Here is a 115,343-nt window from a genome sequence, read left to right on the forward strand (position 1 = left end):
TCTTTAATGGATATAAAACAGTATTCACCTCTTGATAGAATTCGATTCCAATTGCTAAAGCGATTGTATGCTCTGAATTTGGAGAAAGGTTGTTCAACAACTCTACATTATTCACCTCTACCTCATCGTATGGATAATAATCTGTATACGAGGTTTTGGTAATGTATTCGTTTTTCTCAAAATCGATTTCTGTAGAAGCTGCTACAAATCGGCAATTCGTAGCCCCTTGCGGTGCTATTATCACATCTAAGGGTTTGTATGCATCTAATGTAAACTTTGTTTCACCAGAGATACGATCTATTGTTACTTGCACTGGAATTAATACTGTTTTCAACCACGCTGCACCTGCATTAAAATCAAACCCTTTCATCAATAATTGATTTCCTTTGTGTACATTTCTTTGACCACGAACATTTATTGTATCTTCTTTTAGAATACCGTGCATTACTTTTGTGAGACGGCTAGATAGCCTACTGTCTTTTGCATTTTTTATGATCGCATTGAATGCATTACGTAATGTTTTTCCTGCAGTACCAGCATTTTTAAATTCTTGCATATTTTCCCTGGTACGCTGAAATCGGGGATCACTCATAATGGTATTTCGGTCAATTGAGCTTTTTTCTCTTACCATGTAACCATCTTTTGATTTGTAGAAGTTTAAATCACCGATTGAACCTCTAAGTTTTAAAAAACCTTTTTGCTTTGCCATTTTTTTATAATTTTAAATTAAACATTGATCTCCATTGCGCAATGGTTTTGTAAAGTTGCAACAGCGATGTGTTTAAAGCAATAGCCAAGTCTTTTTGAGTACCTGTATGTCAATATATTACACTAATATACCATTATATGCTTTCTTTATTTTTTTGTTTTTGAATTTTAATAAAATCTAAGGGACGTAAGCCCGTTTCACTGTAAAAAACATTTGAAAATTGTCTTGGATTCATATAACCTGCTATTTCTCCTAATGCCCCTACACTATAATTAAGGTATTGTGGTTGTTCTTGTAATAAATCAGTAATAAATTTTATTCTCAACCGATTGATGTACGATGAAAAATTAATTCCTTTGTACTGATTGACACATTTTGATAAATAAGTGGTGTTTGTTGAAAATGATTTTGCCAAACTTACTACTGTTATATTAGGGTTTAAAAATTCTCTGTCCCGCTCAAATTCTTCAAATTTTAATAGTAAACTTTCAAATGCTTCTTTGTTCAAATCCTCTTCATCTTTAATCGATAGTCTCCGTTCTGTGTAACTTGATTGAGCAGATTCTTCAATAAACAGATTGTACTTTTCGATTAAATGTTTATTTTTATTTCTAGTTTTTACGATTCCTATTATCAATACTATTATTCCAGTAAAACACGCAACTAATACAACATATAATTTTTGAGACTTATTTACTAACTTTTCCTTTAATTTGAGTAATTGAGCCGTATCATATTCTTTGTATATAACTTGACTCATTTCTACATCTAGCTTATAATTTAACTCATCCATTTTCAGTAATTAATTATAATAATTTACTCATACATCATTTCGTAAAATCTAAATCTATTATAGTATTTATAATCGTTCATAAACAATATTTTCCTTTCACAAAAAACTAATTATTATATTAAAATTATAGAAATTACTCCATTATTCTGATTTTTAATTAAAGTCTAGATTTCAAAATAAATTCTCATATTCTAAAATTTAAAAACTTAATATTAAGCAAGTTAACATAATTATCGTATTGTATAAATTATATAATACAGACATTCATTCGAATGTTTAACGACAATTTCGAGTATACATTTGTGAAAAATTTGCTAGCATAAAAAATTTGCTAGTTGAATAAATGTATAAACAAACATATTATGAAATTTTCAATCCTAATTTTTCTTATTCATTTTAGTTTAAATGCGCAAGAAAATAAAAATTATTCATCAACTAATATAAAAAACGATACTATAAACATTGCTGTTCTTTTATACAATAATGTTGTGTTACAAGATTTTTCAGGTCCTATCGAAGTTTTTAGTAAAGCTAAAAATCTAACACATGGAAAATACAATATTTATACAATAGGGCTTGATTCTAAAAATATATCAACCGAAAATGGTTTGATAGAAGTAACTACAGATTATACATTAAATAATTTTCCTCCTGCTGACTATATTATTATACCGGGTGCGAATATGAAAGTTATAGAAGAGTTAAAAAATAATCATTCATTAATTGATTTTATAAAAAAAGAAAATAATAATCCTTATTCTAATATAGTGTCTATATGTACAGCATCTTATTTGCTCGCCTATAGCAACATTCTAAACAATAAAATGGCAACAACCCATTATTTTGTAGCTCATGATTTTAGTGAAAAATTTCCAGAAGTTAAACTCGTTAGAGATGTTAGATTTGTTGATGAAGGAAAAATAATCACCTCATCTGGAATAACTTCAGGAATAGATGTAGCCCTTTTCATTGTAGGGTTTCATAGCGGAAAGAGAATCCAAGAAATGATAAACAACGCATTACAATATAATTACGGACATAATCAGAAGTGGCCTACTCCAAAAAAGGGTATGATTTATAAATCTAACTAATAGATAATATTATCTGTCTCTATCCTTAGAATATAAAAAAGTATCAAATAAAATTTATAGTTCATAAATCTAATTAAATAAAACAATTAATCAACCTATCTATGAAAAAAGTAACAATAGCACTTCTAATTGCTTTATCATTCAACTCTTACTTACATTCTCAAGTGGGGATAAATACTAGTAATCCCCAAGGAGTATTTAATGTAGATGGTAAAAAAGATAACAATATAGAAGGAGCTCCCACTAAAGAACAGCAACTAAATGATTTTGTTATTACCAGCGAAGGTAATGTCGGAATAGGTACTACAAATCCTACAAGAAAATTAGAAATCATTTCTACTTCGTCTCCGGCATTTAAATTAAATGATGGTTCTCAAGGAGAAGGTTACGTCTTAACTTCTGATGCTAATGGAAATGGAAGCTGGAAAGCTACTCAAAAGCCTATTTTAGCAAATTGGTCGTCAACAGGAATATCTACTCCAGTAGAAAATGTTTCTTATACAGGTACTTCAATTACCTTACCTCCAGGAAGGTGGTTAATATTTACAAACATTATATTAGCTGCTAATCCAAATCCTGTTTCTGGACAAGGAATATGGGTAAGATTATCTTGGAGTAGTACACAACCAAATTATACTTATAGTGGTGGAACTGGAAATTTAAACTCTGGAACATTAATTAGTTCATTCGGTCTATCAAGTGGAACAACTCTCATCAACAACAGTACATCCTCAGATAAAACATACTATCTTTTTAATAATATTCCTACTATAACAGGTAATTATGTCGGAGTATGGAATAACCTAGGGAGCTCTTCATGGGCTGAAAACTCTATAATCGCTTATCCTGCAAATTAAACAATACTGATGAAAAAAATATTTTTATTATTTCTGTTTTCTTACACATACTCTCAAGTAGGAATAAATACAGAATATCCTACAGGAATTTTTATGGTCGATGGTAAAGCTGATAATAAATCTTCTACACCTAATATGAGTGCAATCAGTAATGATGTAAAAATAACTGAAAATGCAAATCTAGGAATAGGTGTCGAAAATCCTAGTACGCTTGTTGACATTAAAAGTAATAATATTAATTCTGGTTTCAGGCTGATAGATGGTTCTGAAGGAGAGTATTATAGATTAGTAAGCAATCTAAATGGTGATGCTAAATGGCAAAAAAGAAATTCTGTAATTGTATCACAAACTGAAGGCTCTTATAGTGGTTTAATTTTTACTACAACACTCAATTATACAGGTCGTTATATCATTCTAGAACCTGGAGAATGGATGGTTCGATCTAATTTATTATTAAGAGCGTTCAACTCAGCTAGTCCATCTTCTGGTGCATATGCAAGATTCTCCTGGGCTGAACATACAAATGGTGAATATATTATATCTCAAGATGTCTTATTCGGTAAAACATTCGGAGGAGATTATTTATTAGATTACGGAATTGCTAAAGGAGCCACAATCATAAAAAACTCATCTTCCGAAGCAAAAAAGTATTATTTAGTAACAAATGGAGCCGAAAATATAGGAAATTTTCCTCTTAATTCAGTTTGGGATCAATTAGGAGGTACATGGGGAGAAACATCTATTATGGCATTTCCTTTTAATTAGCTGATTATTAAAATTATTCCCCTAATTATTTAAAATCATATAAGTGAATACTAATATTTAAATAAAAATTCTCTTATTATATTAATTCTTCTAACCATCATACATCTATTAGAATTATTTATTTTATCATTTATAATCATTTCATTAACACTACAAAAGGCAGGTTAAAATCTGCCTTATACTATCTTACAAAATCATATCAAGTATAGTATTAAAGAATAAATATCTTAATTCTTTTTACAAGTATTTTAATTAAACTGCCACTTTAATCTTTCTATAAGCAGAGAGGAATTACTTTAACTTCTTTAAAGTATAAATTGGAGAATAACAAATCCTAACATTCCATTATATGAAACAGTTATATGCTATTCTTCCTCTTATTAAGAATTATACAGAGTAATAAAAAATTCTATTTTACAAAAACAAATAACTTATTAAAAACAAACGTATTAGCCTTAAGAATTTTAGTCTAAATAAAAAACTCTAACTTTGTAGAAAATTAACGAATCCAAATTGTATGAAAAAGAATTATTTATTAGCCACAACTCTATTATTAACTTCGCTTACAAATGCACAAGTAGGAGTTGGTACTACAATCCCTAACAGTACACTAGATGTAAGAGGTTCATTACAAACAGCTTTTAAAGAAATATCATCAAGTGTTACCTTAGGTATTAATGATTACTATACGACTTATAATGGTACTAATGATGCAACAATTACATTGCCTGTCATTGGAACAGGAACAAGTAGTTTTAACGGACGCATTTACAGAATTAAAAACGCCACTACCAAACGTGTAACAGTTAAAGCTTCAGGATCAAATACAATAAGAGCGACAAGTGTACCAGTTGCTAGTTTTATAATAGAAGCGGGTTGCTATGTAGAAGTTGTAAATAACACCAATACTGTTGCTACTTCTGCAACATGGGATTTATCATATATTGCTCAACCTTACACTCCAAACGTAAGTATTTATGGAACAACTTTAAAAATCCCTCATTTTTCGGCAAATATTTCAAATCATAACTCAACAGATTATGATTCTGGTACTGGAACCGAAGCTTGGTGGGTTATCTCATCAACAGCAACTTCGCAAGCTTTAAATGCAAATACATCTATTAAACCAAGTAAAATGACGATAGTTTATGAATATCAAGGAACTGCTTTTGATATTGTTAATTTACATCCAATTTTGACAGCAGGAAATACAACTTCTTTTCCCGATGTATTTACTGTTTCATTTGGCGGATTTACTGAAGTGAACGGAAAAACTCGATTAACACTAACCGTTGCTAGAATAGACTTAATAGGAACTGAAACATCATCAAGCAGCAACTGGCAAGGCACTGGATTCTTTATAAATGCTTTATTTACAAAAAAACTATTTTAAAATTCTGTTTATTCAGCTTCTAGAAAACATGTGATCAATATATTTTTAGAAACTAATTTTACTATTTATGACAAAAAGGTTCTTCATAGCAAGATGAAGAGCCTTTTCTTTTGGAATTTTACGATTTCATCTTAAAAGCGATCAAAAATTCGTCAAATGTTAGGAAGTCTTTTTTTTCTTTTCCAATAGTTGTTTGATTAGCTTGATATCAAATACAACCTTTATAATTTTACTCTCAATTACGAAATCCAATATATTGATCAAGTTCAAAAGGTGATTCAACTTAATAATTTCATTCCTAATACCTTTATATATATAATACATTGTATTTCAATATTACGTTCCTCAAATGATAGCTAGTTTTATGTTATTTTGAGGTATCGAGAAGTCTTTAACTATGTTTTTATTTTATATGATTATATTTATTTAAAATCCTTTTTAGGTAATGGAATTTGAAGTCCCGCTTTCACCGTATGCATGTTGACAAATGTCTTAAAACGTCGAATATTAGAATTACTTAAAAACAATTTTCTTATTAATGATTCATACTCTTGCATGCTCTTAACAACCATAATTAGTATAAAGTCTACTTCTCCTGTCACATAGTAACACTGTTGTACTTGTGGAACCTGACTAAAAGTGTTTTTTATTTCATCAATAAACTCAATTTTATCTGTATCCAAATCAACTTCTACAAATAATAAAATTTGAGAAGCAACTTCTTCAGGGTTAATGACAGAAATATCTGCACGAATTACTTTTTCCTCACGCATTTTTTTGATTCGGCGTTGAACTGCCGCTGCAGATAATCCAATTTTATCACCAATATCACGTTGCGAAGTCATGTTATCTTTTTGTAAAATATCAAGAATTTCTATATCAAATCGGTCTAAATCCATCATAAATAAAGCTTAAATGAAACAAAATTGCAAAACACCTTATAAAATTAAAGATTTTCACCATAGTATTTCAATTATTTTTGCAAAACAATAATAATATATCAAACATTCTATTCATGAAAAATGCGACGTTAAAAGGATTTTTATTTGCAATTATTGCAGCTTCATTATGGGGAATTTCAGGAACATTTGGGCAATTTTTGTTTCAACAACGTGGCATCAATGTAGAATGGATGATTACAGTGAGAATGCTTGTTTCGGGTGTCATTTTGTTGTTATATGCTGCAAGCCAGAAAGAAGCTAAAATCGTTGATGTTTGGCGCAATAAAAAGGATGCTTTTCGATTGGTACTTTTCTCGATAACAGGGATGCTTATGGTGCAATACACCTACTTTGCAGCCATCAAACACTCTAATGCCGCTACAGCAACAGTATTACAATATGCAGGTCCAGTTCTTATCGCTATTTATTTAGCATTTAAAAATAAAAAAATTCCTCGTTTTATTGATTTTATTGCCATTTCTTTTGCTGTTATTGGTACTTTCTTGTTGGTTACTCATGGTAAATTGGATAGCTTAAATATCTCTACAACCGCATTATTTTTTGGTTTAGGATCTGCTGTAGCTTTAGCAATTTATACGTTACAACCTATTCCATTATTGCAAAAATACAATTCGGCAACCATTATCGGTTGGGGAATGTTAATCGGCGGATTAGCCTTTTCGTTTGTTAAAGCTCCTTGGTCAATAGATGGTATTTGGGATCAGAAAACATATTTATATACTTTATTCATCATTCTTTTTGGAACATTAATTCCCTTCTATTTATACCTAACCGCTGTACAAATTATTGGTGGTCAAAAAAGTAGTTTACTTGCTTCTGCTGAGCCACTTTCTGCAACAATTATTGCAATACTTTGGCTTAATGTTTCTTTTGGTATCCTTGATTGGATTGGCAGTTTATTGATTGTTTCGACGATTTTTTTATTGAGTTATGAGAAGAAAAAAGTTAATTAAACTTTTCTTTTTAATTTCGATAATTAAAATCAGTTTTAGCAACGCACCAAAAAACGTCACTGCTGAATAGTCGAACATCAGTTGAACGTAATGAGCGTTAAAAATGATTTACTGTTATTAATCAACTTGTAACAATTTTTACCTAAGCTCCACGGAGCTTCTCCTTTTAATTTCAAATGTTTTTTCATCAAAGTTCCCCGAAAGATATATGAATTCAATCAAAAACTCTTGTCTTTGATTGAATTTATACGTTTTGTTACAACTTATTACTTAAAGATCAATACTTAGAACTTAGAAAAAATATTTATTCAAGGGGAAATTTCGGACGATCCATTTTAAATTTAGAACCATTTAGAGCTTCTAAAAAAGATTTCAAAGCAGTTTTTTCCTCTTTTGTCAAATTCAAAGGTTGCAATAATTGGTCTGTATATGGATATAAAGGATCAGCCGCTTTTTTTTCTGGAGTAGGATCTATCATGTGCATTCCGCTGTTGTATACATTAATCAATCCGTCCAAATCATCAAAAAATCCGTTATGCATCCATGGTCTAGTATTTAATAAATCACGTAAAGATGGCGTTTTAAATTTCCCAACATCATCTGCATTTTTTGTGATTTCATATCGTCCCAAGTCTTGAAACTTTCGTTTATAATATGTCAATCCAATATTATGAAAAGATTCGTCTGTTAAGTATTTTCCATTATGACAATTCATACAACGTGCTTTTGTACGAAACAAATGCATACCATAAATCTCCTGATCTGATAAGGCTTTATAATCTCCATCTATAAAACGATCAAATCGACTGGGTTGACTTTTTATCGTTTTTTGAAAACTTGAAAGTGCTTTTGCTATTCTTTCGTTTGTTACAGTTTCGTCATCAAAAGCATCTCTAAAAAGTTTTTTATAACCTTTGTATTGATTTATTTTTTCTGATAATTTACTTAAATCCATATCCATTTCATGAAATGCTGATAATGGTCCACTAACCTGATCTTCTAATGTATTAGCGCGTCCATCCCAAAAGAAAGAAGTTCTTTCTCCTATATTGTACAAAGATTGAGTATTTCGAGTACCTTCTAAATGATTATTTCCTAAAGAAACTTTTCTTCTATCTGTCCACCCCATTTCTGGATCATGACAAGAGCTACATGATATTTGATTAGAACCTGAAAGTTTAGGATCAAAAAACAACATCTTACCTAATATAACAATTGGTTGATCTTGTGTCACAAAATATGCTGAATCTCTTTTTATAGAACTAAATTCTTTCCATTCTACTCCTTTATCAATAGTTGGTTTAGGCCAAAAGCTAATATTCTTTTTATAACTTTCTACAATATCTTGGATTGTAGGATCCTTTAGATAGCTAAGATCATTTTTTACAATAGGGGCAAAACTTAGTAAAAAGTAAGAACAAAGTATGATGAAAGTAACAACTAGTTTTATTTTCATTTTATATTAGAATGTAATTCCTACCATAACAGTAGAAAAGTTATTATTTTTTGATTGAATTCTTGAATTACTAAATCCAGTCTCTACAAATAAAGCAGGTATTTTTTCTACTTTGATGTCATATCGTAAACTAGCTCCTATCGTTTGAATATCACTTGCTAAATAATTATAATCTTGATTAATCCAATTGTTCAAAAAAGATAAATCGATCGTTGCTAATGCATTTTTAGAAGAAGTGACAGATTTTATATCAAAAAATGGTCGAAAAGTTAAAGCCTGATTATTTGCTATTTTATGTTTATAATCAATGATTAACCCAATTATTGAGTACTCAAATTTTTGTCCACTATATGGATTTATTCGCTGCTCTTTTATTTCTTGCATACGAAAATATGGCAGGGCTGATAAGCTAAATTTCTCTTTGTTTAGTGAGTATAATAACGAAAAACTAGTTATCGTCTCATCTCTTTTATATGACAATCGCTTGTAGATTTGTTCTAATAATTGTGTATTATTCGTATAACCATATTCTTTTCCTGTAGTTTGGTTGGACAAATAATTTAGTTTTACACCTAATCTATGATCAGCAATTTGGAAAAATTTTGCTCCTTCTACTTCAAAATAATCTTTATTCAAATCAGATAAGTCATAAAATCTATTGCTAGTTCCTCTATAACTCTTCAGCATATTAGATTGACCAATATAAGCTAAAATATAAAAACCCTTTCCTTCTTTATGATTAATTCCACCACCAAACTTATAAACATATTCTTCGTGAACTGTTGTTAATGAAGTTGTACCCCCACTGAATAGACTGTTGTAAAATCCAAATCCTGTCATTTGATACACTAATGACTGTCCTATTTTACTTGCAAACCTAACTTTACTATTTTGTAAATATCGTTCACCTTCGGCATATAATGAAACATCGAAATTACGGTAAAAAGCATATTTAAGTCCTATTTTCAAATTTAATTCAGAAGTCGTATTATTTATTCTAGGATCTCTAGCTCTTGCTCCCAATTGCGCATTATAACTAGCTTGAGCACCTAAGGTTACTTGATTAATTTTTTGAGCATAACCTCCTGAAAATTGGTATTTTTCAATTTCCAAATCTCCTCCAACAGAATCGGATGAAATATATGGAGCTACTCGATTAAAATCTAAATTCTCATTATATTTTATACGTTTTGTTTTTAGATTTTGATAAGAAGCACTACCCCAAAGTACTTTATTTTTGTTCAGTTTCTGATAAGAATTAGTAATCACACCAAATCCTTGTTTTTCTGATCCGTTTTGTTGTCGATATATTTTATCTTTTTGATTGTAATAATCCACATATAACTCTGAAAATGAAGAAGAACTATAATCCAGCATATTAGCTGGATTATAGAAAATATTTACTTTAAAATCTCTTTCAGAATCATATTGATTCTTCAAATTTTGAAAAAGTGAAAGACTGTCTTGTGCACTTATATAATTTGACGTAAACAAGATGATCAATAAAAAACGAAAGCTATTTAAAATTTTCAAAACAAATTATTTTAATTAATGAACAATTCCATTTTTTAAACTTGGTTCAGAGTTTTTGATAAAATCTACCGTAGAATTATTTGTGTCTTTATAAACATTTTTTCCATTTTCCATTTTTCCTAAAATGTTTCTACGAACAGATTTTCCTAAACGATTGGCATCATTCCAAAACTCTCCAACTCCTGTCCAACCTGCATCAATTGTAGGTGACGTCAAGATATGTAAAAACTTATCCGGTACACTATTGTTCATTCCATCTACGATCCATGAGTTAGGAATTTCGTATGTATTTTTCTTTGTAATGTTACCTGCCGAATTAACATATTCATAACTATACTTATATTTTTCTAAGAAAGTCGTTGAACTTTCTCCTTCTGGAAAACGAGCAATTACATAAGATTCTACTCCACTACTATGTAAGAAAAACATATTGTAATTCATTTGCGAATAAATAACACTTACGTTAGGCACGCTAGGATTATCTACTTGACCTAAAGCAGGATTTTCTGATGGAAACTCAAAATTCGCCTTGCTCAAATCAAAAGCTGTGCTCGTTATCGCATTATGATTGACAGCATTATCTGCAATTACAATAAAATCACCTGGTTGTACAGGATAATCTGTTCCATTTCCTGGTAATACCATTACTCCTTTTACTGCAAATGCTGTATTTGGATGATAAGGTGTAACGTTATTATCTACTTGCGTTAAGAATTCTGATTGTGCTAAAATTAATTTATCTGCATATAATACTTTATCCGTATTATTTGTGATTTTAAAATAACGGCTCGAATTATAATTTTTTCCTTCTGGTGTTTTAACTCCTGTATAAAAAGCCTCTTCGATGATAAAATCTTCATTAAACTGTTTTACAAACAATTCGATAGTTAGATTTTCTGCTGTATTCTTAACATCTATTGCTGACGAACCTCCTACTTTTACCTCTTCATTAGCTGTTGTAACAACTGTACCATTTACTGTAACTTTGTAAGATCCTTTAGGTAATTCTAGTGTATATGCATTGGTACCATCTATTGTTTTAGTAGACGTAGCACCTGTGTTTAATTCTTTTACTTCAACTTCTAAAGTTTTATATGTAGAAATATTTTCTCCTTTAAATGATAAAGTCAACGTACTATTTTGTACGATTTCTGTACCAAAATCATCATCATTAGAACATGATACCAATGTATAAGAAGCTGAAATAGCTAAAAAACTTAGTAATAAAACTCTTTTTTTCATATGTTTCTATTTAATATATTTTAAAAATTATAATTCATTTCAACACCAAAATAAGGTGTACTCTTATTTACCATCTCTACTTTTACATTATTGAAATAATAGGGATTTATATAGTTGTATAGTTGATTCACAAACATCGAAGCTCGTAAAGCTTTGTAAATACTTTTTGTGACCTTAAAATTGACATTAATTGTATAACTTTTCTTTTCAGATAAAGGTTCTGAAGTTGCAATATTTCTTTCCAAATGCTGTTTGTATATATCCGTTTTATCAGCTTCTGTATAAGGTTTTACCATTCCGTCCAAATCAATATAATACGTTGGAAATGCGATAATTTTTTCTTTAATATTATGATCAAAAACAGATCCTTGTACAGATGCCGAAAATGTTAAATCTAAACTTGGAATATACGTATCCATCATCAAATTATAATTTAGATTTGAATTAGTATATGATTTATCATTTTCATAAATTCCTATATATGGGAAAGACCCTATGACTCCTCCTATAGACACACTTGGTTTTTCATAAATAGGAATATCATTGTAATATTTTGTTTTAAACCAAGCACCACTTAAGGTAAATCGTGTATTAATACCTTTGAAACGTGGTGTACTATACTGAAATTCTACTCCTTCTTTGTCCGTCACACTTCCGTTCTCTATCGTTGTAAAAGCTGCATGTTCTCTTACAATAGTGTATGGCACATTTGTTAAATCTGGTCCGTTTGCTGTCCAATTGTTAAGATCAACTTTCGTAGCATCATATTTTTTATATGAATTAACTCTGAAATTATTAAATGGTCGAAAACCATTGTTCATATTTTCTTTGTAATAGGTAATCGAGAAGTTATGTTTATTATAAGAAAAATCTGCTCTAACTTCTTGCTTAATATTTTTTGCTGCAGTTATATTTTTATTTTCTAATGATTGTACATACGTCATATAATTTATATAGCGATAACGTGCATCATCATGATAATAATTTAACTGAACATAGTCTGTAAACTGTTTATTAGGATATAAATAATAAGTCGTAGGTTGCTTATAGAACAATCCATATCCTACTGTTACATCAATTTGAAGTGGTTTTCCTGCAATCATGAATTGTGGTAATCCATACTGAAAATTAAGACGTGGTTCTGCAAAAACCTTATCACTTATCGTATAAGATTTATCCACACCTAAAAGCTTACTTATACGTAAACCTCCATATAATGTAAATGAGTGTTTATTTAGTTTATAATCGATACGATCTCCAATAAAAGCAGCAATATTTTGTGTTGCAGGAATATCACGAAATGCTCTAGGACGCGTAGTCATACTAGGAGATGGAGGCTGTGTAACATCATACACATCTCCTCTACCATTATTTTTGCTATAACGCCAATCTAATCCAAGTTCGTAAGTGTTAATTAAGCCTATAAAACTCTTTTTACCAGTCGTTTGTAATTGTGCATTCAAATCCAAAGGTTTACCATCTGTCATATAATCAGATACAAAACTAGTTGCTGCAAAAATCCCTACACTTTCTCCTTCTTCAGTTGATAATGGTAAGGCTCTTGGTCCCGAATATTGAATAAACTGTCTTTGTTCTATACGATCAAAACCTTGTCTAATAGATGTATTTAGAGTTACTAAATCAAAAAATGATTTTTTAGGAAGTTCGTATGTAAAATTATTTGTAACTGTAAATTTTCTTGTATAAGATTTATACCTATCTGTTGGTGCATAAGCATTATCTGGATCAATACTAACATTGTCTAAAGTGCTAGAAAAATCTAAATTAGATATCCACCTCAACGGATTATTCCATAATTTAGTTTTTAAATCAGATCGCAATGATGCTGTAACGCGCTGATAATTCTCTTGATCATCGCTAGGATCTTCTTTTGCGTTTAGAAAATCGACAGATGTATTCAACTTCCAATTATCGAGTAGACTAAATCCTTTACCTACATAATATTGTTTACTAAAACCATCTACTTTAACACGTGCTTGTAAAGGAGTTACACCTATTTTTCGTTCTATTTTAATTAATCCAGAGGTCAGGTCACCATAAGCAGCCGACGGAATTCCTCGTATTATCTCTACTTTTTCTATGTCATTCGTCGAAATGCTTCGCATATCAATCCCTGTCGAAATCGTATTTCTATATTTCGGAGCTGAAGAAAATGCAAGTTGATTTAACGAACGTTGCATATCCGAATTGGAATTGATAATATTGTCATCCACCATAAACTGTACTCCTAAAGACGATGTTTCATAACCACCTACAGTTGGTCTTTCAGAACTTTCTCTAATCAAAGCAACATTAGTCGTTGTAAGATTAGGTTGTTTGGCTAATCCACCAGGTAAAAGCTCCATCAAATCAGAAAAACTAGATGGTTGTAGATGTTCCATTGCTTTTCTATCTATTACAGATTTAGATGTCAATCCTTTGTCTTCTTTTGCAGTAAAAACAACTTCTTGTAAAGCGATTTCTTTAGAGACAAGTACATATGTTAACGTTCTGTTTTTGGTAAGATCTATGCTAACATTTTTATCTTCATATGCTATGTGAGAAATTTTTAAACTATAATTACCAATTGGTAAAGTTATTTCGGCAACTCCATTTTTATCTGTTCGAATAGATTTACTATTGTTGATAATGACATTTACATCTTGTAATGCTATACTATCACTGTCTATTACATGTAATTTTAATTGCTGATCGATATTTTGAGCATTTGCATTTGCACTAAAAACTACAACTACAAGCACATATCTAAACTTCTCCAATAAATTACCTAACATTCTCTTCTCAAATTAGAGTGCGAATATAGAATTATTCTAAATAATTAACAATTTATTTAGACTAATTATTAATAAAGGTTAAAAAAAGGAGTATTACATGAACAATTTTGTGTTGGTACAATTTATCATTATTAAGATACTAGATTCCTCATTTGCTCTAATTATTTCGAAATGATAGCTAGTTTTTTTGTTATCTGAGTTCGTAGAAGAACCTCCACTTTTCATTTTAAATTCTAATTATCAGTATTCATATGTACTATGGAAAAAAGTAAACTATTAAATTTATTTAACTTACTACTTAAAATTCATCTCTTGATTGTACGATTTAATTTTCTTTAATCACATTACAAGGATTACCAACTGCAATCACATTACTTGGAATATCTTTAGAAACAACACTTCCTGCTCCTATAATTGTATTGTCACCTATTGTCACACCAGGCATCACCACAACATTTCCTCCAAACCATACACTATCTCCTACTGTAATTGGTTTAGCGTATTCAAGTCCTTCATTTCTATCTTTCACATTAGTTGGATGTCCTGCCGTATAGAAGCCACAATTAGGCCCTATAAATACATTATTACCAAATGTTACTTTTGCACAATCTAAAATAACAAGGTTATGATTAGAATAAAAATCTTTTCCTATTTCGATATTATAACCGAAATCACACCAAAAAGGTTGTTCGATCAAAAAATTACCACTGGTTTTATTTATTATTTTCTCAATTATTAATCTCCTTTTTTCTGAATCCGAATAGGCTGTTGTATTGTATTCTTGGCACAACGTTTTACAATTACGCAACTCATTTTGCAATTCTTGATCTAAACCAGGATTATACAATAATCCATTTTCTCGTTTTTCTTTTTCTGTCATTTTATCAGGTTTATAATCCAAATTATACGTTTATTATTTACCAATCATACATACATTATTCCCTATTGATTGCCATTTCAATCCCCATTGATGCAAATCGAGAATGATACTCAATAATTCTTTTCCTTTACTTGTTGTCGTATATTTTATTTGAGAGGGAATTGTATTTGGAATCATATCTGAGAAAATTAATGATTCTTCTTTCAATTCTTTTAATCGTTTTCCTAAAACCTGATCAGAAAGTGTAGGAAATATTTTCTTGAGAGTACTAAACTGATTATCTCCTTCATTAATACAATAGAGTAATTGCATTTTCCATTTTAATGAGATTGAGGCCAAAACATCATTTACATCACATGCTTCTGATAATATTTGTAAGTTTTCTGTATTCGTTGATAATTCTTTTCTCGCTGTTGACATCGCTTATAATTTTAAAATAATCTACTCACTTTGGGATGAGTTATTGTGGGATTTATTCGTTCAGAATAATTTTACGGCTTCAAAATAATCATTAAATATAATCAAAAATGAAAAAAATTAAATATCTATTTTTCATCGTATTTTTCATAAATATACATGTTTTTACATTCGCGCAATCTCAAAAAAAAGAACCTGTTTTTGTACTTGTACATGGAGCTTGGCATGGTGGATGGTGTTGGTCTGATGTAAGTAAAAATCTTACACAAAAAGGTTATAAAGTCTATACACCTACCTTAACTGGACTTGGCGAAAGAAAACACCTTATCAACAACGATGTAAATCTTGACACTCATATACAAGATATTGTAAATCTTATTGAAATGGAAGATTTAGATCATGTATATCTTGTTGGCCATAGCTATGCAGGTGCTATAATTGCTGGCGTTGCAGATCGTATTCCTGAAAAACTTACCAAACTTATTTTTCTTGATGCTATGATTGTAGAAAATGGACAAAGCGCAATTTCACTTCAACCAGATGGAGTAAGACAAATTCAGGAAGAAAATATAAAAAGAAAAGAACATTTCGAACCGTTTGATGTCTCACTTTTTGGTGTTACAGATCCCAAAATTGTAACATCCATAGAAAAAAGATTAACCCCTCAACCTTTTAATACTTTTGCACAAAAATTAAAACTAATTCATCCATACGGAAATGGCTTACCGTTAATCTATATTGCATGTACTCATCCGCAATTACCAATAATGAAAGAAATGAGTGAAAAAGTACAAAAAGATAAAAAACACAAATGGCAACACATTAGTCTAAATACAGGACATGATGCTATGATTACCATTCCAAATGAATTATCTGATATCTTTATCAGTCTAATTGATCAATAATTCTCAAGAAAAAAACCTTCATTTTTAATAACAAAATGAAGGTTTTTATAATTCATTATTTATTGTCTAAGTCTTCAATACATCGATTTGCAAACACTATTCTGACTGACGATAATAAGAAGCTGAATTCATTTCAGCTTCTTAATTTATTTTATATTTTCAAAAATACCTACTCCTCTTCTCCACTATTTTTCATCGCAATCAAAAGATAATATGCTCCTTTCGAAACATATACTTTTCCTGAATTTTGAGGAGATTTTATTTCAATCATTTTATTCGCAGAACCTCCTATTTCTACAGGAACTAATCGAAACTGATTTTTAGTTTGTTTTTCGAACACATAATCTTTTCCTTCAAACTGAATTACAGCTTCTTCTGGTAAAACATTCGCGTTAAGCGAATTCACCTGCAATTCAATATTGAAATACATATTCGCTGTTAATCGCGTTCCATTCGCATTCGTAATTCGTGCAAAAACATCAACCGTTCCATCTTCATTCACTTGATTAGAAATTGAGGTGATTTGCGCATCTAACTTTTGATCTGGTTTTGCATTGGTATAAGCTTTCAAAAATTGACCAATCTGAATGTTACTTAGATCTTTTTCAAACACTTTTACGTTCAACAAAGAACGATCAGGATTAATAATTTCTAACATCGCATCTGCTGGCGAAATATATTGTCCTGTATTCGCAAAAACCTGACTCACCATTCCGCTAATTGGTGCATAAACATTGATAGTACGTCTAATATTACTCAACGAGACTGAAGAAGGATTGATATTCATTAGCCTAAGTTTCTGTTCCAACGAACTTTTCTTTACCATCAACGATTGACGTGTTGCTTTCGCTTGTTGCATCACTTTGTCACTTGCTGCTTGCACTGCATTCAAATCCTTTTGACGAACATAATCTGCACTAGCCTGCTCTAACAAAGCTTTTGTTGTGAGATAATCTTCTTGCATTTGAATATACTGCGGATCTTCTAAAACCACCAAAACTTGTCCTTTATTCACATAATTTCCTGGAATTAATGCAATTCGTTTCACATAACCACCAAAAGCATTGGTGATAGAAATAGTATTCTCTGGGGTTACAGCCGTCTTTGCATTTAGCCGAATAGTTGTAGGTAAATTCTGATGACGTAAAGAGATAGTATCAATTTCAAAATTCTTTAATTGAGCATCTGTCAACTTTAAAATTGAGGTAGAAATAGTTGCTTTTTGCTCTACTTCGGGTTTTGTTTCTTCTTTGTTACAACTCATCACAACAAGAGATGTACAAAGCATTAAGATATATTTTTTCATATTATTGTGCAGTATAAAAAGTCATTGCGGCATAAGCCTGATTACGTAGATTCTTTGCTTCTAAAAACTTTGTTTTCACTTCGATGATTTGATTATTCAGAATCACCCAATCCAAAAAATTAATCTCTCCTTCTAGTAATTGACGATTAATTGTTTTTTGTAAATCATTCGCAGCAGGAAGTTGAGATTGTTCAAAATCCTCTACCATTTCTTCGTAAGCATTTACTTTATTTTTTAATACATCAAAATCTTGTTGCAACTTCGATTGTTGTAAAGTATACGCTTGTTTTGCAAGATCAGTTTTAACTTTTGAGGCTTCGATTGACGAATTAATTCCTCTATTAAACAAAGGTAAGCCAACTCCTACTTGAAAAGAATTGTATCGATTTTTGTCTAAATCAGAAAAGCTTTGATTTGAATATCCAACTGTTAAAACTGGAACTTTTTTCGATTTCTCAACTTCAGTTTCCAGCGTTGAAGTCTGAATATTTTCTTCCGCTAATTTTAACATTGGATGTGCATCTGAAACAGATAATCCTGCAATTTCATTCCAATTCACACCATCTTTTGTTGGATAAATTTTGAATGATGAATTGGTTAAAAATTGAATTTGTCTTGATTCATTTTCTAATTCATTCTCAACTAATCTCAATTGATTTTGAATCGATTTCAACTGAATAATAGCTGTTGAAACCTCACTTCGGTTTGATTCACCTTTCTTCAAACGTAAATTTGCTTTCTTCAAAAACTCTTGGTAAATCAATTCATTTTCTTTCAATAAATCTTGTTGATATTCTGTATTTTGCATATTGACATACAAATTGGCTAATCGTTGTTTAATCTCAACTTTCGTCAATTGTTCATTTGCTTTAGAAGTACTGATCATTTGTTCGTTCAAAGCTTTTTGACGTTTAAAAACCACAGGAAATTGAAACGATTGTGAAATAGTAAATTTGTTATCAAATTCACCCGAATTCACTTGTCCAAATTCCGCAGCTATATCTAAAGGTGAAAGCGAACGATTGGCAAATACATTTTTCTCGTGATAAACAGTAGTCAATTCTGCTTGTTTAATTTCGAGGTTATTCGCGTCAGCTAATTTTACAACCTCATCAAAACTCATACGTTCTTGCGCATTGGCAGTTGCTCCAAACAAAGCTAAAACTAATAAAATAGCTGTAGGAATTGATTTATGACGAGTTGATTTCTTTTTAAAATGAATATTTTCGAACATAACATATAAAATTGGTAAAACAAAAAGGGTAAGAAAAGTTGCACCCATTAATCCTCCGATAACAACAGTTGCTAATGGACGTTGAACTTCTGCACCCGAACCATTACTAAGAGCCATTGGTAAGAAACCTAAAGAGGCTACAGCTGCTGTCATTAGGACGGGACGAAGACGAGTTCGTGTTCCCATAATAACAATTCGAGTTGTATTTTTAATTCCGTTATCACGTAGACGATTGTATTCTGAGATTAATACAATTCCATTTAGAACAGCAATTCCAAAAAGGGCGATAAATCCAACTCCAGCACTGATACTGAAAGGCATATCTCGCGCAGCTAAGAATAGTATTCCACCGATTGAAGAAAGCGGAATGGCTGTATAAATTAATAAACTTTCTTTGATTGATTTGAATGCAAAGAATAACAACACGAAAATCAAAACCAAGGCGACTGGAACAGCAATACCTAAGCGAGCTTTTGCATGATTCAAATTTTCGAAAGCTCCACCATAAGTCGCATAATATCCTGTAGGAAGTTTGACTTGAGCATCAACCTTTTGTTGCAACTCTTGTACAACACTCTCTATATCGCGTCCTTTTACATTAAATCCAACAACAATTCTACGTTTTGCATCTTCGCGCTGAATTTGATTTGGCGTATTTTTATAATCTACTTTTGCCAGTTGATTCAATGGAATCTGAATTCCAGAAGCAGTAGGAATCAATAAATTTCGAATATCTTCTATATTTTCGCGTTTATCTTCTGCTAAACGAACCACCATATCAAAACGTTTTTCACCTTCGAAAACCATTCCAGTAGATTGTCCTGCAAAAGCCATATTAATAATTCGATTTGCTTCTCCAATACTCAATCCATATTGCGCTAATAAAGCGCGATCAAACTCAATCACAACTTGCGGAATTCCATTAATTGGTTCGATATATAAGTCTTGCGCTCCTTTTACAGTATTGATTATTTTTCCTAATTTATCTGCATTATTGGCTAAACTATCTAAATTTTCACCAAATATTTTCACCACCACATCTTGTCGTGCTCCTGTCATTAATTCGTTAAAACGCATCTGAACAGGAAATTGAAATCCTGTTGAAAGTCCTGGAACATCTTCCAAAGCTTTACTCATTTTATCCGATAATTCTGGAAAAGTTGTGGCAGAAGTCCATTCTTTTTTAGGTTTCAAAACAATAATCATATCTCCTGCATCCATTGGCATTGGCTCGGTAGGAATCTCTCCACTCCCAATTTTTGTCACAACCATTTCAACTTCAGGGAAACGATCTTTCAATATTTTAGCTGCTTTATTTGTATATTCTATTGTTGTCGTAATATTACTTCCTGGTAAAATACGTGCTTCTACAGCAAAATCGCCTTCTTCTAAAGCTGGAATAAATTCACCTCCTAAACGAGACATCACAAAAACAGCAATAGCAAAAAGAGAAAGCACAATTGCTAAAATAATAGTACGAACTTTTAAGGCTTTGATTAAATATTTCTGATGGAAAATCTCAATTTTAGCCATTACACGATCCGATAAATTAGGTTTAACTTTCTTCTTTTTACTTAAGAATAAGCTGGTCATCATCGGAACATAAGTCAACGAAAGAATAAATGCACCAATCAATGCAAAAGCAACTGTTTCCGCCATTGGTTTGAACATTTTTCCTTCTATTCCTTGTAAAGTAAAAATTGGTAAATAAACAATTAGAATAATAATTTGACCAAAAACAGCCGAATTCACCATTTTTTTAGCTGAAGAACCAACTGTTTGATCCATTTCTGTTTGTGTTAATTTGTTCTTCAACCCAAACTTTTTGTTGTGCGCTAACTGATGCATCGCCGCTTCTACAATAATCACAGCTCCGTCAACAATTAATCCGAAATCTAATGCGCCTAGACTCATCAAGTTTCCACCTACACCAAAAATATTCATCATAATAATCGCGAATAATAAGGCTAGAGGAATAACAGAAGCTACAATAAAACCAGCACGTAAATTTCCTAAGAAAAGCACTAAAATAAAGACAACGATTAAGGCTCCTTCAAGTAGATTTGTTTCAACCGTATGAATGGTATTGTCAACCATTTTTTTACGGTCTAAGAAAGGTTCAATAACAACTCCTTCAGGTAACGTCTTTTTGATCTCTTCGATGCGTTGTTGTACATTCTTCACCACTTCGTTACTATTCGCTCCTTTCAACATCATAACAATTGCACCAGAAACCTCACCTGTATCATTATATGTCATTGCACCATAACGTGTAGCAAAACCAGTTTTTACATCTGCAACATCTCTCAATAAAATAGGTGTTCCGCTTTGCGAGCGTTTGACCAAAATATTTTCAATATCTTCTATTTTACCAATTAAACCTTCAGAGCGGATGAATAAAGAAGTAGGACCTTTTTCGATATAAGCTCCACCTGTATTTTGATTATTCTCGCTTAATGCATCAAATAAATCATTAATTGTCAGATTAAAAGATTGTAAACGTTGCGGATCAATCGCTATTTCGTATTGTTTCAATTTTCCACCGAAACTGCTCACATCCGCTACTCCAGGAACGCCCAAAAGTTGACGACGAACAATCCAGTCTTGAATTGTTCTTAATTCAGTTTCATCATATTGATCTTCGTAACCTTCGGCAGGACGAACAACGTATTGATAGATTTCCCCTAACCCTGTCGAAATTGGACCAAGTTGTGGTTCACCAATACCTTCTGGAATCTCATTTTGAACCTGAATCAAGCGTTCACTTACTTGTTGTCGCGCCCAATAAACATCTGTATTGTCATCAAAAACAATGGTTACCAATGATAATCCAAAACGAGAAAAACTACGAATTTCGGTAATTCCACCAATATTAGAATTAGCTTGTTCGATAGGAAAAGTCACCAAGCGTTCTATATCTTCTGCACTAAAAGAAGGCGCTACAGTGATAATTTGAACCTGATTAGATGTAATATCAGGTTGTGCATCAATGGGTAATTTTGTTGCATCGTAGATACCAAATACCAACAAAGCCAACGTAAACAAACCCACGATAAATTTATTCTTGATTGAAAAATCAATAATTTTATTTAACATCGTAAAATTGTATAGATTAAAAATGTGCTAAATACAAGTTGTAAATAGCTGAAATTGGATAAATTGAAAGAATCAATCTATCGTAAAATCTAAAAAAATCACGCTTGTTTTGGCGGTTGCCAAATAGAATCTAAATAATGAGTATATAAGAAATCTTCATCAAATGTTTTGATTGAAGTCGTAGAAATTTCTTTATCTAAATGTAAAACATCGAAGAGTTTTATTGGAGAGAAAAAAAAGTCGATATGAACAAACTCAACTTTCATGAAAGGTAATTTTTGGTCAGTTTCCCAATCCGCATCAACCTCATGTCCACCATAATGATGAACTAAAAAAGTTTTCATTTCATCCAAAAAATCTCCTCCTTTATCATGTTCAATAAAATGAGAAATAAACACAGGCAATTTATATAACTGACACAATTGAGTTGAAGTTGTTATATATAAAAAAATTAAAATTTTAGTTGCCCATAGTTTCACAAGTCAAAGGTACACTCTATTTAATAGTTTTCAAATTTAATTTGAAATAAAAGTCTTTATGAAAAAACAAAAATTTTACATTATGATTATGTAAGGAACATATTATATCAGACAACATAGTCTTCGCAACTAATCAATTTAAGGTTTTAGAATTTCAACTCCTTCTAAAGAGGGAATTTATCTTCTTAAGGGGATTATAGAAATGTTTTTTATAGTTTACGGTTACATTATTTTTAATCAGATTTAGTACCAGATTTTGGCATTTAGAGCTTGTCAAAGAATATCATCCTTGATCTCAAAAAATACTACTTATTACATAATACAATACTATCATCTCATATCTCATATCTCATATCTCAATCCTCAAATCTAACATCTACTTATTACTTACTACATAATACATAATACATAATACAATTCTAACATCTACTTACTACATATCGATACACGAGCACCGAACAAGCCATACACAATCGATACAGAATGGATACGGAACCGATACAGCAGCGATACAGAAAATTGACCGTTTCAACGCATACAACCTCCAATTAAGAGCATAAAACATCAGTTGGCTCAATGAGAAGTCAATTCATTTCATCACGATGCGAATGTGTTCATCATTCGTCAATTTTGCATGACTCGTATTTAGAGAGATTAATTTCACACTGTTGTTGCACCAGAATATAAACAAATAAAAATTAAAAAAAATGGGTAAAATTACAGATTCTCTTTTGTCAGGTACGAGAAAGGCATATAGGACGAATTATCGTTTCAAACGTAGATGGCGTACAAATTTCGCGTATGCGACCTCGAAAAGCCAATCGTATAGCTACACCAAAACAGCAATTGGTCAAAGACCGATTCAATTTCGCATCACGTTTTATACAAGGCTACAAAACATTGGTAGAAAAAGAAATGGTTTAAAATCTCCTTTCAATCACAAAATTTTACTACTCTGAATTAAGGCAATGAACCTTTGTTACTGAGGATGTAGAAGTATCAAACTGAAGAATCTTTTGTCACTTTTTACTTGACTAAAAAGTAATATACCGAAGCTTATAAAGCTTCTCCTTTTAATTTTTAATTTCAAATGTTTTTTTATCAAGACTTCCCCGAAGGTCATATGAATTCATTTGAAAACAATAATAACCCCTGAATAAAAAATGAACATATTATCGTAAAACTTTGGACAGGAAAATCTGAAAAATAAAAACTAGCGGACGAACTGGTAAAAACAGCCCGATCAATTATCGGTTATAGCGAAGAGTCATTTTCAATTGTAATAGAAAATATAGAACGTGATGATTGGAAAGAAAAAGTGTAACAACCAGATATTATGGCAAATGCAAAACAGTTGTACAAAAAGCCAGAATATAAGATGGACTATAAATACCTAACAGTAAACGTGTTGTCAGTTGTTTTGCCTCAATCCTCCATTTTTATATACCCCTCGCTATAATTATCAAAAAATAATTTACGATAAGTAGAACCTATTGCAATGGCAATATCATCGATATACAACGTGTTATAATCAAAAGAAGTGATGTGATTCTTATTCACAATATAAGATTTGCTCACTCTGTAAAAGCTTGTATTTGGAAGTTTTGTATGCATCGTTTTTAGATTCATTGCGGTTATCAACTTTTGCTTGTCTGTATAAATGATGACATAATCTTTCAACGCTTCGATATGCGTAATATCCTCAAAATATAATTTATGAAATCTTCGATCTGCCTTGATAAACATAAACTGTTCTGAATTAGATTCAATTGTTGATTTTATGGTGTTTTCTGATAACAATTGATGCAATAATTCTGCTTTTGAAATCGCTTTTTTTAGCCGTTCTTGCGAAATAGGTTTCAATAAATAATCTATTGCATCTAGCTCGTAGCCATCAATCGCAAACTGTGGATAAGCCGTCGTAAAAATAAATAATGTATTCGTAGGCAATTGTTTTGCGAGTTCGAGACCATTTATGGATGGCATCTCAATATCCAAAAAAACTAAATCGACGTGATTATTTTTAGTAAAATCAAGCGCTTTGGTTGCATTACCAAAACTTCCAATAATTTCAACGGAATCAAAACCATTAAGTTCCTCCGATAATTCCTCACGCGCAAGAGGTTCATCATCAATTATAATACATTTCATAAAGGTAGATTTAAAGTGACAACAAATTCTTTTTCTTTCTTTTTTAGCTTCAATTCATAGCTGTCGCCATATAAAAGTTCTAATCTTCTTTTGATATTGGTAAGCCCGATTCCTTTATTTTTTGTGTCAGAAATTTTAAAATCTGGACAGATAGAATTACTACATTCAAAATGCAACATAAGATTTGTTATGCTAAAAGTAATATGGATATAAGACGCATTATCATTAACATCGACACTATGTTTAACCGCATTTTCGATAAAAACGGTGAATAAATTTGATGGAATTAAACGTTGATTAAGTGATTCAGAATTAATAGCATTATTGATTTTTATCGTAAAATCGTCCCGTCTTTTTTGCTCTAATTCCAAATAATTGGTAAGAAATAAAATCTCTTGACACAAATTGTTTTTATTGTTTCGATTATCATACAACTGAAAACGCAGAAATTCAGATAACTTCACAACTGTATTCACAGCTTCTTCGGGATTTTTTCGGATAAGTGCTTTTACGCTGTTCAAATTATTAAATAAAAAATGGGGATTAATTTGATTTTTTAATTCAGATAATTCCATTTCATACGTTAGTTTTTCTAATTCAATAATTTTTTCTTTGTCAATAATCCAATTCTGCGCTAATCTTGTTGTTGTTGTAATCATGATAAAACTAATCGAAGTAAAAATTCCATAGATTGGTTGTAACATAAAGAACTCACCTTTTGGAGTATTTAAATGTAAGATATATCGATTCGTTAAAAGTACAATACTTAGGGTTACAATAACTAGACAGATTAAAAGTGAAAAATAGGTTAAATATTTTCTCTCCAAAAATTTAGGAACCAAATAATAGGTGTTGATGTAAAACATGATGACAAAAAAAGTGTACACGCTAACAAACCAATAGATACGGACTTCTTTGGGAAATCTGATATAAAATCCTGAGCAATACAAGAAAATGAAGAAAAATAGTAGAAATATGATTTGCCTAACTAATTTCAATTTCTTGTTCAATAAAAAAGCTATAATTTTCTCCTCCATTTCGATTTATTTAGAGATAGTAATTACTCAAAATATTTAGATTGCTAAATTACTTCTTTATAAAAGACATTATATTTTTTTATACAAAATGATTCTGTTTTTATACAAAACCTCGCAATTCTTCGGTTTTGTATAAAATATACATTGGTTCGTATAAAATTGAATTTGGTACTGACTTTTTGTTTTTTTATTTACATCGAAAAATTAGTAATTATGTCGCAAGCAAAAGTGTTAGAATTATATAATCTTATAGACGAAACTTCATTATCAGAAGAACAACTTGAGTGTAAAATTATTCAAATAGTTGACCTTATTCGGTTTATAGAAATCTACAATGATTCAATTCTTATCAAAGATTTTTTGAAATACAATTGTAGCATTATTTCCCATGAAAACAAATCAATCGGAATTGTGTTTTGTGAGCAACTCGAAGAAATTGAATCACTTATTGCCACACAAAAACTTTTGATGATAAAAGAAAAAGAATTTCTGAATGAATTATGGATTGTTTTTGTTAAAGATTCTCAACAACCAATTAATATTGAAAGCATTAGCAATGATCATAAATTCAATCTTTTTGACAAAATTTTTAATTTCAATTTTTATAAACAAACAATTTTTCAAGCCAGATAATAGCCATGAAATTAATTAAAACATCAACAATACTATTTTGTTTTCTAACAAATGTTACCAATGTATGTGCGCAAGACAATGAGGAAATAAAAGAACAAGATGGTATTTCTAAAAAAGCTTATATGTATTTGACGCAGCAATTTTCTGTTGCAAGACCTTTTAATGTAGAATACAGCTACGCCACGCCAACTAAATTTACTTCGAAAATTGATGGAAACAAAACTGATGGTAATCGAATTAATCATTATTCACAGTTGAATATCAGTACAAATATCAATATTTTGAAAAAAAAGAATTGGCTTCTTAGTACGACTCTTGGTTATAAGAATACCAATATGGATATAGAATTTGATAAATCAACGTTTCAAGAAACAAAAAATGTAGATATTAATGCACATTATCATTACGAATCCCTGAATTTGGCTTATAGTACAAAACTTTTTAACAAGCCTACTTTTCTAAGTTCTAGTCTTATTTTGGATGGTAGCGACAAATATTTTGGAAGAGTAAAAGGTCTCATAACAGGTAATATTTTATTAAAATCTACAGATCGAACTAAAATATTAGTAGGATTAGGTTTGAACATTGATGAAAGTACTAAAACACCTGTAATTCCAATGTTTACCTTACAACATAGATTTAATAATGACTTTTTTGCAGATATTATTTTACCAAAGCAAATTCTTTTCAGAATGCATCCTTTCAAAAATTCTCGATTATCAATAGGAACTGAATTGGAAGCTAACACGTTTTATTTATATCATTTGAATCCTAATAATTTATCTGAAAAATATGAATACAGACAAGTCGATTTAAATAATGGATTGAAGTATGAATATTTGTTAAAACACAATTTTATTATCACTGCCAAAACAGGAGTAAAAACCATGGTTACTAACGGTTTATTTAACAAAAAAGATACTTTTGATGACAAAATTTTCTCATCAACACAAGATCCTTCGTTTTATTTTAATTTAGGAATTTCTTATAATCCTTTTATGAAGCGGAAAAAATAGGTTTATATAATTTTTAACCACAAAAATACTGAAAAACAAAAGTTTATGTTTTTATTAAATGTTTTTTTCATAATTTAGTGAAGAGAAAGTGCATTGAGAATTTATTTTTAATCAATGATATAAAACCACTCAAAGTCAAATACAAATAACAATTACCTTGAATTTTGCTCAATTTTTATCAGAAAAAATCAATTTATCTCAATCTGAAATTGAATTGTTGATGAATAATTGCTCCACGCATAATTTTCAGAAAAAAGAAATCATTTTAGAGCCTTTTTCTCTTTCAAAAAAAATATATTTCGTGGAAGAAGGGATTATCCGAGTTTTTTATGAAACCGATGCAAGGGATATTACCTTGGCTTTTTGTGAAAAAAATGAAATTAGCCTTCCTGTGGAAAGTGTATTTTATGACAAAGAATGCAAATTTGGAATTCAATCGGTTACCGAAACCAAGATTATAAAGCTTAATTATGCTGTCTGGGAGCAACTTTGCGAACAAAATCCCCGTCTTTTACAATTGGACAAAAAGTTTTTAATTGAGAATATCAGAAAATTTACGGAGCATATTTATTCCACTCATTTTAAAACGCCCAAAGAACGTTTTGATGATTTAATGCAAAGCAAACCCGCTATTTTTAATAAAGTTCCGCTAAATACCATTGCAAGTTATTTGGGAATGACGCAAGAAACCTTGAGCCGATTACGAGCCGGAAAATAGCTTTTTTGATTTCAATCAATTTTTTGCTAGAATTTCGCATGTAATTTTGTGTAATCAATACAAAAGAAATGGAAACAATAAAAGTGCATATTTTACATTGTGGCAGCGTTGAAGTGGATTCTTCCTTACCATTTAGCGAAAAAACGTGGAATCCTATTTCCTATACAGGCGTTTTCAGAAGTAAAAAACATCAAGTTTGGCTACCCGTTTCTGCCTATTTAATTGAACATCCAAAAGGTCTGATTTTAATTGATACAGGTTGGCATACCGATGTAAGAATTGGCGACCAAGGGCGTAAACACATGGGATTTGCACATTGGTTGATTAACAAAGCTGATTTGCCAGCAGGGCAAGCAATTAACGAACAATTGGCAAGATTGGGTTACAAAGATTCGGATATCGATTATCTCGTGTTGAGTCATTTGCATTCTGACCACGTCAGCGGATTGAAATTGGTAAAAAACGCCAAACGAATATTGGTGAGCGACATCGAAATGCGAGATGCCGAACAAATGCCCTATCGTTACGTTCCCAATATGTGGGAAGGAATAAATTTGGAAACCTTTAGTTTTGAAAAATCGAATATAGGTCCACAAAATCTTTCCTATGATTTATTTGGAGATAATTCGGTCGTTTTTGTTAATACACCTGGTCACACACACGGTTTGGCTTCAACCATCATCCAGAATAACGGACATTTTTTATTGTTGACAAGCGATACAGGCTACGCCAAAAAATCTTGGGAACAAATGATTCTACCCGGTGTACAAGTAGATAAACAAGAGGTTATTAAGTCTTTGAAATGGACAAAAGAAATTGCCGCGCAACCCAATTGTATTGAAGCGATAGCCAATCACGATTCGGATATAGTCCCTAAAACTATTGAAATATAACTTCAGCTAACATTGGTAACCTGCGCACAACTTCGATTTTAGGCACAAAACATAAAATAATATAAATAGTAACCTCTTTAAAAGGGATTTTAAGGAGTTTTTTTTTTGAGCTGTGTAACAAATTGGTTTTGTTAAATGGTGGTTGAAGGGAGAATTGAACTTCTACTCTATTTAATTCGCCAAAAGCTTTTTGCTTTTGTTTTTTAATTAATTTAACAATCTAAAAAAGTTCCTTGCTCCTTTCTAAATTCATAAACTTTTGTTTTTCGAGTTCTCGTACTTCGTAAAACTTAGCTCAGTTAAAAGCATGGGGAAAATTACAGACTTATCCATTTTATTACCTAATCTATATAATGTATGGTGTAATCTTTTCTATTTAATTTTCGCCATAATAATTAATTTCTTGTAATTGTATTGATTATTTCACTGTAAGCATCAAGCCATTAATCAGAATTTTAAAAATTTTATATGATTATTTATTCGAATAAACAATTGATAACTAACATTATTGGCTCGGTTTTAGTGTGTGTTTTTTAAACCACACAACTAAATAATATGGATTTACATTCTGGATTACCTTTTTGGATTGTTAAAAACGAATTTTTCGACTTATATCATCCTCTTCGCAAAAATTATAAAATAGATGTTGCCATCATAGGATCTGGAATTACAGGGGCTTTAGTTGCGCACGAATTATGTGAAGCAGGTATAGAATGCGCTCTTATCGATAAACGAACAATTTCCACAGGAAGTTCTGCAGCAAGTACTGCTCAATTACAATATGAAATTGATACCCCATTAAGTAAATTAATAAATATTGTTCCCGAAAAAATTGCGATTGATGCTTATTTCAATTGCTTGGAATCTATTACAGATATAGAAAATATATTCAAAAAAACTAATATTGATGCTGATTTTACACGTGTTCCTACAGTTTTATTAGCGAGTAATCAGCAAGGTGTAAAATTGTTAGACGAAGAATATGCAATAAGAACAGAAGTCGGTTTGCCTGTGAAGTATTTAGATGCTAAGCAATTGAAAACTTACCAAAATATTGATGGAATTGCAGCATTGCAAAATGATACTTCTGCCCAGATAGATGCTTATAAAGGCGCTATCAATTTATTAAAGTATCATCAAGAAAAACATAAATTACAGATTTTTACCCATACAAAAGTGGAAAAAATAAACGAAAATAAAAACAATTGCGAACTATTGACCGAGCATGGACATACTATTTCGTGCAAATATGTAATTGTTGCTACTGGTTTTGAAGCTGGTCAATTTCTACCTAAAAAAGTAATGAATTTATTATCTACTTACGCGATTTGTTCGGCTCCCATTGATAAAAAAATGGTTTGGCCAAATCGTAGCTTAATATGGGAAACAGCAGAACCATATCTTTATATGCGAACAACAAAAGATAATCGATTGATAGTTGGTGGTGAAGATGAAGATTTTCAAAATCCTGATAAAAGAGATGATTTACTTCGAACAAAAATCAAAACTCTTGAACGTAAGTTTAGTCGATTATATCCAGAAATTGAATTCAATACCGAAATGGCTTGGTGCGGAACTTTTAGCTCCACAAATGATGGTTTACCTTATATGGGACCATGGAAAAAAGGTGACCGAACGTTATTTGCATTAGGTTATGGAGGAAATGGAATTACATTTTCGATGGTTGCAGCTCAAGTTTTAAAAAATATCATTCTTAACCAAAAAGATAGTCGCTTAGAAACCTTTGGTTTTGATCGACCAACTAAATAATCAAAAAGTAAATTTTATAACTACAATCAGAAAGAATATCTAATCTAATTGGATGGTAAATATTAAATAAATATAATTATGAAAAAGAAAACGAAACAAAATATAGCTCGTTATAGCCTAGGTGCTTTTTTAGTGGTAGCGGGTATTACCCATTTAACAATTGCGAGAAAAGAGTTTAAAGCTCAAGTTCCTAATTGGGTGCCCTTAGATAAAGATGATACTGTGGTATATTCAGGAATTTCCGAAATTGCTTTAGGAAGCGCTGTTATTTTAGCTCCAAAAGAAAAAAAAGAGTTTGTTGGAAAAATAACAGCTGTTTTTTTCGCTGCTGTATTTCCTGGAAATTGGGCTCAATATAAAAATCATAGAAATGGATTTGGTCTAGATACGGATCAAAAGCGTTTAGCAAGATTATTTTTACAACCATTATTCATGTTTTGGGCAATCAAATCAACTCAAAAATAACCATCATTAGAAATTTAAACCCTCAAGAATTATTAGTTAGATGGATTAAAATTGAAGTAATATAACACTTATGTTTTTTTCCTTCTTTTCCTTCTTCTCCATCATGTCATAAAACCTGTTACTCGTAGAAAAGCACAAATTAAGCTTACAAAAAAAAACGAATATTTTGTAGGTAATCTAAAATTGATCAGACATCTATATCATAGTTTGCTCTAACAACTTTTTCTCCAAAGTTTTTATCCTTTGGATCATGCGTATATATCAATTCTCCTGAATTTTTATCAAAAATTAAAATACTACTGCTGATAACATAAAAATAAAGAGAATAACACGAAACAACCTCTTTAGAAGCAATCTATAATGATTAATCATTAATGAATATAAATAAGAAAATATACATAGAATTGAGTAGAATATTTGATGGATTTGAAATAAATTTAGATGATAAAATAATTCACGATGGATAAATTGTCATGTTTAAATAGCATTCATGCGAATGATAAGGGTGTCAGTGCGGTAAGTATTTTCAAAGGAGAGTCAAGTAATGTAACATCAATTCAATTATTGGAAAATAATATTTTAAAAGAGCATACCACAAAAATAGCTGCGCTGCTTTTATGTGTTACTGGAAAAGTAGTGTATTCTGATGAAAATGAACAAACAATAGAGTTAAATTCTAATGATTTTATAACCATTGAACCTAATGTTATACATAAGTTAGAGGCTTTAGAAAATAGTCAATTGATTTTAGTGAAATAAGGTCATAGAAAAGAACACGATGATGTTGTAAATAACAAACTCGTATAAAATCTTAAATCCAAATGTTGTTATCTTAACAAATATGCACGAATTACATTTATTATTAATCTTTCATTTAATAGGCGCTACAATATGGGTAGGTGGTCATATTATATTAAGTTTAGTTATTTTACCGCAAGTATGGAAAGAAAAATCAGTAGAAAAGTTATTTTCTTTTGAAAGTAAATACGAACGTATTGGACTGCCTGCTTTATTAATCATGGTCATTACAGGAGTAAGAATGTCCTATATTTATACCATCAAAATCAGTAATTGGTTTCATTTCGAAAATCCGATCGAACGTGTTGTCTCGCTAAAACTCATAGGCCTTGCAATGATTGTCTTATTGGCTATAAGCGCTCAGTTTTATGTGCTTCCTCGTCTAAAATCAGATTATTCAAAACTTCCTCTGATGACATTTCATATCATAGCCGTAACAACTATTAGTATACTGATGTTAATTTTAGGTAGTTTTGTACGATATGGTGGGATTTAATTAAATTATTGGTAAATAGAATCTCAATCTGTTGTTATTTTGAGGTATCTTTTCACATAAGACATTATACTCTTTATAGTATTTTAATTTGTGTCAAGACTTCTCGGAAGAGTATATAAATTCATTTGAAAACATTTAGAATGTCCTGAGTAAAATTTTATTTTTTTTAATTTCGTTAAACTAAAGTACTTTAACACACAATTGAATGATTTTAAAAAAAATATTATTTTTAAGTTTTACAATTAATTTCTGTTTTGGACAACAGCAGTTATTATTGGATAAAAAGTTAGAGAAAAACCATATTGCTACAGAATTTACAGAGCTTTATAATTTGATATCTACAATTCATCCAGGCCTATTTATGTATTCTACTGAAAAAGAATTTTATAAAACCTATTTTGATTTGAAAAATTCAATAAAAGATGATCTTTCTATTGTAGACTATTACAAAATCACAGCCACACTAATGGCAAAAGTAAAAGATGGACACACAACAGTTGACAGAGGACAAATTACGACATTACTAAAAGATAAACCAGTTTTCCCATTCAGCATATATCAGATTCATAATCAATATTATTTTAATAAATCAATCAATGAAAATTCAAATTATAAAGGTTTAAAAATTCTTAAAATAAATGGAAAAGATATTCATTCCATCGTAAAAGAAATCAAAAAATACATTCATTTGGAAGGTAAAAATGAAACGGGATTGAATATGAAATTTATTAATTTTCCTTTTTATTATTTTATTTACAACCCTGCCGAAAAGTTTGAGATTGAATATAGAGATAAGAATAACAAAAAACAAAAAATAGTATTAAACGGAATCACTTTTGATCGCTTCACAAAAAGTACTACAGAAAATATTCAACCTTTAACCACTGAAATTAGAAAAGATAAAATAGCCGTTCTCAAATTTCATTCGTTTAGTAATGGATATAATGAAGCTGACAGAAAGATTGCGCAAGAACAATTAGATATTTTTTTTACAAAGCTTGATAGTTTAAAAACGAAAAACCTAATAGTCGATTTACGTGATAACAGCGGGGGAGCCGGAGAAATAGCCAACTATTTGTTTTCTTATCTCATAAATAGGCCTTATTATTATTTTGATTATGTAGGAACAAAATACAATAGTGTAAAAAACTGGAAGCATTATGCACAATATCCCCAGAATATTGAAGAAATAAATTTAGCTGAAACAAAGAAAATAAACGGACTTAACTGCTTTACATCAACTAATAGCGCAGATGATTTTTGGTGGTTTAAGAAGCAACAAAATAAACCAAATTATTACAAAGGGCAAATTCATGTATTGATTAATGGAGGTTGTTTTTCAACTACAGGTCATTTATTGGCTATGATGCGAGAATATAAAATAGGAACTCTTTATGGTGAATATTCGCAAGGTAGTAATTATAGTAATGCTGGAGGACAGGCATTTGTCTTACCTTATTCTAAAACTGTAGTCTGGATCCCAACTTTTCAATATAAAATGAAAACTCCAAATTTTAAAGCTGATCCAAAAGGAATACAACCTGATATCGAAATACAGCCACAAGCAGATGATCTAAAAAAAGGTTTTGATAGACAATTTGATTTTGTTATAAGAAAAATTGAGAACATAAGTCTCTAATAAAAAAGTTGTAAAATAACTATCTAAGTGATAATATTTCATTTCTGTCATTCTATTAGCAATTCAAATTTCAGAATAATTTATTCAAAGTCTAATCAGCTACAAAATAAATACATAATTTCATATTTTTAAAAGATATTATTGAATTTTAAAAGTTGTGTTTATAATAAAAAGATGGTTCATAACTTGTAAAAAACAAATGACACCTTTAAATGATAAAGAGTGTCATTTGTTTATTTATAAATTTACCTGCAATCAAATAATGTCTTACATAAAGTTATTTTTAAGATAAAGAATTCAATTTTATTTACCTAAATAGATAAATACATTTGTAGCTAAATACAATGGAGTAATATCAATCGGAGTATCACTTCCTCCTGTACTTACTGTATATGTATGTGCGTGATCAATAGCTGTTGAGGTTGTTTTTGAAACAGCCGCTATATCATCAACAATATCTCGTGTAAGTCCACCTTCAGTACTTTGAATTTGACCAGAACCACGATCCAAATAAGTATGCGTATGTGCACCTGTAGTTTGTGTAGTAACTGAATATGTAGGATTTGGTAAATTAGTTTTCGTTAGTGTAACTGAATTATTACCCGTTATACTACCAATAGTTTCTGATCCTGTTTTTCCTTTTAGAAATGTATTTTCTGTATTTGGTAAATTTCCCGTTATACCTATATTTGAAGCATTAGATTGAGCTGTTACAGTTAAAGTTGTTATTGCTCTTCCATTTAATAAATACCATCCATCGTGATCGGTGCTAGTACTTGCATATTTTATATCACCAATATTAGGAATATTTGCATCCATTTTATACCAAGAACTACCATCATTATAATATAATCCAGGATATACATTGGTTGCAACCAAAGCATTATTTACAGTTGCTGTGTTATAAACAATCATTCCTGCAATGTGACTAGGTAACGGAGCTGGATTAGTTGTAGAGGATAAACTTACTTTTGGTAATAACAATCCACTAGATTTTGAGAGTGATCTCAATTCCAAAATTGCATTACTATTAATTGAAGACGAAGGAGTTGTTTCATCACTAATTAAAACTTGTGCATATAGAACAACAGATGTTGCTAAAAGAGTAAATATTGTATTTAAAATTTTCATATTTTTTATTTTCCTAAGTAAATGAAATAAACTACGGTCATATTTTTGGGATAATTACTAATTGGGCTAGCTGTACCACCACTCGGAATCGTAATAGTATGAGAGTGACTACCAGATGAAGCTGTTGTTCTTGTTTCAGTTTGTACAGTTCTTAATCCTGTTACTTTAGGAGATGTAGTATTATTCCAATTCCAATCTGAATCTCCCATAGGGGCTATATCATGACTATGAGCTCCTGAAGCATTCGTATTTCCTGTCAATGAAAAATTAGGTAAATTTGCTTGTGTAAGTGTTAAAACATTTTTACCTCCAATTGCTGCAAATTGTTCTGTTGTAGATTTACCTTTTAATATTCTATCCGTTGCATTTGGTAAAACACTTGAAAAACCAATGTTAGTAGCATTTTGTCGAGCATTTGTAGATGATATTGTTGTAATAGATCTACCATCTAATACATACCAACCATTATGATCAGTAATATTCATACTTGGTTTTATATCTCCAATTCTGGGAAAAGACTCGCTAGCTGTAATAATAATCCATTTTGTTCCGTCATTATAATATAATCCTGGTACAACATTATTAGGATGAGTACCTGATGTAGCAGTATTATATACCCACATTCCTTGTTGGTGAGCAGTTAATGGTGCAGCTAAATTAGTCCCTTGTAGAGCTATTTTATTAAACAACAATCCTTGATTTGCACTATTTAATTCTAATATTGCAGAAGTAGTTGGAGAAGTTGTTCCAATTCCTACTTGAGCTAATATTCTTATAGGTAAAAATAGACAAATAAAATAATAAGTTATTCTTGATATATTCATAATAATTAGTTTCCTAAGTAAATAAAAACGTTTGTGACTAAACTTCTAGGTTTTAAATCAACTGGTGCACTTGATCCTCCTAAAGGTAAATTAAATGTATGATTATGATCTCCACTAGAAAGCGTAGAGCGAGTTACTTCTGTAATTCCCAATAATGGATTATTATTTCCTGAACTTGCAGTCTGAGTTGTAATAGGATTGTCCAAATAGGTATGCGTATGGTCTCCTGTTGTATTTGTAGTTCCTGTGAAGTTTACATTAGGTAAATTTGCCTGTGTTAAAGTAAATGTATTTACCCCAGATAAAGTAGCTAAATTTTGAGAACCTGTTTTATTTTTTAGCAATTGGTCACTAGCATTAGGTAATGAAGTTGTAAAACTTAATGAAGAAGCAACAGCTTTTGCTGTAGTAGATAAAGTTGTAGTTGCTCTTCCGTCTAATAAATACCAACCATTGTGATCTGTACTTTGATAACTATTTTTAATGTCACCAAATTGTATCTCAGATTTAGATAAGCGTATCCATTTTGTTCCATCATTATAATATAATCCTGGAGTTACACCTAGTGGAACGCTTGTTGTAGCAGTATTATAAACTACCATGCCTCTTTCATGCGATGATAATGGTGAAAAAGAATCAGTAGAAGTTAAAGCAACTCTTACTAATAGAAGACCTTTATCATTATTCTGGCTTTCTAAATGTAATATTGCATCAGTATTAACTAGATTATTAGTTGTATTTGTTATTTTAACTTGAGCATGAGATACATTTGCTAAAGCTAAAATAATAAAAAATTTGATGTTTTTTTTACTAAAGTAATTCATTTATAGCTGATTAAATTTTTGCAATGATACTAATAAATCTTTTACTTAAAAAAAATAGAAGGTTAAAGTATAGTTTCGATATAAAATTTTCTAATAAATTTCATTTTTTCTTTAAAATATGTTACAAATTGTCTACTATAAAACATTTTAAATATTCACTTCAACTTTTTAACATTAAAATCCTTTTTCATTTAAAGTTTTTGTAACAACTTAATAACTAGGACTTAAATCATTTTCTTTCCATGATAGTTTTAATGCCAGTTTTTATAATAGTTATCGTTTAAGTTTTCGAGACAACGTTTTGCAAACGTCACTCTGACTTACAATAATGTGAAGCTGAAATGAATTCCTTTAGATTTGAAAAAGATTAAATTGTAGAAAAAAGAAATTTTGATTGGAATGAAAAACACAGGTCGATTTAACGCTATACTTTATAGTGTTTTAGTCCATTTTTTCTTACTATTTATGTAATCAATCTTTGCATTTGAAAAGAAGTATGGAATTAGTTAGAGGTAAGAATGATAGTGAACGCATCGCTCAATTTTTATCAAAAAATTATATGGATCTTCAGCTAAAGAAATCTAATTCAAAGGTCATTGAAAAAATTAAATTATTGAATGCTGAAAGAAAACATCAAGTTAAAATAAGAGCAGGATTATTAGCTCAAAACACAGGATGATCAAATAGTGCCATATATTGCACTATTTAAATAATCCCAATATTGATACATTACAAATTAACCAGTTGATCTAGTTGCTTTTGAATTTCTTCATTTTTTATTTTACGATGTGAAGCATTGTACACACACTTTCCGTCTTTTATTATTAAAATTTGTGGTGATTCGTGCTGAACATTGTAACGACGCTCAATCTCATTAGAGATTGGTCTATACATTAATAAATCTAAATAATTCAGTTCAAAATCGCTTTCCTTTATTATATTCCAAATAATATCGCATAACCCACAAGTTGTACTGTGTTTATAAATAATTTTTGGTTGATTAAAAGATGCTTGATCAATTTGGTCCAAATCATCTAAAGTTGTAATATCTATTTTTTTCATTTTTGTTTCAATTATTTCATCTATAAAATTACATTGAAAAGAAGAAAAAACCTATTCTATTCAATGATTGTATTTCCTTTGTATGTCAAGCCATAGTTAATACTAGATTTAAGAATATTATTTAATACTTATAAAATATTAAAATTTCAATAAATTCACTCCACCAAAAACACACCTAAATCTCTTAAACTATTTATGAATAAAACACTTAACCCTTTCTGTATATAAAAATAACAGACAATAAAAACCTAACAACGGCTAAATAAACTAGTAGTTTAAATACTTTTTGTGGTATTTCTTGGCTAAATATTTAATCTTAAAAACTGTTTTTAATAATTTCATTTAATTAAGATCTTCTTTCAGCTTATTTTATGAAATAATATCCTTCCTCCTTCTCTCACCAAAAAATTCTAAACTTCTTAAAAAAATATTTTTCACAAGAAGTTAAATGTTAATGATTTGGCTTGATTTAATTAAATACATTTAAAATATTATCAGAATAAATATTCATTTTAAAAATATTTTCCTGAATTAATGCGCTACTATGTTATGCATATGTCGTAAAACTACTACATATTCGATTGTAAACGGTTAAAAACGATTAATTAAAATATCTGTTTCTAATTTAGTCCTAGATAAAAATTAAAATAAATCAATCTTAAAATTTACAACTATGGCTAACAATTCAAGAGGAGTCTTAAAATTCAACGGTGGTGAGGACCAAAAAATCATCAAATTAGATTATCAAGTTTCAAGAACAACTGATGTTTCGGGGCGTGTAGCTTCTGATCCTTCTAACGCTTTAATCAAAGTAACAGTAGAGGCAACTGAAAGTTCTACGATTTTGGAAAGTTTATTAAACGGAAAATATAAACCAACTGTTGGTGATATTACGTTTAATAAAGCACACGAAGAAGGTGTTTTAATTAATTTGAAGTGGGAAAACGGTTACGTTATTCAACACGAATTAAATTTTGACGCATTAAACGACAACAATATGTTAATTTCATTTGTAGTGAGTGCAGAGAAAATTGATTACGGAACAGCTTCTTACGACGGTGTTTGGCCTTCTGCTCGATAATTTATTTCAATCGAAAATCGTATAAGTTTACTAACCAACTAACTTATGAAATCTTGAAAACTCTTGGTGCGATGCGAAGGCTGCATCAGGAGTTTTTTGTTTGTAAATGAAAAAAGAGTATATTTAAAGTATTAAAAATCAAAACCTCTCACCTATGCAACTACCTTTCAAACCCTACAATGGTGCTAAGGCTATTGACGATAGCCAAGTCGCTGGAATTAATCGTTTAGCCAAATTATTAATCGTAATTGATGGTAAAATTGTTCCGCATTACAAGCATTTTTCTTTAACGCAACATAGCCAAACTCATCATCAATTCGAGTTAGTTTTGGATCATGATACATTTGGTAATTATGAAAATCACAAACTCGAAACTTCAAATAAATTCCTCGGAAACCGCTTAACAGTCGTTATTCGATACAAAGATATTGATGATAGTCCTGAAAGAACTTTTGTCGGAGTCATTACAAAAGTGGGGTATTTACAAGAACATTCTAGCCTTGGAAATATCGTATTATCGGGGTTTAGTCCAACTATTTTGTTGGATGGCGCACCACATACACAGAGTTTTGGAGGTGATAGACCAGTCAACATGAGTATTATTGCGAATAAATTGATTAAAGAAGGACTTGGTGATTCTAAATTTGATATTCGGGTTGATGCAAAAGATGCTTCGGATATCGTGTATAGCACACAGTACAACGAAACGCATTATAATTATTTGGCTCGAATGGCTTCTGCTTATGGCGAACAATTTTTTTATGATGGTGAAGTTTTGCATTTTGGACAATTGCCACCGCAAAATAAACCGCTTAATTTGGTNNCTTAAACACAGAAGTGATTTGGCTCAAACAGCTTATAAAAACAACGAGAATATTTTTAAAACTAAAGCTTTACAAGTTGCACCAATCAAAGCAAATACAGACAAAGATGTGGTAAATGCGCAAGAAAGTGAGGCTGGACAAAAAGGTGTTGAAGTCTTTACGGTAAGCGGTTCTACAACGATTCCATTTTTATATCCTGGTTGTGTGGCTGATTTAGAAATGCGCAAACAAAACAGCAACAAAACATCTTATTTCACTCGAATTATGATTACGGATGTGGAGCATGATATTGATACTTTAGGACATTATACGGGACGTTTCAAGGCGATTGCTTCGGATACTGGATTTTTACCAAAACCTGAGTTTACAATACCAAAAGCAGAACCACAGATTGCAACTGTCATTTCAAATGCTGATCCAAAAGGACAAGGTCGTGTGACCGTAAAATTTGATTGGCAATTGCATGATACAACCAACTTTATTCGCATGATGTCGCCTGATGCTGGAGGTACAGATCAAGTGACGCAAAATCGTGGTTATGTTGCGATTCCTGAAGTTGGTGACCAAGTGATGGTTGGCTTTGTACACAATCATCCTGACAGACCTTTTGTCATGGGCGGTATGTTCCACGGAAAAGTAGGATTGGGTGGTGGAGCGAATAACCATATGCGTTCTATTCAAACGAAAAGTGGTATCAAAGTTTTGATGAATGACAACGAAAAAAGTGTCACAATTTTAGATCCAAGTGGAAATACTTGGTTTATGGATGGGGCTGGAAATATCACTGTGACCGCGCCTAATGATATCAATTTTAATGCAGGAGCTAATCTCAATATTTCTGTAGGACAGAATATGACTACTTCTGTAGGAGCAAATTCTAATTTATCTGTTATTGGAAATTCAATAGAATCTATAAATCAGAATAAAACAACAACAGTAGGTTTGTTAAATAACCTATCTGTTGGAACAAATTATATGGTAAATGTGATAGGAAATTTCATAGAATATATCAAAGGAAATTTACAAAGCCACGCTGTAGAAGGAAGAGAATCTTCCTCTAAAGAAATGAAAGTAAATAGTGAGACACATGTAAAAGTGAATGCTTCTACAACAATTAAAAGAAATAGTGGAGAAATAACAAATGACTTTTAAAAATTTGATATTATGAAGATTACTATAGTAGAAGGAATTACTAAAATTACAAGTGATAAAGATATTGTTTTTAATGTTTATGGTGGTAGTGCAGAATTTAATGCAGGACTAAAAAATCAATGGTTAGCTCCAAATACTTATGTGGGAGAATATGAGGAAATAGAATTGCCTAAGGAGGAGGATTTATTGCCTCCTAGTAAATGTTATTGTAACAGAGATTTTACTGTTGATGAATTCAAAAATATTATAATTGAACTTAGGAAAAAAGAAATTGTTTATGATAATGGTAAAACTGTTAAAAATATTGTTCGCGATAATAAAGGTTTACCAATTTTAAAAGATGGGAAAAAACAATTTAAAGAACGATCTCAGTATGAAGAATTGGGTGAAAAATTGTTTTATTTAGATAACCCTGAAAAAATAAAAGAACCTTCTTTTCATGCTTTTACAACTGCATTAAATAATACATTCAAAAAATATGAAATTAATACTTGTATTAGAAAAATTCATTTTTTAGCACAATGTTATCATGAAACTCAACGATTTGGATTAAGTTATGAAAAAGATAATTCTTACATGAAAAATTATGAAGGAGGTCCGCAATTTAGAGGAAGAGGATTACTTCAATTAACGCACGATTATTCGTATACAGACTATTATAACTATTTAAGTAACACAAAATTTAAAGTAACGGATACTGATTTCTATAAAAATAAACTAATTCCTTTTACTAAAAGAATATCTACAGAAATTGCATACGCTTGTGATAGTTCTGGGTGGAATTGGTTACTAGGAGGAGTACCTTCAGTAGGGAAAAATATTAATTTGTTAGCTGATGGAGATGATGTATTAAAAGTTTCTAGAGCTATAAATGGTAATGTTAAAAATCCATTTGGATTGGAAGAAAGAAAATTATTTACAAAACTTATGAAAGAAATTATGAATTATGAAAAGAATCATTAGAATTTGCTTTTTATTCTTAAGTGTCTTTATTTTTTCTTCTTGCAAAGCTCAACAAGATTTTTTTGTATTTGGAAATGAAAAAAGTACTCATCAATCTTCAAAAATAGCCGATATCGTTTTAGAAACAAATAATTTATATTTAATAAAATTTAAAAAAAGTGGAGAATTTAGATTAGATAATATAGAAAATAATGTTGATCAATTTGAAATAATTTTAGATAATTCAATTATTATGTTTAAATACCCATATAAATTGATTGTCAGAAACTATCAAGGAAGGAATGCTTTTAAAATTAATTTAGAAAAAAAAAGTAAGAATGAATATCAATTAATTCTTTTACAATACACGAAACATACAACAATAGATAAATTCTATTTAAAAAGAGTAAACAATAAATTCGTGATTTATAAAATTGAAAATATTCAACCAGGTGAAAAATATTATATCTGTGAATATCCAAAATTAATTTATCAGGATAAAAAAACTATAAATTTATCTCAAGAATCTATTAATTTAAATTGTGTATCTAAATAGAATAAAAGATTTTTTTACTTCTTAGCTATGGTAGGAGCAAAAGCCGTCCATAATAAATTTGAAGATAAAAAAATAAATGTCTTAAAAGTAAATGTCTATGGTTTTAGTCGTGGGGCAACAGCTGCACGCCATTTTATTCATGTCGCGACAACTTCTCCTAAAAAGCCTAATAATGCTAAAATTAGATGGGTAATTTCTCCTTCTAAATTTTATGAATTATCGGAAAAAGAAAAAGAAGAAAGTGAAAAGTCAGACCAAGGAATGACATTAGAAAATCTTACAGACGAACAAATAACTTTTATCGAGAAATATGGTTATTTAGGGGCTTGTCTTGTAAAGGAAAAAATAAAAATAAATGAAATCTTTTTTAATTTCGTTGGGGTATATGATACCGTTGCTTCTTTTGGGGCAAATCATAGAGGAACTTCTATTTTTGGGATTGATATTATAGATGATGATGCCAAACAATTAAATTTAGATGCTGTAAAGAAAGCTCATTTTTGTTTGCATATCACATCTGATGATGAATATAGAGACAATTTTAGTTTAACCAATATTAATAGTACAGGTCTTAATGGATTAGAATTTACTTTGCCAGGAGTACATTCTGATATTGGAGGATCTTACGTAGAAGGAGAGGAAGAAACAAGAGTACTTTATAAAGGTTACAAAAAAGAGTGTGAAGAGTATAAAAAAATTTTAGAAGAGGAAGGATGGTATACGAAAGCTCAATTAGAAATAAATTTATTAGAAAAGATGATTTTAAAAAAATTGGATACCTACGAATTAAGAGGAACCCGAAAGCTTTCTAACCAATACGATAGAATTTCTTTAAATACAATGTTTCATTATTCTAAACAATTTGGTGTAGAGTATGTTAAAAATACGATTGAAAAAAAAGAAGTAATAAAAAGTGAAGAGGTCGAAACTGTTTATAATTATCTAAAATTTTATATGAACAAATGTACCAATATTAGAAATAATTATGTGGATGAATATAATGCAGGTAATAAAACTGTTTCTCCCGAAAGTTATATCGCTGAGATTAAGAAAATCTCTTATTTAGATTTTGTTCCAGTTAATGTCTTAAAGAATCTTAGAAACAATTATTTGCATTGGTCGGTTTCTGACAAAACAGGAATGGGACCAAATGTAGAAGGAATTGTAACAGTCGACAAAAGAAAACGCTATATAATACAAGGATAATGAATATTAAAAAAATAACCATATTTCTTATCATATCAATCTTCCAATTGGTAAGTTGTCAAGAAAAAAAAAAGAACCTATATGCCTGTTTATAACATAGAGATTTCACATCCAGATAATAAATATACAATCGATCCTGTAGTAGATAAAATTATTACGTTAGAAGACACCAATGCCAGTTTACCCTATGGTAATAGTTCTGGAAGTTGGGGAATGTCTGGTAAAATGTTTACAGAACGTGCAGGAACAACAATAGGTGCAGATATTGTTTATTTTTCTAATTATGAGGATACCTTCTATCATTTAAAAGCTAATTTCCCTATCGAAAGAGTGAAAGAATTGGCACGTAGAGCTTATGCCAATTCTGATGATGAATCTTGTTACAAAGGAAAAGAATATGTAGATGTATTGGAAGAAGAAGCAAAATGTAATAATTATCGAAAGATGTCTGATTTAGTTTTTGGTTTTGCTCCAAAAGGAGTAGTCGTTGTTTGGTTACGTTTTGGCATACAACAGATAGAAATAGGACAATATCAAGCAGAAGTCATTAAAGATGATAAAGAATACGAAGAAAAACTTTTCAAAACATGGAGCATGAACAGACAAGAAGTAAAAGCTGCTCAGTTTATAGCAGATGCTTCACCTGATCTTTGGCTTTCTTATCGCCAAAAGTATACTTGGGAGCCCATCGCAACTTCAACTCGCAAAGATTTTCGTTTCTTAGGTTTTACTACAAATAAGTATTATAATGGCGAACGAGAAAAGGTGTTATTTTCTTGGCAAAAAGGAAGCAATATGTGCGAACGGGCTGTTCCAAGAGAATTGACATTTTATTTTACAACTGGTAAAGACGAGCAATATGAAGGACGCGTATTTTTTGATTTTGATCAAATGAGTGAGGCTTTTAAAAAAGCAGGTTCAAATGCCAAAATGGAATTTAAAATTGCTTCCGATAATTCTGATTACGAAATATTCTTAAATGGAGAACCTTTAGAAGTAAAAAGTAAGAGATTGTTTAAGAATGATATGATTTTTAAAGACTCTTATAAATAATTTGTTATGTACCGCTGTGTTTATTTTTTGTTTTCTATTCTGTTTTTTCAATTGGTAAGTTGTCAAGAAAAAAAAAAGAACCTATATGCCTGTTTATAACATAGAAATTTCCCATCCAGATAATAATTTTATAATAACACCTGTAGTAGATAAAATTATTACGTTAGAAGACACCAATGCTAGCTTGCCCTATGGTAGTAGTTCTGGTAGTTGGGGAATGTCTGGTAAAATGTTTACAGAACGTGCAGGTACACCAATAGGAGCAGATATTGTTTATTTCTCTAGATACGAAGATACTTTCTATCATTTAAAAGCTAATTTTCCTGTGGAAAGAGTGAAAGAATTGGCACGTAGAGCTTATGCCAATTCAGACGATGAATCTTGTTACAAAGGAAAAGAATATGTAGATGTATTGGAAGAAGAAGCAAAATGTAATAATTATCGAAAAATGTCTGATTTAGTTTTTGGTTTTGCCCCAAAAGGAGTAGTCGTAGTTTGGTTACGTTTTGGTATACAACAGATAGAAATAGGACAATTCCAAGCAGAAGTCATTAAAGATGATAAAGAGTACGAAGAAAAACTTTTTTCAACTATTTCACAAACAAGAGAAGATATTTATAATAAAAGGTTTTTGGCAGATGCTTCGCCTGATCTTTGGCTTTCTTATCGCCAAAAATATACTTGGGAGCCTATTGCAACTTCAACCCACAAAGATTTTCATTTCTTAGGTTTTATTACAAATAAATATTATAATGGCAAACGAGAAAAGGTGTTATTTTCTTGGCTAAAAGGAAGCAATATGCGCGAACGCGCTGTCCCAAGAGAATTGACATTTTATTTTACAACTAGTAAAGGCGAGCAATTTGAAGGACGCGTGTTTTTTGATTTTGATCAAATGAGTGAAGCTTTTAAGAAAGCAGGTCCAAATGCCAAAATAGAATTTAAAATTGCTTCTGATAATTCTGATTACGAAATATTCTTAAACGGAGAACCTCTTGAAGTAAAAAGTAAGAGATTGTTTAAGAATGATATGATTTTTAAAGACTCTTATAAATAATTTGCTTTAGATATTTTATAGCTCTCAACTACCTACCATGAAGGAAATAAGCCTTTCAAAAAAAAATCCGAAACAGATTAAACTCTATCCGAATCAAACCAAAAGGATTAGAAAAAAAAGAATATGGCGTTTCTGTAAAATATTTCAATGACAATTTTATTAGTAAGTTTATGTATACCATTACTTGTTTTCTTATTGCAAAAAATATATAATTAGCACTATCTCTTATCATTATTTCATTAGGACCTATAAAAAACAAAATTTACATGGTAAAATTGAAACCAAAAGTTTTTTAGTAATATTATGATACTGGTTGCAAATCTTATTTTTTTTTATCTACTTTATTCTTATGTTTAGTAATTCTTCAAATACTATTGATTTAACAGTAGTATTCAAAATAATAAAACAGTTTGGAATAATAATTAGTGTACCTACATCTTTAATATTTCTATTTATTGATTTTTTTATAGAAAAAATAAAGATAAAACGGGTTATGTATCTAACAAGATGTATTATATTTTTAAGTTTATTGTATTTGGTAAGTTTGTTTTTTTCATTTTATATTATATCTAGTGCTTTATTTGGTAATCCTTTAATTAAATAACTTATGGTTAAGTAGAAATAATTATGAAAAATAAATTCTTATATCATATCATGTTTTTTCTTTTAGTAACTATAAATTTATATTCGCAAAAGACAACAAAAGACAATTTTACATTTCTTGTACAAAAAGAAGAAGGTGACCTGAATAATGATAAACAGATTGATAAAGTTGTTTTAGAAATGGATTTAATTGACGAGACAGGTCCATTACGATTACAAATATTTCTTTCTAAACCGAATAAACAAATTCAACTGGCAGTATCTTCTAAAAAGTTAATTGAAAGCCAATATCCAGTTGATAAAAAAGGCGAACACAATGGTAATCCTATCCCTGATTTTTACATCGAAGATGGTAATTTGGTAATGCTTACAGATATCGAGAATCGAAAAAGCCGTTATGAATTTCGTTATAAACAAAACAATTTTGAATTAACTAAAATATCAAGAGTTAAATGGGACGGAAAAAATACTACATCTGAAACCAATATTAACTTGTTAACCAACACCAAAATAGAATTTAATCAAGAATTAGGTTCAGATAAAGTTTTAAATAAAAAGAAGATTATAATGAAAGTAAATAAGCTACCTAAAATTCAGGATTTGAGCTTTTATGATTTAGAAAATTTTTAAAATTATTATGAATTAACTAATTTATAACTTTCCAAAAAAATTATCTTCTATAAACAGCTTACCTATCACTACCTAAAGCGCTTATTATAAATAAAATCTTAAACTATACTCCTTTTTTTTTAAATATCTAGGAATAATTGTTACACAAGTAAATTTAATATATAAGCATAATCTTACTTGCTTTTTATCTATTCTTGAAAAAACAGGAGTTAAGTCCTCTTACGTACTATTAATTTTCTTTTAATTGGTTTGGGACAAAATTTAGTTAAAGATCAAAATAATCTAAGTAATAGATCTGTTAATAATAGCATTGATACTTCTTTATAGTTTTCTTATTCTTTTTGTTCGAAATAACTCAGAATCGCTAGCTTCAATTTGATGTAAAGAAGAATAATTGAAAGGTTATTTATCTTATTTATACAAATAAGTAAAAAAAAAGGTAGTAAATGAGGGGTATGGATGAGCAATTTTTAAATAGAGTGATTGTATTTTCGGAATAATTTTAAGATTTAAATAACAAAATTTAAATTATTTGCTGTTTTCTATAAGTTTTGATAAAAATAGATGGTTATTAAACATTTTCTTAGAATAATGTTGAGTGAAAAGTATTTTATTCTCAAGAAAAAGGAAGTTATTACAACATATTTTTTATGAATTAGATATACTTTTAATTACTTCTAAAATTGCATCTTTTCTTTAATTAAAAAATATAAAACTTTAATTTAAAACAACTTAAACAAACATCACATCTTTTGAAAATGTAATGAAATATGATTTTTTTAAAAACTATATATAAAAGAATATGAAAAATAAACTACTTTATTTCATCTTTACAGGATTTGTGACAACGCAAACTAGTTATTCGCAAGTGGGAATTAATACAGATAATCCTCAATCAACTTTAGATGTTGTGGCTAGTTTAGCTACAACATCTAAAGACGGTATTTTGCCTCCAAGAGTTACAAAGCAGCAATTAGCAGCAAAAAATTCAGGGACTTATAATACTAATCAAGAAGGAACTATAGTCTATGTTACAACAGCAGACATCCCAACAGGAGTAACTCCTAGTTTATCACAGGTTACCAATATAACAAGTTCAGGATATTACTATTTCAATGGAACTGAATGGTCTCCTTATTTATCAAAAAATATATATAATTCTGACGGAAGTCTTACTGGAAATAGAATCGTTACTCAAGGAAATCATACATTAGCGTACACTTCTTCGGTTGCCAATGGTTTTTCTGTAGATGGACCTACTTTTTCTGTAGATGCAGCTAATCACAAAATAGGTATAGGAACAACAACACCCGAAACGAAGCTTCATGTTGTTTCTACAGATCCTAAATTGAGCAGATACAATTTGATTGATGCAAATTCGGGAAGCAATCAATATGGAATTATGGCTCTAAGAAATATATCTGAATTAGCTATTGGAAACTTATCATTACTTGGTTTTACTAACAATGGTCCAACTGCAGGAGGTGCCAATTGGGCATTAGGATCTATTCGTACAGGAATATCAGATACAAAAGGTTTAGAAGAAGATTTTTATATCGGAAACTCTAATGGAGGTAATTTAATTGAAAGAATGCGGATTAGTGCTTCGGGAAATATTGGAATAGGTACTTCTTCTCCAAATAATAAACTTCACATTAAAGGCAGCAGTAACATCGATCCTGTACGGATAGAAGGTTTACAAAGTGGAGATATAACTGTTACAGGATCTAAGATGTTGATGATAGATGGAAATAATAATGTAAAGACGACTACTCTCACTCCTGTTAGTGTCACAAATGGACTGAGTAAAACAGCAGCTGGAGATATAAAACTAGGCGGAACATTAACAGAAGCGACCACAATTACCACAGACGGAACAAATACATTAAAATTAGCAGGTTTAACAACTGGCAATGCGTCTAACATTGGTTCAAAAATTTTAATTATTGATAGTAATAACAATGTACAAGTAACAGATAAAATAGCAAACGATTTATCTATTCCTTCTCCTGCTATTTTTACATTATTAACGGCTCAAAGTAATTTTTTGGATAACACTGCTGCAGGAGCTAAAAAAACTGTACCGATGTCGCTAACAAAAAATGCAATTAAAGGTTTAACTTTTGATGCTAGTAGTGAAACAATTACTTTTCCCCCTGGAATTTACCAAATAACCTTTATATATGAAGCCTTTGTAGGAGGAAGCTGCACAGTTAGTTCCTATTTAGTTGATTTCCCTAAAGAAGTAGGAACTCAAAGAATTCATAGCACTGCGTCTCATAAAGCTGATGCTAGTGGTCTTGGTACTAATCACGGTGGTACAATTTCCTATGTTACAACTCTTGCAAATACAACATCATGGGTGATTCAGCTAGGAAGAGGATCTTCTGGAAACTGTTCAAATGGAATGACTTTAGTACAAAATTCAACTCAACTTGTTGTATTTAAATTAGGAGATATCTAAAATACTGACCTTTATTATGTTTTAAATGATTTAATTTTTTATCAAAACAGATTGTAAAAATTAAAAACAAAAGCAAACTATACTTATAAAAATATAAGGTTAGAATTATCTAACCTTATATTTTTATAAAACCAAATTAATAACATATATGACTTATTATGCATATAGCTTCCAAGATAATATTGAAAAATAATGATCATAAAATTTATTAATTTAATATTTTATAAAATATAATTTTGGTATAAACATAAAGTTTAAGTTAAAAATATAACTTTATAGCAATAATTCTTAAAGTTATTCCGAGATTGTATCCGATAGCAGATTCTAACTCTGTTATCTATATATATATGACAAATCACTTTATAGGAATAGGAAAATATATTCCAACTGAAAAAATATCAAATCTTTTTTTTGAAGAACATCAATTTTTTAATGAACAAGGAGAAATTTTAGATCAAAATAATGCTACTATTTCACATAAATTAAAGCAAATAACAGGAATAGAAGAACGTCGATATGCTAGAAAAGATCAAGTAACATCAGACTTAGGCTATATGGCAGCTGCTTCAGCCATCACAAATGCAAATATCGACGCAGAAACTATTGATTATATTATATTCGCTCATAATTTTGGAGATGTAAAACACGACACTATTCAGTCTGATATGGTGCCAAGTCTTGCTGCAAGAGTAAAAAATTTATTGAAAATTCAGAATCCTTATTGTGTTGCTTACGATGTTATTTTTGGTTGTCCAGGTTGGGTAGAAGGTGTTATACAAGCCAATGCATTTATAAAAGCTGGATTAGCAAAAAGATGTTTGGTAATTGGTGCTGAAACTCTTTCGAGAGTAGTAGATGAACACGACCGAGATACAATGATATATGCAGATGGTGCTGGTGCAGCTATTTTAGAAGCTTCTACAAACAATAAAGGAATACAAGCTCATTTATCTGCCTCTTATGCAAACGAAGAAAAAGATTATCTGTTTTTTGGAAAATCATATAATTCAGAAAAATGTCCGAATACCAAATACATTAAAATGTATGGTCGAAAAATCTATGAGTTTGCTTTATCCAAAGTACCTTTAGCAATGAAAAAATGTGTTGATGATAGCTCATATAATATTGACGATATCAGTAAAATAGTGATTCATCAAGCCAATGAAAAAATGGACGAAGCAATTGTAAAACGCTTTTATAGTTTATATGATCAAGATGTGCCAAAAAATATTATGCCAATGAATATTCATAAACTTGGCAATAGTAGTGTGGCAACAATTCCAATTCTTTTGAAAATGATTATGGATAATGATTTGGAAAATCACCAGATAAATGAAGGCGATGTGGTATTATTTGCATCTGTTGGCGCAGGTATGAATATAAACACATTTATTTACCAATTTTAACGATATCAATCATGATAATATCTAAGTTCTAATCACAATTAGGTTAGAACTTTTTAGTGATATAGAATTCTCTAGAAATTAATACCATTTAATTCATTAAAACTTATTACCTTTGCAACGTACTTAAGAAGATATTTTGTCTTAATAGTTTACAATTGTATTCTTTATTTTACTTTTTTTAATTCACTAATTGACCTAGTCAATATAATTTTAACTTCTGTTTTCTAAAACGTATACTTGTAAGTTTTACTACATTATAATATAAATGTTGTTGGATAATTAATTCATGTTTTCTTAGGTTTTATGAGTATTAATAATAAAAAATCTATACAAACATTTATGGCAGATTCTACATCTAAAAAAGAAAATAGCAAAAAGAAAGCTTTAAAAAAATTAGAGAAATTAAACAAAAGAGAGAACAGAAAAGAGAATAACAACAAAGGAAAATCATTAGAAGATATGATTGTCTATGTTGATGTACTTGGTAATTTTACAGATGTACCACCTCATTTACAAGACAAAGAAGCCGATTTGCTGAATAATAAAAGATTAGAATCTGATAACAGAGATGTTTTTATAGAAGGTATGGTTGATATCTACAACGATTCAAAAGGGTTTGGTTTTATTAAAGTACCAACTTCTAACGATAAAATCTTCTTCCACTTCAAAGAATCAAAAGAATTACTTAAAGTAGGAGATCAAGTGCAGTTCAAAAAAGAAATGTCTGAAAAAGGATTCAGAGCAATTCAAATATCAAAAAAATAAATTAATTAAATATACAACTATGCAAGAAGGAACAGTAAAATTCTTCAACGAATCAAAAGGTTTTGGTTTTATCTCTAACGCAAACGGAGGTGAAGATGTTTTTGTACATGTTTCTGGATTAATTGACAAAGTAATTGAAAATGATCAAGTTACTTTTGATATTGAAAAAGGAAAAAAAGGTCTTATGGCTGTCAATGTAAAAAGAAAATAATTCAACATATAATTATTTCTTATAAATCAAAAAGTCCTTATGTAAATAAGGACTTTTTTGTTTTTAAATACACAATAACACATTTGTTATTATCTTCTACTAAAATTACAGCTTTTATAAGCTATTGTAAATCTTATGTGTAATCACTTTTTTCTAAAGATTTCTAATAATAAACAAATTTGATTATACTAAATCATCTCCTGTAGTTTATTACCTTTTAAATATTTTTAATGCATTTATAAGTAAACTACAAAAAACCACAGAATATCAAAGCGCTATAAATCAATAAAATACAAAACATCATTTCATTATTACTTCCCTCGATGGAAACAGGTATCTACCATGAAAGTAATAATAACTATTTCTAAAGGATTTTATTTCTTTACACTAAATCATTAAACAATATTTTTAAGAACGATAAAGTACTGAAGCAGTAGTTAATACATCTCAAAGTGATGTAGAATTTATCTATCATAGAACAAATCGTTCAAAAAATTCGAATTCATTTTTTAAGGATATAAATTATAGAAATAATAATCAAAATGATATTAATAACAGGAGCGACTGGCAATTTAGGATCTAGTGTCGTTAATCAACTTTTGAAAAAAAGTACACAAGATACTTTTGTCGTTACATCAAGTAATCAAGAAGGAGTCAACAAACTAACATCAAAAGGGTTTCAAGCCAGATTAGCAAACTTTAGCGACAGAGAATCTTTAAAAGAATCTTTTGATGGAATTGAAAAATTACTTTTGATTTCTACAATGGATTCAAACCGTTTCGAACAACATAAAAATGTAATCGATGCAGCAAAGGACCAAGGAGTAAAACATATTGTTTATACTGGTCTAGCAATAAAGGACATTCAAACTTCAGGAGTAAAAGACTTAATGATAAGTCATTTTCAAACAGAAGATTATATTAAAAAAAGTGGTTTAACCTATACAATTTTGAGAAATACAATGTATGCGGATGCATTAAATCAAATATTAGGAGAAAACGCGTTAAATCAAAATATAAATTTACCTGGAGGGAATGGAAAAGTTCCTTATGTTCTTCGTAGAGAAATGGGAGAAGGAACTGCTAATCTGTTACTACAAAAAGGTCATGAAAATAAAACCTATGATATTGTAGGAAATAAAGAATATAGCTATCAAGATATTGCAAATGTATTGTCTAACCTGAGTGGAAAAACAATAAATTATAATGATATTTCTGAAAATGATTTCGAAAAAAATTTAAAACAAATAGGTTTTCCAGATTTCGCTATATACCTAAACACAGGAACTTTATTTGACATTAAAACACATCAATACGAAATAGAAAACAAATTCTTAGAAGAACTACTTGGAAGACCTACAGCACCAATCGAAGAATTTTTAAAAGAACTATTTAAAATTTAAAAAAATGAAAAACTTTGTTTTATTACTAAGAGTTAATACAAATATGGATCCTGGAGCTTTTACAGACCCAAGAGAAGTAGCTGATAGAGCTAAATGGTTAGAAGACGTTAAAGAAAAGGGAATTGTCAAAAACTTAGGAGGAACTATGCCTCCCATTCCTCCAATGGCAACTACAATTTTTGCTGATGGTTCTGTAAAAGAAGGACCTTTTAAAGAAGTTGAACATTTCTTAACTGGATTTCTAATTATAGAAGTAGAAGATTTAGAAGCTGCTAAAAAAATTGCAGCAACCAATCCTATTCTAGTCGCTGGAGGAAGTGTAGAAATACGAGAAATTTTACTAAGATAGTATATTGATAGCCTTATGAACTTGAATAAACAAAAAAATTGGACTCTATTTGCCATATTTGGTATTGCCTATTGGTTTTTTGGCAATCTATATGAAGCAATAGTTTTTGGCCCTAATTGGATTATTGAAGATCCTAATCATCTGAAGCACTTAAATATGTTTTTTGTCAATTCTAGTCCAACTCTATATTTTATACCGATGACATTAATTGCAGGAATTTCAATTTGGATTTTAACATTTTTAAATAAAATTGATAATGTAAAACGCGAATACAGAATGGCAAGTATTTTAGCTCTAATAGTTACCATACTTACATCATTAATAGTCGGTTTTGTATTATCAAAAATGTTTGGTTCAGGATTTTATGCGAATCCAGAAAAAGGAAGTTTTTATGGAAAAATATGGAATGTATCAAATGCATTTAGAATGATATTTGAACTAGCTACCATTTACTATTTATTCAATGCTTATAGAAAATTAGATAAATTAAAATAATCAAACCAATTTAATACCCTTAATATTTAAATGAAATTATTAGAAGCGCTAAACTGGAGATACGCTACAAAACGTATGACAGGAGAAAAATTAGATGATGATACAGTAAATAAAATTATTGAAGCAGCGCGTTTAGCTCCAACATCTGCAGGATTACAACCAGTACATTTGTTTGTAATTAGTAATCCTGAAGTAAAAAAACAAATTCAACCAATAGCATTTAATCAACCTCAAATTGTAGAATCATCACATTTGATTGTTTTTACATCTTGGGCAACAATTCCAGATAAAAAAGTTGATGAAGTATATAATTATACAAATTCAGAACGAGGAATTTCTAATGAAAAAACAGCAGACACAGTAGAAGGTCTAAAACAGTTATTCAGTACATTTTCTGAAGAAGAACAGTACCATCACACTGCTAAACAAGCACATATATCTTTTGGAATGGCAATTGCCGCAGCAGCAGAACTAGGAGTAGATGCTACGCCAATGGAAGGATTTAGTAAAGAAGGAATAGATGAATTTTTGAAATTAAAGGAAAAAGGATTAAGATCAGTTGTTCTTTTAGCTCTAGGCAAAAGACAAATAGAAGAGGATTGGTTATTTCCATTAAAAAAAGTTCGTCAACCTAAAGAAGATTTTATTACAGAAATTAAGTAATAGAATATTTTTTTACAAATTCTGTATTAACAAAACTCATTTCAAAATAGATTACCTATACTATTAAAAGGCAGCTTAAGAGAAAAATTGTTATTTCGCTAAATAGCATCATACTCATTAAGACAACTTAAAAGATAGGATTTCTGATAATGATCTGTTTCAACAAAAAACTAATCAAATATGAAAATAGAAATTTGGAGCGATGTAATGTGTCCTTTTTGTTATATTGGAAAACATAATTTAGAAAAAGCTTTAGAGAATTTAGAATATAAAGACCAAATTGAAATTATTTGGAAAAGTTATCAATTGGATGCTAGTATTCCCGAAGTTGTTAACGATACATATGCAGGATATTTATCTAAAAAACGTAATATCAGCGAAGAGCAAGGAAATCAAATGTTAGCCTCTGTATCTACTACTGCTAAACAAATAGGTCTAGACTATCATTTTGATAAAACAATCATGACCAATTCCTTTAAAGCACACCGTCTTATACAATTTGCTAAAAGTAAAGCAAAAGGATCTCAAATGGAAGAAAGACTTTTCAAAGCATTTTTTACAGAAGGGAAAAATGTATCAGATACAGATACTTTAATACAATTGGCTAAAGAAATCGGTTTAGAGGAAAACGAAATTTCGGCAGCTTTTACTGATGATATATATGCATATCAAGTAAAAAATGATATTAACGAAGCAATTCAATTAGGTGTAACAGGAGTTCCTTTTTTTGTACTTGATAGGAAGTACGGTATTTCCGGAGCACAACCCTCGGATGTATTTTCAAACACTATTGAAAAGGCATTTGAAGAATGGAAATTAAATCAAACTAAAACAAACTTAGATATACAAAATGGGCAATCATGTTCTATAGATGGTCAATGCGACTAAAAACAACTTAAACAATAAAATTATGATTAGACTATTTAAACAATGCTTTTTAATTGCTATCGCAACAGCCCTTTTAATTGCTTGTAAAAAAGAAAAAACAAAAGTAGATATATTAATTAAAAACGCAACTGTTTTTGATGCAACAGGAAGTGATCCTATTTCTAATGCAAGCGTAACTATCAAAGATGGAAAAATAGTAGCAGTACAAAAAGGTGAAATAACTGATGTAGAAGCTACAAAAACTATTGATGCAGGAGGTAAATTTGTTATGCCTGGACTTATTAATTCACATTTACATTTATTCTGGAATATGTATGACATGCCTCCAAAAATGCCTGCAACAAATGATGCTCAAGCAAATAAATTTATTGAAAATGAATTAACTAAACGTTTAAAAGGTCATTTAGAACAAGGAATAACATCTATACTTTCTCCAATAGATTTTGAACCATATATTTATAATGTTAGAGAAAAAGTTGCAAAAGGAGAAATTAGCGGACCTCGTGTTTTTGCTGCTGGTCCTGTTTTGCTTAAATCTGGTGATTATTACGCATGTGCTGGATTAGAAGGAGAAGATTTAAAATGGTGTAACGAACATGTAAGATTACCAATTGAAAATCCTGAAGAAGCACGTAAATCTGTTCAAAAATTAGTAGAACAAAAAGCTGATGTTGTTGTTTATGATGGTGTAACAAATCAAACCAAATTCAACAAAGAAGTCTTAACTGCTATTGTTGATGAAGCACACAAAAATAATTTAAAAGTGTTTGTTCATAATGCAGATGCAAAAGATGTTCCTAATATGGTAGCTGCTGGCGTAGATGTATTTATTCATCCTCCAGCAAAAACAAAAGATGTTGATGGAAAATATTTGAAAGTAATTGGAGAAAAGAAAATTCCAATTGCAATCACACTTGGCTTTATGCAACGTTATATGAAACTTGGTTTTGCAACTCCAAAAGACAGAAATGATTATGATATTATGCAAAATAACGTTCAAGTAATGTTGAAAGCAGGAGCAGTTCCTTTATTCACTTCTGATGTTCCAGGAATTCCTCCAACAGAAGTAGTACCTATGGTTACAGGAGTAATGACTGGTCAAGGAATTGACAATAAAACAATTCTTTTATCTGCAACAAAAGAAGGCGGAAAAGCTTTGGGAGCAAAAAATTTAGGAACTCTGGAACCGGGTAAAATTGCAGATGTTATTCTTGTTGATGGTAATCCGCTAAAACAAATTGCAGATCTTCAAAAAGTAAAAACAGTCATAAAAGATGGAAAAATTGTAGTTGAAAAATAAGTTCACTTTTTAAATTAAAATTCATATCAAATTAAAAAATTAACCAGCGACATCAAGTTTGCTGGTTTTTTTATTAGAAAAGCATAGTATTTAAAGAGAAAAACGTAATAATAAATAGTACTTATTAAAAATTCAATTCACAATTAGATTCACGAAATATAACATACGATTGCAATATCTTTATATTTCTTGTCTCTATCCATCAAAAAATTATACTTTTCTCAATCCTCTGAAAGTGGAGAACGAAAAATTATTTGATACTTAATATCAAAATCGGAGACTAATAATTTGAATGATTTTAAATTCTCTAAATAGATTTTAGTTGATTTATCCGATTTATTAATTGCTCTTGTAGAAAGAATATTCATCGGAAAATGCACACTATCTTTTATTCCTTTTTCAATTTTTCCGTTTGTAAGTTGATAAACATAAATAGGTGTTTTTCCTTGTTTTACCATACTATCCAGAAGTTTAATCTTATTTGTAGAAATAACTATTTCAGCTTGCTCAAAAGATTTTTCTTTCGTTAACATCTGAATAGTATCATTCGATACTCGTTCATTCTTAAATAAATCAACTTCATATTCGTCTGGTCTTTCATAACTTTTTTTACAGCTATAGAAGAAAATCGGAATAATTAAAATTGTTAGAATAATAGTATAATTGATATTTTTCATTCTGATTAAGTTAAAAAAAGGAACTTACTCGAAAGCAAATTCCTTATAAAAAATCCTTGTAAAAAAATTATTCTTGTTGATATTCCGCTTCCCATTCATTTCCATCATCACCTTTGTGACCATCTAATTTGATCACAAAACTTTTTGTTGGAAAATATGGTGTCATACGAATATCTAACCAAACACGGTCTTTATTTACTTTATCTTGCTCAAAACGTACAATTTTGAACTTCTCGATTAATTTATCTGGTCCTTTAATTTCATCTAAGAACTGTACGATTTGTCTTCTCAAATCATCTTCATTACGAGGATTCCAGTTTTCAAAAGCACGACGATTTAAGAAATCTAACAATACTTTCGTCACATAATCAAAAACACGAACGACAGAATAAGTTTGTAAACCAATATTATCTCCGTTGAACAACGTTTTTGCAGAAAAAGCCATGATTTTCCCATATTCGTTTACCATCGGAACCAATCCCATTTTTTCTAATTGAGAAATTTCACTTTTCTTCAAATCGAATTTAACGGCATCAACTTCGTTGATATTTCCATGTTTTTTTCCTGCTGCAACTTGAGACATCAATGTTTTATAAATTTTACCTGCCAAAGACGTTGAAGGTGGCAAATCTACATTTTCTTCTTCACCTACTTCCTCTGCTCTACCGCGTCCTACAAGCCAATTACACGTCATAATTACATTACTTCTGTGCAACTCTCCTCCTGTTAAATTTGCAGAATCAAATAAATCAACTACATCATCTGGTTTATCTAAATTCGCAAAATCAGTAACCAACATTACTTTGTTTTCGTTACAAACTTTTGCCCATTTTTCTACAACTTTATTCGATCCTAGATAACCTGGTAAAGCTAAAATTGAGTAATTATCGCGTAAATCTAAACGATCATAATTTTGTTTAAATTCTTCCGAAATTGCATCAATAAATAAGGGATTATCCAAATCTTGCAATTGCTCTAAACTTGCATTTACAACACTCACATTATTAACTTTATCTAACTCTGTATTTTTATAAAACTGAGCTATTGTACGGTAAGAAGTTTCTAAATCGCGAACAGTATCTAATGTATTTTTTAAGTTTGATTTTAGATTGTTTTCTGCTGATAGTGCTTTATTTTTAGAAGAATCTGCCATTTGATCGATTGATTTATTATCTTCTAATAATTCAACCCAAAGATTAATTTTTTTCAATAAATCTTTACGCTCTTCTTCTTTATTTTGATCATTTAAGAAAATCTCTTTACGCGCTTTTCTTGTCGGATTCATATTTGCAACTCCGTCAACGACAGTTTCTACAAAATTAAATCCTCCTACTTTATTTAAAACATCAAGCGCATTTCCTTTCTTCTGAGCAAATTGCTGTTCTTGACTTTGTTCTTGCTGTTGTCCTTGTATTGGTTGTGGTTTGTTTTCCATGATAGTAAAATTTTAATAGAAAATTATTTCTTCTCTAGTTCTTGAGCAATTTCTTTTAAGACATCTATTAAAGCTTCTTTCGTTTGCTCATTTTCAACAATAGTTTTCAAGATTTTATTGTTTTTCAACTGTCTCAAAATCTTATTGTATTGCTCTTGTTCGATACTTAATTGTTTTAAATAATCAGATTTTTGGGTTAATGTTTTAGGTGTAAAATCTCCTAAATTCTGAAATCTAAATTCTTCATCGATAATTGTTCCATCTTCTGTTTGATGTTGTACAGACACAGAAGGCTCGAAATGACGAAATACATCTTCAATCGTTTTTAAACCTTTTACTACTTCTGGTACAAATGGTTCGTCTGATGTTAATTGACTTACAAGTAAAGTTCTATTTTCTTGTATATTTTGGATAGCTTCGTTAGCATCTACTTTTACTTCGTTACCTCCAACTCCATAATTATATACTGCCATAGTGTTTGATTTTGAGTTAATGTTTTGTTTATGTTTATTTTCTGTATTTTTCTTAAAAATAGAATGATCGATAAAATTTTTAACGATTTGTTTTAAATCAAATATTTTACGAATCATAATGATGATTTTATTTAATCAATTACACTCCATCCTTTTTTAGGATCGATGTTCGATTTTACTTCTTGTTCATTTACAATGATACTTTCTTTGCGTTGTCCGATATAATCTAATTCGCTCAACTTCCCGAAAACAATTTCCAAACTTCTTAGCATATGATTGATTTGCATGAAAGCTTCACCAGAATTATGATGATCATAATTAATTTCAGCAACCGTTGTCAAATTATTCAGAATTGTATGCGGAGCAACTTCACTCCATTCCAAACTATAATTTAGCATTTCTTCTAACTCAGCAGGAATCATCATTTGTGTGTTATTGTATAAATGAAGCGCGAATTTTGAAAAAATATTCATCATAAATATTGGTGGTTGATTCATCACAATATTCTTAAATTCGAAATAATTTTCACCAATTGTACTAATTACAGTTTGACAAAGTGTTTTTACATTTTGTGCTAAAGCTGTATTTTGATTTTTATGTGCTGATTTTTGAATAATTCGGAAAGCAAATTGACGAATATTACTCAACGAGATTACAAACGAATTATAATGCTCAACCAATTTCGGATGACTTTGAACAGATACACAAGGCGGAATAAAATGTGAATCAATTTGTGCAATATTTGATTTAATCATTACTTTTCCTAAAACCAAATAATCTCCACCAGAATAACTACTATTAAGAATAGTTGTATTTACCAATTCTATCTTATATTTTGGTAAAGTATGAGGATGTCTTGGCGGAATTTCCTCTGGATCAATATCACCAAAAGGAATTTTCTCAAACAGATTGACAGAGGCAATAATGTAATAATCTCCATCTTGCTCTTCCTGTTCTACTCCATCTGTTTTTTTCGTTAACGATCTGATGTTTACATTATAATCCACCAATTCTATTCGATAACCAGCTTTGGTTACTGCCGAACAACGTTTTATAATTAACTGTGCATCGTTGGTAGCGGTATTCAAGATTTCATAAACAGATTTATCTGCATGTTGATCTGAAATTGGTAATAAACCATAATTAAAATTATTGATTAATATCGAATTAGAATCTCTAAGACTATCAATCACAAAATTCTCTTGATCAATCAAATGCTGTTGAGAAATCTTCATTCCATCTACCCAATTGACAGGATAATGTTTTATTGTCTGTATCATAGGTTTGTATTATTAAGTTTTTTAACTCCTTCTTCTTGATGACGAATTACACGTTTACAAATAATTGTTTCGTTTTCTGTAATTCTGTTTGTTGTAATATCTCGCTCAAAATCAACATATCTTCGCTTGCTAAAGAATGATTTCTTTACATAAAATATCCAATAATAAGATTCTTTATTTTGATCTATTAATTCAATAATCGTATTTGGATTTTTGAAATTATAATCATCCACTACTCTAAAAAACCAATCTCCAAAAGTGATTTCCGTAGGAAGAGTTTTTGCTTTTATCAAAAATCTTTTACTATCATCAATATTTTTTCCTAACTCTACATTTAACACCATCAATCGATCGAAATCTACTCCATCAAAATTGAAAGGTTTTTGATCTGGATCATATCTCCATGTTTTATAAATATCAAAAGGAATACTAATAAATTGAATATAACAATAGTAAAACGCTAAAGGCAAAACAAATGTAAATATACTTGTTGCCGCCATATACGGATTACCTAATCCATCTCCCATGTATTTAAAAATCATTGTAAAAAGATAACCTCCAAATGCAATACACGTTAAAGTCATTACACTTTCAAAAAGGATACTCATCCAAACTTTATCAATATGTTTTCGAAAATATTTGTGCAAAAGATTAACATGAATAATTCCTAATCCCAAGTAAACTATTTGAGAAATTAAGTACCAAAATGGATTGAATAGATTTCCGGAGAAACCAAAAAAACCTGGCAAAGCCAAACATAATCCACTTAATAAGACATATACAATAATATGTTTTATTTGGATTGCAGGTTTTGCTTTTCTAATAAGTCCCATTATAAAAACCAAAATCGCAACGATCAATGGCATTAATAAGTACCTAAAAAAAATTGTTTTCATAGAAGCTGGTTCCATTTCTATATTAGTTGTTGTTGTTAAAAAAATAAACATCACTTTTTTATATAAATGTTGAATAGCCTAATCGGCTTGTATTTTTATTTCCTCCTAAAACAAAGGAGTTCTCGTTATTTTCTGTAATAAAATTTTCAAAAATCTTAACGGTTACAGGCATCAAATAATCATAAATAGATTCTAATAATTCACGAAAAGGATGTCCTGAAACATAACGATAGATTTTATTGTACGGAATTGGACCAATGTTTACTACCCAGTTTCGTTCTCCATCCATGTGTTTTCCGTTCGGAATTAATGTTATGCCTAATTTTGCGGTACCTAAAACAGTACTTTTTTCTTCGTCGTCTTGTTCATCGATTTGATTTGGCTGAAAACTAATTGAAACAGGAACATTGTTAAATGCGCTCAAAAAATGACTAATCCATTTTGTATTTCCTCTCACCTCATGTAAAAATGGAAGGATATAATAAAAAATCTTTGCTGTTTCACTATCAACCTGTTTTAATAAAGGCCACAACTCCGAAACAATTTTTACAATTTCTCCAGATTTATCAGCAATATCAAACTCAGTTTCTTTTATTAAAGCAAGAACTTCTGTATTAAAAAACTCTAATTCGAAGGGTTGAAAAAACTTACGTGCATTTTCTTCTACTTCTTTCTGTTTTTTAATTTCAAGAACAACTTTTTCAATATTTCGATTACTAATTCCTAAAGATGCCGGATGAAAAAGCCCTTCTGGCAAATAATCGTATATACTTTCGCGATATGATTCAATTAAAATACTTTCCTCATCAAATCCATAATAGGAAGAAGTAATGCTTTTGATATCTTTAAGATAAGGACGTTCATTAATTCCAACTCGTTTCAAAAACACCGAAGCATTAGATTTGTAATACCTCAAAAGATTTACCGCAACAGCTTCTGCTTTAAAATCGGTTTGTAATTTGTTGTAATTTTTATCTGATATATTGTATAATATTTGCTCTTCAACTTCCATCATATCATCTTAATTTTCATTAATATTAACACGATATTCAACTCCATCAATTGCTTTTAGCTTAATATTATTCTTCAAAACATCTGCGACATTGTCCCAATATTTTTGTCCATAAAACGCATAATTAATTGGAATAATTTCAACATCTACTGTTCTAATAAAGCCTTCTTTTGGTCGATCACTAATCATTGTTCCACGTTTTACACTAATCTTTTTAACTTCATCGCGCAACTCCATTTTACAATAATTCTTAACATCTTCTTTCGATATAATTTTATCGCGAGTTGTCAAAGCATATTTATAAGCTAAAATTGTATCCGAACGTTTTTGTTCCTCTAAACCACCTATTGTTTCGGTTAATAAATAGATTTTCTGTTGATTTTTTTGTGAACTTAATTCAGTTCCTGGGCGCAAACTATTCGCCATAGAACAATTTGTCATCCAAAAAGTAGCATATGTATGCCCCGAATTTTCGACAGGTTCTATAATCACATAATTCACATCGTCTTTTAGCTGTCTATTTACTTGATCGGTTTTTATCATCAAGCCTTTCACTTTTATAGATATTTCGCCTAAAACATCTTTTACATTATCACGATTGTAAACGGAAAAAGCAGCAACTTCATCACGCAATAATTCCATTACATTTGATAATAAATCAACTGCATTTCGTTCGTTAAAACGCTCCATTCCTCCTCTACGAACCGTATATAAACCACGTTCCAAATCGTTTGTAGGCATAAAAGGAATTTCTGTATATTTTTTCCCTAATTCATCTATTACCTCATCTACATAAAGAAAATATTCGTTATCAGCTGTTTCTAAAGGAATGTTGTTTCCCATTATGTCCAAATTATATTCTGTCTTTTTCCATCCTCGATTATAAATTGGAAATGCATTCAAAACAAATGAAAAATTCTCTAAAATATCTTGATCATATTGTGGTGGAAATTCTACCGTCAACCAAACTAAATTTCTATCCTTATATTGTTGAATTAATTGAATTTGATCATATAATTCTTCTGGCCAATTCGAAAAATTTTCAGCAACTTTAGGATTAAAACCATCAACTTCAATAAATTTATCTGAATAAATATTTTTAATATCTTCCTTCAATTTAAATAAGATTGATTGATCTCGAAACAATCCTTCATATCCTTGAATTTCTTCAATTTTAGGATAATTTTTTCCTGAAGTAATATTTAGTTCATTATCGTTACACGTAATTTTGATATGCGGCAACAAGCGATACACAAAATCTATATGTTCAAAAGTTGGATTTGAGCAATAAAAATTGAGACTTTCTGGAAAAATTTCAGATGAAAAATTAGAAAAGTCTAATCCTATTTTGATTTTTCTATAATTCTCTATTGAATTCGAAATTCTACTAACTGGTAATTTATTCAATTGCTCATCAATCTCATAAACTGTGTTTCCAGCAATCATCAAAACCGTTTGTGCATTGATAATTTCTACATTATCAATTGGTGTAAATGGAATTTCGATTTGTTGATCGGATTGAACTTTTCGGAAAGAATTAAGATGTTTTTTGAAAAAAAACTCTGAATGTTCTAATAACAATTCTTTATCCTCCTCTGCAATACAAAAAGCGATTGCATGTGCAGGATTTGGATGCGTATATTTTGTTGGCGTTAACAGACGCGCCAATTTCTCTAAAATACGTCCATTAACATTTTGTATTTCGTTATTCGCTTTGAAAACTTCTGTACTAAAAGCATCAATTAAAAGTTTAACCAAAGGGTCTAAAGCTTGTATATTTTTTACACCCCATAGTTTTGTTGCATTTTGCAACATCCTCGCTTTTATTGATTCTTTAGAATATATTTGTTGGTTTAGGTTCATTATTTATTCTGTTAATCAATAGACATTGGACTCAAATAAAGTTCTGTTGTAAAATTGAAATTTTCGCCTGTGGATTCTAACCTGGAGTTAATTCCAATTTTAACTTTTTTCTTTACTTCTGTATAACCTTTGGTTTCGTAACTATGTTCTACATACGTAATATGAGCTTGTACTTTCGGATTTTGTAGCCTCGGCTCATAATCATTAATTTGCCTTATCAAACTTTTTATAAAAATAGTTTCCCAAATCGTTGTACTTATTCCGTTATCGAATTCTACATCCCAAACGTCATTTCCGTACTCTTCATCGTATCTATTTTCACCTTTTTTAGTCGTTATAAGCAGCATGATATTTTGCGCAATGCTTTCGAAAACGTCACAAGTTTCCACTTGTCCGTTGCTTGCCATCAGGTTCAATGGTCTAAAAGGTAGTTTGTAGTTAGAGTTTTCCATTTAGGTAATAGATTGATTCTCTTAAATTAATATATTTTTTTGATTCGACAAAAATTAGTTCATGACTTTTAACGATTGACTTAAAATTTCATCTTGATTTAACGAAAAAATGGTCATTAATTCATTCGGTAATGATAAAATTCCTTCGCCTGTATCACTTAATTCTTTGTTTAAATTTTTATTCCAAATTAATAAATCATTCGGCTTTATTTTTAAGAATTTCGCAATCACATCAAGATTATAAGCAGAATTGATTTGTGTTGTCGAAATACTCGTATCAATTTCTTTTGGAACAAATTTTTGATAAACAACTTCTGGAGTATTTGCTTTTAAACCATTATAATCATTTAAAACATCATCCAAATGTCCACTTGCATAACTTGCATTCAAATACTTCTGAACATGATTGATTGTTTCTGCTGGTAAATATTGATAAAAATCGGTGTATCGTTTAGAACCTGCTCTATCCATTGCTTTCTGAATATTACCTTCTCCACAATTGTAAGCAGCAACAACCGTCACCCAATTTCCATATTTATTGTACAAATTCTTTAACGAGCTCATTGCAGCTTTTGTACTTTTATAAATATCATTTCTATCGCGCTCTGTTAATCCGTATTCGCTTGCATGAGCAGTCATAAATTGCCAAATCCCAGAAGCTCCTGCGGAAGAAATTGTTCCTGAATCAAAGCTAGATTCAATAAATGCTAAATTCTTTAGATGGCGAGGAAGTCCTCTTTCTACAAGAGAATACTCTATAAAGTCAACAACATCTTTATTGTTCTGTATCACACTTTTATAGCGATTAACACTTTTCTCAGACTTATCTGTTGCACCTAAAGTTTGTGCAGAAAGTGAACATGGTATGCTAAAAAATGCTAATATTATGGCGTATTTTATCATGGTTGGTAGAGAGTTTGTATTATTTCTTAGACTCGATTGTCTTCCATTTAAGCTCTTGTGTTTTTTTATTAATATCAATCTGAATCGTTTGACCAGCTTTTACTTCTTCACGAACGATCATTTTAGAAATTGGTCGCGCGATTTGTGTTCTAATAACTCCAGATATTTGTCGAGCACCATATTTACTACTAAAACCTGTTGTAGCAAGATGTTTGATGGCTTCTTTCGAAATTTCTAAACCAATATTCATTCGAGTTAAAGAATTGATTAATGATTTTAATTGAATAGAAAATATTTTCTCCGCCATTTCTTCATTAATCGGAGCGAATGGAATAATTTCTGTAATACGAGCCAAGAATTCTGGTCTAAAACGCCCTGAATCAGTCATAATTTTCATCAAATTAGAAGAAGCTGGAATTTCTCTTCTTTCGAAATATTTCACGATTTCTTCACTTCCAATATTAGAAGTAAAAAGAATCAATGAATTACTAAAATCCCCTTCTTTTCCTAATTTATCATGCACTTTACCTTCGTCCATAATTTGTAAGAAAACATCAAAAACAGAAGTATGTGCTTTTTCAATCTCATCAAATAACACAACCGAATAAGGCTGTTGACGAATCTTGTTCACCAGCATCCCTCCTTCTTCATAACCAACATATCCCGGAGGTGCTCCATATAATAATGCTGCCGAATGTTCTTCTTTAAACTCTGACATATCAAAACGAATCATTGCTTTTTCGTCATTAAATAACAATTCTGCAATAGATTTAGCCAATTCTGTTTTTCCTGTTCCTGTTGGTCCTAATAAAAAGAATGAACCAATTGGTTGTCCTGGTTTGTTTAAACCACTTCGGTTCTCGATAATTGCATCTGAAAGAATTTTTAAGGCATGATCTTGCCCAACCACACGATTCGTTAGTAATTCTTCCATATTTAGTAATTTTTCTTTCTCTTGCGATTGAATTTTACCAATAGGAATATTTGTTTTAGCTGCCATTACAGCTGCCATTTCCATTTTACCAACTTTTTCTCTTTTTACAGCAGCATGTTTTATAAGTTCATTAAAAGTAGAATCAATAATTTTTTCGATTTCTTCGATGCTCATTTTATCATCCAAAACGTACTGTTCTACAAGAAAACCCCATAAAATTGGACTTAATTTATTCTTCAATAACTTATATTGCCAAATTAATTCATCCACCTTAAATTCATCATTTGATAAATCTTCTTTTAAAGTTTCATAATTCGACTTCCAATCTGCTAATTCTTTTTCAGATAATTCATCTAACATTTTGATAGAAGCCATTGTTCTATCCAATAAATCGATAGCTGAATCTGGTAACTTTTTACCTTTCGCATAACGTTTTGCTAAACGAATACACTCTGGTAAAGCAGTTTTCTCAACTTCAATATTATGATGTTTTGTATAACCATCTAAAACAACTTCAATCATTTTGACACAAGTTGCATCGTCCGGTTCTTCAACAACTAAAACCTCAAAACGACGATCAAAAGCTCTTTCTGGCTCGATAATTTTGCGGTATTCTTCTTGTGTTGTTGCGCCAATTACAGTAATTTCTCCACGTGCTAATTCTGGTTTTAATAGATTTGCAACATTGCCAGCAGTTCCTTTAGGATCAAGAAGTGAATGAATCTCATCAATGAATAAAATAGCTTTATTCATTTGTTTACATTCGTTGATTACCTTTTTCAATCGGTCTTCTATTTCACCTTTATATGATGTTCCTGCAAGTAAAGAACCTGTATCTAATTCTAATAATGTCGCTTCTTGTAACATTTCTGGTACATTAGCATTATTAATTTCGTTCGCAAAACCTTCTATCAAAGCTGTTTTCCCAACACCTGGTTCTCCAACTATAATAACATTAGGTTTTGTACGACGACAAAGAATCTCGACTAAATTTCTTAACTCTTTATCACGCCCAACAATATTATCTAATTTACCATCTTTCGCTTCTTGCGTTTTATCAATACAATAGCTAGTAATTGAAGGAAAATTTGAATTATTTTTAGTAGGATTTCCTAAAAGTTGTTCTTCTACAGAAATTACTTTACCATCATCATTTCTGAAAAGGTTGATTATTTCATGTTCGCGAAGTGGTAAAGATTTCAGCTCTTGTGTTGTGTAAGCTACATTTGCTTTTGTAATACTTGCTAATAAACAAATAGGTGATATTTCATCTAAACCTAATTTTACACGAATCTCATCTGCTTCTTCAAGAATTTGATCAATTTGATCATCTGGAAGAGCTTCACTTGGTAAATGTGCTGTTTTTGGATATTCTTCCACACGAACATCCGCCCAATCATAAATATAATTTGGATCCTTATCTATTGATTGTAAAAACTCACGAAGTCCTATATCCTTGTGCATTAATGCCATTAGCAAATGCGATGCACCATAGGTAGAATTGTAATTTTCTCTTGCGATAGATTGCGCAATATGAAAAATCTGTTTAATAGTATCATTACTTATTAAAACACTCATATAGTATATTTAGGTTAGTAGAAAGTATTATAAAATCTGTTTCAGAAAAACTGAATTTATAATATTAGTCCAAAGCTATAATTTTTTTTAAAGAAAAAAAATATTATTAATCAATTATTTACATTTTGAAATAAGTTTTATATATTAGTACCAAACTTATTCTCTACCTAAACATGAATACCAAATCTTCTGCAATAACCAGATTTTCTATTGCTGAAAATGATTATTATTTTAAGCAATTCTTAGTCAAGATGCTCCAAGAAAATCCGTTTTACGAGATCGTAAACGAATGCAACAATGGAAGCGAATTGATAAATAGGCTGTATAAAAAACAAGAAGATGTTTTTTTAATCAATCTTTTTATGCCTATTATTAGTGGCTTAGAAGCTATAAAATTAATAAGGAAAACAGACGAAAAAACTCCAATACTAACCTATTCTTCCACTTACCAAGAAGATATTTCTATAACGCTAGACGAAATTCCCAACACTTATTATTGTCAAAAAAATAGTATCATTATCAAAGATATTTTGAGCAATTGTGTGCTTTCTGACAATTCTGATTACAATGAATATAAGAAAGAATGGGCAGGTCAATCAGAAACGGTTCAGAATTATATGAATCGTCAAGAAGCTGAAATTGAACAAGAACTAACTGTGACAGAAATTCAAATTATAAAACTTTGTTACGAAGGTTTTAGCAACAAAGAAATTGGAGATCGAATTAACCTCAGCACGCGTACCATCGATACTTATATCACACGACTAACCGAACGATTAGGATTAAAAAATAAAATAGATCTGGTTCGATTTTGTGTCGAACATGGTTATTACAACACAAGCATCTAAAAAACTATTACAACTCTAAACTATGATTACAACTACCTACGGACAGCAAAAGCTGAATAAAAAAGATGTTCAGAAAGGAACATTCAATTTTATTCTATCATTTATTGTTTTATGTCTTTTTTCGTTTTTTGCCATATTCCTTTTCTTTAAAAGCTCTGAAGTTCAAAAAAATGATATACAAGGAGATATCGAACGATACCGAACAATCATCAACCGAAATAATATTTTACAAACTAAGCTAGATACAATCTATTTCAAATTAGATAAATTATCGAAAGATGAAGTTGGGAATGAGATTTTCTTACGAAATTCTATTGTTCGTGATATTAAAGAATGTCAAATTGTAATGGGAGAAGACAGTATCAGAGAGTTTAAACAATATGCTGCTTTGATGAATAATCTGAAACAAACTATTGAATTTAAAGGACAGATGATGATGACCGTTCATCAAGAAAAAATTGCTTTACGTGATCTGAATGAATGCACGAAAAAAGTGAATGAATTGAATGCTGCTTTAGCTAGATATAGACAATAACCTAAAAAATCAAAAAACTTATGCAAGTTCAGATTACTTTATCTAAGAAAGAAAAACGTTACTATTTTTCTTACTTATTAGCAATGTTACTTTTTGTATCCGCTCTTTTGACAATTGTCTTTGTCAAAAATTTTGAATCACCTTTTGATAACAGCGATTATATCTCAATACAAACATTAAACGAAAAAAATAAATTTGATGTTCAGCAAAATATGGTTCAACCTATTTTAGATAGTACTTTTTCTAAAATCAATAAATTGAATTTTGAAAATAGAAATTCGATGAAAGGTTATGAAATAGAAAATAGCATCAGTGATGTAGCTAATCTATTTGAAATGGGTGATTTTAAAGATCCACGAAAAGAATCTTATCTAAAAATTGCAAAATTCTATAAAATGTATCTCGATGATAAAAAAATAGAATCGAACAGAAAAGATAATGTAGGCATTTATAAAAAACAATTTGAAGATTGTACACTTTCTTACCAAACTAAACAACAACAACTTATTACTTTAACAAGCAAAAAATAATCTTACTAAATCTAACGAAATGAATTACATTCAGAAAAACAAAACCAATATAATGATTGGAATCACAGCGCTTTCCGTTATTGGAATTTTGCTTTATTTATGGTTTCAAAGTCGAAATGATATTAATGCGCAAAACATTAATGCACAAGCTTTTCCTAATACTATTAATGTTGGTGATTCTTTAACTTATAAAGATGATACAAAAAATGCAAAAACTTACAAATGGGATTTTGGAGATGGAAAAACTTCAGATAAAAAATCGGGTGTTCATTTTTTTGACAAACCTGGATATTATCAAGTTACAGTTTTGATTAATAATAAGTATCCGAAAACTTTTCCGATTCTTGTTTCTCCTAAAGTTATTTCTAACCCTGTTATTGAAGTTACAACTATACAAGCTCCACCAACAGCTCAACAATTTACAAATGTATTATTCTCTACCAATAATTTAACAGCAAAAGAATTTCGATGGAAATTTGGAGAATCAGGAGGAATAGATGCATTTGATAGAAATCCTACCTACTCTTATAGTAAACCAGGAGATTATATGGTTACATTATACACAGATGAACAATTAGAACCTGTTGCTACACACCGAATTAGAATCACAAAATCTTTTGAACCTTTAAAAGATGAAGTTGTAATTCCTAAAATAGAAGTAGACCCTACAATTGCAATTAATAATGATTTCAAAATAAAACTTCAAGCAATCGCAAATGGATTGGATTTTAATTCTAATTATAACTATTTACTAAGAAAATATTTATGTAACAATGATAATACTCAAGTAGTTGTAAACGACAAAAATAACAGTTTTTACTACTATACTACAGGATTACAATTTGATAAAAATAATGCAATTAACGAAGTAAAAGTAACACTTGATAACGAAGGAAGTTGCGTTATAAAAGTCGAAGTAAAACAAAGCAAATAACTAACTTATGAAAAAACATATCTTACCTATTACACTTGCCTTAACAGCTTCTTGTTTAATATCAAGCTGTAGTGTAAAACTGCCAGCTCAACGAACGCCTAATCAATCTATTTATGGTTTTATTGAAGAAACTAAAGTAATTGATGGCTATCCTAAGAAAAATAGTCCTTGGGTGGTAATTTCTGATCGCGAAAATAACACTGTTTATGTCGATAAAAGTGATCAAAAATCTCCAAAAGAAATCAAATTTTTAGAACCTTTATTGGTTCTGAATTATAAAAAATCATCTGGTTTAGTAAAAGTTGCAGAATATGTTTCGGATGCTTTATTAAGAAAAACATCTAAAAAAGCAATCAAATCTTATGGTTGGATACCAGAGGATCAGTTGTTATTATGGACAAATGCATTGAAAAATCAAGAAAATGGTTTTACCATCAAAGCTGCGCTTGTACCAAATAATATAGATGTCATGAAAACAGGAGATAAATATCTTCAGAATGATTCTGTTTTAGTTTACACTTCTCCTCAATTAACTCAAGCTAGAAAGAAAAAATTACCAGTTGGTCACTTAGTTTACATTTACAAACAATCTGAAAACAATAAACGTTATTTGATTGGTAAATCTCCAGAAATCAAAATAGACAGCTACGAAGATAATGTATATGGTTGGGTAAGCTCGAATATGATTTCGTATTGGGGTGAAAAGTATGCAGTTAGAATTCCTAACAAAGAAAATTATGATTCAATTATTAATAAAATTGGATTAACAAAACCTTTACAATCTCCAGAATCCAATGATAAAAAGTATCTGAAAAATAATTATTCATCAAATGCATTAGATAATATTATACCTGTTTCGTTAAAAGATGCGGATAAAGTAGAAAAAAATAAACTGAAATATTCGGCTAATATTTTAGATTACAACAAAAATTTTGTTTTCAATGTAGCTGGAAAGCCAATTTATTTTGATCAATACAAAGAAATCATTACCAATAATAAAAACTTAAATATTGTTTTTGCGCTTGATATAAGTGCCGAAAATTCTAAAAGTATTGCCATTGCAAAATCTATTTTCCAAGATTTTCAAGTCAAAATAGACAAATTAAGTTATTATAAAAACATCAAATACGGAGTTGTTTTATACAAAAATAACAACTGTGGTGATAATATGGCTGTTTCAGAACTTTCAGATAGTTTCGAAGTGATTTCTAAATATATTGATGATCGTTCTAAAGAAATGAAATGTAACGGTCCTAGTGGTCAACCCTATCAATTAGCTTTAGCATCAGCAGGTAATTTATTAAGAAATGTTCCTGACGAATCTAATATTGTTGTAGCTATTGGCTCTACAGCGGCTTCTGGAACAGGTATTGGAGATGCTATTAGAACATTATCTCAATCTCGTGCTAGAATTGTTGCTTTCCAAAGTTTTTCAGGTGCTGGAAATGAATTTAATAATTTTGTTTTAGCTTCAGAAGGTATAATTACTCAATCTGCAAAAAATGTTGCAAAACTAAAGATGGAAAAAATTGTTGATCAAAATGAAGTAACCAATAAAAACAATTATAATTTAGTTGGAAATGAAGATGGCTTATACTCATTAGATTATCCTAAAACAAGTATGACTCAAGGTTTTGTAATTTATCCAAGAAAAGGAGAATTGGCTTCTAATAGTTTATTAGCAAAAGCTCTTGATAGTATTACAACACAAATCACAAAAGAGAACAAAGAAATTGATGCTTCTTTGACAAAATATTTCAAATCAAATGTTGGAGTTGCAAAAACAGAAATAAAACCAAGATATAGAAGTTTATTTCCTGGCGCTCCATCCCCAATGCCAGCAGAATTTTCTTCTCAATTTGTCACAATTGATCATCCTTTTTTAATTAAAGGAGAAATTCAAAATGATTTAAAATATAGTCCACTTATTGATCGCGGAATTTTAATCTCATCGGAAGAATATGAAAATCTTCGTCAATTGTATCTTTCAATTTATCACGAAACAATTATCAAGAACAGAGATTTTAATCAAAGTACAGCGATCAAACGTTATATGAAGATTGTAAAAGATAATTATACTACTTTGAAAGAATTTCAAGCAAAAGATTTAAGCAAAAAAACGATGGCTTATGCAATTGCAACAAGTACTGGATATGATACTTACAACGAAGATATCATGACAAAATACACTTTAAACGATTGGAGAAAAAAGAAAATAATCGACCCTACAATTGTAAAAGAGTATTTTGCGAATTACAAAGTTTTAGCAGATCGTTTATTAGAAAATAAAAACAATAAGAAAATCGTTATCAAGCAAAATGGTGAAACTTATTATTGGATTAATCAATACTATTTACCAAACTTGTATAACATTCATGTTGAGTAATATTAGCTAATTACCTTATAATAAAATATTAATGAAAGTTTCATTCCGTCAAATTTTGAGGAATTCAAATATTATAACGAATAAAAAGTTTTTTCAAACCTATCTGAAAACACATAAAAACCTCCATTTTTGGAGGTTTTTAAATTTAAACCAACTCTATTAAAGCCTGACGAATCGTATCATAAATATAATTTAGATCATCAGTCGAAATACAATAAGGCGGAACCAAATAAATGATATTGCCCAAAGGGCGCAACAATATACCTTTCTCTAAAAAATATGGGTACAATTTTTCGTGAATATCACTAAAATAAGATGTTTCTTCGTCTGTATTCCATTCCAACGCCATAATAGTTCCACATTGTCTAATCACTTTTACTTTAGGATGATTTTGGATAGAGGCAACAAAAAGTTGATGATGATGAACTATATTTTCAATTTGCTGTTGGGTAGATGATTGTAATAACAAATCAAGACTGGCTAATGCAGCAGTACATGCCAATGGACTTGCCGTAAAAGAATGTCCGTGAAATAATGTTTTATTCAAATCATCAGCATAAAAAGCTTGGTAAATTTGGTCTGTACAAGTTGTAACACCCAAAGGCAAAGTACCACCTGTTAAGCCTTTTGAAAAGCACATAATATCTGGAACTTCTGTCAAATGATTTGCTGCAAATAATTTACCTGTACGACCAAATCCAACAAAAATTTCATCTTGAATCATTAAAATATGATGTGCTCTACAACAACTCATCAATTGATCTAAATATTCAGCCTGATGCATCAACATCCCCGAAGCTCCTTGTACCAAAGGTTCGTAAATAAAACACGCTACTTTAGTTGCAACTTCTTTTATTTGCGATTTAATAGCTTCTATATTTTCTGCATTCGGTGTATCAATAAAAATGACATCAAAAAGCTTTTCGCTAAAAGGTTCTGTCCAAATTCCTCTTCCACTTACCGACATCGCGCCAAAAGTATCGCCATGATAGGCATTTTTGAACGCTAAAATCACAGGTCTATCTTCTTTTTTATTGAAATGATATTGTAAACACATTTTTAATGCAACCTCAATAGCTGTTGATCCATTATCACTGTAAAATGCTTTCTTTTGGTTGGTTGGTAAAAGAGCCAATAAACGTTCAGACAATTCAATTGCAGGTCGATGCGTAAATCCTGCAAAAATAACATGTTCTAAAATTGTTAGCTGTTCGTGCATTTTCTGTGCGATATACGGATGCGCATGCCCATGCAACTTTACCCACCACGATGAAACCGCATCAATATATTGCTTGTTATTTTCATCGTAAATATAACTTCCTTCTCCTCTTACAATTGGAATAATATTATTGGCTTTTTTCATCTGCGTATAAGGATGCCAATTCACCAACTGATCGCGCTCTTTTAATGTGTACATGTCTGATTTGTTTCTTGTTTAACCATTGGTAGTAAACCTAAATTTTCAAACATTTGCATATCCTCTGTTACACCAGGATTAGGTGTTACCAGTAAGGTTTCACGTTCTCCTGTAAAAATAGAATTCGCACCAGCCATAAAACACCAAGCTTGTTCAACTTCTGTCATTTCTATTCGACCAGCACTTAAACGAACAACCGAAGAAGGCATCATAATACGAGCTGTTGCAATCATACGAACCATATCCCAAATATTTACTTTCGGATTATTTTCTAAAGGCGTTCCTTTTACTCTTGCTAAAGCATTTACAGGTACAGATTCTGGGTGTTTTGGCATTGTTGACAAAGTTAATAGCATAGAAATTCGATCTTGATGTGTTTCTCCTAAACCAATAATTCCGCCCGAACAAACTGTAATCCCAGCTTTTCGTACATTTTGTATCGTATTGATTCGATTATCAAATTTACGTGTAGAAATAATCTCATCGTAATAAGCTTCGGAAGTATCTAAATTATGATTATATGCGTGTAAACCTGCTTCTTGTAAACGAATTGCTTGCTCTTCTGTCAACATTCCTAATGTACAACATACTTCTAATCCTAACTCATTTACACCTTTCACCATTTCGATTATTCGATCAAAGTCTCGATTATTTCGTACTTCTCGCCAAGCAGCTGCCATACAAAAACGTGATGAGCCCGCTTCTTTTGCCTTCTTTGCATGTGCTAATACCGTTGCTGTTGGTAACAATGCTTCTACTTTAATATCGGTATGGTAGCGTGCTGCTTGTCCGCAATATGAGCAATCTTCGGGACAACCACCTGTTTTTACAGATAACAAGGTACATACTTGTACTTCTCTTGCATTGTGCCATTCTCGATGTGTTTTGGATGCATGATATACTAAATCCAATAAAGGTTGATGATAAATTTTTTCGATTTCTTCTTTCGTCCAATCATGACGTGTTTTGTTTGATATTTTCATTGTATTTTAAATATTAAATTGATGCTTAATTGTTTCTGCAATATTTCTCACTTCGCTTGAGTTTATTGAATTGAGTTTTGGTATAATGATGATAGAAATATCCGAAGGCAAATGATTTTTTATAACACGAGAAGTGTCTTCATCAAACTCACCATTAAACACAAAATATTCGATAGTGATATTTCTTAATTTCAATATTTCAATCGTTAATAATGTATGATTAATACAACCCAAATAATTCGTTGCAACCACAACTGTTGGAAGATTAAATTGCTGAATAAGATCAATCATAAAATCTTCTTCATTAATAGGAACAAATAATCCGCCTGCTCCTTCAATAATAAGAGAATTGGTTGTTTTGGGAATTTCAAAATCATTTAAATTGATCTCAATTGCTTCTTCCTTTGCAGATTGATGTGGTGAAGCAGCTTTTTGTAAAGCATAACGTTCTTGATGAAGCTTCAGTTTTGGTGAAGTTAACGATTTCACTAACAAACTATCTGATGAATCTAAATCTCCTGATTGTATTGGTTTCCAATAATCAGCTTGTAAAGCTTCAGTTAATATTGCTGAAACAATCGTTTTCCCAACTCCTGTTCCTATTCCTGTAACAAATAATTGTTTAGACATTTTCTTTTATCTTTTCTATTAATTGATTAATTTCTTCTTGTGTATTAAAAGCATGCAAACAGATTCGTAAGCGCTCTTCTGCTACTGTAGGTGGAAATACCGCAAAAGTGTTTATTTCAACCTCTTCCAATTTATTTTTGATTTTGGTTAATTGGTTTTTAGACTCAAACTTTAGAATTTGAATTGGACTATTTTTATTCGAAGAACTTGTTAAGTCACTATTTCTAAAATGTGATATATTATGTTGTAAACTTTCTTGAAGCGATTTATTTTCTTTGATAAACTGATAACCTTTTCGTAAACCTGTCACATGAAAATCAGCAATAGCTGTGGTGTATATAAAAGGTGAAGCATAATTAATGAGATAATCAATCACTAACTGATTAGCTAAAACCGAAGCACCATTCATGCCCATTGCTTTTCCATAGGTTACAACCGTTACAAACACTTTGTGTTGTAACCCCAATTGATGAACCAATCCGTGACCAAAAACACCAAAAGCATGAGCTTCATCTACCACTAATGCTGCATTGTATTTATGGGCTAATTCAACTAGTTCAATTAATGGAGCACAATCACCATCCATCGAATACAAACTTTCTACCGCAATAAAACAACGCTCTTCTACTCTTTGTAATAGTTTTTCTAGATGATCTAAATCGTTATGTTTAAACTTTAATTTTTTTGCGTTGGATAATTTAATCCCATCATACACTGAACGATGTATATTTTCATCAACTATAACAGTATCATGTCGAGTTAAAAGTGCGGAAAAGAGTGCTAAATTAGCATTATATCCAGATGAAAAAAGTATTGCAGCTTCTACTTTATGTTCTTTCGCAATCAGCTCTTCCGTTTCACTTAGATAATCAGAATTCCCACTAATCAAACGTGCTCCAGTAGAACCATAAAGTAAGGTTGGTTGTGCTATAAACTCATTTAAAATTTGCTGATGTAAAATTTCATTTTTAGCTAATCCTAAATAATCATTACTATAAAAATCAATTCCAGAAGAGCGAACTTTTAATGTTCTTTTAATTCCTTTTTGTTCTCTTTCAAATAGAGATAGCCGCAATGAATTAAAAAATTTCGACATTATTCAGTTCATTTTCAATTGCAGAAATCCAATGCGCAAACAACGTTTCCTCTAGTTGTATCACTTGATTTGCATAAATTTCCCATTCATTATGAAATTCTTTTAATTGTGAAATCATTTCTTCAAGATGTCCTTCTTCTTCGACAATAATAGATTTCACCATCACTTTTTGTTGATGTGCTGTCAAAACATCTTGATATATTGGATACAATTCATCTGCCCTAACTTCTATAGCGTAAGTCACAAACAAATAAGCTGCGTATTTTAAGTCTTCTCCATCAAGATTAAATTCTTTCTTCAACAAACGACAAACCTGAATATCTAATTGATGTAAATAATACATTGTTGCTTTTGGAGCTAAAAGATAAATAGGCTCATAATTGATACAAGCATCTGGAATCAATTTTATAATTTGCTTTTTCAAATAATAAGCATGACGATGTTCTTCGGCTGCATGTTTCAGTTGAATAAGATTCACAAAAGTTTTGTGTTCACATGCCGAAATTTTTCGTGCTCCTGCATTTTCCATAAACGAAAGTGTATTAAGCCACTTTACATGTAATTTTGGTTCTAAAACAATATGATTTAATAAATTTTTCAATTGATTTTATTTTTGACCAAAATTATAAGCCAAACGGATCATGTATATACTCCACTTTTGTAATATATGATAGTCCGGACGTGTTAAACCCATTTTAGAATCTCTGAAAAAGTTTTAGAATCATCACTATAAAGAAGTTGAATAATGAAAACTATTATTGCAGAAAAATTCATTATTCATCTATTAATTCTATCTTTTACGATTAGATTTTTCTAAATAGCTACTTTAATCTTATTTTTACAAAAACTTTTAAATTGAGTACTCGAGAAAATTGGATAAGCTGCAAGAATTGTAATGGACTTGGAAAAAAAAGTCAAGGAGTTTCGAAAAGGAAACTATCGCGTTATGAATCAGCTGTTGCTCAATCTAAAAAGAATGAAAATTTTATTACTCCGAATAAACCAAAAAGTTCGATGCAGATCTGTACTATTTGCTCAGGAACTGGTTTGATCACTACAAATGAACGCCTATCATCTAACGAAAAAAAATATCCTCATGTTGCAATTGTCGGAGCTGGAATTGGTGGAATTGCATTGGCATTAGCGTGTTTACATCGTCAAATTCCTTTTACACTTTTTGAGCGTGATCGAGCTTTCAATGATCGTTCGCAAGGTTATGGGCTAACGTTACAACAAGCAAGTAAAGAATTAAAAAAATTTGGAATCCAAACTTTAGAGGAAGGAATCGTTTCTACATTGCATTTAGCACATACTATAGAAGGAAATGTGATTGGCGAATGGGGAATAAGAAAATTGCAAGATAAAGAAGCAATTGAAGCTAAAAACAAGAATAAACATACCAATATTCACATTGCGAGGCAATCTTTACGCTTAGCTTTTTTGAATCAATTAGGTGGCGATAATCAAGTCTTATGGAATCATCAATTAATCGATTTTAAAGTTGATGATAAAATAGAATTAACGTTTGATGTTGATGGAATTCAAAAAAACTTTAAAGCTGATTTACTTGTTGGTGCAGATGGCATACGAAGTACAGTTCGTCGATTGGTTATAAATGAGGAAAATAGTCCATTACGTTATTTGGGTTGTATTGTTATTTTAGGCATTTGTAAACTGGATGCTTTAGCAAATTTAGAAAATCATTTGTTGGATGGTGCAACGGTATTTCAAACTGCAAATGGAACTGAACGGATGTATATGATGCCTTATGATAAAGATTCGGTTATGTGGCAATTTAGTTTTCCAATGTTAGAAAATGAAGCGATAGCTTTGAGTAAAAAAGGTTCAGAGGCGTTAAAGATAGAAGTCGCTAAAAGAACGCATTGGCACTCTCCTATTCCTGAAATTATTACAGCTACAGAATCCCAACAAATCACTGGATACCCAGTTTATGATCGAGATTTATTAAAGTCAAACTTATTAGAAAAAGCTGGTCCAGTTACTTTAATAGGCGATGCGGCTCATCCTATGAGTCCTTTTAAAGGGCAAGGTGCAAATCAAGCTTTATTAGATGCTTTGTTATTGGCGCAAAAAATTACTTCAGCTTATAATAATATTCAAAATAAACAGATTAATTTGCGTGAAGAAGTTTTACAACAATATGAAAAAAAGATGATGGAACGAAGTAGTGTTAAAGTGAAAAAGTCAGCAGATGCAGCCAAATTTCTACATTCAGATATTGTGCTTCAAGAAGGTAACGTAACGTTCGGTTCTAAGTGGTCTTCCAGTATTTAAATAATTAAAAAAGGAAACATTTTGTACAGAGTTAAAAATGTTTCCTTTTTCATTACATCACAAATATAAATTAATCTAATGTTTGTACTCCTCCACCATTTACAAAAAGTACTTGTCCGCTAACCCAAACCGAAACTGGAGCCGCAAAATACAATACAGCACCTGCAATATCTTCAGGTTCTCCAAGCCGTTCTAGAGGTGTATGTTTTAACATGGTTTTCTCTATTTCAGGAGTCAAAACAGTTTCTAAAGCTTGTGTACGAATAGCACCTGGTCCAACAGCATTGATTCTAATTTCTGGTCCAAAATCAAAAGCTAAATTACGCGTCATATGATTAATAGCCGCTTTAGATGAAGCATATGCACTAATAGCAGGACTTTTATTAATAGATGCCATAGACGACATATTGATAATACTTCCGTAGCCAGAAGATTTCATATGCGGAGCTACTAACTGACATAAACGCCACATACTAAAAACATTCATCTGAAAAACTCGTTCAAACTCATTAACAGAAATTTCATATGGACTTTCTCTTCCAGCTCCACCGCCACCTACATTATTTACTAAAATATTAATTTGTCCATAGGCTTCTAGCGTCTTTTCAACCAAATTTACTAATGCCTCATCTTTTGTCACATCACAATCCAGTGCAATTGCATTTCCTCCTTTTGATGTAATTTCTTCCACAACTTTATTTGCAGGTTCTATCTTATAATCCGACACCACTACATTAGCTCCATATGCCGCAAGCATTTCACAACAAGCTTTTCCTATACCATTACCACCTCCTGTTACAATAGCAGTTTTTCCTGTTAAATCAAATAATTTTGATGTATCCATATGATTCCTTTTTTTGAATTTAATACCAATAAATAGTAGAAATTGACAATACCTAAAGTTAGTGTTTTTAGTGTTAAAAGATTCTTATTTTTTTATAAAGATCTAAGTAAGTGAACAACGCAGAAGAACAAAACAAAAATTTATAACTAACTTTAAGGTCTCAATTATGAGACCTTTTTTATTTAAGAAAAATTAATGCAAAATATAAAATTAATCGTGACAGATATGGACGGAACTTTGTTGCGTTCTGATCATTCATTAAGTCCAGAATTCAATAAAATTTACGAAGAATTAAAAGAAAACAACATCACATTTGTGCCTGCAAGTGGTCGTCAATATTATAGTATCATTTCTTATTTTGAAAATATAAAAGATGAATTGGCAATTATTGCTGAAAACGGAACCTATGTGACCTATAAAGGTGAAGAAATTTTTGTTGACGAATTGGATTGGTCTGTTGTAAAAAAAATCATAGAAGAAGTTCGTAAAATAGAAGGTGCAAATATTGTTTTGGCTGGTAAAAATGCCGCTTATGTGGAATCGAAAGATGAAATTTTTTTAGAATATTTTAAGAATTATTACGACAAAAATATATGGGTTGATGATTTAACTAAAATCAAAAATGAACAATTCATTAAAATTGCAGTAAATCACGCTGATGGAACAGAATTTAATGTATTTCCAAAATTAGTTGATTTTGAAAAATATGGATTAAAAGTTGTAGTTTCTGGCGAAGTTTGGTTAGATGTAATGAACAAAAAATCGAACAAGGGAGTTGCATTACAAGCTTTGATGAACAAATTAGATATTTCTTCGGAAGAAATCATTGTTTTTGGGGATTTTATGAATGATTTGGAAATGCTAAATTTGGCAAAATATAGTTTTGCAATGGAAAATGCACATCCAAATGTAAAAGAAGTAGCGAATTTTAAAGCACCTTCTAACGATGAAGATGGTGTAATTCAAGTTATTAAGCAATATTTACAACAATTAAAAACCGTAAATACTTAATAATCTGATAAATAACATCAATCATTTAACATTTCAAATCAGATTAAATTATTAATTTCGCACAAAACCTAAACAATCAATGTTCGCTATCAACAAACATCTAAAAAGCTTTCTAGCAATTGGAACTTTACTTTTTGTTTTTTCTTGTAAAAACGAAAATAATCCAATTCAAAATCAAACAACAACTTCTTCTGAGCCAAAAGAAATTTTACAGAATGATGTTGATTCTATTTATACAGTAAAAGTTGACTCATCAGTTTTGCAATTAGATACTATTGCAAAAGAAGAAAAGCAAAATCCTATTGATTCGACAAAACAATATGTCTACCTAACTTTTGATGATGGTCCATACAAAGGAAGCAAAAATATCAATAAAATATTAACTGAAGAAAATGTAAAAGGAACGGTTTTCTTAGTTGGTTTTAATGCTTTTACAAAAGATTTGAAACAACATGTAGAAGATTATAAAGCTAATCCAAATGTAGAAATTGCTAACCATACTTTTTCGCATGCTCGCAACAAATACAAAGCTTTTTACAGTGTTCCAGAAAATGTTTACGAAGATATTCGCAAAAATGAGGTGGTATTAGATATACATTCTCGTTGGGTGCGTTTGCCTGCGCGTAACACATGGCGTTTGAACAAACTTAAAAAAGACGATCCAGTAAAAAATTCAATTCCAGCAGCTGATTTATTGGCTAAAAATCAATATTATATTTACGGTTGGGATTATGAATGGGAAAGAAGTGGAAAAAAATCTGCAAATCATCAACTTTCTTCGCCTGAAAAAATTTACGAAGGAATTGTACATCGTTTGGATCAAAATAAAACATTCGAAAAAAACCATTTGGTAATTTTAATGCACGATGATATGTTTAATGAAGATTATAATGCAGAAAAATTAAGACAATTAATTATTTTATTGAAACGTAATCCGAAAATTGTAATCGAAGGAATTTCGGGATATCCAACCAGGATTAGCTAGATAAAATATTAAGATAAAAAAATCCACTTCATCTGAAGTGGATTTTTTTTATTAAATAAACTCTATCGTTGTTTCTATTTCGTGACCTTTTTCTAACACTTTGTGTACAGGACAAGAATTTGCAACTTTCAATAATCTTGTTCGTTGCTTTTCATCGAAATCGCCTTCTATAATAACATGACGTTGAAAAGTAATTGGCTCAGTTGTAATCATATCAAAATTGACATCAACCTCAACTTTTTTGTAAACAAATTCTTTGTGATTCATATACATTTGCAAAGTAATCGAAGTACAAGAAGCCAATGCAGCTCCCAATAATTCGCTTGGTTTTGGAGCTGTATCTAAACCTCCTTTATCTAAAGGTTCATCTACATTAAATTCGTGTTTTCCTGTTTTAATATTCGAAATATAATTTTTATCCGTCGAAGTTGACGTTACATTAATATCACTCATTATCAATTTATTTTTCGTTTTCTTTTACTTTAGATTTTTGTTGTGCTTGCGGAATCGGAACATAATCGTCGTCACCAGGAACTTTAGGAAAACGATGATTAATCCAATTTTCCTTCGCCGTTTCAATCGTTTCTCTTGAAGAGCTTACAAAATTCCAAAAGATAAAATGTTCTTCTGGTAATTCTTCACCTCCAAAAATATAAACGGTAGAACCAGCCGCAATTTCGAATTCACATAAAGTAGCTTCTTTCGCTACTAATAATTGTTTTGTGCCGTAAGTCTCTCCTCCATCTTTGATAGAACCTTCTAATACATACAAAGCAGATTCTCCATACAAATCTTTTCCTAATGAAACTTTGAAATCATTTTTAGCTTTAATCTCAATAAAATATAAAGGAGAATAAACAGGTACGCCAGAAGTATGTTCACCAAACTTACCAGCAATCAATTTATAATCTGCATTTTCGTCTGACCAATTTGGTAATTTATCTGCTTCAACGTGAACAAAACTTGGCTCCATATTTTCTAATTCTTTTGGCAAAGCCACCCAAATTTGTAAACCATGTAATGTTTTTTCAGTTGTACGTAAATATTCGGGAGTTCGCTCAGAATGCACAACACCTTTACCTGCAGTCATCCAATTCACAGCTCCAGGCTGAATTTCTAATTCAGTTCCCAAACTATCGCGATGCATAATCGCTCCTTCAAATAAATAAGTCAAAGTTGATAAGCCAATATGTGGGTGCGGTCCAACATCAAGATTTTGATAATCTTTCATTTTTGTTGGTCCCATATGATCGATAAATACAAATGGTCCGACATGTCTTTTTTGACGAAATGGTAATAATCTACCCACCAAAAAATTTCCTATATCAGCAGCTTTTTCCTCTAAAATTAATCCAACGTTAGACATAATTAGTTTAGTTTTTTAATTGATGTAAAATTAGTTTTAACTATTAATTTAAAACTTGATTTAAGTTAATAAATAAAAAAAGGCTAACCAAAAGGTTAGCCAATTATAACTTAATCTTAACGATTTCTAGTAATCGTAGCTATTCTGTGTTTCTCCTCCAAAATTCCAAGCAATACCGAAACGTAATGTGTTTTCTAAAGCATTGTTTGTATCTGACATTGGAATTAAATAAGATGCATTAAATGCAAACGAATTGTATTTAAGTCCTAAACCTAATGTCAAATGTTGACGATCTCCTTTCATTGGGCTTTCGTGGAAATAACCAGCACGAATAAATAAAGCGTCATTATAAGAATACTCTGCACCAACAGAATACATAATTTCTTTTAACTCCTCTTTTCCTCCTCCTGGCGCATCTCCAAATGAACTGAAAATTCCAGACATTACTCCTTTATTAGGTATATAACGATTCGTTACATTGCCTTCTTCATCATATTCATATTGAGGTGTAGGAACTAACAATTTAGAAAATTCTGTTGTAACTCCAACTTTATTGTAATCATCAAATTTGAAATCATATCCAACACCTAAACGTAATGTTGTTGGTAAATATGATGCATTATCTTCTGAGTTTGAATAGTCTAATTTAGGTCCAATATTAGAGATTTGGAAACCTCCACGTAATTTTCCTTCAAAATTGTTGGTATTCATTGTTTCTGATTGATAATAACCCGCAATATCTACAGCAAAAGTATTTGCTGGTTGAACTGTACCATCACTTACTCCATTGAATAAATCTGAACGAATGAAGCGACCAGTTACCGCCATCGAGTAATTATCTGTTAAACGTAAACCATATGATAAATCGATTGAGAACTCATTTGGTTTAGCAACACCATCATTAATTATATCACTTCCATCAATACCGCCTGCTCCAAGTCTATTTAACTGAATTTCGCCCATATTGAAATAATAAATACTTGCCCCTAATGTACTACGCTCATCTTGACCTAAAAACGTATAATAAGTAGCATTCAATAAAAAGACATCATTCACCAAAGATCCCATATAAGGCGTATACGAAAAAGCTACACCAGAATAATCAGGAGCAAAAGAATATTTTGCCGCATTCCAAAATTGAGAATAATTATCCGCAGAAGTAGCAACACCTTGATCTCCCAAACCACCAGCACGCGCATCAGGAGAAATTCTTAAAAATGGGGCTCCTGTCATTATCGGATTATTAACTTCATCTTTATTTTGAGCAAAAGTAAATCCTGATGCTAAAATCAATAAACTTGCTGTAATTTTTTTCATTCGTTATATTATTGATTATATTTTTTCTTTTTGTTTATTATTTTAATATGACAAGTTTTTCAACTGCTGCGGCTGATCCTTTACAAACCGTATCATCAACACCTTTCACATTGACCTTGTAAATATAAACACCTTTTCCAATTTTATCACCAAAATCGTCCAAACCATCCCATTCTATCGCATATTTACCTGTTCGATATCCTTCTCTATAAGGTTCTGCCGAAACAGTTTTTCGGATAGTTTTGACTAATTTTCCTGAAATTGTAAATATCTGAACCATTACATCTAACTCAGAATCACAATTATGTTCAAAATGGAAAAATGTATTCTTAGTAAATGGATTTGGCCAATTTAGCAATTTATCAATATGTAATTGCCCTGTTCCATTTTCCATTACTACAAAGTCTAACGTTGCAGTATTCGAATTATTGTTGATATCCCAAAATTTTAAATTCACAGTATGTTGACCAAGTTCAAGATTTTTTAATTGATACATTACTTGTCCTTTCTGGTAATCTTCAAAATTCTTATTGATACAAGGATTTGCATCACCTCCATCATAATATTCATTCAACACATAAGCATCTTGTACTTTTCCATCAAGCGTTGCTACAATATCGTGTCCAATACTTGATCCTGTTGCATTAATACCTGAATTATCTGTTAAACAACCCACCAAATAAGGCGAACGATCTGTAATTCCTCCATTCGCAAAATGAAGATTATTCATATATAATTTTCCCTGCGGACGTTCATCATCATTTAATCCTTCTTCATTAATTCCTTCAATCGTAATTGTTTTTAAAGTCGATGCATCTTTACCATCTTTCTCATCCCAAGCATAAAATTTTATTTTACGATTTCCTAGTTCGTAATTGATATCTTTCGGAACATAAAATTGAATCGTAAACTCACCTTTTTCAACTTTTCCTGTTCCTTTATAAATTGTTTTATTTTCTGTTTCGAAAGTTTTTCCAGCCCAATCAGACTCCGATAAAATGGTTTTCGTTTCAGGTTTTTCATACAAGCTAATCGCAATTTTCCCATTGAAATTATTATCAATAGAAGTGTTAGATAATTGATTTACTTTACCTGTAATCGTTATAAAATCTAACGCTTGCATCTTACCGCCCGCAAGAGCATCTACATCTTTTTTATTTTTGATGCTGATGATTTCAATATCTTGTTGCGGACGATGAATTACTAACATCGGATCTCCAAGAATACTCACACTTTTGTTATTTGTATGTTTTGGAGAATAATTTAATTTTGCTTCATTAAGCGCTTTACCAATTGTTTGATTTTCTACTCCAACTTTCTTAAAAAATTCTTCAATCAAAAAATTATTCATCGAATCTCCATAGCCTGTTCCAATCGGACGGTTAGTCGTAATCATAGATAACGCTCCACCATTTGCATTTTTCAACATTGCTTCACCAGCAGAATTATATTGCGGTAAATCCCAAATTGTAAAATCACAAGTAACAGTTGTTACGATAGGTAAACGTGAATAAGCTGCATTAAAATTGGATAAATTTGTTAATTCTTCTGCTGTTATAATTCGTTCTTGCGCCCAACTACGAGGACCACCATGACCATAATACATCAAGAAGTTTGAACCTAACTCGATTCCATTCAGAATTGCTTGATTTACGGTTGGATATCGGACTCCAGCAGAAGTACTTTCGGGTTGATGAGCTCCCGAATATATCTTATTAATCGTATAAATTTGATTCTCAGACTTAGAAAATTCTGTATCAATTTTGGCGTTTAAACCTGGAGTATTTACATTATTATCATTATCCGTAACCGCGACAATTTTTGTTCGCCAATCCCCATATGAAGTTCCTTTTCCTTGAACTTTATCGTAATACGAAATAATTTTATCCACCAAAATCTTTGCCTCAGCAGAGTTAGAAGCAGAAATTCGTCCTACAGCTATTTCAAACCAATTGGCATCGTAACTATAAATTCCATCTACGCTATTCGATAACATTTTTACATTATTAGATAACATTGCAAAATAATCGTCAGTTGCAATCGCACCATCAATATCAAGAGAAGGTTCGTCTGTAAAAGTTGGAAGATAATTTGTAAAATCCTTTACTCTATTTTTCGGATCATAAGTTGTTGCGCCAAACAAAACACCATATTCTAAATTTGGACTTGACCCATCTTTTAAGAATTTAAAGAAATCACGAATCGCAATAGGATCTTGACTTCCAGAAGAAAAATCGTTGTAAACTTGTTCCGTTGTAACAACTGCAACATTTATTTTATCATGCTCTTTTCTAAAATTTGCCAAACGTGTAGCTTGATCCAAATATTTTGAATGCGTGACAATTATATAATTTATATCAGTTAAACTACGAATATCTTGATTTGCTACTTTTCCTACATATTTTGCATCTGTAAAAGCATTTTCATCCTTAAAAGCGACAAACTGATTCAAACTATTTGTACTAAATTTATACAAATTACTTTGCGGAACAATTGAAGAAATTGAATGAATATCAGAAACATTCCAAACAGAAACATTTGCAGCATTATTCAATGAAAAAGCATTCACACTTCCATTATTAATATCTTCTAAAAACTGAAAAGTGAATTGCTCATTGTTATAGGTTAAACCATCTTTAAAACGCAATTGTAAATAATCTAAATATGCTAATCCAGAAGGATTTGTACTGCTAGAAGAAACCGCAATGTCGATCGTATTAGAACTTAATGAAATTGTTTTATCTTGAACATTTCTATCAAATAAAGAGTTTCCTAAAGAATGAGTAAAAGTTTGTCCATTTATATTAACACTATAAGACATTCCGTTTGCACTTTTTCCAACCACTGCATAACGCAAATAGGCTTCTCCACCATTTACAGCATTAGCTTTGAACGTTTTCTTGAAACCTCCATTTAAACCAATATTTTCTCCAACCCAAATTTGTCCAAGATCATTTAAGTTAATCGAATCTTTTTCATGAAACTGTAAATTATCAAAAGTAGAAAAAGTTTTTACAGGACTTGCAGTAAGTGTCTGCTCTCCTACTCGCTTACCATCTTCTCCATTAAAACTAATAAAATAGTAAGCAAAATCATCATATAAATTATAACGAACCTTTGCATCTTGTAATGTTGTCGTATTATTTCTATACCACTGATGCGAACCTTTTGCATAAAATAAAACGTAATCTGAATTATCAAAAGAATTGTCTTCACCTCCAACAAATTTTATTGGAATTTCATTCAAAGCACCAATTCTATCTTCCGTCAAATTTTCCATCAAACGCCCTTCTCCATTTCCATAGATCTTTAACGATTTTGGATTAAAATTGGTCGGAATTCCATTTTTAGTAAAGAAACTTTTATCTAATTTGAAAACGCCATCTTTGGATACTTTTATTTTGTACCAATCTCCCGTTTTCAAAACACTTGTAGTCGAATTATCAATTAATTTTCGAGAAGATGTTTTTCGAGATTGAATTGATTTCGGAACAATTGAGAAAGATTCTATTTTTAAAATCTTATTATTTTGTTTGACAAATGGTACAACTTTAACAATCAGTTTTTGCTGACCATTTTTATCGATAATATTATATGAAGAAAAATTAATTTTATCTGTAATCGAAGACATATTCAAATCAGCCAATTCATTCTGTACTTCTCTAAATTGTACATTTGACAATTCAACTTCTTGATTTGTAGAATTTAACTCAACGACAAATTCTGGAAGAAAATATCCTCCAACAAAATAATTATCTTTATTCGAAAAAAACGGCACATTTACCGTATTTCCATTCGTTAAAGAAATTGTTTGATTATTCTCCCAATTTATTTTGTAATTTTGACTAAACAATTGAGGAAATTGAAGCAAAGTTGCAACTAAAATAAAATATTTCTTCATGTCTGAATAACGCTATTTTGACAAATATATTTTCAATCGTAAAATAAAAAAATAATTCTTACGTTTGATACAAGAAATAAAGCATTTTTTCGTTGTAAGATTAATGTCAAATGCTTTTATTTGCATTAAATTTAATTTTCGAAAACCAGAAATATTCTATGAAAATGAATAAAGGACGTATTTTTTCTCTTGCCCTTGCAGCTGTTACTATGAGTGTATTCATGGGTTGTGCAAGCAGTTCAGGAAAGAAAAAAGGAGGTGGAACAAAAAATTTCACAAGTCGTACAGGATGGAAACCAAACGATAGTAAAGGTTGGTTTTTTTCAGGTAAAAAGAAAGAAAACATCAAAGCTTGGCCTGGAATGGTTTTCATCGAAGGTGGATCTTTTACGATGGGAATTACGAAAGATGACGTGTTACACGATTGGAATAATTCTCCTGTTCGTATGCAAGTAAAATCTTTCTTCATTGGTGAAACTGAAGTTACAAACTACGAATATAGAGAATATTTAACTTGGTTAAAAGTTGTTTTTCCTCCAGAAGATACACAATACAAGGATATTTATAATGGAGCATTACCAGATGAAACGGTTTTTAACAATCAATTATCTCGTGATGATTTCTCTACAGAAAATTATTTATTTTCGCCTGAATTCAGCTATTATCCGGTAGTTGGTATTTCTTGGTTACAAGCTGTTAATTATTGTGATTGGTTAACAGACCGCGCAAACGAAAAAGCTTTAATGAACAAAGGAATCTTATCAAAAGATTACTATGCTAATGAAGAATATAATTACGGAAATAAGACATTTAGTGCTGAGCAATATAAGTTAGGCGATACTAATGTAAACGAAGCGATTGATTCGACTAAAATTATGAAAGCGAATCAAATCAAAACACAAAACACCCGTATCTTAAAAGCGAATCGTGCTACTAGTTCTTTAGAAGTGCAACCTTTCCGTTTACCTACAGAAGCTGAATGGGAATATGCTGCATTAGCTTTACCTGGAAATCGTGAATACAACGAATACAAAGGAAAAGATGTTGCTCAAAATAACTTGAGAGTTACAAAAGGTGCTCAAAGAGGACAATATTTAGATAACTTCAAACAAGGACGTGGAGATTACTCTGGTATTGGAGGATTTGGTAACGATGGTTCAGCAATTACAAGTGATGTGCGTAAATATCCTTCAAATGATTTTGGTCTTTATGGGATGTTAGGAAACGTTGCTGAATGGGTTTCTGATGTTTATCGTCCAATTATTGATGAAGAAGCAAACGATTTCAACTACTACCGTGGAAATATTTTAAAAACAAAAATTGACAACGGAGCAGGTGGTTTTGAAAAATATGACGAAACAAATGTTGAATATGATACATTAGACAACGGACGTTTAGTTTATAGAGGATTACCAGGTGCTTACAAAAAACAAACAGAATACGATTTAACAAATTATCGTGATGGTGACCCTAATTCTTCTTTATCACCACGTAATGAGGAAGGTAAATCTGCTGATCAAGCGACAGAAGATATGTACAACGCTCCTCAACGTAAATTTAGAGTAGATGAAAAAGGTCGTGTAATTTTAGAAAAAGATTCTTCTAAACGTACTTCTGACATCTCTGATGAAACACGTGTTGTAAAAGGTGGTTCTTGGAAAGATCCTATTTACTGGATAGATCCAGGACAAAGACGCTACTTACACCAAGCAAGTGCAACAAACTGGATTGGTTTCCGTGTAGCACAAGAATACTCTGGTAGTTTCGAATCAAAACGTAAACGTAGAGGATAAAATCCTTTTCAAAATATTTTAAATCTCGGTGATTAATTTCATCGAGATTTTTTATTTTTACATTATGAAAACAGCAGAAATATTCGATCAATTTCTTAAATCGAAAATCGTTACGACTGATACACGCAACATCTCACAAAATTGTATCTTTTTTGCTTTAAAAGGAGCTAATTTTAATGGAAATACTTTCGCTCAAGAAGCGATCAATCAAGGAGCTGCAATGGCAATTGTTGACGAAAAAGAATTTGAAAATGCATCTCAAAATATTTTTTTGGTTAATGATGCTTTAGAAACCTTACAAGATTTAGCGAGAACTTATCGTAATTACCTTAAAATTCCTTTTATTGGACTGACTGGTTCTAATGGTAAAACAACGACAAAAGAATTGATATCAGCTGTTTTAAAAGAGAAATTCAAAACACATTATACTTTCGGAAATTTAAATAATCACATCGGAGTTCCTTTGACAATTCTTTCTATTCCAGAAGATACTGAAATAGCTGTGATTGAAATGGGTGCGAATCATCAAAAAGAAATAGAATTATTGGCTTCTATTTCTCAACCAGATTTTGGTTATATCACTAATTTTGGTAAAGCTCATTTAGAAGGTTTCGGAGGAATAGAAGGCGTAATTAAAGGAAAATCTGAGTTATATGATTTTTTGAGAACAAATAACAGAACTGCTTTTGTCAATTTTAATGATCCTATTCAAGTTGAAAAAACTGAAGATATTAATCGAATTACATTTTCTGATCAACATAATGCTAATGTTCAAATCGAATTGATAGAAAGTGAAACTGAATATTTGGCGGTTAAATACCAAGATTTAAAAATTCAATCTCATTTGACAGGAAACTATAATTTTAGCAATATTTCGTGTGCAATTGCAATTGGACAACATTTCGGTATTGATGAAAAATCTATTCAAAACGGAATCGAAAATTATTTTCCATCAAATAATCGTTCACAAATTATCAATAAAGAAAATTACAAAATTGTGATGGATGCTTACAACGCAAACCCAAGTAGTATGGAAGCTTCGTTAAATAATTTTGCAAAATTTGAAGGTTCTAAAACAATTATTATTGGTGATATGTTCGAGCTTGGAGAAGAATCAAAAGCTGAGCATCAACGTATTTTAGATTTAGCTGAAAGTTTAGATTTTGATCAAATTTATATTCTAGGACATAATTTTGGTGAAACAATTACGAATAATCCGAAAGTACAAAAATTTGAAAACCGCGTTGCATTTGAAGAATGTTTAAAAGAAAATCCAATCAAAACTCAAAATATTTTGATAAAAGGTTCTCATGGCATGAGGCTTGATTTGTTAGAAAATATTTAAAATCAATACCTTGATTATCTGATGAATAAATCAATATTTTTTTTTATTATAATTACTCTTTTCACTTCCCATTCTCTTCAGGCTCAATCTGTAATTGAATGGAAAAAAGATATGAAACTTAATTACGAAAACTTTAAAAAGAAACCTATTCAAACAAAGGTTCCTCAAGGATTTTTAGATTCAAAATTAGGTTGGCAAATTGCAGAATCTACTGGAGAACTTCCTGAACTTTGGGTTACCAATAAATTTGATGAAAGTAATTCGTGGCTATCTATGCAACATGCAGAAATTTTAAAAGAAATGCAGTTGCAATTTGACTTATCTGAATTATATGCACGAAAAATCAGAAAAGATTTTAAAGATTTACAAGCCAAAAAAGTCATGGATAAAGATTCTTATCGAGCAAAATTTTTGTCAGGTTCTAAGAATTTTCAGAAAAAATTGAAATCGATAGCTGGAGTTTCATTAAATCAACCAGATTTATATAAATTATTAAATAAACAAATTCAAGATTCATTGGTGATTTATCAAAATTACAGTAAGTAATTTAACAATTAGTAAACTTTAAATTTCATAAATTTATACAAAATACAAGCTGTGAAAATCACAGCTTTTTTTAACTTAATTGTTTATGAAAAAAATCTTATACACTTTATCCATATTTACAGTAAGTATTTTAGCCTCAGCTCAAGCTCCAAGTAACTATTACGAAAATGCAACTGGTAGCAGTTTCACCTTGAAAACTCAGTTATATAATATAATAAAAAATCATACTGATTTAACCTATGGAGGATTATGGACATTATATAGCCGTACAGATTCAGACAATGGATTTTTAGATAAATATTACGAAAAAGATAATACGATTTTAGATATTTATTCAGAAAATCCGACATCTAAAGATCCATATAACTTCACTAAGGTCACAAATCAATGTGGAAACTATAAAAATGAAGGAGATTGTTATAATAGAGAACATATCATTCCCCAAAATGTTTTTAGTGAAAATAAACCAATGGTATCTGACGCCTTTCATATATGGCCTACTGATGGTAAAGTAAATGGTATGAGAAATAATTTTCCTTATGGTGTTGTTGGAAATGTAACTTATACTTCGCAAAATGGATCTAAATTAGGAAGTAATTTAAATTCGGGATACTCTGCGGGATATTCTGGAACAGTTTTCGAACCTATTGATGAATTCAAAGGTGATATAGCTCGTGCTTATTTTTATTTTGCTACACGTTATCAAGAAAATGATATTCAAAGTTGGAGTTATGAGATGTTTAATAAAACAAAAGATAAAGTTTTTACAGATACTTTCTTGAAAATATTAATGACTTGGCATTTAAATGATCCTGTTTCTGATCGAGAAAAAGACATTAATAATTTAGTATACAGATACCAAGGAAATAGAAATCCATTTATCGATCATCCAGAATATGCAGAAAAAATTTGGGGTTCGGATTTAGGAACTGGAGATTTCGAATATCAAAAACGTGATGATGTTTCAGTTTACAATGCAACAAATCGTTCGATTAAAGTTAAACTTGAAAATAATTCGAAATCAATTCAGAAAGTTTCTGTTTTTAATTTCAATGGACAATTAATTAATGAAGTTTCAAATTCGTCAAATCAAAAAGAAGTTGAAATTAATTTCAAAACTCCAGGTGTTTATATCATCAAAGTTGTTGGAAAACAAATGGAAATCAACAAAAGAGTTGTAATAAAATAATCATTTATCAATCCATCATAAAAAAATCCTTCGCTCATACAAGTGAAGGATTTTTTATTTTAGTAAATGGAAAAAATTATTAGTCATTATTGATATTTTTCTTAAAAAATGTGCTTCCATATAGAAACATGATTAATAAAAAAGGGATACCAAGCGTGACTGATAATAAAATAAATGTTTTTAACATACTAATAAGAAATATTTTAGTTTCTAATACTTTTATCAATTTACGATTAATAATTTTAAATTATTCATAACAAAACATCTTTTTTTATTTATTAACACTATTTTTATCAACTTGATAATTAAAAGCTTTTCATTAATATAAATTCATAAAAAAAGTCGCTTAAAATTAAGCGACTCATATATAGAAAATTCTATTTCAATTTATTGGTTTCCCTTTGCGTAATCAGCTAAGAATTGTGCTAATCCAGAATCTGTTAAAGGGTGTTTTAACAATCCTAAGATTGATGATAAAGGTCCTGTCATAACATCAGCACCAATTTTTGCACAATTTACAATATGCATTGTATTACGAACTGAAGCAGCTAAAATTTGAGTTTCGTACAAATAGTTATCATAAACCAAACGAATTTCTTCGATTAAGTTTAAACCATCTGTCGAAATATCGTCTAAACGTCCGATGAATGGAGAAACGTAAGTTGCACCAGCTTTTGCAGCTAATAATGCTTGTCCTACAGAGAAAACTAAAGTAACATTAGTTCTGATTCCTTTTGTAGAAAAGTATTTACACGCTTTTACACCATCTTTCGTCATAGGAATTTTAACTACGATTTGAGGATTTAAAGCTGCTAAAGCTTCACCTTCTTTTACCATTCCTTCGAAATCAGTAGAAATTACCTCAGCAGAAACATCTCCGTCAACTAATTCGCAAATTGCTTTGTAGTGATTCAAAATATTTTCTTGACCTGTAATTCCTTCTTTTGCCATTAAAGATGGATTTGTTGTTACACCATCTAAAACTCCTAAATCTTGGGCTTCTTTAATGTCAGCTAAGTTAGCTGTATCGATAAAAAATTTCATTGTTTGTTTGTATTTCGTTCAGGCAAAATTAAGGATTAAATTATAGAAAACCATTTAATCTTAAAGATTCGCTCAAAAATATTTTAAACCGCTGTATATCCACCATCAACAAGGTAATAACCGCCTGTCATAAAGGATGCTTTGTCCGAACTTAAGAATAAAACTAATTCTGCAACTTCTTCTGGCTGCCCCAGACGACCCATTGGATGTTTTGTAACAAGCAATTCTAAATGATCTGCACTCAAATTATTCGACAACAAAGGCGTCATAATATAACCTGGTCCAACTGCATTACAACGAATATTTTTTGGTCCGTATTCCGCTCCAATATTTTTCGTCAAACCTACAACTCCATGCTTTGCAGAAGTATAAGCCGAACTCATTGGCGCAGCGACAGTACCATGAATAGAAGCCATATTAACAATAGAACCTCCTCCATTCTTTTCCATTGCTTGTAATTGATATTTACATCCGTAAAAAACACCATTAAAATTGATATCTATTACTTTTTTCCAACCATCTAATGGATAATTTTCAGTCAGCTCAGCAGGACCTCCAATTCCAGCATTGTTACAAGCTATATCAAGTTTTCCATAAACTTCAAGCGTTTTATTTACTAATGCTTCATTATCTTCTGGCGAAGAAGTATCAGCTTTGAAAAATATCGCTTCTCCTCCATTTTTTTTGATAATTTCTACTACTTCATTTCCACCTTCTTCATTAATATCTGAAACCACAACTTTCGCACCCTCTTTGGCATATAATTCAGCAACAGCTTTCCCAATTCCAGAGCTAGCTCCAGTTACAATCGCAACTTTATCTTTTAAACTTGACATAATTTTATGATTTTAATTTAAATAAAGTTAATAATTTATAATCAGATCTATAAATCATTTCTTTCAAATAATATTATTTGAAATGATTCAATTTTATTAACTATTTTGAAATGAAAAATTCAGCATAACAAATATATTTAGGATAAAACAATTCTATTTTTTTATATTTGATACAAATAACTTTTTAAATGAAAAATTTAATAGCTGCTATACTTTTATGTAGTTTTTCTACTATAAATGCACAAGAAACAAGTGATTATAAGTACATCAATATTCCTGAAAAATTTTCTAGTTTTGATAAAGATGAATATCAATTAAATAATCGATTAAGATATATATTAACACAGAAAAAATATGAAGTTTTACCTTCTGATAAATCTTCTTGGCCGCTAGAAGTTTTGCAAAACCCTTGTTTAGCATTGAATGCTGATATTTTAAAAGTTAAAAGTTTTCTGAATAATAAATTAGAGGTAAGTTTTACGGATTGTTCTAATAAAAATATTGAAAAATTTGAAGGAACTTCTAAGATTAAAGAATATGACAAAGGTTACCAAGAAGCTATAAAACTAGCTTTAAATCCTTTAAAATCTCAAAATGCGAAAGCTTCTGTTCCGATGGTAAAATTAGAAAAAGCCCAAACAGAAACAACAACTGCATATATACCTGAACCTAAAGGAACTCAGGTAACAGCTACTAATTTGCTGACAGATGGAACAACTACTTATCAAAAAATTGAACTGCAAAATGGTGGTTTTATGTTGATGTCCGAAAACGGAAATCAAGTGATTGCGAAATTTGAACCGACTTTAAAAAGTGGAATTTATAGAGTAATTGTTACCAAAGGAAATTCAAATTATTTTTCGGTGGGTTACATTAGCGGAAATACAATTTCGTATGAAGTTTCTGAAAATAATACATGGAAAGAAATTAAATTATCTGCTAAATAATCTTGCTATGAAAATTATATTATCAAGTATATTTCTTATTGCTCTATCATCACTTCAGGCTCAAAACGTAACAGATTACAAATATGTTATCGTTCCTCAACTCTTTAAAGATTTTGCGAAAGATGATTTTCAATTGAATACTGGTCTAAAAACCGCTTTGAGAAAAAAAGATTATGAAGTAATCAATGAAAATTCTATTCCGTTAGAGGTGCAAATTAACCCTTGTTTAGCGACAAAAGCAAACATTGAAAATAGTAGCTCAAGTTTTAAAAATAAATTAATTGTTAAGTTTACTGATTGCAATAATGTAACTGTTGGTACTTTCGAAGGAACCTCTAAAACAAAAGATTTCACAAAAGGTTATCAAGAATCATTGACGATAGCAATGAATCAAGTTGGAAAACAAAATGCGAAAGATTTACCTGTAACTAAAACAGAAAATACAACAATTCCAACCGTTAAAGAAACAACTAATAAAGTCGTTACGCAAGAATCAAATAAAACTGCAGAAAACAAAAACGTTTACAAATCGAACGGAAAAAACTACACGACAGCAAGTACAAATAACAACGAATTTGTATTAATCGATCAAGAAAATTCAAAAGTTATTGCGCAATTTTATCCAGCTGCTCAACAAAATGTTTTCCATGTGACAGTGATTTCTCAAAACGGAAATTACCAAACAATTGGCTATTTGAACGAAAATAATATCATCATCGAATATAAAACAGGTGATAAATCTTGGTCAACTACAACTTATTCAAAGTAAGTTTTTATAGTACATTTGCACCTTAAATTTTAGAAAATGCAAGCACCTATTGCGAAAAAAATAGAACAAAAATTAGAAAAACACGGAGATATCCGCATCGATAATTATTATTGGTTGAATGATCGTGAAAACTCTGAAGTTATCGATTATTTGAACCAAGAAAACGAATATACAAAAGCTATTCTACAACCAACGGAAACATTACAAACAAAGCTTTTTGAGGAAATGAAAGCACGAATCAAAGAAGATGATTCGTCTGTTCCTTACAAATTGAATGGTTATTGGTATTTGACAGAATATCAAAAAGGGAAAGAATATCCGATTCACAAACGTCGAAAAGACAGTTTAGAGAATTCTGATGAGATTCTTTTTGATGTCAACACAATGGCAGAAGGTCATTCATATTATCAATTGGGCGGAATTTCGATGGCGCCAAATAATCAATTGGTTTCCTTTGGAGTTGACAATGTTTCGCGAAGAATTTATACGATTCAAATCAAAGATTTAACAACTGGAGAAATTCTTTCTGATAAAATAGAAAACACAACTGGAGGTTCTGTTTGGGCGGCTGATAATCAGACTTTATTTTATACAAGAAAAGATGAAACATTGCGTGCTTATCAAATTTGGAAACACAAATTAGGGACAAAACAAGAAGATGATGTCTTGGTTTTTGAAGAAGCCGATGATACGTTCAATGTGTTTGTTTACAAATCAAAATCAAGAGATTATATCATTATTGGATCTTCAAGTACTGTTTCAGATGAGTTTAGATATATTCCTTCTAATCAACCAGATGCAGCGTTTAAAATCTTTCAAGAAAGAGAACGTGATTTAGAATATTCAATCGAACATTTTGGTGATTCATTTTATATTCAAACCAATAAAGATGATGCGTTTAACTTCAAATTAATGAAAACTTCTGTCGAAAAAACAGAACAAGAAAATTGGATTGATGTGATTCCTCATCGTGAAGAAACATTGATTGAAGGTTTCGAAATTTTCAAAAATTATTTGGTTATCGAAGAGCGCACAAATGGTTTATTGCAGATGAATATCAAAGCGTGGGACAATTCAACTGATTATTATTTGCCATTTAACGAAGAAACTTATACAGCAAATGTTGGGACAAATCCAGATTTTGATACGTATATTTTACGTTACGGATATACATCATTGACAACTCCTTCTTCTGTGATTGATTTTAACATGAATGATAAAACATTCGAAATCAAAAAAGAACAAGTTGTTATAGGTGATTTTGACAAAGAAAATTATATTTCTGAACGAATTTGGGCTGAAGCACGAGACGGAGAAATGGTTCCAATCTCATTGGTTCGTCGAAAAGATACACCTCTTTCTGCCGAAACTCCTCTCCTACTTTACGCTTATGGTTCATATGGTTACACGATAGAGCCTTATTTTAGTTCGGTTCGATTAAGTCTTTTGGACAGAGGCTTTATCTATGCAATTGCGCATATTCGTGGTGGTCAATATCTTGGTCGCGAATGGTACGAAGATGGGAAAATGTTAGAAAAGAAAAATACATTTTTCGATTATATTGATGCAGCAAAATATTTGATTCAACAGAATTACACTTCATCAAAACATCTATATGCAATGGGTGGTTCTGCTGGCGGATTGTTGATGGGGGCTGTTATTAATTACGAGCCAACATTATTCAATGGAGTGATTGCACAAGTACCTTTTGTAGACGTTGTCACAACAATGTTAGACGATTCTATTCCATTGACAACAGGGGAATATGATGAATGGGGAAATCCGAATGAAAAAGAATATTACGATTACATGAAATCGTATTCGCCTTACGATAATGTGGAAGCAAAAGCCTATCCGAACCTCTATGTTTCGACAGGTTTACACGATTCTCAAGTACAATATTGGGAACCTGCAAAATGGGTGGCGAAATTAAGAGATTTAAAAACAGATGATAACATTCTACTTTTAGATACAAATATGGATACAGGGCACGGCGGTGCTTCTGGTCGATTCGAATCGTTAAAAGAAGATGCGAAAGAAGATGCTTTCTTATTTATGTTAGAAGGGATTACAGAATAAATTTCAAACCAAAAAGTCAACAAATTTGTTGGCTTTTTGTATTTTTAACCAAACCTACTCTATGACCTTTATTTTCTTAATCTTTGGATTAGCAATTGCTGGATTTCAAACGCTTGTATTTAAAGAAATTTGGCAAGTAAACCTTCGTCCAAAATGGATTTTATTCCTTATAACCCCTCTATTAATAACTATTACAGATTATTTTTGCGACGATCAACTCACAGCTTTTGTATTTTTTGGAGCAATAGCTTCAATATTCTTTATTGCAGTTACTGGTATAATTTTTCAAAATTCTACCAATTTTGATGAAGAATCAAACAGTTTTAAACGCAAAAAAAGTTACAGTGAAATTGTCCAAGATTATAATCAGCCTTTTTATCTAAATCCTGCTTGGGGAATTGTTTATCAACTCTATGTCGTTGCGATGATTGGAATTTATATTTTTGTTCCAAATGAAGTTTATGAATCTGATTTAAATTATAAATTGATTGAACAAGATTTAGTTTTACAACTATTATCACTTTTTATATTTACAGGATTTTCCATTATTATTTTGTTGTACAATTATTTAGACGAAAACAAAAACTATATTCCTTCCATTTTCAACGGAAAAAGATTAGTTGCAACACCAAAAGAAAGCAGAATTAATAAAGTAATTACCATAAGCGTTACGCTAATATCATTCATTATTTTCTGTAAATTTTGTTACGATAAAGGAATTTATTTCAGCTTGAAATCTATCTTTCAATCATTTGATTCATCATCATTTCTATCGATAAATACAGGAATTATTGCATTTATCTTTTTCAATTCCATTATTCTGATAATTAATCCATCACAAGTTTCAAAACGAAATATGATTCGCATTGCAACACTAATTCAATCTGCTTTTTTCAGTATTTTTTTATCAGCCGCAATTGCAGTTCCTTTTATGATTTTGCAAGATCAATTGGCTTACTTCAATATGAGTTCGGAAATTCTTTTATTTTTAGGATTTAATATTGTTTTATTAGTGAATGAAATTTCACTTTTTGTAAAATACAAAAAAGGTATAATCGATTAATTCTTCTAATAAATCGCAGATTTTACTTAAATTTACAACAAAGCTTTGTAATTTGACACCAAAAGAAATTCTTTTTAAGTATTGGAATTATCCTTCTTTCAAAACGCCGCAAGAGGAAATCATCTCAAGTGTTTTGGAAGGGAAAGATACGTTGGCAATTTTGCCGACTGGTGGCGGAAAATCTATCTGTTATCAAGTTCCAGCGATTATTTTTGATGGATTAACATTGGTCATTTCGCCGCTTATTGCGTTGATGAAAGATCAAGTTCAAAATTTACAATCCAAAGGAATTTCTACGGCATATATTACCAATGAAATTGATCAAAATACGATTGGGAAAATTTTGGACGATTGTCAAAACAACAAAATCAAATTATTATATGTTTCGCCAGAGCGTTTGCAAAGTAGAATTTTTGTCGAGCGATTGAAACAAATCAATATTAGTTTGCTTGCAGTTGACGAAGCACATTGTGTTTCTGAATGGGGACACGATTTTCGCCCTGCATATCATCGAATTTCGAGGTTAAAAACTATTCTTCCTAAAGTTCCAATCCTAGCATTGACAGCAACGGCAACAGAAAAAATTCAGCAAGAGATTGTAGAAAAATTAGAGTTAAATAATCCCGATGTTTTTAAATCTTCTTTAAAAAGGGAGAATCTTTCATACAATGTTTTTCTTTCTGCTGACAAGAAAAATGATTTGATTTATTATTTAAAAAAATATCCTGGTTCGAGTATTATTTTTGTTCGAAATCGAAAATTAACTTATGAAATTGCTAGTTTTTTAAGTCAAAATGGTTTTGATGCCGATTTTTTTCACGCCAAATTAACGAAAGACGAAAAAGAGCAAAAGCAGCAAGATTGGATGTTGAATAATTCGAGAATTATGGTTTCTACAAATGCATTTGGAATGGGAATCGACAAGCCAAATGTTCGTACCGTTTTTCATATCGATTTACCTCAAGGAATTGAAGCATATTACCAAGAAGTTGGTCGCGCTGGACGTGACGAACAGGAATCGCATGGAATTTATTTGTACAATCCTGATGATCGAATTCAAGCAGAAAATATTTTCAAAGCGAATTTACCTTCGCAACAAGATTTTATCAAAATTGGAAATTGTTTATTTAGTCAATTGCAATTGGCGGAAGGCGAATTAACGGAAATGAATTATCAGTTGGATATTCCAAAATTTGCAGAAAAATTTGGTTTAAATCTTAAAATGGTTCTTCAATTTTTAGAATTTCTCAATACGAAAGAAATCATTCAGCAAAAAAATTATTCACAAAATAGTAGTATTCAAATTTTAGCGTTACCATATTCGATTAACTTGAATGAAAACCGAATTTTTGATTATTTACAACGTCATTATCCTGGAATTTATACTTATAATAGAGAAATTTCTGAGAGTAAAATGGCGTTTGAATTGCACATGAGTATTGGCGACATTAGAAATAGCTTACACGAATATTCAAAAAATGGTTCTATTGATTATTCAGATCGATTTTTAGCACGATTTAGATTTCTTGTTCCACGCGATTCGAATGCGTTTAAAAATAAATTGTGGAAAGATTTCGAATCAATTCAAGTGAATAATTGGAAACGTTTGCAAGCAATGGCTTATTATGCCGAACAAAATACTATTTGTAGAGAACGTTTGTTATTTGGCTATTTTAATCAAAAATCTAATCAAAATTGTGGTAAATGTGATGTTTGTCAATCCAAAAAACAAAATGAAAGCTTTAATTCATCTGATTTAATTGAATATTTGAAAGAAGGTACAAAAACGCAAGCCGAAATTCTTTCAAAATTCATAAATTCGCCAAAAGATAAAATCGTCGAAGAATTGCAATATTTGATAGACGAAATGCGAGTTCAACCAATTGGATTCGATTCTTATAAACTAATAGAATAAAAATGCGAGTAGTCTTTATGGGTACGCCCGAATTTGCGGCGACATCTTTGAATGAAATCAATACAAATAGTCATCACGAAATAGTTGGAGTTGTTACTGTTCCAGATAAACCGTCTGGTAGAGGACAAAAAATGAATATTTCTGATGTCAAAAAATATGCAGTTGAACATAATTTGCCTTTGGCTCAACCAGAAAAATTACGCGACGAAGCTTTTATCGAAACATTAAAAAGCTGGAATGCTGATGTTTTTGTTGTCGTAGCTTTTCGTATGTTGCCACAAGTTGTTTGGTCCATTCCATCAAAAGGAACTTTTAATCTTCATGGATCACTTCTTCCGCAATATCGTGGTGCAGCGCCTATTAATTGGGCTGTAATGAATGGTGATCAGGAAACTGGAGTAACAACTTTTTTGATTGATGAAAAAATTGATACTGGAAATATCTTAATTTCTGATAAAGTAGAAATTGGAGAAAATGATAATGTAGGAAAAATTCATGATGAATTGATGCATATCGGTGCAAAATTAGTTGTGAAAACGTTAGATGGTTTAGAAAATGATTCATTAAAACCGCATCCACAAGACGAAACAACAGAATTGAAACATGCTCCAAAAATCTTTAAAGAAGATTGTAAAATAGATTGGAACGATTCTATCAATGCTATTCACAACAAAATTAGAGGACTTTCTCCTTATCCATGTGCGTGGACAACTTTTGGAAATGGCGAAAATTACAAATCGTTAAAAATATATGCTGGTCTAAAAACGGATATTGTTGTTGATGGAGAAGATTATCAATTAATTTTACAAAAAAATAACCTTTATATCAATCTACCTCAAGGAGTTTACGAAATTTTAGAACTTCAACCTGAAGGAAAGCGCCGTATGACAGCCAAAGATTTTATCAATGGACATCAAAACGAGGATACCTTATTCGTAAAATAAGTACTTATTTACTGATTTTTGACACAAATTTCATAAAATTTTGCATTTTTCTTGAAATTTATTGCGTTGAAACTTGCACAAATAAAGGGAAAGAGTATATTTGTGTATAAATTAATTTAAAAAGTTACAACTATGAACAAATCAGAACTTATCGATGCAATTGCAGCTGACGCTGGAATTTCTAAAGAAGCTGCTAAAAAAGCCTTAAACTCATTTACAGAAAATGTAACTAAAGCTTTAGCAAAAGGAGACAAAGTTGCTTTAGTAGGATTCGGTACTTTCTCAACTTCTGAGAGAGCTGCAAGAACAGGTATCAACCCACAAACTAAAAAAGAAATTAAAATTGCTGCTAAAACAGTAGCTAAATTTAAAGCTGGATCTGAATTATCAGGAGCAGTTGATACAAAAAAGAAAAAATAATATTTCTGATACAATAAAAAATCCACTCGTTTGAGTGGATTTTTTTATGCCTTGAAATTTAATTAATTCCTCAAAAAAAAATCCTTCAAGAATACTTGAAGGATTTTTACATTTTATCTAATATTGATTTAATTATCTTCTGTTAAATCTGTTTTGTACGTTTCTGGAATTGTAAAGTAATTCACTAAAATCGCAATAAAGATTAATATCAATGGATAAGCTAATCCAATATAAGGCGACATAGCTGCCGAAACGATAATCGTACTTTTGATTAATTCTGTGACAAAAGTCGTCGCTCCACCAATAAATCCATTTCCCATATTTTGAGCAAATCCCATACTTGTGTATCGAATTTTAGTTGGGAAAATTTCTAACATAAATGCACCAAGCGGTCCGTAAGTTGCTGCTCCTGCAATTGAAGTAATTAAACTTACAACTACAATTCCGAAAACTGCTAAATTCGAAATATCATGAACTTCTTTCAATCCTTCTGGATTTCCTAATTTCATGTACAAGAAAAATGATAATGGAATTAAGATAAAACTACAAATCATTCCTCCTAACATCACCGGTTTACGCCCGATTTTATCACTTAATGCTCCAAACCATTGATAGAAAAATGAACTAAATAATGTAGAACATAAAACAACAATTAAAACTGTTTCGTAAGGTAAATTAACCGCTCTTTGCAAAAAGAAAAGAGTTACGAATAATGTTGTTTGCATAATTGTACTTTGCGCAGCATTTCCTCCAAAAATTGCTTTCAACATCAATTTTACATTTCCTGGTGTTGTAAAAGCATCTTTAATTGGTGTTTTAGATGTTTTTCCTTCTTTTTTTAATTGTTCGAAAATTGGACTTTCATGTAAACGTTGACGAATAAAGTAACTCAAAATCACTAATATTCCACTAAATAAAAATGGGATTCTCCATCCGAAACTTGCAAAAGCTTCTTCTGATAAGAATGATTGTGTTAAGAAAACAACTGTCAAACATAATAATAATCCAATTGGAACAGTTGCTTGAATAAATCCTGTATAAAATCCTCGCTTTTCTGCTGGCGCATGTTCTGCTACATAAATTACCGCACCTGCATATTCTCCACTAATTGCAAGTCCTTGCATAATGCGGCAAAACAATAATAAAACAGGAGCAAACCAACCTACACTATCAAAAGTTGGAATACAACCAATCAAGAATGTTGCTGCTCCCATCATAATTAAAGAAACTAAGAATGAATATTTTCTACCAATACGATCCCCAATACTTCCAAAAATTAATGATCCAATCGGACGGAACATAAATGATGAAACCACTACGGCAAGTGTTTCTAAGAAATGTGACGAACCATCATTAGGAAATAATTGTGTTGATAATACACTAGCCAAGATGATTGCCAAGAACATATCATACCATTCGATTAAAGTTCCGACAGATGATGCTAAAATAATTTGGAAAATATTATCCTTCTTCGCTACTGTTTGCGAAGTATCTAAAGTATTTGTACTCATGTTTTTTGTGTGATATTAGAAGTTAAATAATGTTGTAAGTTGAAATCTATTGTTATTTGCTAAATATTTGTTTTCGGTTCCCGTACCTTTTATCGTCGCATCTGCCCATTGCGCTGTACTACGATCATATTCGAATCTAAATTTTAAAGCTTTGCTTAAGGTAAGATCTAAACGAGGAACTACTTTGTACAAATAATTTACAGTACGTGTACCTGGAGTTGCCGAAATTGCGCCCCAATTTGTCGTTACACCATAAGATGTTGATGCAATTGCTCCTTCTACTGGATTTTTCACACCATTATTTCTAACATAACCTGCAAATAATCCGAACGAAATTTTACCTGTTGAGTTTTGTTGCAAATCAATCCACATACTATGTGTATTCATCGGTTTGTATGTTTCAACAGCTGTCGGACTTGTTTGATAACCTACAATTCCACCTAGTTGTACAAAAGACGACGCATCTTGCATCAAATATCCAGCAACAGTTACTTGTAAAGGTTTTGTATTTAACTTTGAATAAGCCATAAACGAAACATTTTCAACTCGTTCATTAGACTTAACAGGAGGATTTCCTGAAGATAATTTTGGTTTCAAGTTTTCATATTGTGCACCAATTCCGGCAGTAAAAACTTGTGATTTATATTGAAATTGAAGATGAGCCGCTGGCATTCCACTATTTCGGAAAGGCTCTGTATTTGGAGTAAAATCTCTTTGAGAATGTAAAGCAGCAATAACTTTAAATTTGTCAGTAAATTTATGCGTTAAACGAATTTGAGGATTACGATTTAAAGCATAAACAGGCGCACCAGTTCCATAATTTGCAACATTTGGCAAAGCTTCTAACACAACGAAAGGATGCCAATATTGTCCAATCCCTAATTGCGTTTTCTCCCAATCCAACATCACATATGCGTGACGCAAACGAAATTCATTGATTCCACCTTCTGTTGCTCCAAAAAATTCTCCCTCTAAAATACCAGAAGTTTTAGCCCCAAGTAATTCTGGACCTTTCAAATTAACGCCAGCTCTCGAAACAATTGACAACATGTGAAATTTAGAAGCTGCATTGATATCAGCACCGTTTACATCCGATAAACGATCTTTTGGATAAAGCGGCACTAAAGCCTCTCCTGCTCCAATCATTTGACGAGTATCCATAAAAATATCATTCCTGATAAATCCATAAAACTGCACATCAACTTTGTCTTTGTTTTCTTTTGGTTGTATTAATTCTACTTTTTCTACAACCACACTATCTGTCGTTTTCTGTTGAGCAGAGACATAGCTATAGCTGCAAAATATAGCTAGACAAGCCAATTTTGTTAAATTTTTACTCATTTTTTTGTGATAATTTGAACGACTAAAATAATCAAAAGAAAAAAACTAACAAATGTTCGTTAATCATTTTTTAATAAATTTTTAAAGCTTTATTAAATTCATCAAAATTTTAAATAATTTTTGAGAAATAGATATTTTGAAATAAGTTTTGGAAAGAAATTTTGAGAATTTGACATTTTAATTAGTGTACGAAATACACTTAACTTGAATTCTTCGAGGAGTATTTTTCAAAAAAAATCGAGAGAAGAATAATTGTTTCAACAAATGAGGAGAAAGTTAGACTTCTCTCGTAGTTTTAGTTTTAAAAATGTATGCAAATTTATCGATTACAGAATTTTCTTCAGCATAATCAATAATAAGCTTATGTTAAATCATAAAAAAAAGAAGTTTTCTTAATTCTATTTACCATCCTCTACACTATTTTTAAAATTTATGTATAATTATTCAGTCAATATTATTGAATAAATTATATTTTTATCAAATTCGGATTACATACTTCAAATAAAATTCAATCTTTACTAATTTTTTAAGATTTTTTTTAGAAAAAACTTAAATGTTGGGGCTATTTTTGCTTTGCAAATTACAGCTATGCAAACAAACATTGAAATACACTCATTAACTCATGTTGATTTGGAAGAATTATCAGCCTTATATAATCTTTCTTATCAAAATTATTACGTTTCTATCAACCTTTCGACTGAACAATTTCAGGGAAAATTAAAAATGGAAGATATCAATCTTGATTATTCTGTAGGTGCTAGTATTGATGGAAAATTAGTTGGCTTTTTACTTTATGGAATTAGAAATTATAATGATGTAAAAACAGCTTATATTGGTGGCACAGGCGTTTGTCCTGAACATCGCGGAAAAAAAATAACACAACAAATGTTAGATTTTAGTTTTCCCAAATTGAAAGAACAACAAGTGAAAAACATATTTTTAGAGGTAAATACTAAAAATGATTTTGCAATTAACGCTTACGAAGCTTGTGGTTTTGAAAAAACAAGAACTTTAAATAGTTACAAAGGAATTCCTATTTTGGTCGTAAATCCATTACATGAAATTGTAGAATTTAGTGATTTAGATTTGATTACAAGTGAAAACTTTTGGGACATAAAACCTACTTGGAAAAATGATATTCAAAGTGTAAAAAATATCCTCGAAGATTGTCAAATAAATGGAATTTATGAAGATGGAATTTTAGTTGCTTACAAAATTATCAACAAAAATAATACACGTATTTATCAATTTGGTGTTCATCACGATTATAGAAATCGTTATTTAGCTTCAATTCTTTTCAGCGATTTGAAGAACAAAGAAATTAAAATGATTAATGTTGACGAAAGAGAAATCTCTACAAATGATTTTATTCAATCGATGGGATTAGAATTGTACGACAAACAATACGAAATGAAAAAAGAATTATAGTAAAAAGCCTCTGTTTTAGAGGCTTTTTACTATATTAAATATTTCTACTCAATTCTCAACTTATTCAAATTACTTCGATAACTTTCTAATAATAAACTTTCCGTTACATAACCTTCAAATTTACCTTTTTTAGTGAGTAAAATATAATCTATTTTTTTTGCTTCCATCATTTTCATCACGTTTGCAGCATTCGTAAAAATAGATGTCGAAGTTGCTTCTGTAATACATTCTAAGTAGCTTTTATCAATATTATCATTAAAGATAAATGATCGAATATTATCTAAAACTATAATTCCATGAATCGATTTATCTTCGTTTAGAACTGGAATAAAGTATTGCGTAGTAGTAGAAAAAATTTCTTTTATATCTTCAATTGAATTGTAAACTGTCAATGTTTTGATATTCTTGATATAAATCGAAAACAAATCAATTTTATTGAACAAATTTCGGTCTTTATCAGATGTAAAAACAATTCCTTTTTCTGCTATTGCGTATATATCCATCGAATATTTGTCGTATCGTTTTGAAATTGCAAAACTTATTGAAGAAACAATCATTAATGGAATAATTAATCCATAACCTCCAGTAATTTCAGCAATTAGGAAAATCGCTGTTAATGGAGCGTGAAACAATCCACTTAATACAGCTGCCATTCCTACAACTGTAAAATTACCAACTGGAACTTCTTTGAAACCGATTAAATTAAAGAATTTTGCAACGACAAAGCCAAGATAAGATCCAACAAATAACGATGGCGCGAAGTTTCCTCCGTTTCCTCCACTTCCTAAAGTTAGGCCTGTTGCAATAGATTTGATTAAAATTGTGACAAAAACAAATCCTAAAACTATCCATTGATTCGTTCTAAAACTCTCTAACAAAGAGTTATTTAAAATAAAACCCGCTTCATCATTTGCTAAATACTTTATACTCTCATAACCTTCACCAAATAAAGTTGGGAAAAAGAAAATCAATATAGCTAAACTTCCCGCTCCAACAATCGCTCGCCAATATACATTATCCGAATAATTTCCTATCAAATGTTCTACTTTACGAAATAATCGAGCATGATAAACTGAAACAAACCCCGCCAAAACACCCAAAATAACATAGAAAATAACATTATGATAATCAAATCCTAACGCATAACGAAAGGATAATAACATATTGCTTTTTAAAGTTAAATTAGCAATTAAAGCCCCTGTTGCAGAAGATAACAATAAAGGAATAAAAGCAGTAACACTCATATCTGCTAATACAATTTCTATCGCGAACAAAACACCTGCAATTGGCGCGTTAAATGCAGTCGCAATACCAGCTGCAACACCACAAGCTAACAAAAGTGTTCTTTCTTTGTATTTGAATCTGTAATATTGTGCATAATTAGAACCAAAAGCAGCACCAGTAATTGTAATTGGGGATTCTAAACCAGCCGAACCACCCATACCAACTGTTAAGGAGCTCGTTAAAATCTGAGCATACATCTGTTTTTTAGGCATTATTCCAGATTTTTTAGCTACAGCAATCATGATTTGAGAAGTTCCCTTTTCTATCGAACCATCCAAAAATTTCTGTACCACAAAAACAGTCAACAAAATACCTATAATTGGCAATATACTATTGATGTAAGGCAGTTTGACTAAATTATTAATATAAATAGTAAATTGAAAAACATTATGCGCAAAAGTTTTTAGCACAATCACTGCAAAAGCAGATGAAATAGCTACCAAAATACACGATAAATACAAAAATTGTCGCTCTGATAAAACCAATTTTAACAGGTTCAACAAGTTTTGAAAAAAATTAAATGATTTTTTAATGTATTGAAAAAACTTTTGTTTTGTAGAAAGTCGCATACTTCAAAAATAGTGTACCTTTTGTTTATTGCCTAATTTAACTGCCACGAATTACACAAAAAGTAAACCAATAATACATAAAAGAATAAAATTTTTAAGAAAAAATCGTTTTTATCATTTTAACTATTTCAAATTGATTATTTTTACTATTAAACCCACCAATATGAGACAATTTATTTTTCTTCTTTTATTTATTTTTTCGATGAATTCTTGCGAATTAACCAAAACTTCTGCTGATAAACCAAGTTTTGATTTTTTGGTTGGAGAATGGATTAGGACGAATGAAAAACCTGATCGAAAAACGTATGAAAACTGGAAAAAAGTTGATAAAAACACTTTTTTAGGTTGCGGGTTTACAATCAAAAATAATGATACAATTTCGCAGGAACATCTTACTATCACAAAGATTGATGATAAATGGATATTGAAAGTTAACTTGGACAAAACTAAAAACGAGACAACTGATTTTGAATTGATCAATTCTGATAAAAATTCGTTTACATTAGAAAATCAAGAGAATGATTTTCCTAAACTTATCAAATATTGGAAAGTTGGTAATCAGTTAAAAGCTGAGATCAGTAATGATGAATCAAGTAAAATTGCGTTCGATTTCGAAAAAGTAAAGAAATAATTAAGCAACATTTGTGATCATCGCATAGGCAAACGTTAGAACAGATAAAATTGTTCCTATCATAAAAATTGTATATGTGATGCTTAACAAACGATATTTACGTTCCAATACTTTTCCTAAATAATACAAATCTCTTGTCAAAGAAGTATATACATAATCTCTGTCTTTCATCAACTCTTGCATAGCATCTTCATAGGCATCAAGCGACATTTGATAAAAATTACCAAAGAAAAGCAAATTCACTTTTTTGTTTTTGATATCTTCTTCGTTAAAACTTTCATATGTTACATTTGGTTTAGTTGCTAAAATTGCAAAAATAATTGAAACAACGCTTGATAAAAGCATTACAATTGAAGGTAAAAGTAAATATTCATTCTTTGGACTTCCTAATTTTGGAACCAAAGTAGAAAGTGCAATAGAAATCACGATGGCATTTACAGACAACAAAATATTGGCTTTACTATCAGCAATATCGCTTAAACGAGTATGATTATTTAATGTTACACGAAAAAGTGTATCAACACCACGATCTGGTTGTTGAATCTTATCGTTTTTCTTTTTCTTGATTTCATACTTATTAGGAATATCACCAATCAATTCAATCTCTTTGATTTTATTTTGTGTAAAGATCAAATTTTCTTCTTTTCCTTTCTGCCAAAGCTTTTTTGCAGCATCCGTATAAAAATGATGAACCTTTAAAAAGAAATTTCTATTCTCTACATGCCATTCGTAATCAGAAAATTCTTTATGACATATTTTAGCAATTTCATCACGTAATAATTCAGAAATTTTAGGATATTCAGTTTGTCCTAAATGATAGTTATCTGCATCTTTTACAATTGCTTCTCCAATATTTTTCGGAACACTATTTAACGTCGTGATTAAAATATAATCTTGGACTTCTTTGATGTAATTTTCGTCAAAATTATGCTCAGTCAAATACTCCTTTGCTATATTTGCACTCTCACTTTCATGTCCTTGCACGATTTTTGTGTAACCCGTATCATGAAACCAACCCGCTATTAATAGTTTTTCTCGTAAATCTGTAGATATTTGCTCTTCGGTAGACAACGTTTTTATTGCTTCTACAACTTTTACGGTATGCATAAAATTATGATACGTAAAATCTAAAGAAAGATTATCTTTGAACAGATTGAAAACATAGTTTTCTATATTTAATAACAATTGGTTCATCACAAGTTTTTAACGCTTAAATGTATGAAATTATTACCAACACTGAACAACAAAAAATTGAATTATCCTTTTTTGGCTTTAGTAGGTTCTTGCCTTTATATGACATCTTGCGCTACGCAACATCCTCAATATGGGAGAAACATTAAGACAGAAAAAGTACAAAATGTAGAAGGAAATAAAATTCAATCTATCTATTTAATTGGCGATGCAGGAGATCTTGATCAACCAAAAAATAAACAAAATTTAGAAATTTTAAAGAATCAATTAGCGAAAGCTGACTCTTCTTCTTACCTTTTCTTTTTAGGTGATAATGTTTACGAAAATGGAATTGTAACAGATTCTACAAAAGCTGAATACACAACAAGTAGAGAAAAAATTCAATTTCAGATTGATCTAGCGAAAGAGTTTAAAGGAAAAACTCTTTTTATTCCAGGAAATCATGATTGGCGAAATGGTGTAAAAGGATTAAAAGAACAAGAAAAATTAGTCAAAAAACAATTGGGTAATAAAAAATCTTTTTTACCAAAAGATGCATGTCCAATTGATAAAATAAATGTAAATGATAGCATCGGAATTATTGCGATAGATTCTGAATGGTATTTGCAAGATTGGGATAAACATCCTGGTCTAAATGAAAAATGTGATATAAAATCGCGCGAAGCTTTCTTCGAAGAACTAGAATCGCAATTGAACAAATATCAAAACAGAACAACTGTTATCACGATGCATCATCCGTTATATTCGAACGGAACACATGGTGGACAATTTGATTTCAAAAAACAGTTTTATCCATTAGGAGATAATTTCAAAGTTCCATTACCTGTAATCGGATCTTTTATCAATTTACTAAGAAGCACAACAGGTCTTAGCCCTCAAGACGTTAATAATTTCAAATACAGAGAAATGGCTTCTCGTATTGCAACACTTATTGAAAATAGAAATAATGTAATTGTTGTTTCTGGTCATGATCACAACTTGCAATACATTCAGCAAAACAATGTCAAACAAATTATCAGTGGTTCTGGTTCTAAAAAAGAATCGGCAAAAGCGGTTGGCAAAAACGATTTTTCTTACGGAGATAATGGTTTTGTTGTCTTAGATTTGTATGATAATGGTGCTTCTAAAGCTAATTTCTATGGTTTTAAAGACGGTGGAATCGAATTATTATTAGCAAAACAAATTACAGAAAAGAAAAAGGAATATTTGGCTCAAGTTTATGATGATAAAAAAATGCCAAAAACGAAAGAAACAAGTGTATATCCATTAGAAGTTACACGTAAATCTGATCCGTATAAATTCTTTTTTGGTCGTCATTATCGTCGAACATACGGACAAACAATTACTGCTAATACCGTTAATTTAAGTCAGCTAAATGGAGGTTTAACCCCAGTTAGAATGGGTGGTGGACATCAAACGCAAAGTTTGCGATTGGCAAACGCAAAAGGTGAAGAATACAATATGCGATCGGTGAAGAAAAGTGCCACGCAATTTATTCAGCAAGTTGCATTTAAAAATAAATATGTTGCAGATGAGTTTGAAGATTCGTTCACAGAGAAATTTTTGATGGATTTCTATACAACCAATCATCCATATTATCCATTAACAGTTGCTAATTTGATGAAACCGATCAATATTATGCATTCTACACCAAAATTATATTATGTTCCGAAACAAGAAGCCTTGAAAGAATATAATGAGAATTTTGGTGATGAATTATACATGATAGAAGAGCGACCAATGTCTGGATATCAAGATGGTGTTTTCGGAAAACCAAAAGATATTGTTAGTACAGATGATATGTTGGCTGCAATTCACAAAAACAAAGATGTTGTTGTAGATAAACAAGCCTACATTCGTGCACGACTTTTTGATATGTTAGTTGGTGATTGGGATCGACATTCTGATCAATGGCGTTGGGGCGTTTACAAAGAAAATAATCAAACTGTTTACAAACCAATTCCACGTGATAGAGACCAAGCATTTCCACGTTATGACGGACTTTTCTTTCATTTGATTATGAAAATTCCTCCGCTTAGACATATGCAAGATTACAAAGATGATATCAAAAATGTAAAATGGTTCAACAGAGAACCTTATCCGTTGGATTTAGCCATTTTAGAATCATCCGATCTTGATTTATGGAAAAAAGAAGCAAAATATATTCAAGATAATTTGAGTGATGATTATATCAAACAATCATTTGAATTAATTCCTGAAGAAACAAAACAAGAATACGATCAAGAGGTAATCAATAATCTTATTGCTAGAAAATCTAAATTAGAGAAATTTGCTGAAGAATATAATAAAGTTCTTCGCAAATTAATCATTCTAAAAGGAACAGACGAAGATGAAGATTTTGTGATAACTCGTTTACCAAAAGGAAAAACAAATGTAAAAATCTATTCAGGACAAGATCGAACTTTAATTCTTGATGAAGATTTTGATAAAAAAGAAACGAAAGAAATTCGTTTATATGGATTAAACGGAAAAGATAAATTCAAGGTTGAAGGAAAACCAAATAACGCTATTTTAGTTCGTATTAT

101 protein-coding genes (1 of these 101 running past the window's edge) are annotated in these 115,343 nt (G+C 30.4%); 57 read left to right on the top strand and 44 right to left on the bottom strand.

Going from position 1 to position 115,343, the window contains the following annotated elements:
* Both B4A23_RS00175 and B4A23_RS00180 read right to left on the bottom strand, forming a co-directional pair.
* Positions 1–709: hypothetical protein (locus B4A23_RS00175; protein ID WP_291115464.1), on the bottom strand; the 709-nt coding region annotated here is incomplete at its 3' end.
* A gap of 133 nt (positions 710–842) precedes the next feature.
* Positions 843–1,502: a helix-turn-helix domain-containing protein gene (locus B4A23_RS00180; RefSeq protein WP_291115467.1), complete on the bottom strand. Its 660-nt coding sequence runs from the start codon at positions 1,500–1,502 to the stop codon at positions 843–845.
* A gap of 362 nt (positions 1,503–1,864) precedes the next feature.
* On the opposite strand from B4A23_RS00180, the gene B4A23_RS00185 reads away from it, so the two are divergent.
* From B4A23_RS00185 to B4A23_RS00200, 4 genes are all read left to right on the top strand, one after another.
* Positions 1,865–2,593 (top strand): DJ-1/PfpI family protein, encoded by a 729-nt coding sequence (locus tag B4A23_RS00185; RefSeq protein ID WP_291115470.1) that lies wholly within the window; start codon positions 1,865–1,867, stop codon positions 2,591–2,593.
* Between the two features lie 164 nt (positions 2,594–2,757).
* The gene (locus tag B4A23_RS00190) at positions 2,758–3,450 is read left to right on the top strand and encodes a hypothetical protein (protein WP_291115473.1); all 693 of its coding nucleotides are present in this window, start codon (positions 2,758–2,760) and stop codon (positions 3,448–3,450) included.
* 9 nt (positions 3,451–3,459) lie between these two features.
* On the top strand, positions 3,460–4,215 hold the full coding sequence (locus B4A23_RS00195; protein WP_291115476.1) for a hypothetical protein: 756 nt from the start codon (positions 3,460–3,462) through the stop codon (positions 4,213–4,215).
* Positions 4,216–4,732: 517 nt separating this feature from the next.
* Positions 4,733–5,608 (top strand): hypothetical protein, encoded by an 876-nt coding sequence (locus tag B4A23_RS00200; RefSeq protein WP_291115479.1) that lies wholly within the window; start codon positions 4,733–4,735, stop codon positions 5,606–5,608.
* 422 nt (positions 5,609–6,030) lie between these two features.
* On the opposite strand, the gene B4A23_RS00205 is transcribed toward B4A23_RS00200, so the two are convergent.
* The gene (locus B4A23_RS00205; protein ID WP_244958019.1) at positions 6,031–6,507 is read right to left on the bottom strand and encodes an Lrp/AsnC family transcriptional regulator; all 477 of its coding nucleotides are present in this window, start codon (positions 6,505–6,507) and stop codon (positions 6,031–6,033) included.
* Positions 6,508–6,623: 116 nt separating this feature from the next.
* On the opposite strand from B4A23_RS00205, the gene B4A23_RS00210 reads away from it, so the two are divergent.
* Entirely contained in the window at positions 6,624–7,523 is a 900-nt protein-coding gene (locus B4A23_RS00210; protein WP_286485297.1) for an EamA family transporter, read from the top strand.
* Between the two features lie 304 nt (positions 7,524–7,827).
* Here the strand turns inward: B4A23_RS00210 and B4A23_RS00215 are convergent, their stop codons facing one another.
* From B4A23_RS00215 to B4A23_RS00240, 6 genes are all read right to left on the bottom strand, one after another.
* Complete coding sequence (locus B4A23_RS00215; protein WP_291115483.1) at positions 7,828–8,979, bottom strand: cytochrome-c peroxidase; 1,152 nt, start codon at positions 8,977–8,979, stop codon at positions 7,828–7,830.
* Between the two features lie 6 nt (positions 8,980–8,985).
* Positions 8,986–10,419: a DUF6850 family outer membrane beta-barrel protein gene (locus tag B4A23_RS00220; protein WP_291115486.1), complete on the bottom strand. Its 1,434-nt coding sequence runs from the start codon at positions 10,417–10,419 to the stop codon at positions 8,986–8,988.
* A gap of 108 nt (positions 10,420–10,527) precedes the next feature.
* Positions 10,528–11,754: a DUF4876 domain-containing protein gene (locus tag B4A23_RS00225; RefSeq protein WP_180906080.1), complete on the bottom strand. Its 1,227-nt coding sequence runs from the start codon at positions 11,752–11,754 to the stop codon at positions 10,528–10,530.
* Between the two features lie 20 nt (positions 11,755–11,774).
* A complete protein-coding gene (locus tag B4A23_RS00230) occupies positions 11,775–14,549 on the bottom strand; it encodes a TonB-dependent receptor plug domain-containing protein (RefSeq protein WP_291115489.1) in 2,775 nt (924 codons plus the stop codon).
* A gap of 325 nt (positions 14,550–14,874) precedes the next feature.
* Positions 14,875–15,429, bottom strand: coding sequence for a sugar O-acetyltransferase (locus B4A23_RS00235; protein ID WP_291115492.1), 555 nt, complete (start codon positions 15,427–15,429; stop codon positions 14,875–14,877).
* A 33-nt stretch (positions 15,430–15,462) separates the two neighbouring features.
* On the bottom strand, positions 15,463–15,849 hold the full coding sequence (locus tag B4A23_RS00240) for a winged helix-turn-helix transcriptional regulator (protein ID WP_286485304.1): 387 nt from the start codon (positions 15,847–15,849) through the stop codon (positions 15,463–15,465).
* A 107-nt stretch (positions 15,850–15,956) separates the two neighbouring features.
* Here B4A23_RS00240 and B4A23_RS00245 point away from each other — a divergent pair, with 107 nt between their 5' ends.
* On the top strand, positions 15,957–16,751 hold the full coding sequence (locus tag B4A23_RS00245; RefSeq protein WP_291115497.1) for an alpha/beta hydrolase: 795 nt from the start codon (positions 15,957–15,959) through the stop codon (positions 16,749–16,751).
* A 169-nt stretch (positions 16,752–16,920) separates the two neighbouring features.
* Here the strand turns inward: B4A23_RS00245 and B4A23_RS00250 are convergent, their stop codons facing one another.
* The 3 genes from B4A23_RS00250 to B4A23_RS00260 all read right to left on the bottom strand — a co-directional run bounded on the left by B4A23_RS00250 (position 16,921) and on the right by B4A23_RS00260 (position 22,791).
* Complete coding sequence (locus B4A23_RS00250) at positions 16,921–18,057, bottom strand: efflux RND transporter periplasmic adaptor subunit (RefSeq protein WP_291115500.1); 1,137 nt, start codon at positions 18,055–18,057, stop codon at positions 16,921–16,923.
* A gap of 1 nt (position 18,058) precedes the next feature.
* On the bottom strand, positions 18,059–22,387 hold the full coding sequence (locus tag B4A23_RS00255) for a CusA/CzcA family heavy metal efflux RND transporter (protein WP_291115502.1): 4,329 nt from the start codon (positions 22,385–22,387) through the stop codon (positions 18,059–18,061).
* A 98-nt stretch (positions 22,388–22,485) separates the two neighbouring features.
* Complete coding sequence (locus tag B4A23_RS00260; protein ID WP_152606051.1) at positions 22,486–22,791, bottom strand: hypothetical protein; 306 nt, start codon at positions 22,789–22,791, stop codon at positions 22,486–22,488.
* A gap of 876 nt (positions 22,792–23,667) precedes the next feature.
* Here B4A23_RS00260 and B4A23_RS00265 point away from each other — a divergent pair.
* Positions 23,668–23,790 (top strand): hypothetical protein, encoded by a 123-nt coding sequence (locus tag B4A23_RS00265; RefSeq protein ID WP_291115505.1) that lies wholly within the window; start codon positions 23,668–23,670, stop codon positions 23,788–23,790.
* 501 nt (positions 23,791–24,291) lie between these two features.
* Here the strand turns inward: B4A23_RS00265 and B4A23_RS00270 are convergent.
* Both B4A23_RS00270 and B4A23_RS00275 read right to left on the bottom strand, forming a co-directional pair.
* Entirely contained in the window at positions 24,292–25,017 is a 726-nt protein-coding gene (locus B4A23_RS00270) for a LytR/AlgR family response regulator transcription factor (protein ID WP_291115508.1), read from the bottom strand.
* The gene (locus B4A23_RS00275) at positions 25,014–25,721 is read right to left on the bottom strand and encodes a sensor histidine kinase (RefSeq protein ID WP_291115512.1); all 708 of its coding nucleotides are present in this window, start codon (positions 25,719–25,721) and stop codon (positions 25,014–25,016) included. Before B4A23_RS00275 ends, B4A23_RS00270 begins: the two co-directional genes overlap by 4 nt.
* A gap of 546 nt (positions 25,722–26,267) precedes the next feature.
* On the opposite strand from B4A23_RS00275, the gene B4A23_RS00280 reads away from it, so the two are divergent.
* The 9 genes from B4A23_RS00280 to B4A23_RS00320 all read left to right on the top strand — a co-directional run bounded on the left by B4A23_RS00280 (position 26,268) and on the right by B4A23_RS00320 (position 34,482).
* Positions 26,268–26,687 (top strand): hypothetical protein, encoded by a 420-nt coding sequence (locus B4A23_RS00280; protein WP_291115514.1) that lies wholly within the window; start codon positions 26,268–26,270, stop codon positions 26,685–26,687.
* 5 nt (positions 26,688–26,692) lie between these two features.
* Entirely contained in the window at positions 26,693–27,703 is a 1,011-nt protein-coding gene (locus B4A23_RS00285) for a hypothetical protein (RefSeq protein ID WP_291115517.1), read from the top strand.
* A gap of 157 nt (positions 27,704–27,860) precedes the next feature.
* Positions 27,861–28,421, top strand: coding sequence for a Crp/Fnr family transcriptional regulator (locus B4A23_RS00290; RefSeq protein WP_180906460.1), 561 nt, complete (start codon positions 27,861–27,863; stop codon positions 28,419–28,421).
* 68 nt (positions 28,422–28,489) lie between these two features.
* Positions 28,490–29,314: an N-acyl homoserine lactonase family protein gene (locus tag B4A23_RS00295; RefSeq protein WP_291115520.1), complete on the top strand. Its 825-nt coding sequence runs from the start codon at positions 28,490–28,492 to the stop codon at positions 29,312–29,314.
* Between the two features lie 555 nt (positions 29,315–29,869).
* Positions 29,870–31,084 carry an NAD(P)/FAD-dependent oxidoreductase gene (locus tag B4A23_RS00300; protein WP_291115523.1) on the top strand — a complete coding sequence of 405 codons (1,215 nt, stop codon included), beginning with the start codon at positions 29,870–29,872 and terminating at the stop codon, positions 31,082–31,084.
* 78 nt (positions 31,085–31,162) lie between these two features.
* Positions 31,163–31,549, top strand: coding sequence for a DoxX family protein (locus tag B4A23_RS00305; protein WP_180906457.1), 387 nt, complete (start codon positions 31,163–31,165; stop codon positions 31,547–31,549).
* Positions 31,550–32,008: 459 nt separating this feature from the next.
* On the top strand, positions 32,009–32,308 hold the full coding sequence (locus tag B4A23_RS00310) for an AraC family ligand binding domain-containing protein (RefSeq protein WP_291115526.1): 300 nt from the start codon (positions 32,009–32,011) through the stop codon (positions 32,306–32,308).
* Between the two features lie 82 nt (positions 32,309–32,390).
* Entirely contained in the window at positions 32,391–32,843 is a 453-nt protein-coding gene (locus B4A23_RS00315) for a CopD family protein (protein WP_291115529.1), read from the top strand.
* Positions 32,844–33,048: 205 nt separating this feature from the next.
* Positions 33,049–34,482 (top strand): S41 family peptidase, encoded by a 1,434-nt coding sequence (locus B4A23_RS00320; RefSeq protein WP_291115532.1) that lies wholly within the window; start codon positions 33,049–33,051, stop codon positions 34,480–34,482.
* A 303-nt stretch (positions 34,483–34,785) separates the two neighbouring features.
* Here B4A23_RS00320 and B4A23_RS00325 read toward each other — a convergent pair whose 3' ends face one another.
* The 3 genes from B4A23_RS00325 to B4A23_RS00335 are packed head-to-tail and all read right to left on the bottom strand — an operon-like array spanning position 34,786 to position 37,261.
* The gene (locus tag B4A23_RS00325) at positions 34,786–35,613 is read right to left on the bottom strand and encodes a hypothetical protein (protein ID WP_291115535.1); all 828 of its coding nucleotides are present in this window, start codon (positions 35,611–35,613) and stop codon (positions 34,786–34,788) included.
* A 5-nt stretch (positions 35,614–35,618) separates the two neighbouring features.
* Positions 35,619–36,437 (bottom strand): hypothetical protein, encoded by an 819-nt coding sequence (locus B4A23_RS00330; RefSeq protein WP_291115537.1) that lies wholly within the window; start codon positions 36,435–36,437, stop codon positions 35,619–35,621.
* 5 nt (positions 36,438–36,442) lie between these two features.
* Positions 36,443–37,261: a hypothetical protein gene (locus B4A23_RS00335; RefSeq protein ID WP_291115540.1), complete on the bottom strand. Its 819-nt coding sequence runs from the start codon at positions 37,259–37,261 to the stop codon at positions 36,443–36,445.
* A 496-nt stretch (positions 37,262–37,757) separates the two neighbouring features.
* On the opposite strand from B4A23_RS00335, the gene B4A23_RS00340 reads away from it, so the two are divergent.
* Entirely contained in the window at positions 37,758–37,940 is a 183-nt protein-coding gene (locus B4A23_RS00340) for a hypothetical protein (protein WP_291115543.1), read from the top strand.
* Positions 37,941–37,990: 50 nt separating this feature from the next.
* Here B4A23_RS00340 and ytxJ read toward each other — a convergent pair whose 3' ends face one another.
* A complete protein-coding gene (ytxJ, locus tag B4A23_RS00345; protein WP_291115546.1) occupies positions 37,991–38,323 on the bottom strand; it encodes a bacillithiol system redox-active protein YtxJ in 333 nt (110 codons plus the stop codon).
* Between the two features lie 673 nt (positions 38,324–38,996).
* Here ytxJ and tssD point away from each other — a divergent pair.
* From tssD to B4A23_RS00435, 18 genes are all read left to right on the top strand, one after another.
* A complete protein-coding gene (gene tssD / locus B4A23_RS00350) occupies positions 38,997–39,404 on the top strand; it encodes a type VI secretion system tube protein TssD (RefSeq protein WP_180904904.1) in 408 nt (135 codons plus the stop codon).
* A gap of 842 nt (positions 39,405–40,246) precedes the next feature.
* Positions 40,247–41,380 carry a phage baseplate assembly protein V gene (locus B4A23_RS16520; RefSeq protein ID WP_414647042.1) on the top strand — a complete coding sequence of 378 codons (1,134 nt, stop codon included), beginning with the start codon at positions 40,247–40,249 and terminating at the stop codon, positions 41,378–41,380.
* 12 nt (positions 41,381–41,392) lie between these two features.
* The gene (locus tag B4A23_RS00360; RefSeq protein WP_291115549.1) at positions 41,393–42,343 is read left to right on the top strand and encodes a hypothetical protein; all 951 of its coding nucleotides are present in this window, start codon (positions 41,393–41,395) and stop codon (positions 42,341–42,343) included.
* A complete protein-coding gene (locus tag B4A23_RS00365) occupies positions 42,327–42,878 on the top strand; it encodes a hypothetical protein (protein ID WP_291115554.1) in 552 nt (183 codons plus the stop codon). Before B4A23_RS00360 ends, B4A23_RS00365 begins: the two co-directional genes overlap by 17 nt.
* Before the next feature lie 27 nt (positions 42,879–42,905).
* Positions 42,906–44,084, top strand: coding sequence for a phospholipase effector Tle1 domain-containing protein (locus B4A23_RS00370; protein ID WP_291115556.1), 1,179 nt, complete (start codon positions 42,906–42,908; stop codon positions 44,082–44,084).
* Between the two features lie 81 nt (positions 44,085–44,165).
* On the top strand, positions 44,166–45,137 hold the full coding sequence (locus B4A23_RS00375) for a DUF2931 family protein (protein ID WP_291115558.1): 972 nt from the start codon (positions 44,166–44,168) through the stop codon (positions 45,135–45,137).
* A gap of 85 nt (positions 45,138–45,222) precedes the next feature.
* Positions 45,223–46,194: a DUF2931 family protein gene (locus B4A23_RS00380; protein WP_291115561.1), complete on the top strand. Its 972-nt coding sequence runs from the start codon at positions 45,223–45,225 to the stop codon at positions 46,192–46,194.
* A gap of 627 nt (positions 46,195–46,821) precedes the next feature.
* Positions 46,822–47,427, top strand: coding sequence for a hypothetical protein (locus B4A23_RS00385; protein ID WP_291115564.1), 606 nt, complete (start codon positions 46,822–46,824; stop codon positions 47,425–47,427).
* Positions 47,428–48,229: 802 nt separating this feature from the next.
* Entirely contained in the window at positions 48,230–49,891 is a 1,662-nt protein-coding gene (locus B4A23_RS00390; RefSeq protein ID WP_291115567.1) for a hypothetical protein, read from the top strand.
* Between the two features lie 347 nt (positions 49,892–50,238).
* Positions 50,239–51,297 (top strand): 3-oxoacyl-ACP synthase III family protein, encoded by a 1,059-nt coding sequence (locus B4A23_RS00395; protein ID WP_291115570.1) that lies wholly within the window; start codon positions 50,239–50,241, stop codon positions 51,295–51,297.
* A 339-nt stretch (positions 51,298–51,636) separates the two neighbouring features.
* Positions 51,637–52,062: a cold shock domain-containing protein gene (locus tag B4A23_RS00400; protein ID WP_219033988.1), complete on the top strand. Its 426-nt coding sequence runs from the start codon at positions 51,637–51,639 to the stop codon at positions 52,060–52,062.
* A gap of 19 nt (positions 52,063–52,081) precedes the next feature.
* Positions 52,082–52,273 carry a cold-shock protein gene (locus B4A23_RS00405; protein WP_038335863.1) on the top strand — a complete coding sequence of 64 codons (192 nt, stop codon included), beginning with the start codon at positions 52,082–52,084 and terminating at the stop codon, positions 52,271–52,273.
* A 542-nt stretch (positions 52,274–52,815) separates the two neighbouring features.
* Positions 52,816–53,676, top strand: coding sequence for an SDR family oxidoreductase (locus tag B4A23_RS00410; RefSeq protein ID WP_291115573.1), 861 nt, complete (start codon positions 52,816–52,818; stop codon positions 53,674–53,676).
* A 4-nt stretch (positions 53,677–53,680) separates the two neighbouring features.
* Positions 53,681–54,025 (top strand): YciI family protein, encoded by a 345-nt coding sequence (locus B4A23_RS00415; protein WP_180906438.1) that lies wholly within the window; start codon positions 53,681–53,683, stop codon positions 54,023–54,025.
* 21 nt (positions 54,026–54,046) lie between these two features.
* Positions 54,047–54,520 (top strand): hypothetical protein, encoded by a 474-nt coding sequence (locus B4A23_RS00420; protein WP_291115576.1) that lies wholly within the window; start codon positions 54,047–54,049, stop codon positions 54,518–54,520.
* 30 nt (positions 54,521–54,550) lie between these two features.
* Complete coding sequence (locus B4A23_RS00425) at positions 54,551–55,183, top strand: NAD(P)H-dependent oxidoreductase (RefSeq protein WP_291115579.1); 633 nt, start codon at positions 54,551–54,553, stop codon at positions 55,181–55,183.
* Between the two features lie 180 nt (positions 55,184–55,363).
* Entirely contained in the window at positions 55,364–56,071 is a 708-nt protein-coding gene (locus B4A23_RS00430) for a DsbA family oxidoreductase (RefSeq protein ID WP_291115582.1), read from the top strand.
* Between the two features lie 22 nt (positions 56,072–56,093).
* The gene (locus B4A23_RS00435) at positions 56,094–57,371 is read left to right on the top strand and encodes an amidohydrolase family protein (protein WP_291115585.1); all 1,278 of its coding nucleotides are present in this window, start codon (positions 56,094–56,096) and stop codon (positions 57,369–57,371) included.
* Positions 57,372–57,592: 221 nt separating this feature from the next.
* On the opposite strand, the gene B4A23_RS00440 is transcribed toward B4A23_RS00435, so the two are convergent.
* From B4A23_RS00440 to B4A23_RS00485, 10 genes are all read right to left on the bottom strand, one after another.
* Complete coding sequence (locus tag B4A23_RS00440) at positions 57,593–58,048, bottom strand: hypothetical protein (protein WP_291115588.1); 456 nt, start codon at positions 58,046–58,048, stop codon at positions 57,593–57,595.
* Between the two features lie 67 nt (positions 58,049–58,115).
* Positions 58,116–59,483, bottom strand: a complete 1,368-nt coding sequence (locus B4A23_RS00445) for a DUF5458 family protein (protein ID WP_286477922.1) — start codon at positions 59,481–59,483, stop codon at positions 58,116–58,118.
* Between the two features lie 23 nt (positions 59,484–59,506).
* A complete protein-coding gene (locus tag B4A23_RS00450; protein WP_180906808.1) occupies positions 59,507–59,956 on the bottom strand; it encodes a type VI secretion system contractile sheath small subunit in 450 nt (149 codons plus the stop codon).
* 131 nt (positions 59,957–60,087) lie between these two features.
* The gene (locus tag B4A23_RS00455) at positions 60,088–61,236 is read right to left on the bottom strand and encodes a hypothetical protein (RefSeq protein ID WP_180906424.1); all 1,149 of its coding nucleotides are present in this window, start codon (positions 61,234–61,236) and stop codon (positions 60,088–60,090) included.
* Complete coding sequence (locus B4A23_RS00460; RefSeq protein WP_291115595.1) at positions 61,233–62,183, bottom strand: TssN family type VI secretion system protein; 951 nt, start codon at positions 62,181–62,183, stop codon at positions 61,233–61,235. The genes B4A23_RS00455 and B4A23_RS00460 overlap by 4 nt, the downstream gene beginning before the upstream one ends.
* Before the next feature lie 7 nt (positions 62,184–62,190).
* On the bottom strand, positions 62,191–63,147 hold the full coding sequence (locus B4A23_RS00465) for a hypothetical protein (RefSeq protein ID WP_291115598.1): 957 nt from the start codon (positions 63,145–63,147) through the stop codon (positions 62,191–62,193).
* A 6-nt stretch (positions 63,148–63,153) separates the two neighbouring features.
* On the bottom strand, positions 63,154–65,007 hold the full coding sequence (locus B4A23_RS00470; protein WP_291115601.1) for a type VI secretion system baseplate subunit TssF: 1,854 nt from the start codon (positions 65,005–65,007) through the stop codon (positions 63,154–63,156).
* Between the two features lie 11 nt (positions 65,008–65,018).
* Positions 65,019–65,459 carry a GPW/gp25 family protein gene (locus B4A23_RS00475; protein WP_291115604.1) on the bottom strand — a complete coding sequence of 147 codons (441 nt, stop codon included), beginning with the start codon at positions 65,457–65,459 and terminating at the stop codon, positions 65,019–65,021.
* A gap of 54 nt (positions 65,460–65,513) precedes the next feature.
* On the bottom strand, positions 65,514–66,362 hold the full coding sequence (locus tag B4A23_RS00480; RefSeq protein ID WP_291115607.1) for a lytic transglycosylase domain-containing protein: 849 nt from the start codon (positions 66,360–66,362) through the stop codon (positions 65,514–65,516).
* A gap of 19 nt (positions 66,363–66,381) precedes the next feature.
* Positions 66,382–68,874 carry an ATP-dependent Clp protease ATP-binding subunit gene (locus tag B4A23_RS00485; protein WP_291115609.1) on the bottom strand — a complete coding sequence of 831 codons (2,493 nt, stop codon included), beginning with the start codon at positions 68,872–68,874 and terminating at the stop codon, positions 66,382–66,384.
* Positions 68,875–69,047: 173 nt separating this feature from the next.
* On the opposite strand from B4A23_RS00485, the gene B4A23_RS00490 reads away from it, so the two are divergent.
* The 5 genes from B4A23_RS00490 to tssR are packed head-to-tail and all read left to right on the top strand — an operon-like array spanning position 69,048 to position 74,107.
* Complete coding sequence (locus B4A23_RS00490; RefSeq protein ID WP_291115612.1) at positions 69,048–69,722, top strand: response regulator transcription factor; 675 nt, start codon at positions 69,048–69,050, stop codon at positions 69,720–69,722.
* 22 nt (positions 69,723–69,744) lie between these two features.
* Positions 69,745–70,257 carry a type VI secretion system TssO gene (gene tssO / locus B4A23_RS00495; protein ID WP_291115615.1) on the top strand — a complete coding sequence of 171 codons (513 nt, stop codon included), beginning with the start codon at positions 69,745–69,747 and terminating at the stop codon, positions 70,255–70,257.
* 20 nt (positions 70,258–70,277) lie between these two features.
* Positions 70,278–70,787: a type VI secretion system TssO gene (tssO, locus tag B4A23_RS00500; protein ID WP_180906417.1), complete on the top strand. Its 510-nt coding sequence runs from the start codon at positions 70,278–70,280 to the stop codon at positions 70,785–70,787.
* 52 nt (positions 70,788–70,839) lie between these two features.
* Positions 70,840–71,721: a PKD domain-containing protein gene (locus B4A23_RS00505; RefSeq protein ID WP_291115619.1), complete on the top strand. Its 882-nt coding sequence runs from the start codon at positions 70,840–70,842 to the stop codon at positions 71,719–71,721.
* Positions 71,722–71,728: 7 nt separating this feature from the next.
* Positions 71,729–74,107, top strand: coding sequence for a type VI secretion system protein TssR domain-containing protein (tssR, locus tag B4A23_RS00510; protein ID WP_291115622.1), 2,379 nt, complete (start codon positions 71,729–71,731; stop codon positions 74,105–74,107).
* 145 nt (positions 74,108–74,252) lie between these two features.
* On the opposite strand, the gene bioA is transcribed toward tssR, so the two are convergent.
* Genes bioA through B4A23_RS00535 form a run of 5 tightly spaced genes read right to left on the bottom strand, consistent with a single transcriptional unit; the run spans position 74,253 to position 78,834 of the window.
* Positions 74,253–75,524 (bottom strand): adenosylmethionine--8-amino-7-oxononanoate transaminase, encoded by a 1,272-nt coding sequence (bioA, locus tag B4A23_RS00515; RefSeq protein WP_291115625.1) that lies wholly within the window; start codon positions 75,522–75,524, stop codon positions 74,253–74,255.
* Positions 75,512–76,507 carry a biotin synthase BioB gene (gene bioB / locus B4A23_RS00520; RefSeq protein ID WP_291115628.1) on the bottom strand — a complete coding sequence of 332 codons (996 nt, stop codon included), beginning with the start codon at positions 76,505–76,507 and terminating at the stop codon, positions 75,512–75,514. Before bioB ends, bioA begins: the two co-directional genes overlap by 13 nt.
* Positions 76,508–76,513: 6 nt before the next feature.
* Entirely contained in the window at positions 76,514–77,137 is a 624-nt protein-coding gene (gene bioD / locus B4A23_RS00525) for a dethiobiotin synthase (protein WP_291115631.1), read from the bottom strand.
* Complete coding sequence (locus tag B4A23_RS00530; RefSeq protein WP_291115634.1) at positions 77,130–78,233, bottom strand: aminotransferase class I/II-fold pyridoxal phosphate-dependent enzyme; 1,104 nt, start codon at positions 78,231–78,233, stop codon at positions 77,130–77,132. The genes bioD and B4A23_RS00530 overlap by 8 nt, the downstream gene beginning before the upstream one ends.
* Complete coding sequence (locus tag B4A23_RS00535; protein WP_291115637.1) at positions 78,217–78,834, bottom strand: hypothetical protein; 618 nt, start codon at positions 78,832–78,834, stop codon at positions 78,217–78,219. The genes B4A23_RS00530 and B4A23_RS00535 overlap by 17 nt, the downstream gene beginning before the upstream one ends.
* 254 nt (positions 78,835–79,088) lie before the next feature.
* On the opposite strand from B4A23_RS00535, the gene B4A23_RS00540 reads away from it, so the two are divergent.
* A complete protein-coding gene (locus B4A23_RS00540) occupies positions 79,089–80,528 on the top strand; it encodes an FAD-dependent oxidoreductase (RefSeq protein WP_291115639.1) in 1,440 nt (479 codons plus the stop codon).
* 70 nt (positions 80,529–80,598) lie between these two features.
* Here the strand turns inward: B4A23_RS00540 and B4A23_RS00545 are convergent, their stop codons facing one another.
* A complete protein-coding gene (locus tag B4A23_RS00545; protein ID WP_291115642.1) occupies positions 80,599–81,372 on the bottom strand; it encodes a glucose 1-dehydrogenase in 774 nt (257 codons plus the stop codon).
* 195 nt (positions 81,373–81,567) lie between these two features.
* Here B4A23_RS00545 and B4A23_RS00550 point away from each other — a divergent pair, with 195 nt between their 5' ends.
* Positions 81,568–82,383: an HAD family hydrolase gene (locus tag B4A23_RS00550; protein ID WP_291115644.1), complete on the top strand. Its 816-nt coding sequence runs from the start codon at positions 81,568–81,570 to the stop codon at positions 82,381–82,383.
* Positions 82,384–82,462: 79 nt separating this feature from the next.
* Positions 82,463–83,368 (top strand): polysaccharide deacetylase family protein, encoded by a 906-nt coding sequence (locus B4A23_RS00555; protein ID WP_291115648.1) that lies wholly within the window; start codon positions 82,463–82,465, stop codon positions 83,366–83,368.
* 51 nt (positions 83,369–83,419) lie between these two features.
* On the opposite strand, the gene B4A23_RS00560 is transcribed toward B4A23_RS00555, so the two are convergent.
* From B4A23_RS00560 to porU, 4 genes are all read right to left on the bottom strand, one after another.
* Positions 83,420–83,821, bottom strand: coding sequence for an OsmC family protein (locus B4A23_RS00560; protein WP_286485373.1), 402 nt, complete (start codon positions 83,819–83,821; stop codon positions 83,420–83,422).
* A 7-nt stretch (positions 83,822–83,828) separates the two neighbouring features.
* On the bottom strand, positions 83,829–84,734 hold the full coding sequence (locus B4A23_RS00565; protein WP_280061329.1) for a pirin family protein: 906 nt from the start codon (positions 84,732–84,734) through the stop codon (positions 83,829–83,831).
* Between the two features lie 126 nt (positions 84,735–84,860).
* Positions 84,861–86,051, bottom strand: a complete 1,191-nt coding sequence (porV, locus tag B4A23_RS00570; protein WP_291115655.1) for a type IX secretion system outer membrane channel protein PorV — start codon at positions 86,049–86,051, stop codon at positions 84,861–84,863.
* A 37-nt stretch (positions 86,052–86,088) separates the two neighbouring features.
* Entirely contained in the window at positions 86,089–89,952 is a 3,864-nt protein-coding gene (porU, locus tag B4A23_RS00575) for a type IX secretion system sortase PorU (protein WP_291115658.1), read from the bottom strand.
* A 164-nt stretch (positions 89,953–90,116) separates the two neighbouring features.
* Between porU and gldJ the strand changes: the two genes are divergently transcribed.
* The 4 genes from gldJ (at position 90,117) to B4A23_RS00595 (ending at position 94,825) form a co-directional block, all read left to right on the top strand.
* Positions 90,117–91,745 (top strand): gliding motility lipoprotein GldJ, encoded by a 1,629-nt coding sequence (gldJ, locus tag B4A23_RS00580; RefSeq protein WP_291115816.1) that lies wholly within the window; start codon positions 90,117–90,119, stop codon positions 91,743–91,745.
* A gap of 64 nt (positions 91,746–91,809) precedes the next feature.
* A complete protein-coding gene (locus tag B4A23_RS00585; protein ID WP_291115663.1) occupies positions 91,810–93,090 on the top strand; it encodes a UDP-N-acetylmuramoyl-tripeptide--D-alanyl-D-alanine ligase in 1,281 nt (426 codons plus the stop codon).
* A 111-nt stretch (positions 93,091–93,201) separates the two neighbouring features.
* On the top strand, positions 93,202–93,636 hold the full coding sequence (locus B4A23_RS00590) for a hypothetical protein (protein WP_291048915.1): 435 nt from the start codon (positions 93,202–93,204) through the stop codon (positions 93,634–93,636).
* 85 nt (positions 93,637–93,721) lie between these two features.
* Complete coding sequence (locus B4A23_RS00595; protein WP_291115666.1) at positions 93,722–94,825, top strand: endonuclease; 1,104 nt, start codon at positions 93,722–93,724, stop codon at positions 94,823–94,825.
* 387 nt (positions 94,826–95,212) lie between these two features.
* Here the strand turns inward: B4A23_RS00595 and fsa are convergent, their stop codons facing one another.
* Positions 95,213–95,869, bottom strand: coding sequence for a fructose-6-phosphate aldolase (fsa, locus tag B4A23_RS00600; RefSeq protein WP_125349844.1), 657 nt, complete (start codon positions 95,867–95,869; stop codon positions 95,213–95,215).
* An 83-nt stretch (positions 95,870–95,952) separates the two neighbouring features.
* Complete coding sequence (locus tag B4A23_RS00605; RefSeq protein WP_125349843.1) at positions 95,953–96,705, bottom strand: SDR family NAD(P)-dependent oxidoreductase; 753 nt, start codon at positions 96,703–96,705, stop codon at positions 95,953–95,955.
* 188 nt (positions 96,706–96,893) lie between these two features.
* Between B4A23_RS00605 and B4A23_RS00610 the strand changes: the two genes are divergently transcribed.
* The 7 genes from B4A23_RS00610 (at position 96,894) to B4A23_RS00640 (ending at position 104,842) form a co-directional block, all read left to right on the top strand.
* Positions 96,894–97,652: a hypothetical protein gene (locus tag B4A23_RS00610; RefSeq protein WP_291115669.1), complete on the top strand. Its 759-nt coding sequence runs from the start codon at positions 96,894–96,896 to the stop codon at positions 97,650–97,652.
* Between the two features lie 7 nt (positions 97,653–97,659).
* A complete protein-coding gene (locus B4A23_RS00615; RefSeq protein WP_291115672.1) occupies positions 97,660–98,421 on the top strand; it encodes a hypothetical protein in 762 nt (253 codons plus the stop codon).
* A 36-nt stretch (positions 98,422–98,457) separates the two neighbouring features.
* Entirely contained in the window at positions 98,458–100,500 is a 2,043-nt protein-coding gene (locus B4A23_RS00620) for a S9 family peptidase (protein WP_291115675.1), read from the top strand.
* Between the two features lie 61 nt (positions 100,501–100,561).
* Positions 100,562–101,563, top strand: a complete 1,002-nt coding sequence (locus B4A23_RS00625) for a hypothetical protein (protein ID WP_291115677.1) — start codon at positions 100,562–100,564, stop codon at positions 101,561–101,563.
* A 52-nt stretch (positions 101,564–101,615) separates the two neighbouring features.
* A complete protein-coding gene (locus B4A23_RS00630; RefSeq protein ID WP_291115680.1) occupies positions 101,616–103,478 on the top strand; it encodes a RecQ family ATP-dependent DNA helicase in 1,863 nt (620 codons plus the stop codon).
* 2 nt (positions 103,479–103,480) lie between these two features.
* Complete coding sequence (fmt, locus tag B4A23_RS00635; RefSeq protein WP_280061275.1) at positions 103,481–104,422, top strand: methionyl-tRNA formyltransferase; 942 nt, start codon at positions 103,481–103,483, stop codon at positions 104,420–104,422.
* A gap of 132 nt (positions 104,423–104,554) precedes the next feature.
* On the top strand, positions 104,555–104,842 hold the full coding sequence (locus B4A23_RS00640; protein WP_019975917.1) for an HU family DNA-binding protein: 288 nt from the start codon (positions 104,555–104,557) through the stop codon (positions 104,840–104,842).
* A 128-nt stretch (positions 104,843–104,970) separates the two neighbouring features.
* On the opposite strand, the gene B4A23_RS00645 is transcribed toward B4A23_RS00640, so the two are convergent.
* Both B4A23_RS00645 and B4A23_RS00650 read right to left on the bottom strand, forming a co-directional pair.
* Positions 104,971–106,353, bottom strand: coding sequence for an MFS transporter (locus tag B4A23_RS00645; RefSeq protein WP_038331400.1), 1,383 nt, complete (start codon positions 106,351–106,353; stop codon positions 104,971–104,973).
* Positions 106,354–106,368: 15 nt separating this feature from the next.
* The gene (locus B4A23_RS00650) at positions 106,369–107,694 is read right to left on the bottom strand and encodes a DcaP family trimeric outer membrane transporter (RefSeq protein WP_291115686.1); all 1,326 of its coding nucleotides are present in this window, start codon (positions 107,692–107,694) and stop codon (positions 106,369–106,371) included.
* A 588-nt stretch (positions 107,695–108,282) separates the two neighbouring features.
* Here B4A23_RS00650 and B4A23_RS00655 point away from each other — a divergent pair.
* Positions 108,283–109,122: a GNAT family N-acetyltransferase gene (locus B4A23_RS00655; RefSeq protein WP_180904579.1), complete on the top strand. Its 840-nt coding sequence runs from the start codon at positions 108,283–108,285 to the stop codon at positions 109,120–109,122.
* 44 nt (positions 109,123–109,166) lie between these two features.
* Here the strand turns inward: B4A23_RS00655 and B4A23_RS00660 are convergent, their stop codons facing one another.
* Positions 109,167–110,975: a chloride channel protein gene (locus B4A23_RS00660; protein WP_291115689.1), complete on the bottom strand. Its 1,809-nt coding sequence runs from the start codon at positions 110,973–110,975 to the stop codon at positions 109,167–109,169.
* Positions 110,976–111,138: 163 nt separating this feature from the next.
* Between B4A23_RS00660 and B4A23_RS00665 the strand changes: the two genes are divergently transcribed.
* Positions 111,139–111,606, top strand: a complete 468-nt coding sequence (locus B4A23_RS00665) for a DUF6265 family protein (protein WP_291115692.1) — start codon at positions 111,139–111,141, stop codon at positions 111,604–111,606.
* Here B4A23_RS00665 and B4A23_RS00670 read toward each other — a convergent pair whose 3' ends face one another.
* Positions 111,607–112,800: a Pycsar system effector family protein gene (locus B4A23_RS00670; protein WP_286485394.1), complete on the bottom strand. Its 1,194-nt coding sequence runs from the start codon at positions 112,798–112,800 to the stop codon at positions 111,607–111,609.
* A 24-nt stretch (positions 112,801–112,824) separates the two neighbouring features.
* Between B4A23_RS00670 and B4A23_RS00675 the strand changes: the two genes are divergently transcribed.
* Positions 112,825–115,343, top strand: partial view of a metallophosphoesterase gene (locus tag B4A23_RS00675; RefSeq protein WP_291115696.1) — the 5' portion only. 1,204 nt of this gene lie beyond the right edge of the window; 2,519 of the gene's 3,723 nt are visible here — the first part of the coding sequence; the start codon lies at positions 112,825–112,827; its stop codon lies off the right edge, out of view.

The sequence above is a fragment of the Empedobacter sp. UBA7248 genome (assembly GCF_002472945.1).
GTDB classification, from domain to species: domain Bacteria; phylum Bacteroidota; class Bacteroidia; order Flavobacteriales; family Weeksellaceae; genus Empedobacter; species Empedobacter falsenii_C.

Excerpts from the sequence above, each read along its gene's own strand:
- B4A23_RS00310 (WP_291115526.1), top strand. The coding sequence starts at position 32,009 with ATGGATAAATTGTCATGTTTAAATAGCATTCATGCGAATGATAAGGGT.
- B4A23_RS00505 (WP_291115619.1), top strand. The coding sequence starts at position 70,840 with ATGATTGGAATCACAGCGCTTTCCGTTATTGGAATTTTGCTTTATTTA.
- B4A23_RS00470 (WP_291115601.1), bottom strand. The coding sequence starts at position 65,007 with ATGAACCTAAACCAACAAATATATTCTAAAGAATCAATAAAAGCGAGG.
- B4A23_RS00640 (WP_019975917.1), top strand. The coding sequence starts at position 104,555 with ATGAACAAATCAGAACTTATCGATGCAATTGCAGCTGACGCTGGAATT.
- B4A23_RS00585 (WP_291115663.1), top strand. The coding sequence starts at position 91,810 with ATGAAAACAGCAGAAATATTCGATCAATTTCTTAAATCGAAAATCGTT.
- tssD (WP_180904904.1), top strand. The coding sequence starts at position 38,997 with ATGGCTAACAATTCAAGAGGAGTCTTAAAATTCAACGGTGGTGAGGAC.
- bioD (WP_291115631.1), bottom strand. The coding sequence starts at position 77,137 with ATGTCTAAACAATTATTTGTTACAGGAATAGGAACAGGAGTTGGGAAA.
- B4A23_RS00560 (WP_286485373.1), bottom strand. The coding sequence starts at position 83,821 with ATGAGTGATATTAATGTAACGTCAACTTCGACGGATAAAAATTATATT.
- B4A23_RS00305 (WP_180906457.1), top strand. The coding sequence starts at position 31,163 with ATGAAAAAGAAAACGAAACAAAATATAGCTCGTTATAGCCTAGGTGCT.
- B4A23_RS00465 (WP_291115598.1), bottom strand. The coding sequence starts at position 63,147 with ATGATGGAAGTTGAAGAGCAAATATTATACAATATATCAGATAAAAAT.
- B4A23_RS00340 (WP_291115543.1), top strand. The coding sequence starts at position 37,758 with ATGGAATTAGTTAGAGGTAAGAATGATAGTGAACGCATCGCTCAATTT.
- B4A23_RS00270 (WP_291115508.1), bottom strand. The coding sequence starts at position 25,017 with ATGAAATGTATTATAATTGATGATGAACCTCTTGCGCGTGAGGAATTA.
- porU (WP_291115658.1), bottom strand. The coding sequence starts at position 89,952 with ATGAAGAAATATTTTATTTTAGTTGCAACTTTGCTTCAATTTCCTCAA.
- B4A23_RS00655 (WP_180904579.1), top strand. The coding sequence starts at position 108,283 with ATGCAAACAAACATTGAAATACACTCATTAACTCATGTTGATTTGGAA.
- B4A23_RS00405 (WP_038335863.1), top strand. The coding sequence starts at position 52,082 with ATGCAAGAAGGAACAGTAAAATTCTTCAACGAATCAAAAGGTTTTGGT.
- B4A23_RS00595 (WP_291115666.1), top strand. The coding sequence starts at position 93,722 with ATGAAAAAAATCTTATACACTTTATCCATATTTACAGTAAGTATTTTA.
- B4A23_RS00215 (WP_291115483.1), bottom strand. The coding sequence starts at position 8,979 with ATGAAAATAAAACTAGTTGTTACTTTCATCATACTTTGTTCTTACTTT.
- B4A23_RS00370 (WP_291115556.1), top strand. The coding sequence starts at position 42,906 with ATGGTAGGAGCAAAAGCCGTCCATAATAAATTTGAAGATAAAAAAATA.
- tssO (WP_180906417.1), top strand. The coding sequence starts at position 70,278 with ATGCAAGTTCAGATTACTTTATCTAAGAAAGAAAAACGTTACTATTTT.
- B4A23_RS00645 (WP_038331400.1), bottom strand. The coding sequence starts at position 106,353 with ATGAGTACAAATACTTTAGATACTTCGCAAACAGTAGCGAAGAAGGAT.
- B4A23_RS00435 (WP_291115585.1), top strand. The coding sequence starts at position 56,094 with ATGATTAGACTATTTAAACAATGCTTTTTAATTGCTATCGCAACAGCC.
- B4A23_RS00250 (WP_291115500.1), bottom strand. The coding sequence starts at position 18,057 with ATGAAAAAATATATCTTAATGCTTTGTACATCTCTTGTTGTGATGAGT.
- B4A23_RS00490 (WP_291115612.1), top strand. The coding sequence starts at position 69,048 with ATGAATACCAAATCTTCTGCAATAACCAGATTTTCTATTGCTGAAAAT.
- B4A23_RS00590 (WP_291048915.1), top strand. The coding sequence starts at position 93,202 with ATGAAACTTAATTACGAAAACTTTAAAAAGAAACCTATTCAAACAAAG.
- B4A23_RS00230 (WP_291115489.1), bottom strand. The coding sequence starts at position 14,549 with ATGTTAGGTAATTTATTGGAGAAGTTTAGATATGTGCTTGTAGTTGTA.
- B4A23_RS00430 (WP_291115582.1), top strand. The coding sequence starts at position 55,364 with ATGAAAATAGAAATTTGGAGCGATGTAATGTGTCCTTTTTGTTATATT.
- B4A23_RS00485 (WP_291115609.1), bottom strand. The coding sequence starts at position 68,874 with ATGAGTGTTTTAATAAGTAATGATACTATTAAACAGATTTTTCATATT.
- fmt (WP_280061275.1), top strand. The coding sequence starts at position 103,481 with ATGCGAGTAGTCTTTATGGGTACGCCCGAATTTGCGGCGACATCTTTG.
- B4A23_RS00330 (WP_291115537.1), bottom strand. The coding sequence starts at position 36,437 with ATGAATATATCAAGAATAACTTATTATTTTATTTGTCTATTTTTACCT.
- B4A23_RS00240 (WP_286485304.1), bottom strand. The coding sequence starts at position 15,849 with ATGTCAACAGCGAGAAAAGAATTATCAACGAATACAGAAAACTTACAA.
- B4A23_RS00410 (WP_291115573.1), top strand. The coding sequence starts at position 52,816 with ATGATATTAATAACAGGAGCGACTGGCAATTTAGGATCTAGTGTCGTT.
- bioB (WP_291115628.1), bottom strand. The coding sequence starts at position 76,507 with ATGAAAATATCAAACAAAACACGTCATGATTGGACGAAAGAAGAAATC.
- B4A23_RS00545 (WP_291115642.1), bottom strand. The coding sequence starts at position 81,372 with ATGGATACATCAAAATTATTTGATTTAACAGGAAAAACTGCTATTGTA.
- B4A23_RS00210 (WP_286485297.1), top strand. The coding sequence starts at position 6,624 with ATGAAAAATGCGACGTTAAAAGGATTTTTATTTGCAATTATTGCAGCT.
- B4A23_RS00670 (WP_286485394.1), bottom strand. The coding sequence starts at position 112,800 with ATGAACCAATTGTTATTAAATATAGAAAACTATGTTTTCAATCTGTTC.
- B4A23_RS00245 (WP_291115497.1), top strand. The coding sequence starts at position 15,957 with ATGAAAAAAATTAAATATCTATTTTTCATCGTATTTTTCATAAATATA.
- B4A23_RS00385 (WP_291115564.1), top strand. The coding sequence starts at position 46,822 with ATGAAAAATAAATTCTTATATCATATCATGTTTTTTCTTTTAGTAACT.
- B4A23_RS00400 (WP_219033988.1), top strand. The coding sequence starts at position 51,637 with ATGGCAGATTCTACATCTAAAAAAGAAAATAGCAAAAAGAAAGCTTTA.
- B4A23_RS00455 (WP_180906424.1), bottom strand. The coding sequence starts at position 61,236 with ATGATACAGACAATAAAACATTATCCTGTCAATTGGGTAGATGGAATG.
- B4A23_RS00320 (WP_291115532.1), top strand. The coding sequence starts at position 33,049 with ATGATTTTAAAAAAAATATTATTTTTAAGTTTTACAATTAATTTCTGT.
- B4A23_RS00605 (WP_125349843.1), bottom strand. The coding sequence starts at position 96,705 with ATGTCAAGTTTAAAAGATAAAGTTGCGATTGTAACTGGAGCTAGCTCT.
- B4A23_RS00450 (WP_180906808.1), bottom strand. The coding sequence starts at position 59,956 with ATGGCAGTATATAATTATGGAGTTGGAGGTAACGAAGTAAAAGTAGAT.
- B4A23_RS00195 (WP_291115476.1), top strand. The coding sequence starts at position 3,460 with ATGAAAAAAATATTTTTATTATTTCTGTTTTCTTACACATACTCTCAA.
- B4A23_RS00565 (WP_280061329.1), bottom strand. The coding sequence starts at position 84,734 with ATGTCTAACGTTGGATTAATTTTAGAGGAAAAAGCTGCTGATATAGGA.
- B4A23_RS00555 (WP_291115648.1), top strand. The coding sequence starts at position 82,463 with ATGTTCGCTATCAACAAACATCTAAAAAGCTTTCTAGCAATTGGAACT.
- ytxJ (WP_291115546.1), bottom strand. The coding sequence starts at position 38,323 with ATGAAAAAAATAGATATTACAACTTTAGATGATTTGGACCAAATTGAT.
- B4A23_RS00480 (WP_291115607.1), bottom strand. The coding sequence starts at position 66,362 with ATGATAAAATACGCCATAATATTAGCATTTTTTAGCATACCATGTTCA.
- B4A23_RS00375 (WP_291115558.1), top strand. The coding sequence starts at position 44,166 with ATGCCTGTTTATAACATAGAGATTTCACATCCAGATAATAAATATACA.
- B4A23_RS00280 (WP_291115514.1), top strand. The coding sequence starts at position 26,268 with ATGTCGCAAGCAAAAGTGTTAGAATTATATAATCTTATAGACGAAACT.
- fsa (WP_125349844.1), bottom strand. The coding sequence starts at position 95,869 with ATGAAATTTTTTATCGATACAGCTAACTTAGCTGACATTAAAGAAGCC.
- B4A23_RS00235 (WP_291115492.1), bottom strand. The coding sequence starts at position 15,429 with ATGACAGAAAAAGAAAAACGAGAAAATGGATTATTGTATAATCCTGGT.
- B4A23_RS00180 (WP_291115467.1), bottom strand. The coding sequence starts at position 1,502 with ATGGATGAGTTAAATTATAAGCTAGATGTAGAAATGAGTCAAGTTATA.
- B4A23_RS00395 (WP_291115570.1), top strand. The coding sequence starts at position 50,239 with ATGACAAATCACTTTATAGGAATAGGAAAATATATTCCAACTGAAAAA.
- B4A23_RS00530 (WP_291115634.1), bottom strand. The coding sequence starts at position 78,233 with ATGTCGAAATTTTTTAATTCATTGCGGCTATCTCTATTTGAAAGAGAA.
- B4A23_RS00445 (WP_286477922.1), bottom strand. The coding sequence starts at position 59,483 with ATGGAAAACAAACCACAACCAATACAAGGACAACAGCAAGAACAAAGT.
- B4A23_RS00295 (WP_291115520.1), top strand. The coding sequence starts at position 28,490 with ATGGAAACAATAAAAGTGCATATTTTACATTGTGGCAGCGTTGAAGTG.
- B4A23_RS00625 (WP_291115677.1), top strand. The coding sequence starts at position 100,562 with ATGACCTTTATTTTCTTAATCTTTGGATTAGCAATTGCTGGATTTCAA.
- porV (WP_291115655.1), bottom strand. The coding sequence starts at position 86,051 with ATGAAAAAAATTACAGCAAGTTTATTGATTTTAGCATCAGGATTTACT.
- B4A23_RS00440 (WP_291115588.1), bottom strand. The coding sequence starts at position 58,048 with ATGAAAAATATCAATTATACTATTATTCTAACAATTTTAATTATTCCG.
- gldJ (WP_291115816.1), top strand. The coding sequence starts at position 90,117 with ATGAATAAAGGACGTATTTTTTCTCTTGCCCTTGCAGCTGTTACTATG.
- B4A23_RS00615 (WP_291115672.1), top strand. The coding sequence starts at position 97,660 with ATGAAAATTATATTATCAAGTATATTTCTTATTGCTCTATCATCACTT.
- B4A23_RS00200 (WP_291115479.1), top strand. The coding sequence starts at position 4,733 with ATGAAAAAGAATTATTTATTAGCCACAACTCTATTATTAACTTCGCTT.
- B4A23_RS00650 (WP_291115686.1), bottom strand. The coding sequence starts at position 107,694 with ATGAGTAAAAATTTAACAAAATTGGCTTGTCTAGCTATATTTTGCAGC.
- B4A23_RS00265 (WP_291115505.1), top strand. The coding sequence starts at position 23,668 with ATGCGACCTCGAAAAGCCAATCGTATAGCTACACCAAAACAGCAATTG.
- tssR (WP_291115622.1), top strand. The coding sequence starts at position 71,729 with ATGAAAAAACATATCTTACCTATTACACTTGCCTTAACAGCTTCTTGT.
- B4A23_RS00390 (WP_291115567.1), top strand. The coding sequence starts at position 48,230 with ATGAAAAATAAACTACTTTATTTCATCTTTACAGGATTTGTGACAACG.
- B4A23_RS00185 (WP_291115470.1), top strand. The coding sequence starts at position 1,865 with ATGAAATTTTCAATCCTAATTTTTCTTATTCATTTTAGTTTAAATGCG.
- B4A23_RS00315 (WP_291115529.1), top strand. The coding sequence starts at position 32,391 with ATGCACGAATTACATTTATTATTAATCTTTCATTTAATAGGCGCTACA.
- B4A23_RS00275 (WP_291115512.1), bottom strand. The coding sequence starts at position 25,721 with ATGTTACAACCAATCTATGGAATTTTTACTTCGATTAGTTTTATCATG.
- B4A23_RS00285 (WP_291115517.1), top strand. The coding sequence starts at position 26,693 with ATGAAATTAATTAAAACATCAACAATACTATTTTGTTTTCTAACAAAT.
- tssO (WP_291115615.1), top strand. The coding sequence starts at position 69,745 with ATGATTACAACTACCTACGGACAGCAAAAGCTGAATAAAAAAGATGTT.
- B4A23_RS00205 (WP_244958019.1), bottom strand. The coding sequence starts at position 6,507 with ATGGATTTAGACCGATTTGATATAGAAATTCTTGATATTTTACAAAAA.
- B4A23_RS00460 (WP_291115595.1), bottom strand. The coding sequence starts at position 62,183 with ATGTTTATTTTTTTAACAACAACAACTAATATAGAAATGGAACCAGCT.
- B4A23_RS00255 (WP_291115502.1), bottom strand. The coding sequence starts at position 22,387 with ATGTTAAATAAAATTATTGATTTTTCAATCAAGAATAAATTTATCGTG.
- B4A23_RS00610 (WP_291115669.1), top strand. The coding sequence starts at position 96,894 with ATGAAAAATTTAATAGCTGCTATACTTTTATGTAGTTTTTCTACTATA.
- B4A23_RS00365 (WP_291115554.1), top strand. The coding sequence starts at position 42,327 with ATGAAAAGAATCATTAGAATTTGCTTTTTATTCTTAAGTGTCTTTATT.
- B4A23_RS00300 (WP_291115523.1), top strand. The coding sequence starts at position 29,870 with ATGGATTTACATTCTGGATTACCTTTTTGGATTGTTAAAAACGAATTT.
- B4A23_RS00660 (WP_291115689.1), bottom strand. The coding sequence starts at position 110,975 with ATGCGACTTTCTACAAAACAAAAGTTTTTTCAATACATTAAAAAATCA.
- B4A23_RS00475 (WP_291115604.1), bottom strand. The coding sequence starts at position 65,459 with ATGGAAAACTCTAACTACAAACTACCTTTTAGACCATTGAACCTGATG.
- B4A23_RS00620 (WP_291115675.1), top strand. The coding sequence starts at position 98,458 with ATGCAAGCACCTATTGCGAAAAAAATAGAACAAAAATTAGAAAAACAC.
- B4A23_RS00335 (WP_291115540.1), bottom strand. The coding sequence starts at position 37,261 with ATGAATTACTTTAGTAAAAAAAACATCAAATTTTTTATTATTTTAGCT.
- B4A23_RS00665 (WP_291115692.1), top strand. The coding sequence starts at position 111,139 with ATGAGACAATTTATTTTTCTTCTTTTATTTATTTTTTCGATGAATTCT.
- B4A23_RS00360 (WP_291115549.1), top strand. The coding sequence starts at position 41,393 with ATGAAGATTACTATAGTAGAAGGAATTACTAAAATTACAAGTGATAAA.
- bioA (WP_291115625.1), bottom strand. The coding sequence starts at position 75,524 with ATGTACACATTAAAAGAGCGCGATCAGTTGGTGAATTGGCATCCTTAT.
- B4A23_RS00550 (WP_291115644.1), top strand. The coding sequence starts at position 81,568 with ATGCAAAATATAAAATTAATCGTGACAGATATGGACGGAACTTTGTTG.
- B4A23_RS00225 (WP_180906080.1), bottom strand. The coding sequence starts at position 11,754 with ATGAAAAAAAGAGTTTTATTACTAAGTTTTTTAGCTATTTCAGCTTCT.
- B4A23_RS00380 (WP_291115561.1), top strand. The coding sequence starts at position 45,223 with ATGCCTGTTTATAACATAGAAATTTCCCATCCAGATAATAATTTTATA.
- B4A23_RS00415 (WP_180906438.1), top strand. The coding sequence starts at position 53,681 with ATGAAAAACTTTGTTTTATTACTAAGAGTTAATACAAATATGGATCCT.
- B4A23_RS00325 (WP_291115535.1), bottom strand. The coding sequence starts at position 35,613 with ATGAAAATTTTAAATACAATATTTACTCTTTTAGCAACATCTGTTGTT.
- B4A23_RS00425 (WP_291115579.1), top strand. The coding sequence starts at position 54,551 with ATGAAATTATTAGAAGCGCTAAACTGGAGATACGCTACAAAACGTATG.